Genomic DNA, 115,343 nt, shown 5'->3' on the forward strand with positions numbered 1-115,343 from the left:
CCAGCAGCGTCCACGCGGCCCGCGCCAGATGCGCGAGCAGCGCGCGCTGCGCCAGGCCAGCATGCCGCGTCCCGAGCCTGTCGTCGCCGAGGGCGACGCCGCGCCAGCGGAGGAGGGCGCCGCAGCCCCGGCCGGCAAGCCGCGCCACGAACAGCGCACCAATGGTCAGCAAAATCAGCGCAACGGCAAGAAAAAGAACGGCAAGCAGCGTGGCGGCCAGCAGAGCGCCGGCGGCGCCAAGCCGAACGACGCCGACGCCGCATTCTCCTACGTCACTTCGGACGCCTTCGACAGCGACGACGGCAAAGGCCGCCAGCAGCAGAAAACCGTGCGCCGCGACCTGACCGCCGAGGACGATGCGCCGAAGCTGCACAAGGTGCTGGCCGAAGCCGGCCTCGGCTCGCGCCGCGACATGGAAGAGCTGATCGTTGCCGGCCGCGTGTCGGTCAATGGCGAGCCGGCCCACATCGGCCAGCGCATCCTGCCGACCGATGCGGTGCGCATCAACGGCAAGCTGATCCAGCGTCGCGTGAGCAAGAAGCCGCCGCGCGTGCTGATCTACCACAAGCCGGCCGGCGAGATCGTCTCCATGGACGATCCGGACGGCCGTCCATCGGTGTTCGACCGCCTACCGACCATGAAGGCCGGCAAATGGCTGGCCGTGGGCCGCCTGGACTTCAACACCGAAGGCCTGCTGCTGTTCACCACCTCCGGTGACCTGGCCAACCGCCTGATGCACCCGCGCTACGGCATCGACCGTGAATACGCGGTGCGCACGCTGGGCGAGCTGGAAGAGGGCATGCGCCAGAAACTGCTGGCCGGCGTTGAGCTGGAAGACGGCATGGCGCAATTCTCCAAGATCGCCGACGGCGGCGGCGAGGGCATCAACAAGTGGTACCGCGTGATCATCGGCGAAGGCCGTAACCGCGAGGTGCGCCGCATGTTCGAGGCGATCGGCCTGACCGTGTCGCGCCTGATCCGTACCCGCTACGGCGCCATGACCCTGCCAAGCAGCCTGAAGCGCGGCCGCTGGGAGGAAATGGAGGAGAACGCGGTGCGCGGCCTGATGGCGGCGTACAGCGTCGAGAAAAAAGGCGGCGCCCAGCCGCCAAGTAGCAAGCAGCAAGCCAAGCCGGCCCAGAACAATGGTCCGGAGAAGCGCGGCCGCAACGGCAACCGCGACGTGCATGCCGAGCGCGCCGACCGTCGCGAAGAACGTGATTTCTACGACGACGATGAAGACGACGAAAACGAGCCGAACTTCAATCGCGCCGATCTGAGCAACGCCAACGCTCTGCCATTCGCCAAGCCGGCCCGCAACAATGGCCGCGGCCAGGGTGGCGGTTTTGGCGGCAACGGCGGTGGCAATGGCAACCGTGGCGGCAAGGGCCGTCAGGGTGGTCAGGGCGGCCAGGGTGGCGGTCAGACCTCCAGTCGTCCAGGCGGTCGTCCGCAGGGCATCGGTGCTTACGCCGGCGGCCGCCCGCTGGGCGAGGCGCCGGGTCCGCGCGCGCAAGGCCAGGGTAACCGCGGCCAGTCGCAAGGCCAGAGCCAGGGGCAGGGCCAAGGGCAGGGACGTGGCCAGCAGTCCAAGGGCCCGAGCCGTGGTCCGCGCCAGCCGGACCCGCTGCAAACCACGTTCGGCTTCGGCGCCGCCTCGGGTGCGCCGCGCCGTGGCCAGCCGCCGCGCGGCGGCGCCATCGACCATGGCATGCCGCGTCGCCGCAAGGGTTAATTTCAAAAAGTCCGCAGCTTCGTTGCGGCTCCTTGCCGTGCCGGTGCGCTGTCTTCGTCGCCGTGCCTCGGTGCGCGCATTTTGAAACAACCTCGAAGCACCTTTGCCTTGTTGTTTGCCTGTCATGCCGCCCATGCGGCATTGCAGCGCGATTCATATAAGGTTATAATGTCTAGCCTAGTAAAAGTTCAAAGTGCATTACAACACGACGAACTCTTCATCTGGCTAGGTGTTTCAAAAAGATGGGCAGATGCCCATTTTTTTTTTGTTGAACCGTTTTAACGGGCTTGTTTTGTGCCTCTGCATAAACAGGTCTTGAACTGGAGAATTTTCTTGCAGCTGCCGGAATTAATTGAAAAGACCGTCGCCGGTCTGGGCTATGAGCTGGTTGATGTCGAACGGGCCGAGCGCGGACTGCTGCGCGTGTTTATCGATTTCAGCGCGGAAGATGCCGAAGAAAAAGGTCCGATCACCGTGGAAGATTGCGCCACGGTCAGCCATCAGCTGTCGCACGTGCTGACGGTCGAGAACATTCCTTACGAACGTCTCGAAATCTCGTCGCCGGGCCTGGACCGTCCGCTGCGCAAGCTGTCGGATTATGTCCGTTTTGCCGGTTGCGAGGCAGTCATCAAGCTGCGCGCGGCCATGCCGGGTACGAACAACCGGAAGTCGTTCACGGGGATCCTGCTGGAACCCGAGGGCGAGAATTTGTCGTTGGAATTTGAAAGCAATGAAGGTCCGGCGCAGTTGGAATTTACGCTCGCCGATGTGGATAAGGCACGCTTGGTGCCACAGGTGGATTTTAAGGGACGCAAAGCATGAGTCGCGAAGTTTTGTTATTGGTAGACGCGCTGGCGCGTGAGAAGAACGTCGATAAAGATGTCGTTTTCGGCGCACTGGAATTCGCGTTGGCGCAAGCCACGAAGAAACGCTATGAGGGTGAAGTCGACATCCGCGTTTCGATCGACCGCGAGTCGGGTGAGTTCGAATCCTTCCGTCGCTGGCACGTGGTGCCTGACGAAGCGGGCCTGCAACTGCCGGACCAGGAAATCCTGCACTTCGAAGCCAAGGAACAGATTCCGGATATCGAAGTGGACGACCACATCGAAGAGCCGATTGAATCGGTGGAGTTCGGCCGCCGCTTTGCGCAAGACACCAAGCAGGTGGTCCTGCAACGCGTGCGCGACGCCGAGCGCGAACAGATTCTGGCAGACTTCCTGGAGCGCGGCGACTCGCTGGTCACCGGCACCATCAAGCGCATGGAGCGCGGCGACGCCATCGTCGAATCCGGCAAGATCGAAGCCCGCCTGCCGCGCGACCAGATGATCCCGAAAGAGAATCTGCGTATCGGCGACCGCGTGCGTGCCTACATCCTGCGCGTCGACCGCAATATGCGCGGCCCGCAGGTGATCCTGTCGCGCACCGCGCCAGAGTTCATCATGAAGCTGTTCGAGCTGGAAGTGCCGGAAATCGAGCAAGGCATGCTGGAAATTAAATCGGCCGCCCGCGACGCCGGCGTGCGCGCCAAGATCGCCGTCTACACCGCCGACAAGCGCATCGATCCGATCGGCACCTGCGTCGGCATGCGCGGTTCGCGCGTGCAGGCCGTGACCGGCGAGCTGGGTGGCGAGCGCGTGGACATCGTGCTGTGGTCGGAAGATCCGGCCCAGTTCGTGATCGGCGCGCTGGCCCCGGCCAACGTGTCGTCGATCGTGGTGGACGAAGAGAAGCACGCCATGGACGTGGTGGTGGACGAGGAAAACCTGGCCATCGCCATCGGCCGCTCCGGCCAGAACGTGCGCCTGGCGTCCGACCTGACCGGCTGGAAGATCAACATCATGACGGCCGAGGAATCGGCCGACAAGGCAGCCCAGGAAACCGCCGCGATCCGCGCGCTGTTCATGGAAAAACTGGACGTCGACCAGGAAGTGGCCGACATCCTGGTGGAAGAAGGCTTTGCCAGCCTGGAAGAAATCGCTTACGTGCCGATCTCGGAAATGCTGGAGATCGAATCGTTCGACGAAGATACCGTCAACGAACTGCGCACCCGCGCCCGTGACGCCCTGGTCACCGAAGCCATCGCTTCGGAAGAAGGCCTGGAAGGCATGGACGAGGCGCTGGTCGGTCTGGAAGGCATGGACCGCATCACCGCCGGCAAGCTGGGCCTGGCTGGTATCAAAACGGTAGACGCTTTTGCCGGCCTGGCTTATGACGAGTTCGGCGCCATCCTGGCCCTGTCGTCTGACCGCGCACGAGCACTGATTACGAGTGAATTTGAAGATGTGACCGACGATGAGATGAAGTTGGTTGATGCGAAGTACGACGACCGTGCCAAGGCGCTGCAAGCCAAGGCCTGGAGTCTGACCGAATCTGCAAAGGCTTAATTTGAGTATCTTTATCATCTCCGCGACACATAGAAAAGAGGACTGAATGGCGAGTAACAACGTAGCCCAATTTGCCACCGAACTGAAGATGCCTGCAGACTTGCTGCTGACGCAGCTGCGTTCTGCCGGCGTCGAGAAAGTGTCGGCGTCAGATCCATTGTCGAAAGAGGATAAGGATAAGCTGCTCGATCACCTGCGCCGCACCCACGGCGCCGGTGCTGAAGAGAAGAAGAAAATTACGCTGACGCGCAAGGAAACCACCGAGATCAAGCAGGCCGACGCCAATGGCAAGGCCCGCACGATTCAGGTCGCCGTCAAGAAAACGCGTACCTTCGTGCAGCGCGACGAACCGCTGACCACCACGCCTGCCGCCCCGGCGGCGCCGGTGATCGACGCGGCCGAAGTCGCACGCCGCGAAGAAGAGGCACGCAAGCAGGCCGAGCTGATCGCCCGCCAGGAAGCGGAACTGCGCGAGAAACAGGAGCGTCTGGCCAAGCTGGAAGCGGACAAAGCCGCCCAGGCCAAGGCCACCGCCGAAGCCGAAGCCGCCGCCAAGCGCGAAGCCGAGGAAGAGGCCAGGAAGGCCGCCGCCGCCAAGGCCGCCGCCGCCGCCGCACCTGCCGCGCCAGCCGTGGACAACGCCGCCGAGGAAGCCAAGCAAAAAGCCGCCGCCGAGGAAGCCCGGAAGAAGGCCGCCGCTGTCGCCAAGGAAGCCGCTGAACAAGCCGCCGCCACCGAGCGCGCGCGCCAGGCCGTGGCCGATGAAGTGGCGCAGATCAAGGCCATGATGAACGCGCCACGCCGCGCCATCAAGGCGCCTGAGCCGGCGCCGACGCCGGCCAAGCCGAAAGTTGCCGAAGGCACGCTGCACAAGCCGGCCACCGCCGCCAATGCGGCCAAGCCGGGCGAGAAGAAGGACGACAAGAAGCCAGTCAACGGCGGCGCCGACAAGAAGTCGATCAAGTCGGCCAATGTCTCGTCGACCTGGCAGGACGACGCCAAGAAGCGCGGCGCACCGGGCGGCTCGAAGGGCCGTGGCGGCAACGCCGGCGCCGGCGCAAGCACCGGCCGCGACAGCTGGCGCGGTGGCAAGGGCGGCCGTCGCCATCACCAGTCGGAAGAACGCGAAACCAACTTCCAGGCGCCGACCGAAGCCATCGTCAAGGACGTGCACGTTCCTGAAACCATCACCGTGGCCGAACTGGCGCACAAGATGTCGGTCAAGGCATCCGAGGTCATCAAGCAGCTGATGAAGCTGGGCCAGATGTGCACCATCAACCAGGTGCTGGACCAGGAAACCGCGATGATCGTGGTGGAAGAGATGGGCCACAAGGCCTTCGCCGCCGAGATCGACGATCCGGAAGCCATCCTGGCCGACCAGGGCGAGCACGCGCACTTCGAGTCCGTGCCGCGCGCCCCGGTGGTGACCGTGATGGGTCACGTCGACCACGGCAAGACCTCGCTGCTGGACTACATCCGCCGCGCCAAAGTGGCGTCGGGCGAAGCCGGCGGCATTACCCAGCACATCGGCGCCTACCACGTGGAAACCCCGCGCGGCATCATCACCTTCCTGGATACGCCGGGCCACGAAGCCTTTACGGCCATGCGTGCCCGCGGTGCGAAAGCCACCGACATCGTGATCCTGGTGGTGGCGGCCGACGACGGCGTGATGCCGCAAACCAAGGAAGCCATCGCTCACGCGAAAGCGGCCGGCGTGCCGCTGGTGGTGGCGATCAACAAGATCGACAAACCGGGCGGCAATATCGACCGTGTGACGCAGGAGCTGGTCGCCGAGAGCGTGGTGCCGGAAGAATACGGTGGCGAATCGCCATTCGTGCCGGTATCGGCCAAGACCGGCGAGGGCATCGACAATCTGCTGGAGCAAGTGCTGCTGCAAGCCGAGGTGCTGGAACTGAAAGCGCCGGTCGACGCGCCGGCGCGCGGCCTGATCGTCGAGGGCCGTCTGGACAAGGGCAAGGGCCCGGTGGCCACCATCCTGGTGCAGACCGGTACGCTGAAGCGCGGCGACGTGGTGCTGGCGGGTTCGTCCTACGGCCGCGTGCGGGCGATGCTGGACGAGAACGGCAAGCCGATCAACGAAGCCGGTCCTTCGATCCCGGTCGAAATCCAGGGCCTGACCGAAGTGCCGCAAGCCGGTGAAGAAGTCATGGTCATGGCGGACGAGCGCAAAGCCCGCGAGATCGGCCTGTTCCGTCAAGGTAAGTTCCGCGACGTGAAACTGGCGAAACAGCAAGCCGCGAAACTGGAAAACATGTTCGACCAGATGGCCGAGGGCGAGGTGAAGAACCTGCCGCTGATCATCAAGACCGACGTGCAGGGTTCGCAGGAAGCGCTGGTGGGCTCGCTGCAAAAACTGTCGACCTCGGAAGTGCGCGTGCAGGTGGTGCATGCCGCCGTCGGTGGCATCACCGAGTCGGACGTCAACCTGGCGGTCGCGTCGAAGGCGGTCATCATCGGCTTCAACGCCCGTGCCGACGCCCAGGCGCGCAAGCTGGCCGAGTCCAACGGCGTGGATATCCGCTACTACAACATCATCTACGACGCGATCGAAGAGGTGAAGGCGGCGCTGTCCGGCATGCTGGCGCCAGAGAAGCGCGAAACCGTTACTGGCCAGCTGGAAGTGCGCCAGGTCATCCTGGTGTCCAAGGTCGGCGCGATCGCCGGCTGCCTGGTCACCGATGGCGTGGTCAAGCGTACCTCGTCGGTCCGCCTGCTGCGCAACAACATCGTGGTGTGGACTGGCGAGATCGACTCGCTCAAGCGCTTCAAGGACGATGCGAAAGAAGTGCGCGCCGGTCTGGAATGCGGTCTGTCGCTGAAGAACTACAACGACATTCAGGTCGGCGATTCGCTGGAAGTGTTCGAAGTCCAGGAAATCGCGCGTACCCTGTAATTTCGGGTTAGCAAGGCAGTATCTGGTAAAGTGGACGGGCCCTCCCGTCCACTTGCCGTTTATGGAATCATCATGGCAAAACATAGCAAAAACATCCCACAGCGCGGTCAGCGCGTGGCCGATCAGATCCAGAAGGATTTGTCCGAACTGATCGCCTTTGAATTGAAAGACCCGCGCGTCGGCATGATCACGCTGGCCGAGGTGCAGCTGACCCCGGACTACGCGCACGCCAAAATCTACTTCACCATGCTGAAGGACGATGCGGAAACCGTGAAGAACACGCTGGCCGGTTTGAACGCCGCCTCCGGTTATCTGCGCAACCAGCTGGGCAAGCGCCTGCACATCCACACGCTGCCGCAGCTGCACTTTGTGCACGACACCTCGGCCGCGCGCGGCATGGCGATGTCGGCGTTGATCGACCAGGCCAACAGCACCCGCTCGCTCGACGACGGCCAAGAGTAATGAATCAAGCCCGTGTGAAACGCGTCCGCGATCTGGTGGACGGCGTGCTGCTGCTCGACAAACCGGTCGGCCTGTCCAGCAATGACGCGCTGATCAAAGCCAAGCGCGTGTTGAACGCCAAGAAGGCCGGCCACACCGGCACGCTCGATCCCTTCGCCACCGGCCTGCTGCCGCTGTGCTTTGGCGAGGCCACCAAGTTCTCGCAGGACTTGCTGGAAGCGGACAAGACCTACGACACCACCGTCCACCTCGGCCTGACCACCGACACCGGCGACACCGAAGGCCAGGTGCTGGAAACCCGCGAGGTCAATGTCACGCTGGAGCAGATCCACGCCGTGCTGGCGCAATTCCGCGGCCCGATCAAGCAAGTGCCGCCGATGTACTCCGCACTCAAGCGCGACGGCAAGCCACTGTACGAATACGCGCGCGAAGGCATCACGCTGGAACGCGAAGCGCGCGACGTGGTGATCCACAAGCTGGAACTGATCGCGTACCAGGCACCGTTCCTGAAGCTGTCCGTCACGTGCAGCAAGGGCACCTACATCCGCGTGCTGGGCGAGGACATCGGCAAGGCGCTGGGCTGCGGCGCCCACCTGAACGCATTGCGCCGCACGCAGGTGGGCGCGCTGACCACCGACCACATGATCACGCTGGACCAGCTGGCCGCGCACGCGGCGCCGCTGTCGCTGCTGTCGCCGGTCGACGCCTTGCTGTCCAGCTTCCCGGCCGTGCAGCTGAACGCCGACCTGGCCAAGCGCTTCCTGAATGGCCAGCGTCTGCCTTTGGGCAAGGAGCCGTCGATCGCCGTGCCCAAGGAACAGGGCAGGGTGCGCGTCTACCTGGACGACAAGTTGCTTGGCAGCGCCATCCTTGGCGAATACAGCATCCTGGCGCCCGAACGATTAATCGCATTTACACCGCAATAAAGCGATAAAGTTGCATCGCAACATGCTATACTAGAGGGCTTCGTGTACCTCGAAGGTACTCACTCGCAGTTTTTCCGCAAATATACAACCATGTCTAATACTAAACGCGCAATCCGCAACATTGCAATCATCGCCCACGTTGACCACGGCAAGACCACGCTGGTTGACCAACTGCTGCGCCAGTCCGGCACCTTCCGCGAAAACCAGGCGGTCGATACCCGTGTGATGGACTCGAACGACCTCGAAAAAGAGCGCGGCATTACGATTCTGTCGAAGAACTGCGCGGTTGAGTACGAAGGCACCCACATCAACATCGTCGACACCCCGGGCCACGCCGACTTCGGCGGCGAAGTGGAGCGCGTGCTGTCGATGGTGGACTCGGTGCTGCTGCTGGTGGATGCGCAGGAAGGCCCGATGCCACAGACCCGTTTCGTGACCCGCAAGGCGCTGGCTCTGGGCCTGAAGCCTATCGTGGTGGTCAACAAGATCGACCGTCCTGGCGCACGCGCCGACTGGGCGATCAACCAGACCTTCGAACTGTTCGACAAGCTGGGCGCCACCGATGAGCAGTTGGACTTCCCTATCGTCTACGCCTCGGGCCTGAACGGCTACGCCGGCCTGGACGAGTCCGTGCGCGGCGGCGACATGAAGCCGCTGTTCGAAGCCATCCTGAAATACGTGCCGGTGCGTGACGACAATCCGGACGGCCCGCTGCAAATGCAGATCACCTCGCTGGACTACTCGTCGTACGTGGGCAAGATCGGTATCGGCCGCGTCTCGCGTGGCCGCGTGAAAGCCGGCCAGGACGTCGTGTTCCTGAACGGTCCTGACGACACCCCGACCAAAGGCCGCATCAACCAGGTGCTGAACTTCAAGGGCCTGGAGCGCGTGCTGGTGGATGAAGCCGTTGCCGGCGACATTATCCTGATCAACGGTATCGAAGACATCGGCATCGGTTCGACCATCTGCGCGCCGGACACCCCGGACGCGCTGCCGATGCTGACCGTCGACGAACCAACCCTGACCATGAACTTCATGGTCAACACCTCGCCGCTGGCCGGCCGCGAAGGCAAGTTCGTGACCTCGCGCCAGCTGCGCGACCGTCTGGAAAAAGAACTGAAATCCAACGTGGCGCTGCGCGTGCTGCCAACCGACGACGACACCATCTTTGAAGTGTCGGGCCGCGGCGAGCTGCACCTGACCATCCTGCTGGAAAACATGCGTCGTGAAGGCTTCGAGCTGGCCGTATCGCGTCCGCGCGTGGTGTTCAAGATGGTGGACGGCGTGCGCGAAGAGCCGTACGAAATGCTGTCGGTGGACGTGGAAGAAGCCAACCAGGGCGGCGTCATGGAAGAACTGGGCCGTCGTCGCGGCGACCTGCAAAACATGGAATCGGACGGCAAGGGCCGTGTGCGCCTGGAGTACCGCATTCCTGCGCGTGGCCTGATCGGCTTCCAGGGCGAGTTCATGACCCTGACCCGTGGCACCGGCCTGATGTCGCACGTGTTCGATGCCTACGCTCCGGTCGACACCTCGAAAGGCGAACTGGCCGGCCGTCGCAACGGCGTGCTGATCTCGCAGGACGACGGCGCCGCTGTGGCTTACGCACTGTGGAAGCTGCAAGACCGCGGCCGCATGTTCGTCGAGCACAACACCCCGGTGTACGAAGGCATGATCATCGGTATCCACTCGCGCGACAACGACCTGGTGGTGAACCCGATCAAGGGCAAGCAGCTGACCAACGTGCGCGCTTCGGGCACCGACGAAGCGGTGCGCCTGGTGCCGCCAATTCAGATGTCGCTGGAATACGCGGTCGAGTTCATCGAGGACGACGAGCTGGTGGAAATCACCCCGAAATCGATCCGTCTGCGCAAGCGCTACCTGAAAGAGCACGAGCGTAAGAAGGCCTCGCGCGAAGGCGCGTAAGCCAGCGTTCGCCAGTGCAGAAAAAGCCGCCGCAAGGCGGCTTTTTTCATTTGCGTTTTCCTTGTTGGTGGGTTACTTTTGTGCGTGGCAGCATAAACGCATCGGAGGATCACGTGAATTGGTTCAGTAATCCCTTCAACCTTGCCCAGCAGGCTACCGACTACTGGATCGACGCCGCCCAGCGCTCCATCCTGTTCATGGACGTGCTGCGCGAACGCGGTGACGAGCGCAATCACCGCGCCGAACAAACCGCCCCGCACGTCCTCACTTTCCAGTTCGACGTGGTGATGGATGGCCGTCACCTCGAACGTCCCGTCAACTATGGCCTGCTGCGCATCTTGCAGCCGGACGGCATCGAACCGGATGCCACCAAGCGTCCTTTCATCGTGTTCGATCCGCGCGCCGGCCATGGTCCCGGCATCGGCGGCATGAAGCATGACAGTGAAATCGGCGTGGTGCTGAAGGCGGGCCATCCGTGCTATTTCGTCGGCTTCCTGCCGCACCCCGTGCCGGGTCAGACCATCGAGGACGTATGCCGCGCCGAGGCGCAGTTCATCGCCAAGGTGGCGGCGCTGCATCCCGAGGCGGACGGCAAGCCGGCGCTGATCGGCAACTGCCAGGCCGGCTGGCAAATCATGATGACCAGCGCACTGAATCCCGACCTGGTCGGGCCGCTGGTGCTGGCCGGCGCGCCGCTGTCGTACTGGGCTGGCGTGCGCGGCAAGAATCCGCTGCGCTACCTCGGCGGCATCCTTGGCGGCACCTGGATGACGGCGCTGGCGGGCGACCTCGGCAATGGCATCTTCGACGGCGCGCAGCTGGTCGCCAATTTCGAAAAGATGAATCCGTCCAACACCTTCTGGACCAAGAACTACCACGTCTACTCCAAGATCGACACCGAAGCGCAGCGCTTCCTGGAGTTTGAAAAATGGTGGGGCAATCCAGTGCTGCTGAACGCCGGCGAGATGCAGTACATCGCCGACTCGCTGTTCGTCGGCAATCGCCTGAGCGATGCGGCGCTGCTCGATAGCGCCGGGCATCGCATCGACCTGCGCAACATCAAATCGCCGATCGTGGTGTTCTGCTCGTGGGGCGACGACATCACGCCGCCGCAGCAGGCGCTGGGCTGGGTGCTGGATTTGTACGAGGACGACGCGGCGCTGGTCAGCGGCGGCCAGACCATCATCTACTCCATGCACCAGAGCATAGGCCACCTCGGCATCTTCGTCTCGGCCTCGGTGGCCAACAAGGAGCACGAGGAATTCACGGCCGCCATGGACATGATCGACATCATGCCGCCCGGCCTGTACGAAGCGGTGTTCCTCGATAAGGATGAGGAAATGCTGCAAGCCGAGATCGCCGCCGGCGACCTGGCGGCCGGCGATTATGTGATGCGCTTCGAGCGCCGCAACCTGGACGCGCTGCGCGCGCTGGGCGGCAACGACGTCGAGGATGAACGCCGCTTCGCCACCGTGGCCCGCCTGTCCGAAATCAACAAGGGCCTGTACCAGACCTTTGCCAGCCCGATCGTGAAGAGCATGGTGACCGAGGCCAGCGCCGAGCGCCTGCGCGAATCGCATCCGCTGCGCATGCGCTACACCGCCTTCTCCAGCAAGAACCCGCTGCTGAACCAGATTCCCGCGCTGGCCGAGAAAGTGCGCGCCGAGCGCCGTCCGGTGGGCGAGGACAATGTGTTCCTGCAAATGCAGGAGGCGTGGAGCAAGCAGATTGTCGAGGCACTCGACCGCTATCGCGATGTGCGCGACCAGGCCACCGAGAACATCTTCCTCAGCGTCTATGGCTCGCCGTTGCTGCAAGCGCTGGTGGGGCTGAACACGGACGGCGGCAAGCCGCGCCGCATCGGCCGCGATATCGCGCGCGAGGCGGCCACCAGCGCCAACCGCGCGGCGCTGGCGCTGCGCACCAAGGAGGGCGGCGTGACCGAGGCGATTATCCGCGGCTTGCTGTACATCTTCCGCAGCCCGGAAATGAGCGCGGCCGACGAGCGCGCCTTTGCGGCGATCCGCCAGCTGCATCTGCGCACCTCGGACGACAAGGTGATGAATGTGACCTTGTTGAAGAAAATCCTGCGCGAGCAGTATCTGATGTTGCAGGTGAACGAGGAGGCGGCGGTGAACGATTTGCCGGCGCTGCTGCCGGACGAGCCGGACGCGCGCCAGCAAGCGCTGGGCATCGTGCGTCAGGTGGCGGGCGCCACCGGCACGCTGACCGGCGAGGCCGCCACGCGGCTGGAGCGCATCGCCACCATCTTCGGTCCACAGGCGCCGGCGCTGGCGGTGGTGCGCAAGAAGAAGGGCGCGCCTTCCGCCGCCTAGAGTTTTTTCTGCATGAAGACGCTGAGCGGATCGTCCGGATAATCGCCGTACGGTCCGCAGCGTTCAAAGCCGTGGCGCATGTACAGGGCCAGCGCTTCCGGATTGTCCGGGCCGGTCTCCAGCACCAGTTGCGGGCAGCCGGCGTTGCGGGCGGTGTGTTCCAGCAGGTCCATCAGCTGGCGCGCGGTGCCGGCGCCGCGTGCGGCCGGACGCACGTACATGCGCTTGATCTCGCCATATTCCTCGCCCAGCACAATGGCGCCGCAGCCGACCGCCGCGCCATGCGCATCGCGCGCCACCGCGAAGCGGATATTCGGTTGCAGCAGGGTCTGCACATCCAGCGCGTACACGGATTCCGGTGGATAGAGTTGCAGCAGATAGGTATCCAGCTCGGCGATCAGTGTGTGCACTTCGGGCTGGTCGGGCGTTTCAAAGGTGATAGGCATGATATGTCATTTTGTTGGATGATAAATCCAGTATAATGGATTTCATGGACATCAATCAACTTATTGCCAGCCGTGTGCTGGCCCTGCGCAACGCGCGCGGTCTGTCGCTGGCGGCGTTGGCCGAGCGCAGCGGCGTCAGCCGTTCCAATATTTCCCTGATCGAGCGCGGCGAAAGCAGCGCCACCGCCACCGTGCTGGACAAGCTGGCCGGCGCGCTGGGCGTGACGCTGGCCTCGCTGTTTGCGGCCGAGGCGGCGGCGCCGTCGCCGCTGAGCACGCGCGCGCAGCAGCCGGTGTGGACCGATCCCGACTCCGGCTACACGCGGCGCCAACTGTCGCCCGGCGTGCGCTCGCCGATGCAGTTGGTGGAAGTGGTGTTCCCGCCGGGACGGCGGGTGTCATACGAGCAGCCGTCGCACAGCGCCGACATTTACCAGCAAGTGTGGCTGCTGGAGGGCACGATCACGGTGACGGCCGGCGAACAGCAATGGCAGCTGCAAGCCGGTGACTGCGTCGCCTTCCGTGAAGGCCAGCCCATCGCCTACGAAAATCCCGGCGCCACCCCGGCCCGCTACCTGGTGGGCCTGGTGACTTTGCCATTTAGCTTGCTCTGATCACGTTAACTGTGCATACTGTGTATATGAAGAGCGGTTTCGTATTTTCCCAGACTGACACCCGCCCCATGTATCAGCAAATCATGGAGCAGATCAAGCAGCGGATTGCGGTGGGCGATTGGCCGCCGCATACGCCGCTGCCGTCCGTGCGCGAGCTGGCGGTGGAGATCAAGGTCAGCGTCATCACCATCAAGCGGGCTTACCTGGAGCTGGCGCGGGAAGGTGTGATCGTCACCCAGCAGGGCAAGGGCAGCTGGGTCAACGATGTGCTCGACATGAAGGTGCTGCAACGCGAGGAGCTGATGCAGCACCTGGAGCAAGCCGGCAAGCTGGCGAAATCGCTGGGCCTGCCCGAAGAAAAAATCCTGCAACTGCTGAAGCAATTCATGGAATAGAAGGGGACCGCGATGGACTTGCCGTTGGCAATAGAATGCACGGGGATCAGCAAACGCTATCCGCATTTTGCGCTGCACAGCGTCGACCTGGCTTGCGAGCAGGGCACGGTGATGGGACTGGTCGGTCCGAATGGCGCCGGCAAGTCGACCATCATGCGCATGGTGATGGGACTGGTGGCGCCGGATGCCGGCACGGTGCGGGTGCTGGGCCACGCCATGCCGGAGCGGCAGGTCGCCGCCAAGCGCAACATCGGCTTCATTGCCGAGGACATGCGCTTGTATGAGAGCGAGACCATCGGCTTTCACATGGCCTTCATCCAGTCGATCTTCGACAGCTGGGATGAGGACTACGCCAACACGCTGCTGCGCCGCTTCGACCTGAACCGCCAGCAGAAAGTGAAAGGGCTGTCGCACGGCCAGCGCGTGAAGGCGACGCTGTTGCTGGCTCTGGCGCGCCGCCCGTCGCTGCTGGTGTTCGATGAGCCGACCACCGGCCTCGATCCCGCTGTCCGCAAGGAGGTGCTCGACGAAATGATGAACGCGATGGCGGATGAAACGCGCTCCATCCTGTTCTCGTCGCACAACACGGCGGATGTGGAACAGATCTCGGACTACATCACCTTCATCTACGGCGGCCGCATCGTTGAGTCGCGCAACAAGGAAGATTTCATGGATGGCTGGCGCCGGCTGCGCCTGACCAACCGGGACAACCAGCCTTTGCCCGAGCTGCCCAATCTCCGCGGCGTGCAGCACAGCGGCAGGCTGTGTGCCCTCACGGTCAACGAGTACGACGAGTCGTTGCCGGCGCGGCTGAGCGGCGCCGGCCTGGCCGTGCAGGCGGTCGAGCGGCTGACGCTGGAAGAAATCTTCCTCGCCAATGTGAAGCATGCCAAGGCGGAGTTCGCACAATGAAGACCTCCATCATTCCGCAACTGGTGCGCAAGGACTTCATGCTGAACCGTCGCATCATCCTCGCCTTCGGCCTGATCAGCTTGCTGGCGATCGGCCTGGTGCCGCTGCTGCGCGGCCATTTGCCGCACTGGGCCCTGGTGAATATCGGCTTCCTGCTGCTGGTCGGGCCGGCCGCCACCTGCGGCATCGTGGTGCTGATGAAGACCAATGTGTTCGAGAGGGAAAAGGCGACCCAGTCTTTCATCATGAGCTTGCCGGTGACGGCGCGCCAGTACGCGCAGGCCAAGCTGCTGGTCAATGTGCCGCTGTTCAGCGTGTTCTGGCTGCTGGTGAGCGCCATGGCGTTCTACCTGTGTTTCGGACTGGGCCTGTTCCCGCCGGGCGCGGCGCCGTTCCTCACCATGGTGTTCCTGGGCGTGTTTGTCGCTTACACCTGCATCCTCGGCAGCAGCCTGCTGTTCCAGTCGCTGCCGGCCACCGTGTTGTCGATCCTGCTGTTTGAGCTGGGTACCTCGGCCTATTTGTGGACCGTGGCTTATCTGGAACCGGTCGCGCGGCACATCTACGGCCCGGCGGCGGTCTGGAATGGCACGGTGCTGACGGTGATCGCGCTACAGCTGCTGGTGGCCGCGGGCGCCATCCTGGCGCCGCTGCTGCCGGCGAAGCGCCATCGTTTCGCTGTATAATGACGGCCCCCGATCAATTCCGTAGTGGACAACATGACCATCATCACCTCGCCGACCGCCGACCCAGCACCTGTTGTGCCGAGCCGCCGCCTGTCCGTCGCGCCGATGATGGACTGGTCGGACCGTCATTGCCGCATGTTCCATCGCCACATCAGCAAGCACACCTGGCTGTACACCGAGATGGTGACCACCGGCGCGCTGGTCTATGGCGATGTGGAGCGCCATCTGCGCTTCAACGAGGAAGAGCATCCGGTCGCCCTGCAACTGGGCGGCAGTGATCCGGCCGACCTCGCCACCAGCGCCAGGCTGGGCGAGAAGTGGGGTTATGACGAGATCAATCTCAACTGCGGCTGCCCGTCCGAGCGCGTGCAGAAGGGCGCTTTCGGCGCCTGCCTGATGGCCGAGCCGCAACTGGTGGCCGACTGCGTGAAAGCCATGCGCGACGCCGTCTCCATCGACGTCACCGTCAAGCATCGCATTGGCATCGACGACGTGCAAAGCTACGACTTCGTGCGCGACTTCGTCGGCCAAGTGGCCGAGGCTGGCTGCACCACCTTCATCGTGCACGCCCGCAACGCCATCCTGAAGGGCTTGTCGCCCAAGGAAAACCGCGAAATCCCGCCGCTCAAGTACGAATACGCCTACCAGCTCAAGCGCGATTTCCCTGACTTCGAAATCATCATCAACGGCGGCATCAAGACCGAGGCCGAGATCGACGAGCATCTCCAGCACCTGGACGGCGTGATGCTGGGCCGCGAGGCTTATCACAACCCGTTCGTGATGGCCAATTTCGATCAGCGCTACTACGGCGACACCAGCGCGCCCAAGACCCGCGAACAAGTGCTGGAAGCCATGGTGCCGTATATCCAGGCCCAACTGGCCCAGTACGGCCCGCTCGGTTTGAAGCTGAATTCCATCACCCGCCACATGCTGGGCATCATGACCGGCTTGCCCGGCGCCCGCGCCTTCCGCCAGACCCTGTCGGATTCCAAAAAACTCGCCCTCGGCGATGCCCGTTTGCTGCTTGAAGCCGCAGCCCGTCTACGTATTAACCCGTAGAAAAAGCCTTTTCAGCGAAGAATCGACGGGACTGTCGGGATTTCCCTACAGAAAGTTCGTTTGCGTATTTTTGAGGCAGGAATTGCTTGCTTTGAGGCAAAATTTGCATCTATAATTCCTGAATATACACACATATCCACCGTCTTTCGTGGTGTATCGCGGACCAAAAAAACTACATGCTGGCTGCTGGTGGAGCTGCAAATTTTTGCATTCGCAGTCATTGTTTGCTACTGTCATAGGTTATTACTTAGCAGCAAGGGTTTTGTTTGGATGGCATGCCCAGAAGACGCGTCATCCACGGCAACTTCATCAACAGTGTCACTAAAGAAGAAGACGAAATGAATTTAGCAAAAATGAAAGTCGGTACTCGCCTGGGCCTCGGCTTCGCCCTGGTGCTGGTATTCCTGGTGGCGGTCACTGCCGTTGGTATCGCGCGCATGGCGCAAATCCAGGACCGTCTGGATCATGTGATCAGTGTGAACAATGTCGTCTCGCGCCTGGTGGTGGACATGCGCAACAACGTAAGCGAGCGCGTCAACTCGCTGCGCGTGCTGACCCTGATCGCCGACCCGGCCGACATGGAAAAGGACATGAACCGCAACAAGGAACTGGCCGCCTCGTACGCCGGTTTCCAGAACAAGCTGAGCGCGCAGTTCGCGGTGGAAGCCACGCCGGAAGAGAAAGCGCTGCTGGGCAGCATCAAGGAAGCGGAAGCGCTTGCCATGCCGGCGATCGCCAAGGCGTCCGAGCTGTGGTTGGCGGGCAAGCCTGAGGAGGCGACCCGCGTGCTGGTGAAGGAAATTCGTCCGGCGCAGAAAAAATGGACGGAAGGCCTGGAGCGACTGGGCGCGCTGGAAGACAAGATGAATGCGCAGATGCAGGTGGAGGCGGCGAGCGGCTTCTCCAGCGCCCGCACCTTCATGGTCGTGATGGGCTTGCTGGCGGTGGCGATCTCGGTGGCCGCCGCGCTGGTGATCACCCGCGGCCTGCTGAAACAGCTGGGTGGCGAGCCTGACTACACCGCCTCGATCGCCGGCAGCATCGCCAACGGCGACCTCGCGATCTCGATCGACACCTCGGGCGCCGCCAAGGACAGCCTGGTCTCGGAAATGCGCGAAATGCGCGACAGCCTGCGCGACATCGTCAGCCAGGTGCGCACCGGCACCGAGACCATCGGCACCGCCTCGCGTGAAATCGCCGCCGGCAACGTCGACCTGTCGTCGCGTACCGAAATGCAGGCGTCGTCGCTGGAGAAAACCGCCTCGGCCATGGACGAGCTGACCTCGACCGTGAAGCAAAACGCCGACAACGCCCGTGAAGCCAACCAGCTGGCATCGGCCGCGTCGGACGTGGCGATCCGCGGCGGCCAGGTGGTGTCGGAAGTGGTCGACACCATGAGCTCGATCGACGCCTCGGCCAAGAAGATTGTGGACATCATCGGCGTGATCGATGGCATCGCCTTCCAGACCAACATCCTGGCGCTGAACGCCGCTGTCGAGGCGGCCCGCGCCGGCGAACAAGGCCGCGGCTTCGCCGTGGTGGCGTCGGAGGTGCGTAACCTGGCGCAGCGCAGCGCCGCCGCCGCAAAAGAAATCAAAGCGCTGATCGATGACTCGGTCGAGAAAGTCGGCGCCGGCACCAAGCTGGTCGGCCAGGCCGGCGTGACCATGGATGAAGTGGTGTCCTCGGTGCGCCGCGTGACCGACATCATGAGCGAAATCGCCAACGCCAGCCAGGAACAGAGCGCTGGTATCGCCCAGGTCAACCAGTCCATCATCGAGATGGACAGCATGACCCAACAGAATGCCGCGCTGGTGGAAGAAGCCGCCGCCGCCGCACAAAGCTTGCAGGATCAGGCTGGCGAGCTCGCTCGCGTGGTCAGCATCTTCAAGCTGGTGGAAGGTGAGGAGCGCAATGCGGTCGCGGCGCCGGCACCCGCCGTCAAGGCGGCCGTGGTCAAGCCGATCACTGCCGCCCGCGCGCCTGTGAAGAAACTGGCCGCCAAGCCAGTGCCGGCACCGGCAGCCAAACCGAAGAAAGTCGCCGCGGCGGCCACCGCCGGCAGCGATGAGTGGGAAGAGTTTTAAGCAGTTCTAATTTGCCGCAGTCTGCCGTCCGCCCTTGTGGACCCATGGCCCGCTGTGGAGTTCGTTTAATCAGTTGTTAATAACAATTTATTGGGAATCGTATTATGAACAAGTCTGTATTCGCCGCCGTCATCCTGTCCGTTGCTTCGACCGCCTTCGCCGGTGAAGTGCCAGCCTCGCTGAACGACAAAAACTGCAAAGCGGAATATCCAAAAGCCTCGCTGATGAACGAAGAGCAAGGCGACGTCACCATGGCTTTCCTGGTCGGCACCGACGGCAGCGTGATGGAATCCAAAGTTGAAAAATCGAGCGGCTTCAAGAACCTCGACAAGGCAGCCTTGAAAGCGCTGAGCGCCTGCAAGTTCAAGCCAGGCACCAAGGATGGCGCCCTGGCCCAGACCTGGACCAAGGTCGACTATAGCTGGAAGCTGTAATCAGTTTCGCCCTGGCCATGCTCCGGCATGGCCAATATGCCGGATGGATACTTACACTTTGGGGAAATCAGATGTCTACAAATAAGCGTTGGTTGAGTGTGGTTGCAGCAGTGCTCGTGTCGGGTGCCCCGGCAGCATTTGCCGCCGAAGTTCCAGCGTCGTTCGATGCCAAGAACTGCAAGGCCGAGTACCCGAAAGCGTCCCTGATGAATGAAGAGCAGGGCACGGTATCGATGTCCTTCCTGATCAAGTCGGATGGCACCGTGGCCGATTCCAAGGTCGAGAAATCGAGCGGCTTCAAGAATCTGGACAAGGCCGCCATCAAGGCCCTGAGCGCCTGCAAATTCAAGCCTGGCACCAAGGACGGCGCCCCGGCCGAAACCTGGACCAAGGTCGACTACGCCTGGAAACTGGACTGATCCGGCAACATCCCCGGCAACAAAGGAACCGCGCGCGGTTCCTTTTTTTCGCCTGTATAAACGAGTGTAATAAACTGTAATGGCTAGCGAACTGTGTCGCGCTTCCTTATATAGTACGATCTGGAATGAGGAGAACCGCCATGAAAACTATCGTTGTTGCAGTCGCCGCGCTGGCGGCGCTGACTGGCTGCGCGACGCAGCGTCCCGCCTACTACACGCAGGCCCAGGTGCAGAATCCCTATGAATGGCACACCGTCTCGGTGCTGCCGGCCGGTACGCAGGCGCAGTCCGGTACCTGGACCGAGGAATTGCCGCCGCAGCGCGTGACCTACAGCACCCAGCCGGCCTACACCACCTCGACCACTACCTACGTCAGCCAGCCGGTGTATTACGCGCCGGCGCCGGTCTACTATACGCCAGCCCCGGCCTACTACTATCCGCCGGTATCGATCGGCCTGGACTTTTCCTTCGGCCGCTGGTGCTGCGGCAGCCGCTGGGGTGGCCGCGGTTACTATCGTCACCGTTAAGATCGCCCCCGCATGAAAAAATCCCGCTGAGCCCAAGGCCAGCGGGATTTTTTTCTTGCGGACCGCGCTTAGCGCAGCACGTAGATCGAAGCCTGGCTCAGCACGTTCTCCGAGCATAGTTCGTAAGCGGAAGCGCCAGCCAGCGTGATCAGCAAGGCGCCAAATGCGATGTGTAGATAGCGTGCCATGACGGGCTCCTGGAGTGGGGGAGTGGTATGTCTCCAGCATAGTCCGGGAGCGGTGCGGGCGGCATCAGCCAAATGTCCGACGCCATGTAGGACTAAAGCCCGTCATCTATCCTTGCAACAACTTTATTTGGTTTTCCAGAGTGTGACCGGGCCGGCCGGTGCGGTATCGAGGGCGTTCGAATGCGCCAGCCATTGCTCCAGGCGTTCCAGCTGCTTGAGGTGAATGCCCATGCCATCGATGATGCCGACCTGCTCCAGCATATTGGCGCTGAGCTTGGCCTTGGACACGGTGGGCGCGCCCATCACCATGCGGTCGTAGGCCTTGCGCGCCTTGTTTTCCCATTTGTGCAGGCTGGATTCATCGAAGCGGTTGCTTTCGAAATACACGGTCAGCGTACCGTCGGGATTGCCGAAGCCGACGATGCCGGCGCCCAGGCGGATATTGGCATTGTTGGCGGCGTCAAAGCTGGGGGAAGGGACGAAAACGGCGGCGCGGCCGTCGGTGTCAGGGCGGCCTATGGGCGTATCTTTGCCATAGGTGCTGACTTCACTAAGCGGTTTATCGTGTGACATAGACTTGTACGAATTCAGGGGATAAGCAGAGGTATGGCTGGCTTGCATGGGAATGCAAACGACCGTTCCATTGTAGCGTTAACCTAGTTCCAATGGGCAATAACCGGAGGCGAAAAGTTGTAACGGCAGACGCGGGTATGGTATTTCATTTGCCTCGACGTGCAACTGCCGGACGGCGATGGCCTGAGTTTGCTGAACGCCGTGGCGTCCAAGGCCTAGAGATAACGTGCGGCGGCGATAATGGTGCTCATGAGAACGAGGGTGAACCCCGCCATGCGCCATGTCAGCTGGTACATCACATTGGCAAGATCCGCTTTGGTGGCAAAGGTCTGGAGGACCTGGACCTGGAACGCTTGCTGATTGCTGGCGAGCAGGTCGATTTTGCCGTTCATGGTCGCCAGTGCTTCCTTGGTTGTGCCGCTGAGTGTTGCCAGCGCTTCTTTGGTGGCGTAATTGGACTCCATGACCTTCACGGTGAGCGTGAGGTCGTTGAGTGCGGCTTCATGGGAGTTGGTAAACGTAGCCATACTGTGATGCTCCGATTGATCCAATTGATTGTCAAGCAAGCTCATGGGACGCATGGCGGCCTCCTCTTGGGACATTGAGGGGAGCGTAACGCTTCAATCAGCGCGGCATTGGAGGTGGATCAAATGTGCAGGCTTGAAAACGCAAAAAGCCCAGTCGGAGACTGGGCTTTTCGCTTAATTCTTGGGGTGGCTGATGGGGCTCGAACCCACGACAACAGGAATCACAATCCTGGACTCTACCAACTGAGCTACAGCCACCGCTGTTTGTTATTCAACTAGTGCTGAACAACGAGCCAGAATTATACAAGCCAGTTTCGATTCCTGCAAATTTAATTACAGCATTTTTTTCGATTGGCTTAAACGTCAACCTTTTCCACTGGCGGTTTCAGGTCCAGCAAATCGGCGAACGCCTGCGCCAGCGCGGCGGCATCGCCGGTGGTGTAGCCGCGCAGGGTGGCCGCGTGATCACCGGCCGGGCGCAGCAAGTCGGCCGCTTCCAGCAAGCGGCCCAGCTGGCGCGCCACGGCGTCGCCGGTATCGATCAGGGTGACGTCGTCGCGCTGATGCGCGTGCAGCACGCGCTCGATGCCGCTGCGGACGAAAGGATAATGCGTGCAGCCCAGCACCAGCGTATCGGCGCCTTGTTCCAGCAGCGGCGCCACGTATTTTTCCAGCATGGCGGCGATGGCGGGCGCCTCAAGATCGCCCTTCTCGATTTCATTCACCAGCCCGACGGCTGGTTGCAGCAGGAATTCGGCCTGGGTGGCCGCGCTGATCTGCTCGCGCAGTTGCAGGAATTTGTCGCCCTTGAGCGTGCGCGCCGTCGCCAGCACGCCGACCTTGCCGCTGCGCGTGGCGGCCGCGGCCGGCTTGAGGCCAGGCTCCACGCCCACCACCGGCAACTCGGGATGGCGCGCGCGCACCGCCTTGATGGCAGCGACAGTGGCGGTATTGCAGGCCACCACCAGCGCCTTGGCGCCATGCGACAGCAGGAATTCCGTCACCGCCAGCGCGCGCGCCACCACATACTCTTCGGTCTTGTCGCCATACGGCGCGTGGCCGGAGTCGGCCACGTACATCAGATCTTCATGAGGGTACTGCGCGCGGATATGGCGCAGTACCGAAAGCCCGCCCACGCCGGAATCGAAGACGCCGATGGGGGAGCCGGGAGCGCGGGCTATCTGCATCAGGCAGTCACGACCGGCACGTTCAGTTGCTCGATGCGCGCCTTCCATTCCGCAGGACCGGTGTTGTGCACCGAGGTGCCTTGCGAATCCACCGCCACGGTGACCGGCATGTCGACCACTTCAAATTCATAGATCGCTTCCATGCCCATGTCGGCAAAGCCCAGCACTTTCGATTGCTTGATCGCTTTCGACACCAGGTAAGCCGAACCGCCCACCGCCATCAGGTAAGCCGACTGGTGCTTCTTGATCGACTCGATCGCGGCAGGGCCGCGCTCGGCTTTACCGATCATCGCGATCAGGCCGGTTTTTTCCAGCATCATGTCGGTGAACTTGTCCATGCGGGTGGCGGTGGTCGGGCCGGCCGGGCCGACCACTTCATCGCGCACCGGATCGACCGGGCCGACGTAGTAGATCACGCGGTTCTTGAAGTCCACTGGCAGCTCTTCGCCCTTGGCCAGCATGTCCTGGATGCGCTTGTGGGCGGCGTCGCGGCCGGTCAGCATCTTGCCGTTCAGGAGCAGGGTCTGGCCCGGCTTCCACGAAGCGACTTCTTCCTTGGTCAGGGTGTCGAGGTTGACGCGCTTGGACTTCTCGGTGTCCGGCGCCCACGATACGTCAGGCCAGGTCGACAGTGGTGGCGGGGTCATGTAGGCAGGGCCGGAACCGTCCAGCACGAAGTGGCCGTGGCGGGTGGCGGCGCAGTTCGGGATCATGGCGACCGGCTTCGATGCGGCGTGGGTCGGGTGCATCATGATCTTCACGTCCAGCACCGTGGTCAGGCCGCCCAGGCCTTGGGCGCCGATGCCCAGCGCGTTGATCTTGTCGCACAGTTCGATACGCAGCTCTTCCAGCTTGTTCTGCGGGCCGCGCTGCTTCAGCTCGAACATGTCGATGTCTTCCATCAGCACTTCCTTCGCCATCAGCATCGCCTTCTCGGCGGTGCCGCCGATGCCGATGCCCAGCATGCCTGGCGGGCACCAGCCGGCGCCCATGGTTGGCACGGTTTTCAGGACCCAGTCGATCAGCGAATCGGATGGATTCATCATGATCATCTTCGACTTGTTTTCCGAGCCGCCGCCTTTGGCCGCGACCTTGACGTCGACGGTATTGCCTTCCACCAGCTCCATGTGGACCACGGCCGGGGTGTTGTCCTTGGTGTTCTTGCGGTCGAAGTGCGGGTCGGCCACGATCGAGGCGCGCAGCTTGTTGTCGTCGTAGTTGTAGGCGCGGCGCACGCCTTCGTTGACGGCGTCGGTGACGGTGCCGGTAAAGCCCTCGAAGCGCACACCCATGCCGATCTTCAGGAAGACGTTGACGATGCCGGTGTCCTGGCAGATCGGACGCTTGCCCTCGGCGCACATGCGCGAGTTGGTCAGGATCTGCGCGATGGCGTCCTTGGCGGCCGGGCTTTGCTCGTGCTCGTAGGCGCGGGCCAGGTGCTCGATGTAGTCAGCCGGATGGTAATAGCTGATGTATTGCAGCGCGGCGGCAACGGATTCGATCAGGTCTTCTTGCTTTATGATGGTCATGGTGTTCTCGCGGGGGTTAGTGTTTGGAATCGTTGTGCGTCAGCGTAGTGATGCGGTCGGTATAAGAGATGGCCAGTGCCGACAGCAGGAAAGCGATGTGGATGCCGGTTTGTGCGATCAGCGTTTTCTCATCGTAGATGCTGGCGTTGATAAACGTCTTCAGCAGGTGGATCGATGAAATGCCGATGATCGCCATGGCCAGCTTGGTCTTCAGCACGGAAGCGTTCACGTGCGACAGCCACTCCGGCTGGTCCGGATGGGACTCCAGGTTCATGCGGGAGATGAAGGTTTCGTAGCCGCCGATGATGACCATCACCAGCAGGTTGGAAATCATGACCACGTCGATCAGGCCCAGCACCACCAGCATGATGGTGGTCTCGTTCAGCTTGGTGGGCATGGGCGCGCCGGGCACGGCGACGGCTTGCAGGATGTGCTGGAGCGCGGCGTCATTGCCCATCGCGGCGCCGATCAGGTCCTTGAGCTCCACCCAGAAATGGAACACGTAGACGCACTGCGCCAGGATCAGGCCGAGATACAGCGGCAGTTGCAGCCAGCGGGTCATGAAAATAAAAGCGGGCAGGGGGCGCAGCTTCTGATTAGGCTCGGTCATTAGGGCAAAACTCCTGAAAATGAGGCAGACTATGAAGACTGCCGATATTCTACACGTGCTGCCGGGCGGCCGCATCGGTAGGCTGCAATGAAAAATTGGTAAAATTGTCCGGCTTACCATCCTCCGCCGGGGATGAGCATGGCTGTAAGGGCGCAGTAAGCGATCACGTTTAGTGTTGATAGCAAACGACTACTACATTTGGAGACACCATGAGCAGCACTACTACCCAAGGTCCACAAGAATCCCGCATCTTCGCGCCACCGGCGGCGTTTGCCGCGCAGGCCGCCGTATCGGGCATGGATGCATACAACGCGCTGTGCGCGGAGGCGGCGGCCGACTACGAAGGCTTCTGGTCGCGTCTGGCGAAAGAACACATCGAATGGCAGCAGCCGTTCACGCGCACCCTGAACGAAGACAACGCGCCGTTCTACAAATGGTTCGAGGACGGCAAGCTGAACGTCTCGTACAACTGCCTGGACCGCAATCTGCAAAACGGCAACGCCGACAAGACCGCCATCATCTTTGAGGCGGACGACGGCAAGGCCACCCACGTGAGCTACAAAGAGCTGCACGAAAAAGTCTGCAAATTCGCCAACGGCCTGAAGGCGCGCGGCATCAAGAAAGGCGACCGCGTCATCATCTACATGTCGATGTCGGTGGAAGGCGTGGCGGCGATGCAGGCGTGCGCGCGGATTGGCGCGACGCACTCGGTGGTGTTTGGCGGCTTCTCGGCCAAATCGCTGCAAGAGCGCATCGTCGACGCCGGCGCGGTGGCCGTGATCACCGCCGACGAACAACTGCGCGGCGGCAAACACCTGCCGCTGAAAGCCATCGTCGACGAAGCGCTGGCACTGGGCGGCTGCGACACCATCAAGGACGTGATCGTCTACAAGCGTACCGGCGGCGCGATCAGCTTCAAGGAAGGGCGCGACCTGTGGCTGCACGAGCTGGTCGATGGCCAGTCGGCGGTGTGCGAGCCGGAGTGGGTGGAGGCGGAGCATCCGCTGTTCATTCTGTACACCTCGGGTTCGACTGGCACGCCGAAAGGTGTGCAGCACTCGTCCGGCGGCTACCTGCTGTGGGCGGCGCTGACCATGAAATGGTCGTTCGACCTCAAGCCATCCGACGTGTACTGGTGTACGGCCGACATCGGCTGGGTGACCGGCCACAGCTACATCGCCTACGGCCCGACCGCGGTGGGCGCGACCCAGGTGGTGTTTGAAGGCATACCGACCTATCCGAACGCCGGCCGTTTCTGGGAGACCGTGGCCAAGCACAAGGTCAACATCTTCTACACCGCGCCGACGGCGATCCGTTCGCTGATCAAGGCCTCGGATGTGGACCCGAAAGTACATCCGAAGAATTACGACCTGTCCTCGCTGCGCTTGCTGGGCACGGTGGGCGAGCCGATCAATCCGGAAGCGTGGATGTGGTACTACACGCAGGTGGGTGGCGAGCAGTGTCCGATCGTCGACACCTTCTGGCAGACCGAGACCGGCGGCCACATGATCACCCCGCTGCCGGGCGCGACGCCGATGGTGCCGGGTTCGTGCACCCTGCCGCTGCCGGGCATCATGGCGGCCATCGTCGATGAGTCGGGTCATGACGTGCCGAACGGGCAGGGTGGGATACTGGTGGTGAAGCGCCCATGGCCTTCGATGATCCGCACCATCTGGAACAACCCGGACCGCTTCAAGACCTCGTACTTCCCTGAGGAGCTGGGCGGCAAGATGTACCTGGCTGGCGATGGCGCGATCCGCAACAAAGACACTGGTTACTTCACCATCACCGGCCGTATCGATGACGTGCTGAACGTGTCGGGTCACCGCATGGGTACGATGGAAATCGAATCGGCGCTGGTGGCCAATCCGCTGGTGGCGGAGGCGGCGGTGGTGGGCAAGCCGGACGACACGACCGGTGAATCGATTTGCGCGTTTGTGGTGCTCAAGCAGGCGCGTCCGACGGGGGAGGATGCCAAGAAGATTGCGCTGGAATTGCGTAACTGGGTGGCCAAGGAGATCGGTCCGATCGCCAAGCCGAAAGAGATTCGTTTCGGGGACAACCTGCCGAAGACGCGTTCGGGCAAGATCATGCGGCGCTTGTTGCGTGTGCTGGCCAAGGGCGAGGTGATTACGCAGGACGTGTCGACGTTGGAGAATCCGGCGATTCTGGAGCAATTGAAAGAAGCGTCCTGATAAATTTTGTACTCTTGGGAATCTTTGCTATAATTCGGCGCTTCCCGAGATTAGGGAAGACCTGGAGAGGTGGATGAGTGGTTGAAGTCGCACGCCTGGAAAGCGTGTATAGGTTAATAGCCTATCGGGGGTTCGAATCCCCCTCTCTCCGCCAGAATATGATCTAAAGTAGTACGAAATAGACCGCTAACCCGCATGAATCCTTGTGATCATGCGGGTTTTTTATTTTTTTTCGTCCAGCTACGTTCCTTGAAATGCAGAAGGGGTACGGGTATGTTTTAGGGTATTTCTTTCTACCCTATCGGTTGATACCCTAAAAAATGCCCAAATTATCTGCTCCGCTCACCGACCTCCAACCCCGAAACGCAAAGCCTAAAGATAAGCCTTACAAGCTCAGCGATGGAGGCGGCCTCTACTTGTTGGTCAACCCTGACGGCGCAAAGTACTGGCGAATGTCCTATCGGTTCTTAGGCAAAGAAAAACTACTCGCGTTTGGCAAGTATCCTGAGGTGACGCTTGCCGAGGCGAGGCAAAAGCGTCTCGATGCGAAGAAGCTAATTAACGCTGAGATTGACCCTAGTGCAGAGAAAAAAGAGCGTAGGCGTGCCGCAGAAGAGCGTGCATCCAACACGTTTGAGAAGATTGCGAGGGAATGGCATGCAAACCGCTTGCCGACTTGGCGCGAAAGTACGGCTCGGGACACGCTTCGTCGACTTGAGATCGACATTTTTCCTGCGATTGGTTCTAGGGCTATCGATGCAATCACTCATCAGGAAATGATTGCTACTCTGCGGAAGATCGAATCGCGAGGTGCGCATGAGATTGCTCATCGAATCAAGGCGACCTGCGCACGTATTTTTAGCTACGCGAACCAGCTCGGAATCCAGAATCGCAATCCGGCCGCCGATCTTAAAGATGTGCTAAAACCAGTAAAAGCAGGACACTTTGCTGCGATCCAAGCAGATGATCTTCCTGTGTTTCTCAATGCGATGGATAGGAATGATCAGCGGCTGTACATGCCGACCCGTATTGCCATGCGCTTGATGCTGCTGATATTCCTCCGCACTAGCGAACTGATCGAGACACCGTGGAGTGAAATTGATCTTGAAAAAGGGGAATGGATCGTTCCGTGGCATCGAATGAAGCGGGGAAAGCTTACAGTGAACCCCGATATGACAGACCATCACGTTTGTCTCTCGCGACAGGCTTTAGTGCTCCTTCGCGAGCTACATCAATTGACCGGCGGTTCGATGTATCTATTTCCCAATCAACGAGATCATGAAAAGCCTATGAGTAACGGAGCGATCTTGATGGCATTGCGGCGAATGGGTTATCAGAACAAGATGACCGGGCATGGTTTCCGTGCGTTGGCAATGAGTACGATCAAGGAGCACTTAGGCTATCGCCATGAAGTTGTTGATCGTCAGTTAGCGCACGCGCAGAAGGATAAGGTGGCTGCGGCGTATGACCGTGCGACGTTCTTAGAGGAGCGCAAGAAAATGATGCAGGATTGGGCTGACTACATCGACAGGTTAGCAAGTGGCGAGCCGGTCATGGTGCGCAGTCTGCGCTTGGCATAAGAATGCTGAGGAGAACTAGGCTATGAAACGGTATGACGACTGGTTTATGAAAGATGATTTCTCGCCCCTAGAGCTGGCGCTCTTGATGGCAGATACCGCGCCGACTTGGCCGTTGGCACGAGATATCTTAAAAGTAGTTGAGCATGATGATGGAGAAGCATTTGAAAAATTTACGGCCACGTACGGCCATCTCCCGAGTCAATGGTCTTTTTTTGAGAAATTTCAGCGATGCCAAGCACTGATCTATAAGCATTTGAAAGCTGGAAGATTGAAGGGCAAGGCGCTGCCGAATGGGGGCATATCGCGTTCGGCGGCAATTGAGTTTGTAGCTTGGGCCGATGAGAGCGAACTAGCTGGCGGTGAGAGCTACGCGGTTTTTTTGAGAGCCGCTATGTATGGCGACCGTCAGTCTGCGGCAGTCGCTGCTCGACGCGGGGATAAGCCGTGGTGGCAGCAGATGCATGATCTCGACGATATGATAAAGGCGAAAGCCGCAATTTTTCGCGAGAAAGGTATCCATTTGTATCGGGGCGAGCCAAGTAGGGCACGGCTTGCATTGGAGATCGCTGCGACGATTAATTCGATTGAGGTAGGGCGAAAGACTGGCAATTCAATTGAGCCGGAGACCGTCCGTAGATACCTCAAGAACAGAAAAATTTGATTGGTAGCTGGTATTTCGTTCGACGATCTAGAAATACCAGCTTGCTGCGAATGCAGCCCTTATTTCATATGGGCTACTTGATGCGATGTTAAGTAGCTTTACCAGCTAATACCAGAAATGATACTCCTCGTACGTAACTGCATGGTGCGGTACGACTTCAAACGACAGGAGATCATTATGGTCAAACTCACAGTTCCCTCCCCAGCCTTACCTAACTGCTTGCGTGCGAAGCAGATTGCCGGACCAATTCTTCCTATTAGTCTCTCAACGTGGTGGGCAGGCGTTAAGTCGGGGCGGTATCCGCAGCCGATCAAGTTGGGGCCGCGAACGACAGTGTGGCGTCGCGACGAGATACTTGCGCTGTTCGATGAGTCCTCTGGCGCTGGCGCAGGGAAGCATTGATGAACCCGGTAAAGATCGAAGTTATACAAGATCACCTTTGTTCACTTTCTGAATTTTCTTCATTCTCAATATGACATATCGCGATATCGTTCACATAGACAAAATACGGGTGCTCGGCCCGTGCGTCCACAAACCGCTAGGTAAAGAGTGGTACTTAGTAGATTCTGAAACAGGGGAACTGAAGCCAACGGCGGCAACGCCAAATCTAACTACGCTAGAGGACGGCGGTGGTTCTATTTTCTTTCAGTCAAGGAGTCTAGACAGTACTGGAATGGCGTCAAAGTTGTTGATTGAATGTTGTCCACCGCTCGTGCTGCAACGACATAACTGGTGCGGGCATAGTGATTTGGACGATTATGTATTCACGATCTTCGATAGACTGACTCGAAAACTGAGCCTAAAGGTACGCGCTGATGACTTTGCTGCATGGGGATCTGGAGACGTTGCACTCTTGGAAATTCATCTTACTGCCAACTTTAGCTGTCCTGCTGGTTACATAACTAGCGTGATTGACGCTATTGATGCTAACAACGGCACTGGCAAACATCGAAGCGATGAAGATAGGATCTCGCTAGGATGGACTCCTACGAGGCGTTCAAAGTACAGCATGCTTTCCATCTACTATAAATGGAAAGAATTACAGCGGCGTTTTGGGCCGCGGCCAGGGGAGGTACGGCGGCGCCTACTGGACGAATCAAGGGATGCAATTCGAGCGGAGATCAAGCTGTTCTCTCAATTTTTGAAGAGACAGAATTTGAACAAAGTATCGGCATGGAGCCGCATAGACCCGTCAATGCTCTACTTTGAAAAATTGAGCAGTTATCAGATCCATTCATTTGCTCAACGTCAACTTACCAGCGATGAGTTGCGGACGTTGAGCAAACCGGAGCGACGCGTATACCGGCTGTGGCTAGCCGGGACGGATCTAATGGACCAGTTCAGCAGTCGTACAACGGTCTACAAATATGCAAAATCGATCAAGGAGCGTATTGGAGTCGATACAATGGCCCGCTGCCGACCCAAGCGGCTAGCTAGCCTCGATCTGGGGGAAATATTCGACCGTTCTAATGCTCTTGGCGTTCCAAATTGGCTGCGCGCTACTCGCTATTATCATTCTCCCTCCTCCTCTTGATAGATGCCTTGGCTTCCTTCTGTAGTGATAGAAGCCAAGGCATTTAGCTTGTTTGCAATCACCACTATCGGCAGAAATATTTCCTCCTGAAAACATTTGATATAATTACAATAATTCTTAAGGCGGCGGTAAGAGATCCTTCGCACGCCTGACCTAGGTTGCACCCCTATGCGCATTCTAAATGCCCCTAAGAGGCGATTTAGCGCATTTGAGAGGTGCAATACTAGGGCGAGAGCAGGGGGATTAACGAAAAGAAATCACGATCAATTTTTCTGTATGAAAATTGTAATTTAGGCAATGATAAATGTGCAATCTATTGTTTCATCGTTTAAAGGTATAGAAATGAATGCCGTCGACCATTTTGTTCAGCAAAGGTACTTTCCTACGCTGAGGATAGGATTTGAGCCTAGCGCAGAGATCGGCTCGCGGAGTGGCATAAAGGTGCATTGCCGACAAGGTGAATGGGACTCAGCATGCGGGCTACACTGCGCGGCAATGGCATTGACTCTTTTAGGAAGCTTGAACGGAGTCGCAGACTTGTTCAAGCGTAAGAACGGTTCGGGAGCATTGCTGTGGCGTGCAGGAGTTGAATCCTACTTTGACGGAATAGATGGCGCAATGTTTCGCGCTCTAATCAATACGGTTGCACCTCATACTGAGGCGCAGGAGATCAGTGGAACCCACAGAAGCTTAATACGACAAGCAGCCAAGGCACTTGAATTTGGCCAGCTTGTCGCACTTAATTGGCGTAGCAAAGACGGACGATACGATCATTGGGTGCTCGCGGTCGGCATAGAGGGTATTTATTGCGCTGGTCAGTTTGAAGCGATTGCCTTGTTGTGTCTTGATCCGAGTGCGCCGGAACCCGTTCTCAGTGCCTACAACGGACATTTGCAGCTGCGTGAAAAACGAGGAGGTCAGCATAGAGGCTATCTTCCCTATGTCACAAATCAAGGACTTATATTTACAGTCACTGTCCAGGAGATTGTAGTTATAGGGAGCCGAGTTAGCGAAGCCTAGACTTAACCGGCTTCAAGGAGGGCTGCGCTCGATTGCTTCGCCGGATGTGGCTGCTAGCTGGTACGGAGGAGTTTACACCGGCAAACAGCTCAGCCATTGTTGTGTTTAAAGCAAAACATATATTTGCAAGAGTAAGCACGGATGGGTTTGCTAGGCCGCGCTCGATCAAAGAGATGAATGTGCGGTCCACTTCGGCTTCGAATGCCAACGTTTCCTGTGATTTGTTGGCAGCAATCCGTATCGCTTTAAGGCTCTTCCCTAGTGCGGTACTCACTGCATTGCGTTTTTCAGTGGGAGTGTCATCGGTCATGCGTCAATCATGCCCGCTTGATGCTTATATAACGACGGTTCTTATTCTGCTAATATTTGCAGTGTATACGCATCAAATGGCGCGTGACAGGGGCTTCGAAAGCCATGTTACGCATACGTAAACCAGTCCTACAAGGGAATAAAATGTGATGAAAAATGCATTTTTAGTTGCACTCTTAATGATTTCGACGACGGCTCATGCCGACGTATTTGAACAGGCAGCTCTGGCTGAGAGAGGCGGCGCAGCCTACTTAGCGGAACAATGCAGAGATGGTATCGCGGCGACGTTAAAATCTGGCAGTTACTATAAAGATAAAGACGTAGATGGAATACTAGCGAGATTCTCCAACGAGAGGTTGGCAGGAGAGCTGCTTAAGAGTGAGAAACGTCACTCGACTAGCGATTCGAGAAGTGAAGGCATGCAGCAGGAGCGATTGCGTAAGTTTACAGAAATCTTTAAAGATTCGGACAAAACTACTCGTTGTAAGTATCTTGGTGCGATGTTTGATTCTTATCGAGCTATCGGAGAAGCCCAGCAAAACCTTGCTGATGATGAAAGTAAGCTCGCGCAACAAAATTTCCTTGCTGCTCATGCGGCTGATATTGTCACCCTCGACTATTCAATGAGAAGTAAGTCGATAGGGGAATTAGCAACTCAGACCCGTCCTGCAAAAGGCACTGTTCGTTCATTGACACTTGAAAAATATCTTAATTGGGAACGAACTAGCGCCGCAAACTGGAAGTCCGAGATATGGAATGCGAGTGGAATGCGCAACAAAAATGCGGTTTACAACAGGTGCTTAACTGAAGTTACAGATGAGTGGACTAAGTCCTTTGGATATCGCGAGACAACGTTGCGTTCATCAGTTTTTGTTGATGGGCAAGTTAATTTGTCGAAAGCTCTTCGGATAATATGCTCTCCCGGTTAAGTAGCTGAGGCATTGAGTTTTACTAGAAGGCCGGGAGATCCGACCAAAAGATCTTATTTCAGATTAAGCTCTCTCGGTTTTTTACTACACCATGAACATCTTTATTGATAAAGCCTATTGTAATATGAAAGTCTTTAGCGGGTAAGCCAAGTTTTTTTCGCAGTCTTGCTAAATCATTCGAATCGCAAACTATAAAAAAACAGCGCTCTATTCCATCGGTTGCAGAGCCGAGACCAATTGGACTAATCTCAACTTCCGTTCCTATTATTTTTAAAATATCTTTTTGGTTTGTCGTGGGGAATTCTATCGAGCTAATAAGTGTCGCATGATATTTCCCTGAATATTTTTCAATATATTTCTCTGAACATACCTTCCCCATTTCTAGCGCGCAAAGCGTTGAGATAAAGCCGGTAATTAGTTCCTGAGGTATCGCCGCTCCGACAAAGCGTGCCACACCTGCTTGAGGGAGCAGCGATATTTTCGCTCGAATCTGTTCTTTTGTTTGCAATCTCATATTATGAGATAGCGCCTAAATTCTTTTGGTACGCTTGCGTGCGTTACCGCATCATTAATGAATTCAGCAACTAATATTGCTTTAGATTTTAGATCGTTTCGAATTTCATCCGTTACGCTTTCAAAATCCATGCTTTCTTTAATTTTCAGAAAATGTTCGTAGTTTTCTAAAAAGTCCAAAAAGCGAGGTTTTAAATCGTCGGCTCCTTTTAAGAGATCTAGTCCCATAGCAAGCCGATCCATTGGCCTAATTGACGAGAGCTCTTCGATTTTTTCTGTCGTGACATTTTCGGTTAACATCAATGGCAGAATTGTGCCAAAAACAGATAAAAGGCGACTAAATTTTAAGTTGAAGTTTCGCTTTTTCCATGATTTGCCGGGAATCGATCTGGCTTGCTCATAGTTTAGGCAGACCGTGCGCCAGTACCTAAGAATATCGTTAAGAAGGAAAATGGGCCTAAAGCCATCCTGCGTTGAATCTCTAAAGTATAGTTTAAGGATTCGCGTTTTGTGCTGGTGATAAGCTTTCTCATTGCAAAGATAATTGCTTTCTAAGAGAAAAAGCATCCGCGTAGTGAACCAATTTAAATTGTCATCTTTCGCTGACCCCACTTTTTTCTCATGGCCAGGGATATCGAAAACCTTTAGGAATTGTCCATCATTGCTAAGCGCAGGAAATTGAAGTGCTTCATTTACTTTAATAATTGATGAGAAGACCTCAATTTCGCGCAAACGCCCGACGTCCCCACCCGTTGTCGTAACAAATACGTCAAGATCAGAAGTTACTCCAGAGTCAAGCCGACCTAACGATCCTGCGGCGAAAACGCAAATCTTTTTATTCTTCTTAAAGAGAGGTTCTTTCGAAAATGCTGACCTAACCATTTCTAAGCGCTCTAGAGAGGTCGCGCGTCGATCCTGACTCGATGTGTGATTTTCCAGTATGTCAACGAAGGTCATAGGCGCACTTAAGTGAAGAGGTAAAATATGGGTTGTAGGAGAGCTTACGTACAGTTCTGCCAAATTCTGTTCCAAGCACGAAAAATTATCAAGAAGAAAAATTACATGTCAGCAGTCTCACGTTGTAAAATTCATAAATTCAGGACGTTTAGCAAACCGATCTAGCGCCCAGTCACCTCTCGCGGCCTAAAATGCGTCATCTGGCAAGTACGTAAAGGGATATCGGCTTGTCACATTGGGGTAACTGTGCCAACATGATGGGTTGCTGAAAACATTGCCTTGTTGGCAATTTATCTAATTAATTAACCCCTCCTTAAACTTGATTGTCGAATCGTGCCTAGCGTCTTAGTTCTCTATCTCGCAGATAAAATTGTAGGTCCTCATTTGGAACTACTGCGTAATATTTGCGAGCCTAACTCGAAATCAAAGCCACATATTACTGTTCGCTATTCTGACAAGTTATCAATTCCTGATGCGCATTTACGTACCCAAGTATCACATATTGATCTGCTGGAAGTAGGAACTTTTGGCTTGGAAGTAGGGAGCGATCAGACTAATAAAACTGTATTTATACGCTGTCGCTGCGATGAGTTATTGCCGCTGGAGCATAAGCCTTATTTTCCTACGAGCGAGTTTCATATTACGTTATATGATGGCGAATCTCAAAATTTTGCCCGTCTACTTGCTCGCCTTTTTAGAAAATATAATTGGGCATTGCAAGTCCCATTGCCAAGGGCGATGAAGCTTACCGCAATTAAAATAAAGCCAAAAAATCGTCGGAAACAAACAAATATTCTAGATCGTGAATACGATCCCCAAGTGGTATCTCTTTTTAAAAGAATTACTCAAGAAAAATTGAGTGGCGAATTCTTGCATTCTTTGTCTGATAAATCGCGGCTTAGATATGCTGCTTTAGTCTGTGATAGTCTTTTAAACCAAACAAGTTCATTCGCCCGTGTAGCTGTGCCTACGCGAAAGAAAGTTAACCGGCTACCTGGCGAGGCTAGTGATTATGAAATTCACTTAACCCCGCCTGAGCTTGCTCAGTCTATTGCTGCTTACGCTTGTAAGTTTTTAGAAAAATCCGACCGTGCGAATATCGATTTTGGCGATCCTGCTGTTGGCACCGGCGCATTTTATGGAGCCTTGCTTTCTGTTGTAGATAAGAAAACGATCAAGTCTGCAATCGGAATAGATATCAGTCCGAAACAAGTTGAAGCTACGCGATTACGTTGGGATAGCAAAGATATTAGGGTAATTGAGGCAGATTATCTTCATATGGGTGATATATCTCAACGTAATTTTATATTGGCGAATCCTCCATATCTTCGTCATCAAGGTATCAAACCGGACTATAAGAGAGAGTTGCGGATTCGAGCGTCCACTGATATGGGAATGAAGATCAGTGGGCTCTCTGGCCTATATGTTTATTTTATTTTATTAAGTCATAAATGGATGGCTCCCGGAGCTATTGCTGCTTGGTTGATCCCGTCTGAATTTATGCAAACTGGTTATGGAAAAGCTCTTCGATATTACCTCTCTAGAACTGTTAAATTGATTAGAGTGCATCAGTTCTCTTCTGATGCTCGTCAGTTTGAGAATGCCGAAACTCTTCCTTGCGTGGTTGTATTTAAGAACGTGACTCCTATGGATTCGCATACTGCTCAATTTACATTCGGAGGAACTTTAGAAAATCCTGTATCAAGTCAAGACATTATTGTAAAAGACTTAGATTCTGAGCAGAAATGGCGTGTTAAACAGAAAGCTCTTCCTCATCGCGATGCGTCTGGAGTGAAGTTAGGTGACCTATTTTCTGTGCGACGGGGAATTGCTACGGGGGCAAACCAGTTCTTTGTCCTTGATCGCAATGTAGCAAAAGAACTGGGAGTTCCCAAAAAAGCGCTTAGGCCAGTTCTTCCCAAAGCAATGAGTCTGCTATCTGATGTAATTGAACAGGATCAGGACGGATATCCACGAGTTACGCGTCAACTTTGCGTGATCGATACTGATATGAGTGAGGATGAAATTCAAAAGAAATATCCAAAATTTTTTGAATATTTAAAAAAAGGTATAGAACAAGGAGTCAAGAATGGGCACCTGGTAGGTAGACGTACTCCTTGGTATCGACAAGAGAGGCGTGATCCTGCTCCATTTTTATGTACTTACATGGGAAAGGCGCACGGCGACAAACCGGCTATTCGCTTCATATGGAATAAATCAGCTGCTATCGTGACCAATACTTATCTAATGCTATATCCTCATGCTAGCGTAAGAAGGTTGATGGATGAGAATAATGACGTTGCCTCCAAACTATTCGACATTCTTAGGAACTCCACATGGGAGGCTATGGAGGAGTTCTCTCGACTTCACGCCGGAGGACTGTCAAAAATCGAGCCGAGAGAGCTATTGGAAGTTTGGTTAGGACCTGTGCCTTCCGAAATAAAGGCAGTGGCCAACCCTCGCTTGTTCTAGAGGCGACCCAACGATTTCGTAAATTTGTCCAAATTACTTTTAGTTGAGACAGTGTCATCCGATTATTTTGAGGGTATTTTTTAGGGTACGAGGTTAGGTGATTTTCCTGAAATGTAGTATATATGCGACATTTGAGGCATGATTCGGCTCCCCCTCTCGCCAGAATTGAAAAAAGCCGCCTTCGGGCGGCTTTTTGCATTTCTGGCGGAGAGAAGCAAAGCCCCTGCGGGCTTTGCGCGGGGGATTCGAAGGGCTTTCCCTACCGGGAAAGCCCTCTCCGAATCGTCCGACTGCCACCGCTACGCGGTGGCGCGCCGGAGGCGCTGCGCGTAGCGCTAGCAAAAATTCCCACAAGCACTAATTTCCTCACAAACGCACGCTGGACTGTCCTAATCGATGGCAGAACGTCTTGAGCCACCTCAAACGGTCTGCGTGCGTGTCCAATGACAGAGTTGACCCTGTGCCCGGTGGAGCATTTGCCGACCGGCGCATCGGATGGTTAAAACGTACTGGCGCTAGCCATTAACCGGCTGTGTGGTCGGAAGTATGAGGGGCTGCTGGAGGCTGTTATTGAGGGGGGGCGGTAAGTTCTTTTACCTCAGGGGATACTGATAGTGGCAGATCAAAGAAATGAGCGAGTAGACGCGTCTTCGTATCTTGAGGCTTGACTTTATCATCGGCACCTCGGGCAATCGCTAGCTCGTTTTGGCATAGGACTGTAAGCGCGGATAAGGACGGTGGTTCTTTTGCTTCCAATGCACACACTTTACTCATCCATGCACCAGCATCGGGAGGGGTTACATCAAACTCGCTTTTGGCGAGAATATCGCTGATAATTATGCGGAAGCCCTGAGCTAATTCCCCATGTCGCTTGGATCGCTCCGAAAACGAAAAGACTAAGGAAAGTGCGGAACTTGCAGTGATGCACGTAGCCATTACTGCGACGACATCAGCATTCCCAATCTTCCAAAGTGCCGCAGATCCGCCAATCACAGAGGCTGCCTTCCCCAACTTATCCGCCAACTCAAAAAAACGCTCACGTTTTTGATGATATAGCGCAGAGAGTTCCGCCTTATACAGAGCATTACATCGCTTTTCGAAAGCGTGGTCAAGTTCGGCATCTGTATATGTCGGGACAGGTGACTGCTCAGTCATTTTTTCGGCCTTGGAGGGTTAACCGGGGCTGGCACCTTTGGAATTATACTGCTTTTGTTTACGTCATCGAAGGTTCCATGAACCCGTTCCCGATAAGACTCATTGGCTGGTCGTCGCTCTTGTGTTGGTCGTGGCTGAGCAGGTGCTGGAGGTTTTTTGCTATTGTTCATGATCGTTTTGGATTCTCGAAATGGGCTATCAAACTGGTTCGCCTAGGCTGTTGCGATATTTGCTTATTGTAAACAAGTTTATCAGAGAGGAATCGTCTAATTTTCACCAATTGTCACCATGCCGCAATCCATCGCTTACAGCATGCAAGTCTATCCATATGCGCCCATCGACCGACTTGTATTCTCGGCCATTTAGCGACTTGCCGGTTTTCCGCCTTGCACAGTGTCGGCCGTGTCGCCCGACATTTCGATATATCGCTCAAGCTTGACCTATCTCATGCCTTGGTCTGGCGCCCGCAAAACTTGTAATTGTTTTTCGGCCGCGCGCTGTTGAAGCTCTCGGTCTATCTGACCCTGTGCTTGAACGTTCGGCGCGCGTGTCCAAATGACAGAGCTGACCCTGACCCTGTGCTTCCAAATGACACAACTGACCCTGTGCTTCCTGTGCTTCGCGGTTTTGCCAAGGTTGCGCTGAGCGAGACTCAAGCGGCGCCAGCACCTGAACGCTAATCTTTTTTCTTGGCAGCTCCGAATAGATAACCGAGAGCACCAGTACCGAGTGTATAAGCCCACTTACGCGCGTCGTTCAATTCGGGAGAGCTAGGTAGGCAGAAGCTTACGCCGACAAATAAAAACACCACGATTAAAACAAGGCCTGCAATGTTGGTCGGCGCAGTCGTGGCTGAGCCAAAGAGTACTCCCAGCTTTCCCATTTCTTGTCGCAGAATCTCAAGCTCATGGCGCTTGGCGGCAGCAGCAAATGCTTCGCTTTCCTTTTGCCCGGACAGTCCAGGAACTTGCTCACTGGTGGGTTCGGCCGTTGGGTCTATGCGCGCGGTTGCGATTTTATCGACGCCGTTATCGTCGGAGGGTGTCATGCTGGAACACCGCCGGCTTTGGCCTTTTCTGCGGCAAGCCTGAAGTGGTCGCGCATCAGTTCAAACGGGATGCTGACATTTCGTATGCCATCAGACCTGCGCCATGTCAGATCCCACGGGCTGCCCGCCGCGTGGCTCATTTCGGACAAGGCGATGTCGGTGTATCTGCGGTAACTGTTCCAAACATTGTCCAGAAATTGGCGAATGGCAGAGTCCTCGGGTTCGGAAGCCTCCACGAAATCGAATCGCTGGGCATCAAAGGTCGAGGCTTTTTTCGATACGGGCCGGGAGCCGAATTCTTTGAACGCCTGATATAGCGATGGGAAAACCGGACCGTACTGCCAAGCTTGCGGTGCTTCGTTGAGTAGCGGTTTGCCGGTATAGCCGGCAAACCAGCCTGCCGCGTAGTACACCAGTTTTTGCAGCTTCATCGGATTCAGTTGTTCGCCACTGGCTTTAGCTCGCTCAATGAAGTAGTTGGCAATGGATTTTGGGCTGTAGAGTTGCATGTATCCTCCAAACCGCTGACAAATGTAATGTGCCTGCTCTTATGGACGCGGACGCTGCGAAAAAGTTCGGGTGAGGTAGCAGGACATCATGTCGGGTGTGCCGCCATTGGGAAATCCGGCTGCTTTATCTTGTTCGTAGCTTTTGGGATCGTAGTAGCCAGTCACTTCCCAGCCAATGTCCTCGGGCTTGCTGCCATCATGAGTCAGGGAAATCACGTGATAGCGGCATGCAGAGGTGGTTTGGTCCAGACGATAGGTGTAGCGCGCTAGTCCTGTATTGTTTTCATGATCCAGCAGTTTGTACGATGCCGCCTTGCAGACGCTAAATGGCGTGCTCCATAAAATCGCCTGTCGCTGGATGACCAGCTCACCTTGGCAGGCCCTACCGGTCGCCTGAAAGCGGGAAGGTAGTGGAAGCCCTTGTGCCAGAGCCTCCAACGTGGCGAAAGCTAAATTGGCGGCAGCAATTATTCTTACGCAGCGCATGGTGCTACCTCAGAGTGATTTTTCATCACAACCAAACAGTAGTTTAGCTTCCCGGCAGCGAGAGCGATTTGCTGCGTCACAAATGAACGGAAAGTGCCGCATTCAGCGGCGACCATAAGATCAAGGCTGCTTCAACTGGCCGATCACGCTGGCCACCTTGGTGGTAATCATATCGACCGCAGGGCCGTTGGCGCCGTGGGGAATGATCAGGTCGGCGTGACGTTTGGTGGGTTCGATGAATTGCTTGTGCATCGGGCGCACGGTTTCCAGATACTGGCCGACCACGCTCTCCACCGAGCGGCCGCGCTCGGTGATGTCGCGCTGCATGCGGCGGATGAAGCGGATGTCGGACGCCGTATCGACAAAGATCTTCAGCGACATGGTGTCGCGTAACGCCTCGTCATACAAGGCAAACAGGCCCTCGATCACGATCACCGGCGCCGGCTTGACCGTGATGGTCCGGCTGGAGCGGTTGTGGATGGTGAAGTCGTACTCCGGCATCTCGATGGTCTCGCCATTGCGCAAGGCCTGGACATGCTGCACCAGCAGTGGCCATTCGAACGCTTCCGGATGGTCGTAATTCTTCTGGTCGCGGACTTCCGGCGCGACGTCGGTCTGGTCGCAGTAGTAGTCATCCTGCATCACCACCGAAACCATATCCGGGCCAAACGCGGCCAGCACTTTCTTGGATACAGTGGACTTGCCACTGCCGCTACCGCCTGCGACGCCAATGATAAACGGTTGGAAGGAGATCTTGTTCATGCTGAATCAGGCGTGCTGCAACTGGCCGATAACGCTGGCCACTTTGGTGGTAATCATGTCGACCGCCGGGCCGTTGGCGCCGTGCGGAATAATCAGGTCGGCATGGCGCTTGGTCGGTTCGATGAATTGCTTGTGCATCGGACGCACGGTTTCCAGATACTGGCCGACCACGCTCTCCACCGAACGGCCACGGTCCGTGATATCGCGCTGCATGCGGCGGATAAAGCGGATATCGGAGGCCGTATCGACGAAAATCTTCAGCGACATCATGTCGCGCAAATCCGGGTCATACAAGGCAAACAAGCCTTCGATCACGATCACCGGGGCCGGTTTGACGGGAATGGTGCGGTTGGACCGGTTGTCGATGGTGAAGTCGTACTCCGGCATCGCGATCGGATCGCCATTGCGCAGGGCCTGGACGTGCTGGACCAGCAAAGGCCAGTCGAACGCCTGTGGATGGTCGTAATTCTGTTGGCGGCGGGCTTCCGGGGTGAGATGGGTCTGGTCGCAATAATAATCATCTTGCATCACGACCGAGACCATATCGGCGCCAAACGACGCCAGCACTTGTTGGGATACCGTCGACTTGCCACTGCCGCTACCGCCAGCGACACCAATGACAAACGGTTGGAAAGAAATCTTGCTCATGCCGAATGATACCGGAACCGCGACCGGGCGGACAGTAGGGGCGGCGCAGCTGTCAAAATGTAAATGTCGTTTTGTTAGCACTTGAAAGTAGTAAAATCGCTCGTTTATTCACTCACCCAGAAAGACTTCCGCTTTGATCGACAGCCTGCCGCTACGTGTCTTGCGTGCTGCCTTTGACCGGCGCATGGGGCCGCTGCATGAGGGGGACCACGACCTGCAAGGCTGGCGCAACCGTCTGCTCGATGGCTTGTGCGCGGTGGCTTTCTGGCTGGGTGTGATCGCCATCGTGCCCAGCATGTGGGGCAGCGCGCGCCAGGAGCACTGGCCATTGGTGGTCACCGATATCATCGCGCTGGGCGGCACCGGCTGGCTGCATTACCGGCGCGACCTGCCTTACCACTGGCGGGCGCTGGCGATACTGGGCATCGCGTATCTGATCGCGGTGGTGCTGCTGTTTTCTCTCGGGCCGCTGTCGCAGATCTACCTGCTGGCGGTGCCGGTACTGTGCACGGTACTGATCGGCACCGTGCCGGCCATGCTGGCGCTGCTGTGGTGCTCGGCCACCTTGTTCCTGATCGGCTACCTGGGCGGCATCGAGCTGGGCATGGCCGTGGTGGTGGTGGCGCCGGTCGCGCACTGGGCCATCCTCGGCGTGAACTTCCTGCTGGTGTCCAGCGTGCTGACCCTGTCCTGCACCTATCTGCTGCACGGGCTGGATGGCGCGCTGGCGCGTCAACGCGCCATTCACGCGCGCAGCCATGAGAACGAAATCCGCTACCGCCAGACGCTGGAGGCGCAGATCGCCACCCTGCATGCGCGCGAAGCGGATCTGCGGGCGTCGCAGGCGCGCCAGGCCGAATCGCTGGCGGCGCAGCGCGCCGCCGAAGTATCGAACCAGCTCAAGAGCGATTTCCTGGCGATGATCAGCCACGAAGTGCGCACGCCGCTGGGGGGCGTGATCGGCATGCTGCGCTCGGCGATGAAGGAGCCCGGCCTGACGCCAGCCACGCGCGACAAGCTGCGCCTCAGCCTGAGCAACGCCGAGGTGCTGCTGCAAATCATCAACGACATCCTCGACTTCTCGCGCCTGGAGGCGGGCAAGATGCCGCTGGAGTCGCTGGACTTCGACCTGCCGGCCTTGCTGCGCGACGTCAGCGGGCTGCTGGCCGACCGCGCCGAAACCAAGGGCATTGCGCTGATAACCGATATCGATCCGGCGCTGCCGGCCTGGTGGCGCGGCGATCCGACCCGGCTGCGGCAGGTGGTGGTCAACCTGGTCGGCAACGGCATCAAGTTCACCGAGCGCGGCGAGGTGTGCGTGAGCGCGGCGGAAGAGGCGGGCGGCATCGTCCTCACCGTGAGCGACAGCGGCATCGGCATCGAGGCCGACGCGCTGGGCCGCCTGTTCCAGAAGTTCGAGCAGGCCGACGCCGCCACCGCCCGCAAATACGGCGGCGCCGGCCTGGGCCTGGCGATCTGCAAAAACATCGTCGCCGCCATGAACGGACGCATCGAGGCCAACAGCCAGCCCGGCGTCGGCAGCGTGTTCCGCGTGCACCTGCCGCTGGAGCCGGGCGTGCCGGCGCCGCTGCGCCCGGCTCCAGCGTGCCGTCCGCACGCGGCGCGCCTGGCCGTGCTGTGCGCCGAAGATGGCAGCACCAACCAGGTCATCCTGCGTGAACTGCTGGGCAATATGGGCCACAGCATCACCATGGTCGAGGACGGCGTGGCGGCGCTGGCGCAGCTGGCGGCACGCGACTACGACCTGGTCATCATGGATGGCCGCATGCCGCGCATGGATGGCGTGACGGCCGTGCAGCGTTTGCGGGCCGGACAGGACGGGGTGCGCGATCCGGCCGTGCCGGTGATCGCGCTGACCGCCAACGCCACCGCCGAAGAGCGGCAGCGCTTCATGGCGGCCGGCGCCAGCGGCTTCCTGGCCAAGCCGGTCGACGAGATGGCATTGCACGCCGAGATAGGGATACAGCTGGGCGCCTTGCTGGCGCTGGGTAAAGCCCTGATCGGCGAGCAGCGCGCCATGGCGGCGGGCGCGCCGGCGCTGGCGGAACTGGACGCCATGTTCGAGGTGGCGGAGCTGCCGCCGGCCAGCACCCAGCCGGCGGACGATGGCGACAAGCTGTACCGGTCCATGCGCTCGGCTTTCCTGATCGAAGGGCCGCGTTTGCTGGCGGTGGCGCGCCAGGGGCTGGAGGATGGCGATGCGCTGGTGGTCGCGCTGGCCGCGCACAGCCTGATGGGCGGCGCCGCCTTCCTCGGCGCCAACGCCCTGCACGCCTGCTGCGCCCAGATCGAGCGGCTGGCCGATGCCGGCGATCTCGACGCCGTCACGCCGCACCTGGCAACCCTCCAGTACGAACTGTCGCGCACGCTCGCATAACCGCATCCGCCATAAAGATTGCGCAATCATTTCGCCGATAGTGTGCTATCTTTGCACTCCCATCATTAAATGATAGCGCAAACATGTCTGGTTCCAGAATCCGGGGGCTACGCTGGTGGATGATCGGCTTGATCATGCTGGGGGCCGTCATCAACTACCTCACGCGCAGCACGCTGGCGGTGGCGGCGCCGACGCTGCTGACTGAGCTGCATATCTCCACCAGGGAATACTCGTACATCACGGCCGCCTTCCAGGGCATGATCATGCTGCAACCGCTGTGCGGCTATGTGCTGGATGTGATCGGACTGAAGTTCGGCTTCGCCATGTTTGCGGCGGCCTGGTCGGTCATCTGCATGGCGCATGGCATGGCCACCAACTGGCAGACGCTGGCGGTGTTGCGCGGCCTGCTGGGGCTGGCCGAGGGCTCGGCCAATCCGGCCGGCATGAAGGCGGTGTCGATCTGGTTCCCGGCCAAGGAGCGCGGCATGGCGGGCGGCATCTTCAATATCGGCGCCTCGTTCGGTTCCATGCTGGCGCCGCCGCTGGTGGTGTGGGCCATCCTGCATTACAACTGGCAGTCGGCGTTTGTGATCACCGGCGCGCTGGGCCTGGTCTGGGTGGCGCTGTGGCTGCTGCTGTACGACGCGCCGGCGCGCCATCGGCGCTTGTCGGCCGAGGAGGCGCGGCATATCGCCGCCGGCCAGGAGCAGCATCTGGAAGGCGACGGCAAGCGGCCTTCGCTCATCAGCATTCTCAAGATGCGCAATTTCTGGGGCATTGCGTTGCCGCGCTTTCTGGCCGATCCGGCGTGGGGCACGCTGTCGTTCTGGGTGCCGCTGTACCTGACCACGGTGCGCCATTTCGATCTGGCGCAGATCGCCATGTTTGCCTGGCTGCCTTTCCTTGCCGCCGACCTCGGCTGCCTGTTCGGGCCGGTGGTGGTGCTGGCCTTGCAAAAGCGCGGCGTGCGGTTGATTAACGCGCGCCGCGGCGCTTTCACGCTGGGCGCAAGCATGATGATGGGCGTGGCCTTTGTCGGCTATGTCGACAGCCCGTATGCCGCGATTGCCTTGCTCAGCCTGGCCGGCTTTGCGCACCAGACCCTGTCGGTCACGGTGATCACCATGTCGTCCGATCTGTTCCGCCGCAACGAGGTGGCGACGGTGGCGGGCATGTGCGGCACTTTTGGCAATTTCGGCTTGTTGCTGTTCTCGCTGCTGATCGGCGGGCTGATGAGCACCATTGGCTACACGCCGTTCTTTGTCAGCCTGGCGGTGCTGGATCTGGTGGCGGCGGTGCTGTTGTGGACCTTGGTGCGAGAGAAAAACGCATGATTCAAAATCCTGTTCTGACGGGCTTCAATCCCGATCCCTCCATCGTGCGCGTGGGCGACGATTACTACGTCGCCACCTCCACCTTTGAGTGGTATCCCGGCGTGCAGATTCATCATTCGCGCGATCTGGTGAACTGGCGTTTGCTGACCCGTCCGCTAACGCGCGCCAGCCAGCTGAATATGCTCGGCGCGCCCGACTCGTGCGGCGTGTGGGCGCCGTGCCTGACCTATGCCGATGGCCTGTTCTGGCTGATTTACACCGACGTCAAGCGCTACGGCCGCACCTCGACCGGCGGCGCCACCGGCAGCGCGTCCCTGCGCGATTTCCACAACTACCTGGTGACCAGTCCGAGCATCGAGGGACCGTGGTCCGATCCGGTGTACCTCAACAGCAGCGGCTTCGATCCCTCGCTGTTCCATGACGACGATGGCCGCAAGTATGTGCTCAACCAGTTGTGGGATCACCGTCCGGGCAGCAACCGCTTTGCCGGCATCGTGTTGCAGGAATATGCCGACGGCAAGCTGATCGGCAAGCGCGAGAATATCTTCAAGGGCACGGCGCACGGACTGACCGAAGCGCCGCATCTGTACCAGCGCAACGGCTACTACTATCTGCTGACGGCGGAAGGCGGCACCGGCTGGAACCATGGCGTGACCATGGCGCGCTCGCGCAATTTGCTGGGGCCGTATGAATTGCATCCGGATGTGACCATCCTGAGTGCGCGCCACCGGCCGGATGTGGCGTTGCAGCGGGCAGGGCATGCGGATCTGGTGGAGACGCCGGATGGCCAGACTTACATGGTCTACCTGTGCGGCCGGCCGCTGCGCAACCGCGGCACCTGCACGCTGGGGCGCGAGACCGCGATTCAGCCCATGGTGTGGGGCGAGGATGGCTGGCTGCGCAGCCGAGATGGCCTCGGCTCGCCGGAATCGCAGGCCGAAGCGCCTGGTTTGCCTGAGCACCGCTTCGCGCCGGCGCCGGTGCGTGAGGAATTCGATGCGCCCGGGTTGCCGCTGGCCTTCCAATGGCTGCGCACGCCGTGGCCGGAAGCGTTGTTCAGCCTGACGGCGCGGCCGGGCCATCTGCGCCTGTATGGCCGTGAAACGCTGGGCAGCCAGTTCCGCCAGGCGCTGGTGGCGCGGCGCCAGCAAGCGCATTGCTACAGCGCGTCGACGGTGGTGGAGTTCGAGCCGGAGCACTACCAGCAGCAGGCCGGGCTGGTGTGCTACTACGGCGCGGCCAAGTTCCACTACCTCTACATCACGCACGATGAGGAAGCGGGCAAGCATTTGCGGGTGATGAGCAGCCTGCCCAACCACGTGCAGACCGACACCTTCACCGCGCCGATCGCGCTGCCATCGGGCGTGCCGGTGCAGTTGCGGGTGGAAGTGGATGAGGAACGCCTGTACTTCGGCTATCGCGTCGACGAGGGCGACTGGCGATGGCTGCCGCAGCAGTTCGACGCCAGCATCCTATCGGACGAAGCCAACGCGCCGGGCATGCCGAACTTCACCGGCGCCTTTGTCGGCATGGCCTGCCAGGACATGGCCGGCACCGCCCTGCACGCCGACTTCGACTATTTCGAATACCGCGAGCGGCCGTATTGCATCGATCCGCGTGTGAAGACGTAGATGGCGCACAAGCCCACGAGCAACATGGCTACGCTGTCCGGCTCAGGCACAGGCGCTGGTACAGGCGCCGTGACGGCAGGCGGCGGGCCGGCGTAGGTGCGGAAGGTGTAGTCGAACTGGGCGAAGGGGGTGTAATCGTTGGCGTAGGCCATGCCGTGCTTGCAGTCGTTCAGCGAGCCGCCGATGATGAAGTAGGGGATGTCGCTGGTGAAGGTGAGGTAGTAGGTCTTGCCCGCCTCGGCTTTCACCGGCGCCCAGAAGGTGTCCACCCACAGCACACCCAGTCCGCGTGCTTCGCCCTCGGCCAGCTTGACGCCACCCTGCGTCGGCAAGGCGTCCCACAGCGCGATGGTGATCGGGCCGCTTTCTTCCGTCTGCCATATCTGCACGCCGGCGCCTGTGATGGTGGCGGCATTGGTCTGGAACGATTGGGCTAGTCCGGTCTGATACAGGCCCGCCATCTTGGTCACTTTTTCCGGCTGGTTCTGGTCGATGATATTTTGCGCCGCGGCCAGCGACGCGCTGAGCGCGAGAGCGCTGGCAAGCAGGCAACAATAGATAAGCCTACGCATCAACTTCTCCTCATGGATGTGGGGATTTGTTTCTTGCAGTAGGATTAATTCTATTTGGGCTGAGGCCGGCGCAATGTGCGCCCGCTAACGACCGGCTTGCATGGACTTGCTTTTCTTCTCCTCTTCCATTTTCCTGGCCAGGGCAATGGTTTCCTCCGCCAGCCTGATGACCTGTGCCCAGGGCGGCGCGCTGTCAATATCATTGCGGCGATTGGTGAATTTCGTAATTGCGGTGCGCGTCTGGTGCCAGCACAATGGTGCGCATAAAAAATCCCTGAGACATCCCCTATGAATATCCGCCTTGCCGCCGCCCTGGCCGTATTGTCGTCGTCCGCTTTTGCGGCGCCCAACGATTTGAACGTGTATGCCGGCCATCCGCTGGAGGCGGGCAGCATCGTCGTTTCCGACGCCGATTCCGTCAAGACCTTGGCCGGCGATGCGGTTGAGATTCCCAAGTCTCCGGATGGCGTGGTCGCCGTCAGTAAGTCGGCCAAGGCGAAGAAGGATGATGCGCTTACCCTGAACTGGAACAAGGCATGGTACGCCAGCCTGCGCGTGCAGGGCGGCAAGCCGGTCGATCTGCGTCCCTACCTGGCCAAGGGCGTGCTGGCGCTGGATCTCAAAGTGGATGAGCTGGCCGAAGGCGGCCTCAGCTTCCGTCTCAAGTGCGGCGATCAATGCGAGCGCGGCGTGCCGTATGTGATTCCGGCGCGCGCCGCGCAAGGCAAGGGCTGGCAGCATCTGGTGATGTCGGCCAGCTGCTTTTACCGCGAAGGCGACGATTTCAGCAAGATCACCCAGCCGTTCGAACTGAACGGCACCGGCAAGGGCAAGGTCGCCATCGCCAACGTCAAGTATCAGCTGAGCGGCAAGCCCAATGTGGAGTGCCCGGACTACAAGACCGTCTCGGTCACGCCGGACAAACTGAACGAATCGTGGTCGATCAGCTGGTGGACCGCGCGCCACGAGAAGAAACTGGCCGACGCCAAGGCGCTGGGCAAGAGCGCGCAAGTGGTGTTCATCGGCGACTCCATCACCGAGGGTTGGGAAAAGAGCGGCGCGCCGGTCTGGGACCGCTACTACAAGCCGCTGAACGGCATCGCGCTGGGCTTCGGCGGCGACCGCACCGAGAACGTGCTGTGGCGTCTGTTGCACGGCGAGGTGGACAGCCTCGATCCGAAAGTCGCGGTGCTGATGTTCGGCACCAATAACACCGGCCATCGCCAGGAAGATCCGAAGACCACGGCCCTCGGCATCAAGCGCAATATCGACGAGCTGCAAAAGCGCCTGCCGAATACCAAGATCCTGCTGCTGGCCATTTTCCCGCGCGGCGAAAAGCCGGATGACAATCTGCGCCAGATTAACGACAAGATCAACACCATCATCGCCGGCTTTGCCGACAACCAGAAGGTGTTCTTCGCCAACCTCAACCAGGCCTTCCTGCAACCGGATGGCTCGCTGTCGCGCGACATCATGCCGGACCTGCTGCACCCGAACGAGAAGGGCTACGAGATCTGGGCCAAGGCCATGGCGCCGGAGCTGGCGAAATTGCTGCCGGCCGCATCGCAGTACGCATGGGATAATGTGCCGATCGGCGGCAGCGGCTTTGTCTCCGGACTGGTCGCCAGCAAAAAGGAACCGGGCCTGATCTACGCCCGGACCGATGTCGGTGGCGCCTACCGCTGGGACGTAAAAAAAAACGCTGGATTCCACTGATGGACTGGGTGTCCGATAAGGACACCGGCCTGCTTGGCATCGAATCGCTGGCGATCGATCCCTCTTCGCCCAACAAGCTCTACCTCTCCGCTGGCATCGCCTACCTGAATGGCGGCGCCAGCGCCATCCTCAAGTCCGACGACTACGGCCAGACCTTCAAGCGCATCGACGTCACCAGCCAATTCAAGGTGCATGGCAACGGCATGGGCCGCGGCAACGGCGAGAAGCTGCAAGTCGATCCGGACAACGGCAAGATCCTCTACATCGGCACCCGCGCCAATGGCTTGTTCAAGAGCGAGGACGAAGGCCTGACCTGGCGCCGCCTCGACGGCCTGGACGTCAACACCACCAATAACAAGAACGGCATCAGCTTCGTGCTGCTGGATCAGGGCAAGATCTACGTCGGCGTTTCGCGCTATGGCGACAATATGTATGTGTCGGCCGACGGCGGCAAGCGCTTCAGGCTGATGGCGGGCGGTCCGGCCAGGCTGATGCCGCACCGCGCGGTGGTCGCCAACGGCAAGCTGGTGGTGACCTTCGCGCAGGGCGCCGGCCCGCACGCTGACAAGACCAAGGACGAAGGCCTGGAAACGGGCGGCGTGTGGCAATACGACATGGCCAGCGGCCGCTGGGCCGACATCTCGCCGCCGCTGAACCGCGCCTACGCCGGCATCACGGTGGCGCCGGACAATCCGCTGCGCATGGTGGTGTCGACCATTTCCTACTACCAGATGCGTGGCGGCATCGGCGACCAGTTCTACGAAACGCTGGATGGCGGCAAGAGCTGGAAGAGCATCGTCGCCAACGGCGTGCAGATCGATTCGAACGGCGTCAGCTGGATCGCCGGCAGCTTCATTCACTGGGCCGCCAGCATCGAGTTCGATCCCTTCGACAGCAAGCGTTTGATGACGGTGTCCGGCAACGGCGTATTCGTCTCCACCGATATCCACGCCGCCAAGCCGGTGTGGAAGTTCGAGGACATGGGGCTGGAGGAATCGGTGCCGCTGAATCTGGTGAGCATCCCCGGCGGCCCGGTGATTTCCGCCATCGGCGATTACGACGGCTTCCGCCACACCGACCTGACCCAATACTCGCCGATCCACACCCCGACCATGGGCACCACCTGGGGCCTGGACTACGCGGCGCGCCAGCCGAACGTGGTGGCGCGCGCCGGCACCGCCATGTACATCTCGCATGACATGGGCGTGAGCTGGACCAAAACCGCCAGCATGAACGGCATCAAGGGCCAGTTGGCGCTGAGCGCCGATGGCAAGGTCATCGTGCACTGCCCGGAGAAATTTACCACCTGCTACCGCACGGCTGATGAAGGTACGACCTGGAGCGAGGTGCGGGGCCTGCACACCGAGCGCGGCCGGGCCGTGGCCGATCCTGTCAACCCGCGCAAGTTCTACGCGCTGGATGGCAACCGCCTGCTGGTCAGCACCGACGCGGGCGCCAGCTTCACGCCGGCCACCGGCGTGCTGGCTTCGGCCAAGGGCTCCAAGGCGGTGCGCGCCGTGCCGGGCCGCGAGGGCGAGGTGTGGGTGGCGCTGTATGACGGCGGCCTGGCGCGCAGCACCGATTCCGGCGCCAGCTTTGCAAATTTGCAAGGTGTCAGCTACGCGGCGGCGGTCGGCTTCGGCAAGGCCGCGCCGGGCGCCGGCCACCCCACGGTCTACATCTGGGGCGAGGTCGGCGGCGTGCGCGGCGTGTTCCGGTCCACTGACACCGGCGCCACATGGTTGCGTATTAACGACGATCAGCACCAATACGGCGGTCCGGGTGACGCCCAGTTCGTCATCGGCGACATGAATACGTTTGGCATCGTTTTCATGAGCACGGCAGGGCGCGGCATTGTTTTTGGCAAGCCGCTGGTTCAATAAGTATAAAAAACGTAATTTCTTAAGGGAATTTAGTGAAATTCGTTATGGATGAAGCGAAATTTTTCATATCCGCACCATTCGAGGAGCGTGTAACAATGGTAAGAAGGCCCCATACGTCTCGGATTGGAACAGTCGAAATGCAAATGAAGTCACACCGGATTGCGCTACTGTTTAATGCAAACAAGATATTTGACCGCGAAGTCATCGCCGGCGTCGCCGCGTACCTGAGTTCCACGCGCGCCACCTGGGATCTGTTCCTGGAAGAAGACTTCCGCCTGCGCCTGCCCGGCATCGAGCGCTGGCAGGGCGACGGCATCATCGCCGACTTTGACGATCCGGCCGTGGCCGAGGCCCTCACGCGCAGCCGCATCCCGGTGGTGGCGGTGGGCGGCTCGTACGAAAACCAGGCCGCCTATCCCGATGACGTGCCGTACGTCGCCACCGACAACTTCAAATTGATCAAGATGGCGCGCGATCATCTGATCGAGGCCGGGCTGCGCCACTTCGCCATGTTCTCGCTGCCGGAAGCGCAGGAGAACCGCTGGGCGCAGGAACGCGAGAAGGCGTTCTGCTCGCTCATGAACGCGGACAAGATGGAGCCGCACATCTATCGCGGCCTGGGCACCAGCGCGCCGTCGTGGGACGAGGCGGTGGAGCAGCAGATCAAATGGCTGCATAGCCTTCCCAAGCCGGTTGGCATCATCGCCGTCACCGATGCGCGCGCGCGCCAGCTGATGCAGGCTTGTATCATGGCCGGCATCGCGGTGCCGGAGCAAGTGGCGCTGATCGGCATCGACAACGATCCGCTGGCGCGCATGCTGACCCGTATTCCCCTGAGCTCCGTGATCCAGGGCGCGCAGGAAATGGGCCGCACCGCCGCCCACCTGCTGGACCAGATGCTGCACGGCGTGCGCATGAGCGGCACGCGCGTGCTGGTGCCGCCGGTCGGCATCAACGTGCTGGCCTCGACCCAGCACGAAGCGCCCAAGCATCCGCACGTGATGCGGGCGCGCCACTTCATCCGCCAGTACGCCTGCCAGGGCATCAAGACGCACCAGGTGGCGGAGTATGTGGGCATCTCGCGTTCATCGCTGGAGTCCTACTTCCGGCAGGAGCTCAATTGCAGCGTGCATGATGTGATCCTGCGCTTCAAGCTCGATGCCGCCACGTCCATGCTGGCGCGCGGTGAGCGCAGCATCGCCGAGGTGGCGTTGTGCTGCGGCTTCACCTCCGTGCAGTACATGCACGCGGTGTTCAAGCGCGAACTCGGATGCACGCCGCGCACCTACCAGGACCGCGCCATGCAAGGCATCGTCGATGATGGATCGGCGTTGCCGCCGCCGGAGCTGGCAGCATAATTTCATTGCCATGGTTGGTGATTTTCGTAATTGCGGCTGATATTTAGTCCGGTCAAAATCCTCCAGCTATTTTGGAGACGAGACCTTGGACAAAAAATTCTATACCCCACGCGAGCAGGCGATTTATCCCAGCCTCGCCGGCAAGCGCGTTGTTGTCACCGGTGGTGGCAGCGGCATTGGCTCCGGCATTGTTGAAGCCTTTGCGCGCCAGGGCGCGCTGGTGACTTTCCTCGACATCGCCGAAGCCGATTCGCGCGCCTTGCAGGACAGCTTGGCCGGCTTGGCCACGCCGCCTAAATTCGTGCGCTGCGACCTGACCAATCTTGAGCAGCTGGCCGAAGTGTTCAAGGGCATCGGCCCGGTCGATGTCCTCATCAACAACGCCGCCAACGACGACCGCCACGCCATCAAGGACGTGACGCCGGCGTATTGGGAAAACCGCATGGCGGTCAACCTGCGCCACCTGTACTTCTGCGCGCAGGCCGTGGTGCCGGCCATGCAGGCGGCGGGCGGCGGCGTGATCCTGAATTTCAGTTCCATCTCCTGGCACTTGGCCCTGCCGGATCTGACGCTGTACATGACGGCCAAGGCGGGCATCGAGGGCATGACGCGTGGCATGGCGCGCGACCTGGGGCGAGACAATATCCGCGTCAACAGCGTGATCCCGGGCGGCGTGCGCACGCCGCGCCAGGAAGCCCTGTGGCACACGCCGGAGGAGGAGGCGCGCATCCTGGCGGGCCAGTGCCTGCCGCAGCGCGTGGAGATGGCCGACGTGGCGGCGTTGTCGCTGTTCCTGGCTTCCGACAGCGCGGCGCGCTGCTCCGGCCGCGAGTACTATGTGGACGCGGGGTGGTACGGCGCCTGATGTACCATACACTTCGTCGTACATAAACAGGAGACTGAAACGATGAAGAAAATCCTCAGCACGGCGGCCATCGCCGTCATGATGGCGTGCGTCGGCGGCAACGCCATGGCGGACGCCAAAAATCCGAAGATCGGCTTTTCCATCGACGATCTGCGCCTGGAACGCTGGGCGCGCGATCGCGACTACTTCGTCGCGGCCGCCGAGCAGCAGGGCGCCAAGGTGTTCGTGCAATCGGCCGACGCCAGCGAGCAGCGCCAGATCGCGCAAATCGAAAACCTGATCTCGCGCGGCGTCGACGTGCTGGTGATCGTGCCTTACAACGCCACGGTGCTGACCAACGCCGTGCGCGAGGCGAAGAAGGCGAAGATCAAGGTGGTCTCCTACGACCGCCTGATCCTCAACGCGGACATCGACGCTTACATCTCCTTCGATAACAATATGGTTGGCCAGTTGCAGGCGCAAGGCGTGCTGGCGGCCAGGCCGAAAGGGAACTTCTACCTGCTGGGCGGCGCGCCGACCGACAGCAACGCCAAGATGCTGCGCGACGGCCAGCTGAAGGTGCTGCAACCGCTGATCGACAAAGGCGACATCAAGGTGGTGGGCAAGCAGTGGGTGAAGGACTGGAGCCCGTCCGAGGCGATGTCGATTGTTGAAAATGCACTGACTGCCAACGCCAACAAGATCGATGCGGTGGTGGCTTCCAACGACGCCACGGCCGGCGGCGCGATCCAGGCGCTGGCCGCGCAAAAGCTGGATGGCAAGGTGGCCGTGTCGGGCCAGGACTCCGACCTTGCCGCCGTCAAGCGCGTGATCGCCGGTACCCAGACGCTGACCGTCTACAAACCGCTGAAACTGATCGCCTCGGAAGCGGCCAAGCTGTCGGTGCAGCTGGTGCGCAATGAGAAGCCGGGCTTCAATGCGAAGTACAACAACGGCTTCAAGGAAGTGGACTCGGTGTTTCTTAAACCGATCGCGCTGACCAAGGCCAATGTGGACCTGGTGGTCAAGGACGGCTTCTATACGCAAGCCCAGCTCTCCGGCAAATAATCAACCAGGCCCGCGCCAGCGGGCCTGCGTCATCTGTCTTATTCCAACGACGATTGCTTATTATCATTCGTCCGCTTGGTGAATTTCGCAATTGCGAGCCGGTTTAGTAAAAAGCACAATGGCTCAAAATCGCGCACACTGGCACCCCGCCAGCTGACCGCCGCGATAAAAATTATAGAGCGAGCGAGACGACACCAAATTTGAAGACCAGATTTCGGCGCTATCCGGCGCCGGCGGGACAACTCAACCTCGCATTCTCGATTCACCCCACAGACGACGAGAAATACCAATAACAAATAGCCTATGAGCTATGAAATCTTCGTATAACTTTGGAGAGCGTAGATGAAACATCTTAAGAAAACGGCCATCGCATTAGGCGTAGTACAAATGACGATGATGCTGAGCGGCGCAGCCGTGGCCCAGACGACTGAAGTCCCTAAATCCGACGTTGCCGCTGAACCGGTAGCGGTGGTGGTGACCGGTCAGCGCGCGGCGCTGCAATCGGCACAGAAGATCAAACAGAACTCCGACGAAATCGTTGACTCCATCGTCGCCGAGGACATGGGCAAGCTGCCCGACCGTTCGGTGACCGAGGTGCTGCAACGCGTGGTCGGCGTGACCATCGACCGCACCATGGCCAAGGGCGACCCGGAACACTTCTCGGTGGAAGGTTCCGGCGTGTCGATTCGTGGCCTGAGCTATGTGCGTTCCGAGTTGAACGGCCGCGATTCGTTCTCGGCCAACGGCGGCCGCTCGCTGAACTTTGAAGACGTGCCGCCGGAGCTGGTGGCGGGCGTCGACATTTACAAGAACCCATCGGCGGAGCAGATCGAAGGCGCCGTCGGCGGCCTGGTGAACCTGCGTACCGCCATGCCGTTCGATTACAAAGGCTTCAAGGCCGCCATCTCGGCCGACCGCACCTGGTCGGAACTGAAGAAGGGCAAGACCTCGCCGTCGTATTCCGGCCTGGTGTCCAACCGCTGGAAAACGCCGATCGGTGAAGTGGGCGCCTTGCTGGACCTGGCCTACTCGGAAAGCGGCACCCGTACCGACGCGTTCCAGGTCGAGCCTTACTATCCGCTGAAAGACGCCAAGGGCAATTCGGTCTTCGTACCGAAGGGCGCGCAATGGCGTACGCTGGAATTCAACCGCAAGCGCGAAGGTGCTTACGGCGCGCTGCAATGGAAAAAGGATGACTGGTCCAGCAGCCTGACCTACTTCAAATCGAAGTATGAGATGCAATGGGACGAGCAGGCGATCTTCGCCCAGTCCAGCCCATATAACATCAAGGTTTCGCCGGACGCCACCTTCAATTCCAAGGGCGCGCTGCTGACCGGCACCCTGACCGATCCGACCGATGGTGGCATCAACTTCGGCGACGATACCCGTACCTCCAACCGCAAGTCCGACACCACCGACATTTCGTGGAACCTGCGCTGGCGTCATGACAGCTGGACCGTCACCACCGACCTGCAACGCATCAAGGCCAAAACCCACAGCGTCGACTCCACCGTCGCCACCGGCGTGACCATGCCGAGCGAAACGCTGGACCTGACCGGCAGCGTGCCAAAGATCCTGTTCACCGATGCTGGCCGCGCTTACCTGGCCGATCCAAAGAACTACTACTGGGCGTTCACGATGGAACACCTGGACAAGAGCGAAGCGAATGAAACCGCGTGGAAGACCGACGTCAAATACGACTTCGATCACCCAGTGCTGCGCGACGTGCGTTTCGGCGTGCGCCTGACCGATCGCGATGCGGTGACCCAGAACTCCAACCCAAGCTACAACTGGTCCGCTATCTCCCAGCCTTGGCAGGTCGGCTGGAACATCAGCGGCCTGGCGTCGCTGGGCGATCCTCGCTTCAGCGGCAACACCAACGTCCACACCTTCAACAACTTCTTCAACGGCGGCGTATCCGTGCCGGCCGTGGTGTTCCCGAACGTCTCGCTGGCGCAAGGCTACCCGGCCAGCTACGCCCAGTTGCACACCTATCACGATATCCTGTGCCGAGAGGTCAGCCCTACTAACTCGTGCGACCCGTGGAAGCCGGCCACCTTCGGCGCCGACAACTATGCCGGCACCAACGACCAATCGGAAAAGACCAAGGCCATGTACGGCCAACTGCGCTTCGGCTGGGATGATCTGAAATATCCGGTCGACGGTAACATCGGCGTGCGTTATGTGAAGACTGACAGCACTGCGCGCGGCTACACCGTGTTCACCTCGACCGCACCAACCGGCGGCACGATGGTGGGCGTGCCGGTGCCGAACATCGCGCCGTTCGCGCAAGTGAAGGATTACGAGAACGACTACCACAACGTGCTGCCTAGCCTGAACCTGCGCATGAAAGCCAGCGACACGCTGCAGTTCCGTTTGGCCCTCGCCTCGGCGCTGTCGCGTCCCGACTTCACGCAGCTGCAGGGCTACACCGAGTTGTCGGAATCGGCCAACAGCTCGACCAATACCGCCACCGGCGTCACCACCGTCAACAGCGTGAGCCTGACCGGTAAGGGTTCGGGCAATCCGTTGCTGCGTCCTACCACCTCCAAGCAGCTCGACCTGACTGCGGAATGGTACTTCGCACCTACCGGCTCGGTCACGCTGGCGTTGTTCAACAAACGCCTGAAGGATATCGTGGTCAACCAGACCTATATCCAGCAACTGCCTGACACCGCCGGCAAACTGCATGATTTCGTGGTTACCGGTCCGGTCAACGGCGCCAAGGGCCATGCCCGCGGCTTCGAGCTGGCTTATCAGCAGTACTTCGACAAGCTGCCTGGCGCATGGTCCGGCCTGGGCCTGCAAGCCAACTTCACCTTCGTGGACAGCAAGCGCGATCTGTACAAGCCTGTCTATCAGAAGTACTGCTCGGGCGGGAACACTGCTGACAACGTCAACCTGAACCTGAACGGTTGCGATACCGATGGCACCACCTTCGGCAACCTGCCGCTTGAAAACCTGTCGCGCCAGACCTACAACCTGGCCCTGTTGTACGATAAAGGCCCGATTTCGGCACGCCTGGCTTACAACTGGCGTTCGAAGGCCCTGCAAGCGGTCAACGTGAACGGCACACAAGGCACGGACGGCCTGGATTCCAATCCAGCCAGCCCGACCTACGGCCAGCACGTTATCGCCTGGGGCCTGCCTACCTGGTCGGATGCTTACGGCCAGCTGGATGCGTCGATGTTCTACAAGTTCACCGACAAGCTGCAACTGGGCCTGGAAGCGCAGAACCTGACCGATGCGACCTACAAACAGCTGATGCAGCAAAATATCGGTATGATGGGTCGCGCGTGGTTCAAGACCGGCCGTCGCGTCGTCGCAAAACTGAGCTATGACTTTTAATTGAAAGGTTCTATCTAGATGAAGAAATCCGCCCGCCAGCTTGTTACCTCCCTCAGTTTTTTGATGGCCGCAGCTGGCGCGGCGGCCGCCGACATCCCTCAGATAGTGAAGAAGGACGGCCGTTTCGCCTTGATGGTGGACGGCGCGCCCTTCGTCATCCTCGGCGGACAAGCGCAGAATTCCAGTAATTACCCGCTGGCCCTGAACAAGGTCTTCGCGGCGATCAAGGACATGAACGCCAACACCCTCGAAATCCCGGTGGCCTGGGAGCAGGTCGAGCAGGTGGAAGGCAAATTCGATTTCAGCTACGTCGACACGCTGGTCGCCGAAGCACGCAAGAATAAAGTGAAACTGGTGCTGCTGTGGTTCGGCACCTGGAAGAACACCGGCGCCAACTACGCGCCGGAGTGGGTCAAGTTCAACAACGCGCGCTTCCCGCGCATCGTCTCCAAGGATGGCAAGATCACTTACTGCCTGTCGCCGCAAGGCGAAGAGACGCTGAAGGCCGACAAGAAGGCTTTCGTTGAGCTGATGAAGCACATCAAGAAGATCGACGAGGCACAACGCACCGTCATCATGGTGCAGGTCGAGAATGAAGTCGGCACCTACGGTTTCGCGCGCGACTACGCGCCGAAGGCGGAGGCGCTGTTCAATCAGCCGGTGCCGCAAGTGGTGCTGGACCATAAAAAATCGCCGGTGGCGCTCGCCAAAACCGGCACCTGGAAGCAGGTCTACGGCGACTACGCCGACGAGTACTTCCACGCTTACTCCATCGCCAGCTATATCGAGGAAATCGCCAAGGCTGGCCGCGCGGTCTACAACCTGCCGATGTACGTGAATAACGCGCTGCGCGATCCGCTGGAAAGCCCGGTCAAGCCGTGGAAGGAAAACTTCGCCAGCGGCGGCCCGACCTATGATGTGATCGATATCTACCGCGCCGCCGCGCCGCATATCGATTTCGCCGGTCCGGATATCTATGGTCCGGATTCGAAGAAGTTCACCGCCACGCTGAATCACTTCCAGCGCCCGGACAATCCGCTGATGGTGCCGGAGATGAGCAACGCCTCCGAGTACGTGCGCTACACCTGGCTGGTGCTGGGCCGCGGCGCCATCGGCTTCTCGCCGTTCGGCATCGACTACGCGGACTACAGCAATTTCCCGCTCGGCCACAAAGCCACCGACAAGACCATGGTGGAACCGTTCGGCAAAATCTACGCCGCCTTCCGCCCGATGGAACGCCAGTGGGCCAAGTGGGCGTTTGAAGGCCGCACCTACGGCGTGGCCGAAGGCGACGACCGCCAGCCGCAAACCGTGGACATGAAGGGCTGGAAGGCCACCATCTCGTTCCGCGAGTGGCAGTTCGGCGAGCGCGAATATTTTAAAGACATCAAGGACCTGCCGGCCGGCACCGAGAAGCCGAACGGCGGCGCCGCGATCGCGCAGATTGGCGACAATGAATTCATCATCATCGGCCAGCGTGCGCGCGTGAAGATCGACCATGCCGAAGGCAAGCCGTCGATGTGGGCGCGCGTGGAAGAGGGCTATTACGACGCTTCCGGCAAATGGATCATGGAACGTAACTGGAACGGCGATCAAACCGACTATGGCCTCAACCTGACCGGCAATCCGGTCGTGTTGAAGGTTAAACTCGGTACTTATTAAAAAACGGAGACACTATGCGTATCAAGACGATCGCCCATGCAGCCGCCTGCGTGGCTGTGATGGCGGCCGGCCACAGCGTGGCAGGCAGCTTTGAAAAGACCGCCACCGGCGTGGTGGTCAAGCCTGACAGCGGCGCCGCCAAAGAGGTGCGCCTGGAGGTCATGGCCGACAATATCATTCACGTGGTGAAGCTAGACCAGGCGGGCAAGTCGCTGACCCCATCGCTGATGACCGTGGCCGCACCTGTTAGCGGTAACTTCTCGGTCAGCGCAACGGGCAAGGACAAGGTCACGCTGAAGGCGAAGAAGATCTCGGTGGCGGTGTCGCTGGCCACCGGCCAGGTGCAGTTCTTTAACGCCGCCGGCAAGGCTTTCCTGACGCAGCAGGCCGAGAGCATGGCGCCGACGTCGGTGGACGGCAAGCCGTTCCTGGCGGTGAAGCAGGGCTTCAACTACGGCACCAGGGACGCCTTCTACGGCCTGGGCCAGCACCAGAATCACCAGATGAACCTCAACGGCGAAGACGTGCTGCTGATGCAGCACAATATGGCGATTGCCGTGCCGTTCGTGGTCTCGGATAAAAACTACGGCGTCCTGTGGGATAACAATTCGATCTCGCGTTTCGGCGACAGCAAGCCCTATGCGTGGCTGAGCCGCGACCTGCAACTGACCGATGCCGACGGCAAGGCCGGCGGCCTGACGGCGCGCTACTACGTCGGCGACAAGCTGGTGTTCACGCGTCAGGAAAAGGACATCGCCTACCAGTACCTGAAGGACGTGGCCGAGAACTGGCCGAAGGATAAAGTCGATCCTAAAGCGGCGGACCTCAAGGTCGTATGGGAAGGCACGATGGCGTCGCCGAAAGCGGGCGTGCACAAGATGCAGCTGTACTCGTCGGACTACGCAAAGCTGTCTGTCGACGGCAAGGAGATCATGGATGTGTGGCGCCAAGGCTGGAACCCGTGGTATCACAATTTTGAAGTGAAGTTCGAAGCCAACAAGCCGGTCAAGCTGCATCTGGAATGGAAGCCGAGCGGCGGCATGGTGGCCATGACCCACAACGACCCGTTGCCGGAAGCGGAGCGCCATTCGCTGACCTTCTCGTCGGAAGTCGCGCAGAGCATCAACTACTACGTCATCAATGGCGAGAACATCGACAACGTCATCGCCGGTTACCACCACCTGACCGGGCAGGCGCCGATGATGCCGAAGTGGGCTTACGGCTTCTGGCAATCGCGCCAGCGTTATGAGACGCAGGAGCAACTGCTGGGCGTATTGCGCGAGTACCGCAAGCGTGGCTGGCCGGTCGACAACATGGTGCAGGACTGGTTCTACTGGCCGGAAAACGGCTGGGGCTCGCATGACTTCGACAAGGCGCGCTTCCCTGACGCGAAAGCCATGGTGGATGAAGTCCACAAGGCCAATGCGCGCATCATGATTTCGATCTGGGGCAAGTTCTACTCCAACACCGACAACTACAAGGAGCTGGAGGCGAAAGGTCACATGTGGACCAAGAACGTCGAAGACGGCGCCCTGGACTGGGTTGGCCCTGGCTACAAGAACAGCCACTATTCGCCGTATGCGCCGGAAGCGCGCGACATCTACTATCGCCAGATGAAACCGAAGCTGGTGGACCTGGGCTTCGATGCGTGGTGGATGGATAACACCGAGCCGGACGTGCTGTCCAACACCCGTCCCGCCGATTTCAAGAAGCTGATCGGCCCGACCATTTACGGTGGCGGCGAGATCACCTTCAATCCGTATAGCCTGGTGCATACGGAAGGCTTCTACCAGCACCTGAAGAAGGATCAGCCGGAGAAGCGCCAGTTCATCCTGTCGCGCTCCGGCTTTGCCGGCATCCAGCGCAATGGCACCGCGGTGTGGAGCGGCGACACGGCCAGCCGCTGGAACAATCTGTATGACCAGATCTCGGCCGGCGTGAGCATCTCCATGTCGGGCATCGCCAACTGGACGCACGATATCGGCGGCTATGCGCAAGAGACCCGCTTCCAGGTAGGCGACGTCGGTTCGGCGCAGGAGAATCGCAGCACCGGCATCAAGCAGGGCAATCCGGAAGACATCAAGGAATGGCGCGAGCTGAATCTGCGCTGGTTCCAGTTCGGCGCGTTCTCGCCGCTGTTCCGTTCCCACGGCGAGGTGGTGAAGCGCGAGATTCACGAGATTTCGCCGGAAGGTTCGCCGATGCGCGAATCGATGGTCTGGTATGACCAGCTGCGCTATCGCCTGATGCCTTATATTTACTCGGCCGCCGCCGACATCCACTACCAATCCGGCGCCATTATGCGCGGCCTGGTGATGGACTTCCCGAACGACGAAGCGGTCAAGGACATCAAGGACCAATACCTGTTCGGCCGCAGCATGCTGGTGGCGCCGGTGTACACCTACGGCGCACGCGAACGTAGTGTCTACATGCCGAAGGGCGCGAACTGGTATGACTTCTACACCGGTGAGCTGCACAAAGGCGGCAGCACGGCCACCATCAAGGCGCCGGAAACCCGCATGCCTGTGTTGGTGAAGGCTGGCGCCATCCTGCCGATGGGGCCTGTGACGCAGTACGTGGACGAGAAGCCGGATGCGCCGATCACGCTGAACATCTACACTGGCGCGGACGGCAAGTTCACGCTGTATGAAGACGACGGCGTCAGCGAGGCTTATCAGCGCGGCGAGGCTAGTCGCATCCCGTTCAGCTACAACGACAAGACCGGCGTCGTGACCATCGGCGACCGCTCCGGTCAGTACAAGGGCATGGTGGCCAAGCGCCAGTTCAAGGTACGCTTCATCAAGCCCGGCGTTTCGAGCACGGACAATTTCGACGCGGCTGACAAGGTGGTCAGCTACGAAGGCAAATCCATCACGGTGAAAAAATGAAGACTTCCGTTGCATTGTTTTTGATAGCGTTGGCGGGCATCGCCAACGCTGCCGATGTGCGCCACATCGTGGTGGATGCCGCCGCGCCTACCACGCCGCGCGATCGCTTTGCCGACCTGTCGGTGGGTTCGGACTATCCGGGCACGCTGATTCGCGATGACAGCCTGGCGCAGCTGAAGATTGCGCGCGATGAACTGGGTTTCCGCTACATCCGCTTCCACGCCATCTTCCACGACGTGCTGGGCACGTACAAGGAAGTGGACGGCAAACCGGTGTACGACTGGACCAAGCTCGATTACCTGTACGACAGCCTGTTGAAGATGGGCGTGAAGCCGTTCGTGGAACTGGGCTTTACGCCACTGGCCATGCGCAGCTCGGACCTGAGCATCTTCTACTGGAAGGGCAATACCTCGCACCCGGACCCGAAGAAATGGGCAGCGCTCATCGACGCGTTTGTCCGCCATGTGCAGGAACGCTATGGCAAAGAGGAAGTGCGCTCGTGGTTCTTCGAGGTGTGGAACGAGCCTAACCTGGACGGTTTCTGGGAGAAGGCGGATCAGAAGGTGTACTTCGAACTGTTCGATATCACCTCGCGCACCATCAAGGCCATCGATCCTGCGCTGCGCGTGGGCGGACCTTCGACCGCTGGTGCGGCCTGGGTGCCGGAATTCCTGGCGCATGCCAAGCAATCCGGCTCGGTGGTGGACTTCGTCACCACGCACACCTATGGCGTGGATGGCGGCTTCCTCGACGAGAATGGCAAGGACGACACCAAGCTGTCGCCATCGCCGGACGCCATCGTGGGCGACGTGCGCAAGGTGCGCAATGAGATGAAGGCGGCCGGCCATCCCGACATGCCGCTGTATTTCACGGAGTGGAGCACCAGCTACACGCCGCGTGATCCGGTGCACGACTCGTATATGAGCGCGCCGTACATTCTCAGCAAGCTGAAAGCGACCGAAGGCATCGTGCAGGGCATGAGCTACTGGACCTATAGCGACTTGTTCGAGGAACCGGGTCCTCCGACCGCGCCGTTCGAAGGCGGCTTTGGTTTGATGAATCCGCAGGGCATTCGCAAGCCGTCCTGGTTCGCCTACAAGTATCTGAATCAGCTGGGCAATGAGGCGGTCAAGACTGCCGATGCGCAGAGCTATGCGGCCAAGGATGGCCGTGGCGTGCAGGTGCTGGCGTGGGATTTCCAGACGCCGAAGCAGGGCCGCAGCAATCGCGGTTTCTACACCACGGTGCAGCCGACGCGCGATGGTGCGCCGGTCAGCGTCGATCTGAAAGGTTTGAAGCCGGGGGCCTACACGGTCAGCGTTTATCGCACCGGCTTTGAGGCGAATGATGCGCATACGGCGTACCTGAAAATGGGTTCGCCGAAGACGCTGACGCCGAAAGAGATCGAGCGTTTGCAGGCCCTGACCATGGATCGCCCGCAGAACAGCACGGTGCGCGTACCGGCTTCCGGTTCCGCATCGGTGAAGGTAAAGATGCGCGTCAACGACGTGGTGCTGATCAAGATTAATCCGCAATGAAGCTGCTCGCCCTGGCATTGGTAGCCGCCAGCGCGGCTGCCGCACCGGATATGACCTTGCGTTACTCCCAGCCGGCCACGGATTGGGAGAAGGAGGCGCTCCCGATTGGCAATGGCCGCATCGGCGCGATGATCTTCGGGCAGCTGGCGCGCGAGCGCTTGCAGTTCAATGACATCACGCTGTGGACCGGCGATGAGAAGGAGATGGGGGCGTTTCAGCCGTTTGGGGATGTCTACATCAATCTGCCGGGGCACGAGCAGGGCACGACATCGTATGCGCGCCGGCTGGATATTGGCCGCAGCGTGCATACGGTGAGTTATACGCACAATGGCGTGCAGTTCAAGCGCGAGGCGCTGGCCAGCTTTCCTTCGCAGGTGATTGCGGTACGGCTGACCGCCAGCAAGCGTGGGCAGTACACGGGATCGATCGAGCTGACCGACATGCACGGCGCGCAGATCAGCGCGCAGGGTAACCGTGTGACCGCCGTCGGCGCGTTGCCGAATGCGATGCAGTATGCCAGTCAGGTGCAGGTGCTGAACGAGGGCGGCAAGCTGGCAGTGGAGGGCGGCAAGATCACCTTCACCGGTAGCGATGCGATCACACTGATCCTCGGCGCCGGCACCAGCTATAACAACGACGCCGCGCGCCGCTTCCGGGGCGAGGCGCCGCTGCCGCACGTTGCCTCCCAAATCGACGCCGCAACGGCCACTTCCCGTGCAGCCACGCCTTCGGCCGTCCGCGCCGCCGCGCCGTCCGCGTCTCGCGCTTGGGATGCGCTGCTGGCGGCGCACCTGCGCGACTACGCGGCGCAGTTCGGGCGCGTTGACGTGGACTTCGGCGCCGCATCGCCGGCCCGCCGCGCGCTGACGACCGATAAGCGCATCGAGGCCTATACCACCGAGGGCAATGACCCAGAGCTGGAAGCGCAGTTCTTCCAATTCGGCCGCTATCTGCTGATCTCCAGCTCGCGCGGTTCGCTGCCGGCCAATCTGCAAGGCTTGTGGAACAACAACCCCGCGCCGCCGTGGCGGTCGGATTACCACACCAACATCAACGTGCAGATGAACTACTGGCCTGCCGAACCAGCCAATCTGTCCGAACACCACCAGCCATTCTTCAACTTCGTGCAAAGCGTCGCCCCGGTCTATCGCAAGCTGGTCGCCGACACCGCCGCACAAGCCATCGCCGATCCGCAATCGATCAAAATGGCACAGCCGGACCTGAGTGGTGAGGCGGTGCAGCGCGAGGAAACCTTCGTCAGCAAACAAGGCAAGCCAGTGCGCGGCTGGACCGTGCGCACCGAATCCAATCCTTTCGGCGCCATGGGCTACGTCTGGAACAAGACTGGCAATGCCTGGTACATGCAGCACTTCTGGGAGCACTACGCCTACACGCAGGACAAAACCTTCCTGCGCACCACCGCCTACCCGCTGATGCAGGAAGCCGTCGCCTTCTGGGAAGACTACCTGAAAGAACTGCCGGACGGCCGCCTGGTCGCACCGCTGGGCTGGTCGCCTGAACACGGCCCGATTGAAGATGGCGTCAACTACGACCAGGAAATCATCTGGGACCTGTTCAACAACACGGTGGAAGCCGCCGACGCACTGGGCGACACCGCATACCGCAACCGCATCGCCGCCCTGCGCGACAGGCTGGCCACGCCGGGCATCGGTAGTTGGGGCCAGCTGCTGGAATGGATGGAAGAGAAAAAAGACAAAGTGCTGGATACGCCGGGCGACACGCACCGTCACGTCTCGCACCTGTTTGGCCTGTTCCCCGGCCGCCAGATCTCGCCGACCAAAACGCCGGCGCTTGCCGCCGCCGCCCGCAAATCGCTGGAGGCGCGTGGCGACGCCGGCACCGGCTGGTCGATGGCGTGGAAGACCGCCTACTGGGCGCGCCTGCTGGACGGCGATCATGCCTACAAAATGCTGCGCGGCCAACTGGCCAAGCCGGGGGCGCGCGCCGCACAGCAGAATGGTCCGGGCACCGAGAGCAATAACGCCGGCGGCACCTACCCGAACATGTTCGACGCCCATCCGCCGTTCCAGATCGACGGCAATTTCGGCGCCACCGCCGCCATCTGCGAAATGCTGCTGCAATCGCAGACCGGTGAAATCCATCTGCTGCCAGCGTTGCCATCCGCTTGGGCGACCGGCTCCGTCAAGGGCTTGCGCGCCCGTGGTGGCTACGAAGTGGACCTGAGCTGGGCGCAAGGCAAGCTGACCTCCGCCACCATTCGCCGCACCGCCGGCGAGGGCGCAGGCGTGGTGCGGTATGGCGACAAGGTCGTACCGTTGAATCTCAAAACAGGCGAGACCAAACAATTCGGAAGGAGCTTGTAATGCGTTGGCTGCTGAGTGCTTTCTTACTGGCGCTGAGCAGCCAGTGTGTAGCGGTTCCCACCCAGATCCAGTACCTGAGCGGCACCGACAAGGATCACCGCGTCGACTGGGACTTCCAGGTCAACGGTGGCCGCAACAGCGGGGTGTGGAAGAAGATTCCGGTTCCCTCCAACTGGGAGATGGAGGGCTTCGGCACCTACCGCTACTTCGAAGACTGGCAAAAAGATCCGGCGCCGGACAGCACCGGCATCTATCGCCATCAATTCAACGTGCCGGCCGACTGGCGCGGCAAGCAGATCGAGATTGTCTTTGGTGCGGCCATGACCGACACGCTGGTCAAGATCAATGGCCAGCCGGCCGGCCCGGTGCATCAGGGCGGCTTCTACGAATTCCGCTACGATGTCACGCGCCTGCTCAAGCCTGGCGAGAACAACCAGCTGGAAGTGACGGTGAACCGTTACTCCGCCAACCGCTCCGTCAACCGCGCCGAGCGCAGCGCCGACTTCTGGCTGTTCAGCGGCATCTACCGGCCTGTGTGGCTGGAGGCCAAGCCGGTCGCCAACATCGAGCGCATCAGCCTTGATGCGCGCCATACCGGCGACTTTGAAGCCGATGTGTTCCTCGCAGGCGCAAGCGGCGGCAAGGTGAGTGCGCGCATCACCACGCTGGCCGGCGCGCCGCTCGGCAAAGAGATGGGCGCTGACGTGGTGGATGGCAAGGCGCACCTGCGCGGTCACGTGGACCGCATCGTGCCATGGTCGGCGGAGAATCCGCAGCGCTATCAGGTGCGCTTCCAGCTGCTGGGCGACGGCAGGCCTGTGCATGAGGTCAGCAAGACCATCGGTTTCCGCACTATCGAACTGCGTCCGCGCGATGGCGTCTACGTCAATGGCCGCAAGGTGCGCCTGAAAGGCTCGAACCGCCATTCGATCTGGCCGACCACCGGCCGCACCACCAGCAAGGCGCTGAGCTACACCGACGCAAAGCTGATGAAGGACATGAACATGAACGCGGTGCGCATGTCGCACTATCCGCCCGATCCGCATTTCCTCGACGTGGCCGATGAAGTGGGCCTGTACGTGATCGATGAGCTGACCGGCTGGCAGAAGGCCTACGATACCGACGTCGCCACGCCATTGGTGAAGGAACTGGTGCAGCGCGATCAGCATCACCCGTCCATCATCTTCTGGGCCAATGGCAACGAGGGTGGCTTCAATCGCGACCTCGATCGCCTGTACGCCAACTGGGACGTGCAGAAGCGGCCGGTGATCCATCCATGGGAAAATTTCGGCGGCATCGACACCGCACACTATCCGACCTATAACTGCTGCGCCACTTCACTGTTCAACGGCCGCGACGTGTTCATGCCGACCGAGTTTCTGCATGGCTTGTACGACGGCGGTGCCGGCGCGAGCCTGAACGACTGGTGGAACGCCATGCTGGCCAATCCGCTCAGCGCCGGCGGCTTTATCTGGTCGTTTGCCGATGAAGGCATCGTGCGCGAGGACAGGGGCGGCGCGATCGACGTCGCCGGCAATCTGGCGCCCGACGGCATTGTGGGGCCGTACCGCGAAAAAGAGGGCAGTTATTTCGCGGTCAAGAAGATCTGGACGCCGGTGTACCTGCCGCTGTCGGAAATGGCGTCGTTGCCGCCGACTTTTGACGGCACAATCGCACTGGAGAATCGCTACGACTTCACCAACCTCAATCAGGTGAAATTCCGCTGGCAACTGGTTCGCTTTGGCGTCTCGAGCGGCCATACGGTGGTGGCGCAGGGCAGCGCCAAGGCGCCGGATGTCGCCGCCGGCATGCGTGGCCTGACCAGCATTGCATTGCCACGCGACTGGAGCAAGCAGGACGCGCTGTACTTCACCGCCACCGACCGCGATGGCCGCGAGATCTACACCTGGTCGTGGATGATCGCCAGCCCGCGGCAAGTGGCGGAGCGGATGCGCGAGCAAGCCGCCACCGGGACGCCGGTCGCATCGGCCGAGCTGAGTGAGCTGCCAGATGCCTACCGCCTGCGGGCCGGCGCGCTGAGTGTCGTCATCGACAAAACGACTGGCTACCTGCGCGAGTTGAAGAAGGGCGAGATCATCGCCCCGCTCAGCAACGGCCCGCGCCTGGTTGCCGGCAAGGCGGAACTCAAGCGCATCAGCGCCACGCGCGATGGCAACGACGTGGTGGTGGTCGCCGAATACACCGGCAACCTGCGCAAGGTGAACTGGCGCCTGACGGCCGCAGGGCAGCTCAGCGTCAACTACGGCTACCAGATGGAAGGCAGCCGCTATGTTGACGCGCTGGGTGTGACCTTCGACTATCCCGAAAGCGAAGTGAAGTCGATGCGCTGGCTGGGCCGAGGTCCTTACCGCGTCTGGAAGAACCGCACGCAGGGTGTGGAATTCGATGTCTGGCAGAAGGACTATAACGACACGGTTACCGGCCTGTCGTGGAACTACCCGGAGTTCAAGGGCTTCCACGACAAGGTGTACTGGGCCACGCTGGCGACCAGCAAGCTGCCGATCACCTTCATCAACCATGCGGACGATATCGCGCTGCGCGTGTTCACGCCGAGGGAGGCCAGCGGCGAAGGCTTCGAGCCGAAAGGCACGCACATGGACTTCCCGCCGGGCGACATCTCCTTCCTCAACGCGATCCTGCCGATTGGCACCAAGTTCAATCCGCCCGGAGAGCTAGGCCCGGCGGCAATGCAGGCGCGCACGCCCAATCTTGGCATCTGGCTGGAGAACACCATCGATATCGTGGTGGGGGATTCACTGCGCTAACCATTTGCGATAACGCCGCGTCAGCAACGCGGCGCGCAACTGGTCGATCAGCAGTGTCCATAGAGGATGGAGACTGCCGCCGCTGTCGCCGCCAGCGCCGAGTGCGCGCAGGCGGCGGCGCGCCATCGCCATGGTGGCGATGCTGCCCAGCGTTTTATCCTTCCAGTTCACCGGCGGCGCTGCCACCACTGTCGGAAGGCCGGCGCGCCATTGCTGCGGCAGGTCCGGCGCCAGCGACAGCGCGGTCGCGATACCCACCACCGCCACGCCGCTGGCCAGAACCTGCTCCGCGATCGCTGGCCGCGTGATGCCGCCGGTGGTCATCACCGGCATGCGTGCCACGCCGGCCAGCACCTGCGCAAACTCCAGGAAGTAAGCCTCGCGCGCCAGCGTGCGGCCGTCCGCCGTACGGCCTTGCATGGCGGGGTTTTCGTAACTGCCACCGGACAGTTCGATCAAATCCACCGGCAGCTCGTTCAACAGCATCACCACCTGGCGCGCATCATTTTCCGAGAAGCCGCCGCGCTGGAAGTCGGCGGAATTCAGCTTGACCGCCACGCTGAACGAGGGGGAGACGCGCGCGCGCACGGCGCGCACCACCTCCAGCAGCAGGCGGGCACGATTCGGCAGCGAACCGCCCCATTCGTCGTCGCGGCGATTCGCCAGCGGCGACAGGAATTGCGACAGCAGGTAGCCGTGCGCCGCATGGATCTGCACACCGGTGAAGCCTGCCTGTTCGGCGGCATGCGCGGTGTCGGCAAAGCGGCGGATCACTTGCGCGATATCGTTGGCTGTCATCGCGACTGGCTGGGCAAACAGCTTGCTGTGTTTGCCCAGCTCCAGCGCCACGGCGGACGGCGCCCACGCCAGCCCGCCCATATTGGCCATCACCTGCCGGCCCGGATGGCTGATCTGCATCCAGACTTGCGCGCCGTGCTGGCGCGCGGCCTGCGCCCATGCTTTGAACGGCGCCAGCGGCGTATTGGCTTCCAGCGCGATGGTGCCTGGGCCGGTCAGCGCGCGACTGTCGATCATCACGTTGCCTGTGATGAGCAAGCCCGCGCCGCCTTGCGCCCAGCGCTGGTAAAGGCGGTGGAAGGCGGCGCCGGGCAGTTGTCCCGGCTCCGCCATGCTTTTTTCCATCGCGGCTTTGGCGATGCGGTTAGGCAGGGTACTGCCGTTCGGCAGAGTGAGTGGTGTGAATAGCATGTGCGTTTCCAAAAATAGCGGCGATAAGCTATGCTAAGATTAAAGCCAACTTTAAGGTCAAGCAAAAAATGAAGATAGGCGAACTGGCCGAGCGCTCCGGCATTGCGGCATCGGCGATACGGTACTACGAACAGGCGGGACTCATGCCCAAGGCGGAGCGTGGCGCCAACGGCTATCGCGAGTATGGCGATGCGGCGCTGGAGCGCCTCAATCTGATCTTGCTGGGTCAGGACTTGGGCTTCACGCTGGACGCGATACGCGATGTACTGGCGCTGGAAGGCGAGGCGCTGCACGGGGGACTGATGCAGCACCTCGATGTGCGCCTGCGCGATATCGACCAGATGATGGCTGCCCTGGCGACGCAGCGGGCCTCGCTGCTGGAGGCCAAGGCAAAGGTACAGGCTACGTGGGAAAGGGGCGAGTGCCCCCATAGCCTTTAAGACAGCGTGACTTCCGCGCCGCTGACGAAATTGACGATAACAGGATTCACCGCATCGCCATGCGTGATCGGCCCCATATGGCCGCCGCGCGTCTGCACCGTACTGGCATTCGGCAGGGCTGCGCCCAGTTGCTCCGCCAACAGGCGCGTGGAGGCCGGGCTGCGTTCGCCGGACATCACCAGCGACGGCATGGTCAACATGGACAAATCGGACAACGTTGCCGCTTCGCCCAACAGAGCTTCAAAGTCCAGCAGCACCTTGGCGATCTGCGCCACCATCTTTTCCTGCGCGGCTGGCGGCGCGGCGTCGAAGGCGCCGGCGCGGTTCCAGTAGTCGATGAAGATGCGGGTGGCGTCGCGGTCCGAGGCGCTGGCCTTGATGCGTTCCACAACGGAGACGATTTCCACCTTGGCCGGATGCTGCGCCGGCAGCAGGTGAAAGGCGACCGGCTCGAACAGTGTGAGGGACAGCACGCGCTGCGGCATGCGGCGCGCCATGTGCAGCGCGCAGGCGCCGCCGAAGGAGTGGCCGATCAAATGAAACGCTTCGCCCGGCTCCAGCTCCGAGGCGATGGCAGCGTTGATCGCGTCCGCCTCGTGGGCCAGCGTATGGGTATAATCTTCGGTCGCATCGGCCGTGGCAGGAAATGGCGATGCGCCATAGCCAAGAAGATCGACCGCGATGCAGCGGCAGGCATCACCCAGTTGCGCTTTCAGCGACGACCACTGGGACTTGGAACTCATGGAGCTATGCAGCAGGACGACAGCAGGTTTCATTGTCAGCTTGGTATGAAAAAAGCGAAGCCGAGATTATACCTGTGTATTGTCTATACCACTCCGTGCACTTTTTGCGTGGGACAGGAGTACAGTAGAAGCTATGAATAATTCTAAAAAATTCGCAGGCCTGGCCGGTCTCGCCAGCGTGCTGTGGATGGGTTTAACCGCGGCGGTAGCAGCGAATCAGAAGCGGCTGTTGTTCAACCCTCTTGGCAGCAAGCGTGAGGTGCTTAAGCCTTACAGCACTGGGCATCGCACCCGTCCTATCGTGGTACGGGCCAAGGACGGCACGCGTTTGTCCGGCTGGTTGATGACGCCTCCCGTCGCCGGTCCGCATCCTGGCGTAGTGTATTTCGGCGGCCGTTCGGAAGAAGTGTCGTGGGTGGCGCGCGACGCCGGCAAACTGTTCCCCGGCATGGCGGTGCTGGCGGTGAATTACCGCGGCTATGGCGATTCGCATGGCGATCCGGCGGAAGAACACTTCGTCGACGACGGCCGCATGCTGTACGACTGGCTGAGCGAACGCCATCACGTCGATCCGAAGCGCATGGCGGTGGTGGGCCGCAGCCTTGGCTCCGGCGTGGCGGTGCAGGTGGCGATGGAGCGTGACGCCAATTCCATCGTGCTGATTACGCCTTATGATTCCATCCTCGCCATTGCCAAGCGCAAGTTCAAGGCGATTCCGGTGGAGTATGTGCTCCAGCACAAATTCGAATCGATCAAGTATGCGCACCAGCTCAAGGCGCCGACCTATGTGCTGCGCGCGGCGGTGGATGACATCGTGCCCCACTCGCATACCGATCTGCTGGTGGAAAAACTGGGCGCGCTGCATGCGGACGAAATCGTGCCCGATTCCGACCACATTAACATCCCTTATCTGGAGTCCACGCAAACGCGGATTGCCAGTTTCCTGGCAAGCCGCTTCAATGCTTAGACGAGAGCTGGTGATGCAGGCGGCGCAGGCCTAGCCACACGGCGCCGATCACCAGCGGCACGGCGATGCCGGTCATCAGATCCGGATTGACCGGCGTGCCGCCGGCCTTCAGGGCCTTGCCGACGTAGCCCACCAATCCCAGCGTGTAATACGAAATCGCCGCCACCGACAGGCCTTCCACCGCCTGCTGCAAGCGCAGTTGCTGGGCCGCGCGCGCGTCCAGCGATTGCAGGATCTTGCGGTTCTGCTGTTCCTGCTCGATGCCGACCCGCGTGCGCAGCAGGTCATTGGTGCGGGCGATACGTTTCGCCAGCCCTTCCTGTCGCTGCGTCACCGAGGTGCAGGTGTTCAGGGCCGGCGCCAGGCGGCGGCCCATGAATTCCGCCAGGGTCGGCGTGCCGGGAATGCGCACCTCACGCAGTTCCTGAATGCGCGATTGCACCAGATTGAAGTAAGCCTGCGAGGCGGCGAAGCGATAGCTGTTGTTGACCGAGATTTTCTCCAGCTGCGCGGCCAGGCTGGTAATCCGGTGCAGCATGTCCTGGTCGCCGTTGGCCTGGTTCCTGACCAGCGTGGCGGTGAGTTCGGCCAGTTCGTTTTCGATGCCGTTCAGCGCCGGCTGGGTGGCTTCGGCTTGCGGCAGGCCGAGTAGCGCCATCATGCGGTAGGTCTCGATTTCCAGCAGGCGGCCGACCAGGCGGCCGGGCTGGAATTCGCGCAGATGCTGGTCGCGCACCACGAAGCGGCTGAAACCATCCGGATGGATCAGGAAGTCAGTCCACACTTCGGCGTTGCCGCCGCCGCTGCTGCCCACCAGCGATTTGCCCTGATACAGTTCGCGGATGCTGGCGGTGAAGCTGTCGTCATCCGAGGCGTCCTTGCACAGCAGGACGTGGGCGGCGACGATGATCTTGCCGTGCAGGCCAGCCAGCCACTCCTGCGGCACATGCTGCACCGGCATGCGTTCGAAGGCGGAACGGAAGTCCATGCCGGCTTCGCCGCGCTCGACGAAGGTGTAGGTGGCGAACTCGGTGTGGCATTCCCATTTCAGGCGGAAGCGGCCGAAGTCGTGGAAGAAATAGCGCGCCTGTTCGTGCGGGCCGGCCACGCCGTAGTGCAGGCAAAGCTGTTCCAGTATCTGGTGCTGGCTGCTGCGGTGGTTCTGGCGCGAGGGCTGGTCCTGTTGCAGGTACAGCGCGAAATGGGTGATGCTCTCGGGCGCCTGCAATTGCAGGAAGGGGCGAGAGTGGACTTCAGCCGACAGGGGAACCCGCATCGGGTGATTGAGCTTGGCGAAATCGGCGTTGGCACGATAGGCGAGCGACATGGACTTCCTTATTAACCGGGTGTGAGTAGCGCATTGGCGCAAGGAGAGCCTTGCAAAAAGCAGGCCAGATTGGCGAATGTGACAGCGGCGATTTCGCGCATGGCTTCCATGGTGAAGAAGCCTTGGTGCCCTGTGACCAGTACATTCGGGAAGGTCATCAGTCGCTGGAAGACATCATCGGTAATAATGTCGCTGGAATGATCTTGGAAGAAGAGGGTACTTTCCTGCTCGTAGACGTCGATGGCCAGTGCGCCGAGCTGGCCGGACTTCAAGGCCTCGATCACGGCGGCAGTGTCGATCAAGCCGCCGCGCGAGGTGTTGACCAGCATGGCGCCGCGCTTCATGCGCGTCAGGCTGGCGGTGTTGATCATGTGCCGGGTAGCGTCCAGCAGCGGGCAATGCAGCGAGACCACGTCCGATTGCGCCAGCAGCGCATCGAGGCTGGCGCGTTCGGCCACACCTTCCAGTTGCGGCGTCGGTGCGGGATCGCTGACCAGCACCTTGCAGCCCATGCCATGGAAAATGCGTGCGGCGGCGGCGCCGATTTGTCCGGCGCCGACGATGCCGACGGTCTTGCCGTGTAGCGTCATGCCCAGCAGGCCATCCAATGCGAAGTTGCCTTCGCGGACGCGCGCGTAGGCGCGGTGGGTGCGGCGGTTCAGTGTCATCACCAATGCCAATGCATGTTCGGCCACGGCTTCCGGCGCGTAGGCTGGCACGCGGGCGACGAACAGTTTTAGCCGGCCTGCGGCTTGCAGATCGACGTTGTTAAAGCCGGCGCAACGCAGCAGTACCGCACGCACGCCCAATGCGTGCAGGGCTTCCAGCACCGGCGCGTCCAGCAGGTCGTTGACGAACACGCAGACGGCAGTGCAGCCCTGCGCCAGCGGCACGGTGTCCAGCTCCAGCCGGTCGGAGAAGTAGACGGCTTCAACGCCGTTCGGACGCGCTTCGTCGAGGAAGCGGCGATCGTAGGGCTGGGCGCTATAGACGGCGATTTTCATGGGACCCACAGTAGCAGGTCGGTGATGCCAATGTCCACGCCAGCTTGTGTCAACAGGGTGCTGGCCTGCCCGCGATGGTGGGTCTGGTGGTTGAAGAAATGCAGCAGCACGCCGCCGAAATGCTTGCGGTACAGGTCACCGCGCATGCTGCGGTATTCAAAGGTGTGAGCCAGGTCGGCGGCCGTGATTTGCGGCGCCCATTCAAGAATGGTGGCGTCCAGTTGCTCGCGGTGGGCGCGCAGTGCGGGCAGCGTGTCGCCGAAGGAATGCGTCAGGCCGCTGGGCTGCGGTAGTGCTTTTGCTGCTTGCAGCGCCGGGAAATCGGCCGGATGGGTGCTGAATCGCTTGAGCCAGATCGTGTCCGCCGCCAGCAGATGGTTCATGGTGCCAAACAGGGAGCCGAAGAAGGCTTTGCGGTCGGCTTCCAGTTCGCCGGGTGGCAGCTGGGCCGCCGCGTCGTACAGCTTCTGGTTCATGTCGGCGTTGTAGCGCGCCAGCAGGGCGATGTGTTCAATCATTCGGTATGGCGTAGGGATTGGATTGCAGGAATATCTGGTCATTGATACGTCCCAGCACTTGCTCGCGCTCCTCGTCGTTCAGTGCGGGCAGGCCGACACGTTCCGGCTCCAGTGTGGTGAGCAGGTCGCGCGTCATGGATTTGCCAGATGGCGTGGTATGGTCTTCTTTCAGTTTGCCCAGCGTGTAGGTCAGCACGCGGGTCGATTGGTTGGCCTGCATCTCCAGCGTGGCCTTGGCCAGCACGCCTTTGTCGTAGGCGATGTTGGTGGTGCTGCTGGCCGAGTCGTCGATGGTGATGTATTTGTAGTTCTGCGAATTGGGCGACAGGTCCAGTGCCAGGCGCGCGTCGGCCTTGATCGGCGCGTGGTAGCGCGCTTTCAGGTGCGATTGCTGCTGCTGCGAGATGCCGCGATCCAGTTGCGAAGTGCCGCTGATGCTGGTCTTCTGCGACAGTTCGTAGGCAAAGCTGTCCTTCTCCGTGATGCGCGCCGGATTCGATGCCACTTCGGCCTGCGCGAACGATGCGTTGAAATCGGCCAGCCCGGTGGTCATGGCGCGGTCCTGGTTGGTCAGCACGATGCCGCGCGGCGCGATGGTTGGCGTGCCGTAGTCGCTGTTCATGCCGGTGAAGGCATCCTTGAACATGGTGATCATGGCGCCGTTGCCTTGTCCGCGCGCGCCGGCCTGATCGACCTGTTGCAAATATTTGTTCAATGCCTTGGCTTGTTGGTCCTTGCTGCCCCAACTGGCGGGCTGGCTCAGATCCACATTGATCTTCCCGCTGCCTTCAGGGCCGTTGAAGCTGAGCGCGCGCTGTGCGGCGTCTGCATGGAAATCCAGTTTCTGCATCTGCGCAGGGCCGACCTTGAACTGGCCTTTCAAGTCTACCGACGACAGTGCGCCGTGATCGAACTGCGTCAGGCCGCCCACGTCGATATGCGGCGGCTGTTCGGACAGCCCGTCGATGGCTTGCTGGAAGGCTTCCGCCAGCTTGCCCAGCGCCTTGCGCTCGCTGTCATTCAGCTTGCCGCTGCTGTGCGCCTCGATGGCGATGCTGTTGTCGCCGGCGTCCAGCTTCAGCTCCACCTTCACGCCGCTGCGGGTGGTGATCGTCAGCGCGACCTGATTGTCCCCCATGCCGTGCTGCGATACCTGCGTGGGCGAGACCAGCATGTCGTAGGTATCGGCTTGCACGCCACTTGGCGCTTGCTGTACCGATTGCGAGAAGTCCTCGCCATCATAAGCCACCTGTTTCAGCAATTCGCCGCCCAGGCCCTTGAGGCGACCGGATGCCGGCTGCTCGTTGAAATTGCGCGCCATCAGATTAGCTGCGGTGCTGCGGGTGCGGTTTTCCCACACCAGCGCCTTGGGCTGCGCTTCGGCGGACGCGCCGCCCAGTGATACTACGGTGGAAGCGCCATTGCCGGTGGTACCGGTTGCGCTGGAGGTGGACGCGTAGGCGCCGGCCGTCGCCGGGTTGGCAACGGTCGGGGAGGTCCGATTCAGAGAGGTTATCGTCGTCATGGACCCATTATAGGCCGGTTTTAGCGGTGCAGCCTCACCGGCGGCAGCACCCTGGCGCGCAGCCAGTCAGCCAGCGTGTGGGTCAGCATCGGCACCGCGCCATGCAGCTGCAACAGGTGCTTCTGATACAGCAGGCGATACATCACACTGGCGAACGGTCCGCCAACGCGGTAGCGCCTGCCGCTGACCGGGCCGGTGAGCGCACCCACCGCCGCCTGCTGGCCCAGCGAAATCAGCGAGCCATAGTCGTGATAGCGGAAATCCGGGCACGGCGTGTCGTCCTTGCGCGCCAGCAGATCGGCCAGGAACATGGCTTGTTGATGCGCGACCTGCGCGCGCGGCGGTGTCGGGCCTTTGACAGGGCAGACGTAGTTGGCGCAATCGCCCAGCGCGTAAATGCGGCTGTCGTTGGTGGAGCGCAGACTGGCGTCGACCATGATTTTCTTGAGGTGATTGACGCTCAGCCCCAGTGTGGCGCACAGCGGCGGCGCTTCCACGCCGGCGGCCCACAGCACCAGGTCGGCCGGACGCGCCACGCCCTCGGCATCGGTCACCGCGTCGGCGCTGACGCTGGCCACAGCGATGGAAGTCAGCACCTCGATGCCCAGCGTGCGCAGATGGCGTGCGGCGCGCTGCGCTTGCAGCGGATCGAGTTGCGGCAGCAGGTGCTGGCCACGTTCGATCAGGGTGATGCGGATGTCCTGCTCCGGGTCCAGTTCATGCACGCGGTAGGCGGCCAGCGTGCGTGCCGTGTTGCTCAGTTCCGCCGCCAGTTCGACGCCGGTGGCGCCGCCGCCGACAATCACCACGTTCACCGGCTTCTTATGCTCGCCGGCGTGAATGCAGGCATTGAAGAAGCGGCGACGGAAGTGCTCCGCATCGGCCACGCTGTCCAGCGTGAGCGCATGCTCCTGCGCGCCCGGTACGCCGAAGAAGTTGGTGACGGAGCCCAGCGCCAATACCAGCTTGTCGTAGGCGATGACGCGGCAAGCGCCGTCGCCGCCGTCGCGTGGCGACAGGGTGATGGTCTGGTGCGCGCGGTCCATGCACAGCATGTCGCCCTGCACGAATTCGAAATCATGATCCAGCGCCTGCGCGCTGAATGGCAATTCGCTCACTTGCGGATCGCATTTGCCGGAAGCGACCGTGTGCAGCAGGGGCTTCCAGAAGTGACCGGGCCAGCGGTCCACCAGCACAATACGCGAACGCTTGCTGGCGCCGAGCGTGTCTCCAAGACGGGTGGCGAGTTCGAGCCCGCCCGCACCGCCGCCGACGATGACGATGGTTTCCATGATGCGCCTCCAGTACAGGTTAAAAAACTATGCGGCTCGATGCAGCCCCGGTGCGGGGCGTTGCTGATCCGGCGTGTAGGGGCTGGCCTGCAATTCGTGCAGGGCGTCGAAGGTGATGAACTGGCGTGGACGCACCACGTCCGTGCCATATGGCGCGACCGAGACGGTCCACAGGCCGGCATCGGCGGCGGCGCGTAGCGCAGGCACCGCGGTGTCGATGGCGATGGCGTTGTGCGGCGCCGCGCCGACGGCGTTCAGCGCATGGATGTAAGGACCGGCGCCGCTGGCGCTGTCGAAATTGACGCCGCCCGCGACCACGCTGAACAAGCTGGTGACGTCAGCGCCGAAGTAGCGGTCCAGCAGCGCGGAGGTGGCGGGCGCCGGCAAGTCGGTCAGGATGCAGATCTTGCAGCCGGCGGCCGCGGCGTCTTCGATCAGCGCCAGCGCGGCGGCTTGCGCCTGCGGAGGGCGCGAGATGACCGCCTGATGGAACTGGCGGTGCTTGTCCTCATACAGTTCCGCCACGCGCTGCTTTTCGCGCGACAGTGGCGGCACGCCGACAACGGAAGCGATGGCGCGGGCGTAACCATGGGTGGCGGCGGCGGCGCGCAGCGCCGGCAAGGTCCAGCGTACCGACAGGCCGGCGTTGGCAAACGCCGCGTTGCAGGCTGCCAGATGCAGCGCTTCGGTATCGAACAGAACGCCGTCCAGGCCCAGGAAGATCACGTCTATGCTCATTTTATTCTCGCTCAACGATGTCAGATGATTATCAATATAGAGGTAGAATGAACAAAAGAAAAATTAAAGATATTCGATAAACGATAAGGAATGCTTATGTATCATGCGAGTTTTCGCCAGCTACAGTCGCTGGTACTGGTGGGGCGCCACGAGAGCGTGTCGCGCGCGGCGGACGCCATGCACCTGACGCAGCCTGCGGTGTCGTTGCAAATCCGCACACTGGAGGAGATTGCCGGCATCGCGCTCACGCGCAAGGTGGGCCGCAACATCCAGCTGACGGCGGCCGGCGAAGTGATGGCGGAATTCTCCGAGCGCATATTGCGCCTGTGGGAACAGGCCACCGACGAACTGGCGGCGCTGCAAGGCGTCACCTCCGGTACGCTGCGCATCGGCGCGGTGACCACGGCGGAGCACTTGCTGCCGCCGATGCTGGTGCCGTTCACGCTGGAGCGTCCGGACGTGCGCCTCAAGCTGCAAGTGGGGAACCGCACGGAGATCATCAACATGCTGGCGCGGCACGAGATCGAGCTGGCCATCATGGGCACGCCGCCGCGCGAGCTGCGCACCAACGCCGCCAAGTTCGCGCGCCATCCGATGGCGTTTGTCGCCAGTCCTTCGCATCCGCTGATGAAGAAGAAAAAAATCACGCTCAACGATGTGATGGCGGCCAACCTGCTGGTGCGCGAGCGTGGTTCGGGCACGCGCACGGCGGTGGAAAAGCTGCTGCGCGAAGAAGGGCATGCGGCGGAATTCGGCTCCGAGGTCTCCAGCAACGAGGCGATCAAGCGCATGGTGGCGGCGGGGCTGGGCGTGGGCTTCCTCTCGGTCCACGCTTGCGGGCTGGAATTCAAGGCCGGGCTGCTGGCCACCTTGCCCATCGATCTGGTGGAGGCGGACTGGCACATCATGCACCTGACCGATCAGCCCATCCCCAAAGTGGCGGCGTCCTTCCAGGATTTTGTGATTGAAAACGGCCAGGATCTGGTGGCGCGCGAGCTGGAAGGATTCACCAAACGTAAATCGTATCGGTGAAGTGACCAGTACAGTGGTGGAAACTGTTTGCGTAAGTGTATTGGTCTGCACCAGTACACTTGGCCGTACAATGCAAGTACACACCACACACGGATATCGTCATGTCGCTTGAATTGCTGCTGCCCCTGTGCACCTTTGCCGCCGTCAGTTCCATCACGCCCGGCCCGAACAACGCCATGATCATGGCCTCCGGCCTGAATTACGGCTTCATGCGCTCCGTGCCGCATTTGTTCGGCATTTGCTGCGGCTTTGCCTTCATGATCTTTGCCACCGGGCTGGGACTGCATGTGGTATTCGAGCAGGTGCCGATGCTGCAAATCGTCCTCAAATACGGCGGCGCCATCTACCTGCTTTGGCTGGCGTGGAAGCTGGCGCACGCGGCGCCGATGAGCACCGAGCAGGCCGGCCTGTCCAAGCCGATGGGCTTCTTTGGCGCGGCAGCCTTCCAGTGGATTAATCCGAAAGCGTGGGTGATGGCACTGAGCGCGCTGACCACCTATCTGCCGCAGGGCTTTCAGATGGCGGACGTGGCGATGCTGGCCGGCGTGTTTGGCGTGATCGGCATCTTCTGCGTCGGTACGTGGGCGATGTTCGGTGTGGCGATGCGCCGTGTGCTGCAAGATCCGCGTTCGGTCCGTATCTTCAACATTGTGATGGCACTGCTGCTGGTGGCGACCCTGTATCCGATGCTGGCCTGATACCATAGGGGCTTTAAAGCATTAGAGGGATTGCCCATGTTTCGTCGCACCGCGCTGTTGATTGCTACCCTGCTGGCTGGCGCCGCCCATGCCGCCACTTTGCCGTCGGACCTGATGCTGCCGGAGCCGGAGCGCGCCGCGCGCGGTTATGTGGAAAGCTGGGTGTTCAGCATCGAGATCGAATCGGACAAGCTGACCGGCATGGAAGCCTGCCGCAAGATCCTCACTGAGCGCGGCTTTGTGCCGACACTGTCCAAAACCGCCAGCACGGCCGCGCCGGCGCTGCATTTCAAGGTCTCCGGCCACAAGGAATATGCGCAGGCCAGCACCGAAGCCGACGACACGCTGGCGGCCGTGCGGGAGGCCAAGTGCCCCGGTACCCTGAGCTGGAACGTCAGCAGCAAGCAGGCGCGCCGCTGATCAGTGTCTGGCCTGCGGCAGCCGCAGCGCGTGCAGGCGGTCGCGAATGTCATCCAGATCGGCAGGGCGCGCAGCCTGATAAGCCAGCAGATAGCCGCGCGCGAACTGGATAGCGCCGGCCGATTGCGGATGCTGCTGCGCCAGTTCCTGTAGCAGACGCTCGGCCACCACCACATCGTTATGCTGTCCCAGTTCCTCCTGCACGGCGGCCAGCGTTTTCAGATACGTATGCGCGCCCTTGTCGCGATACAGCGCATGGAAGAACTCCAGCGCGTAGCGGGCGCGCTTGGCGGCGATGCGCGTGCGGTGAGCGCTGGCCGGCGTGTCGTCATCCATGCGGTTAGCGCGTTTGATCAGCGCTTTGTGCAGATGCTGCATGCTCTGGCGCGAAAACCTCGAGGCCGAGCCATTCAACAGCGGCGCGGTTTGCAGCATCCACGAACCCAGTGTCAGCATCAGCCGCGTGTAGCGCGGCGACAGCAAGGCTTGTGCCGCCTCATGCCGTTTGGCGCGCGCGGTTTCCAGTGCCAGCGCTTGCAGCTCCAACTGAGCGGCGGCGATGCGCGACAAGGTGGACGACAGCAGCACGTCCCAATCGCGCGCCGCGCCCAGTTGCGTGCCGAGCCAGTCGATATCTTCCTGTAGCGCCGGCGGACAGGGCGCCACCCTGGCGAACAGCTTGAGCGCGGAACGCAGGCGGCGCACGCCGACGCGCATCTGGTGCAGCGTTTCGGGGTCATGGCCTTCCACCACCGCGACTTCATTGCGCTGGATGTGTTCCAGGCAGTTGCCCAGCACGGTGGGCAGGGCCTCGGCCAGGCTGGCGTCGGTGTCCAGTGTCAAAGCCTGCGCGCGGAAGGGGGCATGGCCGGTTTCACGCACCAGCAGGTAGCCGCGCTGCGCCTTGTTGATATTGCTGATGCGCAGAGGGATGTCGTCCAGCAGTTGCAGCGCAAAGGCATACAGCCCGGCGGGATCGCCTTCCTTCAATTCCAGTTCAAGCTCGTTGACTAGCAGCTTGCGCGATTTGCGTTCGATGTGGCCGATGTCCAGCGCGACCTCGATGCGGTTGCCGGCGCTTTCCACCTCCCACTGGTGGCGCTGCACGTCCACCACGAACAAGGGTTCAAGGCGGTCCTTGAGATCGGGTGCGCCCAGCACGGACAGCCAGTGTTCATCGTCGCCGATCAACTTGCGCAGCTTGCCGAGGCGCGGCCATGCGCGGTCGACCTGGCCTTCCCATTCGTTCCGGCTATGCAGGCCGCTTTGCACGCTGCCGCCGGCTTTCATGGTCTGTACCCATTCGCCGTTTTCCTTGCGCACGCGCAGGCCGGCGCCATGGCGCAGCAGATGCAGGTCGGGCGTGTCGAAATAGCGGGCGGTCAACTGCTGCACGCGCGCCGGCGTGTCCAGCAGCGGGTGATGCAGCAGCTTGTCGTTGTCCTCGGGGGCGAGCAAGAGTTTGAGTTCGACTTCCATCAGCTCAGTGTAGGCAAAAGCGGTGAACAGCGGCGCACGTTTTTACGGCTGGCGCGGCAAGGTTTGCAATAGTTGCGCCCAGGCAGGAATGGCGGCGCGCCAGAAGGCATCGATGGTTTCCGCTTGCACATCAAGGCCGAGGAAGCGGGCGGCCGGCAGCATGGCCGCGCGCAACAGTTGTTGTGGATCGCTGCCGTCGTCGAAGGCGATGGCGCCGGTTTGCTTGGACATCTTGTCGCCGTTTTCGTTCAGCACCACCGGCACATGCAGATAGCTGGGCTGCGGCAGGCCAAGCACCTGTTGCAGATAGAGCTGGCGCGGCGTGGAATCGATCAGGTCGACGCCGCGCACGATGTCGGTGATGCCTTGCGCGCCGTCGTCCACCACCACCGCCAGTTGATAGGCCCAGTAGCGGTCGGCGCGGACGATGATGAAGTCGCCTACCTCGGCGGTCAGATCCTGACTGTAGTGGCCGAACCAGCGGTCCTCGAACGACAGCACGCAGTGCGGCGCCTGCGGCACTTTCAGGCGCAACGCGCGGCCGACCTTGCCGGGAGCGAGGCCATGGCGGCAAGTCCCGGGATAAATCGGCGCCTGGTGGGGGCCAAGCGACTGGTTCACTTGCGAATCGGCGATCTCGCGGCGCGAGCAGCCGCAGGGATAGACCAGATCGCCCAACTGCTCCAGCGCCTGCTGGTAGAGCGGGTAGCGCCGGGTTTGCCACGTCACCTCGCCATCCCACAGCATGCCGCAGCGTTGCAGCGAATGCAGGATGTGCTGGTCGGCGCCTTCCACGTTGCGGGCGCCGTCCACGTCCTCGATGCGCACCAGCCACTGGCCGTGGTGCGCCTTGGCGTCGAGATAGCTGGCGATGGCGGCCACCAGCGAGCCGATATGCAAAGGGCCGGTGGGCGAAGGGGCAAAGCGGCCGAGGTAGGGAATGCGAGCAGTCATGCCGGTATTTTCGCATACAATGTGCGCGCGGAAATCCCGCACCGACCACTTACGCACTCAGGACATCATGCACAAAATGACTCCATCCTCAGCTGCCTCCGCACTGGCCATGAGCCTGGCGCTGGCATTCCCGGTCCACGCGGACGCGGGCAAGACCGCCGTCGTACAGGAAGCGCCGCTGCGCGCGCACCTGTCCTTCCTCGCCAGCGACTTGCTGGAAGGGCGCGGCACCGGCCAGCGCGGCGGCGACCTGACCGTGGCCTATCTGGAAACGCAGGCCATGGCGCTGGGCCTCAAGCCGGGCAATGGCGACAGCTTCCGTCAATCGGTGAAGATCGCCGGCGTGAAGACGCAGCCGGCCGAGAGCACGCTGAAACTGGAGGCGGGCGGCAAGGCGCTGGATATCGCCTTTGGCAAGGACTGGGTATTTGCGCCGGGTGATGCGACCGCCGCGCACAGCTTTAACGCCGACCTGGTATTCGTCGGCTACGGCATCACCGCACCGGACGAACAGTGGAACGATTTCAAAGGCATGGACCTGAAAGGCAAAGTGCTGGTCATGATGGTCAACGACCCGCAGCCGACCGCCGAGCAGCCGAACCGCTTCAACGGCAAAGGCCTGACCTACTACGGCCGCTGGACCTACAAATTCGAAGAAGCCAAGCGCCAGGGCGCGGCCGGTGTGCTGCTGATCCACACCACGCCGACCGCATCGTACGGCTGGAGCGTGATCCAGAACAGCTGGTCGGGCGTGGAGCGCTTCCAGCTGGCGGCGGGCACGCTGGGCACGCCGTTACAGGGCTGGATGACCGAAGACACCGCGCGCGCACTGTTTAAGGCGGCAGGCCAGGATCTGGACGCGCTGCGCGCGGCGGCCGAGAAGAAAGACTTCAAGCCGGTGCCGCTGGCGGCCAGGCTGAATGGCGAGATGAAGGCGGCGGTGCGCAACATTGAACAATTCAACGTGGCGGCGGTGGTGCCGGGCACCGATCCGAAACTGAAAGACGAGGTGGTGATCTACAGCGCGCACTGGGACCACCTCGGCAAGCAGGGTGACGGCGGAGACACCATCTTCAACGGCGCGGTCGTCAACGCCTCCGGTTCGGCGGCCCTGCTGGCGATGGCGGCCGAAGCCAAACGCGTGCCGGCCAAGCGCAGCCAGATGTTCCTGTGGGTGGCGGCTGAAGAGCAGGGCTTGCTGGGCAGCGCGGCCTACGCCGCATCGCCGCTGTGGCCGATGGCGAAAACGGCGGCCAACCTCAACCTCGACAGCCTGAACTTCGTCGGCGCCACGCGCGACATCGGCACCGAAGGCAGCGAGCGTACCGAGCTGGGCAAGCTGGCCGAGACGGCGGCCAAAGCCATGGGCATGCGCATCGCGGCGGCGGAGCCGGACCTGGCGGGCGGCTACTTCCGCAGCGACCACTTCAACTTCGCCAAGCATGGCGTGCCGGCGTTCTCGATCGAATCGGGCCGCGACTACATCAAGGACCCGGTGGCGGCGCAAGCCAAGGCCCAGGCCTACGGCAAGCGCTACCACCAGGCCAGCGACGAATACGACCCGGGCTGGGACCTGTCGGGCATGGTGCAGACGGCGCAATACACCCTCAACTTGGGCCGCCTGATCGCCAACGGCGCCAAGCTGCCCGAATGGAAAGCCGGCGACGCCTTCGCCGTCCCCCGTAACAAATAACAATTTAGGGTCAGCTCTGTCATTCGGACAAATGGGAACTAAACATTTTCCAAAAAGTTCCGCTAAGTGGGCCAAATGTCCAAATGACAGAGCTGACCCTGATTTTCTTAGTGGAAACCGAGGGTGATGGTGGTGCCGGTCAGGTCGATGCCTTTGATGGAGATGCTGCCGAAGCTGCTGCCCTCGGTGCCTTTCACCCGGATGTTGTTGAAGGCGATTTCGCCGATCGAGGACGGCAGGCTCAGCGTCAGGCTGCCGTCTTTGTTGATGGTCGCGGCAGCCTTGCTCGGGTCGTAGACCACGTTCTTCATGCTGGTGTCGGCTTCGAGGAAGCCCAGCACCGGGTTGAGCAGCTTGCTCATTTCGCCCACCACTTCCGGGTTGTTGCCGCGCGCGTGTTTGACGGCGTTGACCAGCTCGTCGCTCAGGCCTTGCGCCGAGGTCTCGCCCAGTTCCTCTTCGCTCAGGGCGCGCAGGGCGCGGTTGCTGACCGGGGCGCCGGCCGTCAGCGCCGCCGCCGGCAGGGCCGAGGCCGCATAGGTTTCCAGCGGCGCCAGCAGCGAGGTGGCGATCGCCGCCGCCATCCTCAGCCGTCGCTGCTTGCGCAGGGCGTGTTCAATGTGGTCCTGCGTGATCAGGTTGAGCTCGGCGAAGATGTCGCCCAGCCGCTGGCCGGTCTGGCGTTGCAGTTCGATCGCGCTGGCCAGCTGTTCTTCGGTAATCAGCTTTTGCTTGACCAGCAGCTGGCCCAGCATCGATTTATTTTGGTCGCTTGATAGCCATCCCATCTTGTTCTCCTCAGGCCGACTTGTGTGGTGGGGCGGGCGCCTGCAAGACGTCCGGTCCCGGCCCCGGCTGGTGCGCCAGGTGCTGGATGTCGGACGGCGCCATGCCGAACCAGCGCTTGCAGGCGCGGTAGAAGGCGCTCGGCTCCGAGAAGCCCAGCTGGAAGCTCAGCATTTTCAGCGACAGTTCGCCCGCGCTCAGCGATTGCCGCGCCAGTTCGCGCCGGGTGTCGTCCACCAGGTTGGTGAAGCTGGTGCCTTCCTCCGCCAGCCGCCGTTGCAGGGTGCGCTCGCTCATCATCATTTGCGAGGCGACGTCGTCGCGGTGCGGCGGGCCTTTCGGCAGCAGGCTGGCCAGCAGGGCTTGCACTTTGGCGCTGAAGGTCGGCGGCTCGGCCGCGGCCAGCGTGGCCAGCACGCGCTCGCCGCCGCCGTTCATCAGCGGCGGATTGGCCGGCAGCGCCGACACCAGGTCGGTGTCGGAAAATTCCATCACGTTGTGCGGCATGTTGAAGCGCACCGGGCAACCGAAGGTTTCCTCAAACACCTGCGCGTTGGCCGGCGCGGGGAAGCAGTATTCCACCACCACCGGGGCGATGTCGTCGCGCCCGGCGGCGCAGCGCAGCGAACGCAGCAGCACGCACCAGACGAAGTCGTAGCGCTGCTGCGGCACCGCGCGCTGCGCGCCCGGCAGCACCAGCCCCACGCGCGTGTGGCCATGGCAGCGCTCGATCGAGCTTTGCACGGTCGGCGACACCAGCATGATGTGGCCCATCACGCCCAGCCAGCCCAGCCGGTGCGGCGTGGCGATCTTCAGGCCGATCAGCGGATCGCCCGACTGCTGCACCAGCAGTTCCCACAGGTGGCTCAGTTTGTCCGACAGGGTGAGGGCGTCGCAGGCGATACCGTCGCCTTCGTCCAGGCCGGCCTGGGCAAACAGCGCTTCGGCTTGCACGCCCGATTGCGCCAGGCGCGATTTCACGCCGCGCACCAGATGCAGGGCGGAGGAGTACGTCATGGCGTGACCGCGGCGCGCAGGCGCAGGCCGATTTTTTCTTTCAGGCCTTGCAGTTTGGGATCGATCACCGGCCGGGTGTCGGCCGCCACGCCTTCGCCCAGGGTTTTCTGCATTTCCGGCAGCATGGCTTCAAATTTTTTCTTGACCGGCGATTCCAGGATGGCGATCAGTTGCTTGAGCTCCTCCTCGGTGTAGCGCTCGGCCAGCAGCGGGGCGATGGTGGTCGGGATCAGCTTGTCGGCGCTGGCGCGGGTGATCGGCGTGGCGTCGGCCATGAATTGCTTGGCTTCGTTGACGATGTCGGTCATGGCGGCGTCGCGCTTTTCCGGCGCGGCCCGCCCTTGCAGCATGGCGCGCGCCTGTTGCACCGCGTCCGCCACCGGCACTTGCAGCATGGACTGGCCGATGGTGTCGATGTTCCACAGCTTGAGTACCTGATCCACCAGCGCCTGCTTGGCCGGGGACACCGGCGCGGCCTGCGCGCTCAGGCAGGCTGCGCTTAAGGCCAGCAGCATCAGACCGTGTTTGGCTTTTTTCATGTTGTGCTCCTCCAAGGGGAAATCAAAAACGCTTGTTCAATTCAAAGCCGAAGTAGCGGACGTGGATGTCGCCGCGTACGTCTTGTCCCGCGTACGGGTTGTAGATCACGTTCAGGAAGGTGTTGCAGTTCATATTGCAGCTGGTGTTGGCCGGCGTGTAGTACTTGCCGGTCATGTAGGAGCCGGTGACGTTGATGTCCATGCTCTTGCTGATCCGGAAGCCGATGCCGGCGCTGCGCAGCTTGGTGTTCGGCAGCGGCGCCAGCAGGTCGATCTTGTCTGCCGGGATGGAGGTTTTGCGCGGCTCGTAGCCCAGCCGGATCGACAGCCGCTCGATCGGATTGAGTTGCAGGCCATAGGCCAGGTTGACCACGCTCTTGTAGCCGCGCGGGATGATCAGCTTGCCCGAATCCGGAATGCCGTACAGCCGCGCCACTTCCAGCAGCTTGACGCTCTGGTCGAACTGGAAGCGCAGCGCGTCCCAGTCGCTCCAGCGGGCGTAGCTGGCGTCCACGTTCAGCTGGACGTATTTGACCGGCTTGAGTTTCACCCCTACCTGCAAGTGCGCCGGGAAGGGGATGGTGGCGCTCATATTGCCCTTCTGTACCGCCGGGATCGAGGATGGGAAGCCCAGCACCGCGCCCGCGATCGGTCCCAGCAGGCTGGCGTTCATGCCGCGCACGAAGTTGCGCAGCATCGGTTCGGTGGAGAACACGTAGCTGCCGGTGTAGTGGGTTTTCGATCCGCCCTGGAACACCGCGCCCAGCGCGAACCTGGGCGACGGTTCCCACAGCACGCCGAAGTTGATGGTGGGATCGAACGGCGCCGTCAGTTCCAGCCGCATATTGGCCGCTTTCTTGAACGGGCTGACCATGCCATCCTTGCCGCCGCCGCACACGCCGAAACCGAACACGTCGATGATGTTGCCGCCGTCCTCCGGGCACCAGCCTTTTTGCAGCTGGCCGAACACGCCCAGCAGCTCGTTGGGGAAGCGCATATTGGTGTCGACCACGAAGGCGGCGTGCGCGATCGGCACCGAGACGCCGAAGCGCAGCGTCTCGGAGAATTTGTAGCCGACCGAGGGCGCGGCGTACACCAGGCGCTGGATTTGTTCCTGCCGGCCCTGGTACTGGCCGGGGTCGTTGGGATCGGTGGTGCGGTCCAGGCTCATGGCCTGCGCCATATAGCTGTCGGTGGCGAAGGTCCAGGGCGAGCCGGCCTTGTTCCACGCCATGCCGATGCCGGGCACGGCCACCGCCGGCAATCGCCAGCCCGGCATGCCGTAGCCGGGCACGTACATGATTTGCCGCACCGGGCCGGTGGAGGTGTTGGACAGCGGATCGTCGCGCCAGCCACCGACGTCGAAATTCGGCCCCGGCTTGAAGCTGGCGCTGGTGCGGATCGAGGCCACGAAGTTGTGGATGCTCTCGCTGTCGCCTTCCAGCCGCGCCAGCCCGGCCGGGTTGAAGTGGATCGAGGCGATGCCGGGCGGATCGGCCGTGACGGCATTCCCCATTGCCATCGCCACCACGCTGGTGGTGAGGTTTTCGGTCAGCGCGGCGTGGGCCGGCAAGGACACGCTGAGCGTGCCGGCAACCGCGGTAGCAATGGCGAGGCGGCGCATGGTCAGAAGCTCAGCGGCAGGTTCATGCCAACGATGAGGTTGGGCGAGTCCGGCGTCAGGCCGATGCCGACCGAGAAGTTGACCGTGGTCTTGGGCGAGACGCGGTAGCCCAGGCCCAGGTTGAGGATGCCCGAGGTTTGCATATGGGTCTTGGCTTCCAGGCCGTCGGCGAAGCGCAGCTTGGAGCCGGCCGAAATCGCTTCCTGGAAGGAGATGGTGGTGGAGATGCCGTACGACAGCGCGTACGCGAAACCGAGGCCGAAGCCCACGCTCGGTCCCGGCGCCACGCGCGTCAGGATGCGCGAGCCGTTCACCTGCCACAGGTTCTTGGCCGGCAGGCTGGCGGTGACGTTCACCGAGCCGAACAGCGCGACCGGGTCGACGATCTTGTTGACGTTGAGGCCGACGGTGGCGGCGCCGACGCCGCTGCCGGTGGCTTCGCCGCTGCCGGCGATGATCTTGAACGGGCTGCGGCCGGTCGGCAGGCGCACGTTGCCGGTCACGGTCAGGCCGGGCTGGTCGCGGCGCGCCTCGAACGGCTGCCAGCGCGCGCCCACGCCGATGTCGCCGATCGAGTTGGACAGGCCGCTGCGCGCGGCGGTGTCGGCGTAGCGCGAGATCAGCGGCAGGGTGACGTTGGCGGTCAGGTTGTCGCGCACGCCGTAGTCGGCCGAGAAGGTGTTGGTCACCGTGTGCGAGTTGTTGTTCTCGATGTTGAACAGGGTGGCGCTGCCGTTGGCGATGTCGGTGACGATGCGGTCCTCGCCGACGTAGCTGTAGCTGACGTCATAGGTCAGCGCCAGCTGGTTGCGGCGGATCAGGGTGTATTGCTTGTCCACCGCAGTCAGGGTTTGCTTGAGCAGGGCGCTCTGGTCGCCTTCGCCTTCTTTTTTGGCGAGCGCGTCGCGCGCGGCGTCGGCGGTGGCTTGTTGCGCCAGTACCGGGGCGGCGGCAAACGCGATGACTACGGCAAGGGGTATGGTGCGTAACATCATGGGACTTCCTTGTGAGAGGGGGATTAGTTGTGGCGCATCCAGGTGCCGGCCGCGCCCGAATTGACGGCACGCATCAGCAGCTGGGCGGCGTTGCTCAGAGGGGCCAGCCGCCCCTTGCCGGTGACGCGGTCCATGTCGACCACGCCCAGTTCCTGGTCGTTCAGGGCCAGCTGGTTGACCGGCGCCTGGCCCTTGGCCGGCGAGATGATGAACAGGGTGTTCTTGTCCCACCAGCGGGCGAATTCCTCGACCGAAAACACGATGTTGCCGGCCGACGGATCGGCGATGTAGACCACGCCGTCACGAATCCCGCGCAGCACCACGAAGTGCTTGGAGCCGGCGTAGTCGATCGGCACGATGGCCGGCTCTTCCAGCGTCTTCAGGTCCTTGATCTCGGCCTTGAAGCCGGCCCCGCTCATGCCCAGCGAGCCGACGTAGCGTTTCATGTCCAGCAGCGAAAAGCCGCGCCGCTCGATGATCTTGTCCTTCTCGCCTTTCTCCAGCATGCCTTCCATGGCTTGCTGCTCGTTGACCATGACGCCGAGGTGGTAGTTGAGGATGGTGACCAGCGCGGCCGAGCCGCAGCTGTAGTCGAAGGCCTGGCGCACGATGTGCTTGTACTTGAGCTCTGAGAACGGCTCCAGTTGCACCGATTGCACGTACGCGCCGCCGCCGCCCAGCAGGGTCTGCGGCATCTCGTACTGGCTCTTGGGCCGGTCTTGTGGTTCGTGTCGGGACATGACACCGGCGCCGCCGATCATGGCGGCGAGGACTCCCAGCAGTAGCGCGAGCATGGCTTAGACCACGTTGCTCACGTGCGCGCGCATGCATGGGAAAGTTCGGGCGTAGGCTCCGCCCAGAGGCGTCCGGCGCCCCATTGCTGATTTCATGCTGTGTCTCCAATGTTCTCGATTCGAACGGTCGTGCTTTATTTAAGCGACAACTCGTCTTTTCATTTTTGTAAGTCATTAACGCATGGTTTCCGGAGCCGTCGCACCTGATTTTTTAGAAATGTGACTCTAGGTTTTGGCTTGAAACCTATGCTACGGCAGGCGACAAAAGCGCAACACCGTGTTCCCTCTGGATGGCTCCCAGGGCCAAGTCGTTGGCTTTAACGGTCAGCGCGACAAGCTGGACCCGTGGCGGCGGCGACTCATATGATTAATTTAATTAATATTCAAATATTAAGATTTTCACGAACCGCAGGCGGCGCCCCGGCGCTCCTACCCGGAGCGTTTGGCGGTTGCCGCGCGGCCGTGAGCCCAGACAAAAACCTACTCATACAACCGGAGATACCAAATGCAAATCATCAAAACCACCGTCGCGGCAGCCCTGGCAACCCTGGCCTTCTCGGCATCGGCCATGACCCCGATCCAGGACGCGGAACTGAGCACCGTCAGCGGCCAGGACGGCGTGTCGATCGCCGCCAACTTGAACATCAAGATCGATTCCTTCGTCTACACCGACACCGACGCGCTGGACGCTTCGGGCCTGGGTGGCGGTTCGGTCTCGTTCAACGGCATCAAGGTCAACGGCCTGATCGCCGCCAACATCGACATCCTGTCGAAAGCCTCGTTCCTGGCCGCGGCCGGCGCCGCTGGCGTGACCAACCCGGGCACCTTCTACAACCCGGCCACCGGTGGCGACGTGGTGCAGATCGCCATCCCGTCGACCGTGGTCGCTGACGGCCACTACCTGAACGTGTCGGTCGACTCGATCAAGATGGGCAACAATGCCGCTTCGTTCGGCTCGGTCGCCATGAACCAGATCGACATGCGCGGCACCACCGTCTGGATCTTCGCCCACTAATCGGCGCGGCTTCCCAGGCCTGTAGCTTGGCCTGAGGAGTCATGGACGCTGATGGCTGCGGGACCCTACACTGGTCCCGCAGTATCAAAAAAACACACACCGATATAAAACCATTAACGGAGACGATCACATGCAATTCTTCAAAACCGCAATCGCAGCAGCCCTGGCAACCGTGGCTTTCTCGGCATCGGCCATGACCCCCATTCAAGACGCGGAGCTGAGCACGGTCAGCGGCCAGGACGGCGTGTCGATCGCCGCCAACCTGAACATCAAGATCAACTCCTTCACCTACACCGACACCGACGCGCTGGACGCTTCGGGCCTGGGCGGCGGTTCGGTCTCGTTCAACGGCATCAAGGTCAACGGCCTGATCGCCGCCAACATCGACATCCTGTCGAAAGCCTCGTTCCTGGCCGCGGCCGGCGCCGCTGGCGTGACCAATCCGGGCACCTTCTACAACCCGGCCACCGGCGGCGACGTGGTGCAGATCGCCATCCCGTCGACCGTGGTCGCTGATGGCCACTACCTGAACGTGTCGGTCGACTCGATCAAGATGGGCAACAACGCCGCTTCGTTCGGCTCGGTTGCCATGAACCAGATCGACATGCGCGGCACCACCGTGTGGATCTTCGCGCACTAATCGTCTGAGCGGCGGCGGCTGCGTGGGCAACTGCCGCTTCCCCATCATGATCACTCCATCATTGCGCCGGCTGCTGCCGGGTGCGGTCCTGCTGTGCACGATGCACGCGGCCTCGGCACAGATGCAGCCCCTGAGCGAAGAAGAGCTGTCGGCCGTCAACGGCCAGGGCCTGGTCAGCATGACCAACAGCAGCCTGAACGGCTTTGACTTCAGCAAGATCGCGCTCGACGCGGACATCACGCTGAGCGCGAACCTGCGCAATATGCGTCTGGGTGAATACACGTACGCCGCGCGCAATGGCAGCGGCGCCGATCTCGATATCCCGCTGCTGCAATTCGGCCGCAGCGATGGCACCGACGCGCAACGCGTGGTGCGGATCAGTAATCCCTATTTTGAATTCGTCTACAAGAACGCGGCCGATGGCGCCTCGCGCGAGGCGATCGGCATGCGCTTTGGCTTCGAATCGATCAGCGGCGACGTCGGTTTGCAGATCACCACCTTGTCCGGCTCGATGAAGGTCACCGGCACGGCGGCCGACGGCAGCGCCATCGTGCTCGACTCGCGCACCGACGCGCTGGGCGGCAAGCGCTGGGATGGTTCCTGCGCCGCGCCCTGCCTGACCCTGTCGCAACTGGGCGGCGTGACGGCGGGCGACGCCAGCGGCGGCAGCCGCGATTTCTGGATCTCGCTGCTGAAGACGGCGGTGCAATTCCCCACCGCCAGCGGCCAGCCGGCCAACGACACGGCGCAAGCCGGCATGTGGCTGAACTGGCGCGACAAGCTGCAAGCGTTGAGCACCAACGGCGTGACGCCGCCCAACCTGCCGAAAGGCCGCTGATGCGGCGCGCGCTGACGGCGGGACTGATGCTGTGCGCGCACTACTGCGCGCCCGCGGCCTGGGCGATGGAGCCTTTAAGCGACAGCGCGCTGTCGGCCGTGCGCGGGCGCGACGGCGTCAGCTTCGATCTGAACGGCTTCGCCATGAGCGGCGATGCGCGCGTGAGCTATACCACGCCGGCCGGCTCTTCGCTGTACGTGGAAAAATTCCACGCCTCGCGCAGCGACAATCCGCTGCCGTTTTCCGACCCTTACCGGCTCGACATTCTGCCCTCGGCGCCGGGGCTGGCGGACTACATCAACATCGCTTTCCCGACCAATGCCAATGGCGACCAGCGCTGGCAACTGGCCTACGACTGGGGCGTGGGCGCCAACGGCGTGGTGCGCGAGCAGGGCAGTGTGGTGGTCAAGGATCTGGTGTTCCATGGCGGCGGCTTGCAGTTCACCACGCCGCAAGTGAATGACGGCATCGCCTTCGGCGCGGCGCTGAAAATGGATATCGGCCAGCTGTCGTTCCAGCCGCGCGGGCGCGACGATGCGACCGAGGCCATGGTGCTGAGCGGCGTGCACATCGCTGGTGTCGATGGCAACCCGTGGGTGATCGCGCACGTGGCGGCGCAGCCGGCGGTGATCAATGCGCTGACCGATGAGACCGGGCCGCGCCTGCACATCGGCATCGATTGGCCGGACGCGCGCTATGGCAATGGCCAGGCCTCGGCGGGCAGCATCGTGGTGGACAATATTTCGTTCGTGAGTCCGGGGCAGCCGACGGTGGATCTCGGTTCGTCGCGCATCGGCTCGGTGCAGATCCAGTACCTCGATATCAAGTTCAAGCAATGATGAAGCGCGCCTTGTTCCTGCTGATGCTGGCTGGCGCGGCGCGGGCCGGCGAGCTCAAGCCGCTGGACGATCAGGAACTGTCGCAGGTCAGCGGCGGCGATGGCATCAGCTTTGCGGCGCACGTGGTGCTGAACGATCCGACGCTGGTGGGCGCGGTGAGCGACAGCCGCTTGTCGCTGGGCTTCAGCGGTGGCGGGCAGAACCGCTACATCATGTTCAAGAACGTGCGCGGCACGGTGGACATGTTTGCCGTCAGCCTTGGCGTGCAGACGCGCACCGATGGCGGCGGCGACTACATCGCCATCGGATTGCCGGGGTATGTGCACTACACCAACCTCGGCTTCGAATCGCTCAGCGTGCAAACCGATCCCACCGCGCCGGTGAGCAACAGCCTGGGCAGCCTGAACATCAACGGCACGGTGTCGCTACAAGGCCAGGTCCGCTTCTGGGGCCACTAACCCCAACCCGGGGTCAGTTCTTGCAATCCAACACGAGCTCATGTATGAATGCAAGAACTGACCCCGGGTTGAGGGTTTATTCTGTGGCGAAGATGCACAGGGCGATTAGCGGGAAGGCGAGGCCGGTCCATAGCACGCCGGTCCAGCCGTGCGCGGCGAACATCCAGCCGCCCAGCGATGAGCCGATCGCGCCGCCCATGAAGAACAGCGCCATGTACAGGCCGTTCAGGCGGCTGCGCACTTCCGCCGGCAGCGCGAAGATGGCGCGCTGGCCCGTCACCAGGTTGGCGGAGACGCCCATGTCGAGGATGATCGACGCCAGCACCAGCAGGCCCAGGTCGACCAACCGGCTGCTGTGCACCAGCAGCGGCAGCGCGAACGCCAGCGCGCCCAGCGTCAGCGCCACCAAGGTGGTCGAGCGGCTCTTGCCCTGATCGGCGCGATGGCCGGCGATCGGCGACACCAGCGCACCGGTCACGCCCACCAGCGCAAAGATCGCCACGCCGCTCTGGCTGATGCCGAAGTACGGTCCGGTCAATTCCAGCGATACGCAGGTCCAGAACACGCTGAACGCGCCGAACATGCACGCCTGGTAGGCCGCGCGCCGGCGCAGGATGGGCGTGGTTTTCAGCAAATGCCACATCGACGCCAGCAGTGCGAAGTAGTGCATGCCGCCCTCGGGCCGGCGCAGCGGCAGTTTGGCGCGCAGCACGAAGGCGAGGCCGGCCGTGGTGAGCGCCGATAGCACGAAGATGGCGTGCCAGCCGAACGCGTCGGTCACCAGGCTGGCCACCGGCCGCGCCAGCATGATGCCCATCAGCAGGCCGCTCATCACTTTGCCGACCGTCTTGCCGCGCGTTTCAGGCCGCGACAGGTGCGCCGCGAACGGCACCACGATCTGCGCCGCCACCGAGCCGATGCCGATGCACAGCGCGGCAAACAGGAACAGCCTGGCGCTGCCGGTGATCGAGGCCGCCAGCAGGGCCAGCGCCGTGGTCAGCAGGGCGATGAAGATCAGCCGGCGGTTTTCCAGCAAGTCGCCCAGCGGCACGATGAACAGCAGGCCGAGCACGTAGCCGATCTGCGTCAGCGTGACAATCAGCCCGGCCGCGCCGGGATCGAGGCCGGTGGCTTTGCTGATCGGACCGATCAGGGTTTGAGCGTAGTACAGGTTGGCGACGATCAGGCCGGTCGCGATGGCGAACAGCCAGACCATGCCGGGCGAAAGGTCGTGTTTTGCATCCGTCATCGATTACAGCCCCCCGCCAGCGACTGTCGCACTTCGGCGGTGATTTCGTAGGAGCGCAGGCGTTGCGCATGGTCGTAGATTTGCGAGGTGATCATCAACTCGTCGGCGCCGGTGCGGGCGATGAAGTCTTGCAGCTGGCGGCTGACGGTGTCCGGCGCGCCGATCGCGGTGCAGGACAGCACCGCGTCCAGCATGGCCCGCTCCGGCAAGCCCAGCGTGTCGAGGTAGCCGGCTTTCGGCGGCGGCAGTTGCGAAGGACGGCCGGTGCGCAGGTTGACGAAGGCTTGCTGCATGGAGGTGGCGCGGAAGTGCGCTTCTTCATTGGTGTCGGCGGCAAACACGTTGAAGCCGAGCATGACGTAAGGCTTGCTCAGCTGCGCCGACGGTTGGAAGTTGGCGCGGTACAAGGAGAGAGCCTGCATCATCATCTGCGGCGCAAAGTGCGAGGCAAAGGCGAACGGCAGGCCCAGATGCGCGGCCAGTTGCGCGCCGAAGGTGCTGGAGCCGAGTATCCACAGCGGCACCCTGGCGCCCTTGCCCGGCACCGCCAGCACGCGGCCGCGCGGCGTGTCGGACATGTAGTCTTGCAGTTCCAGCACGTCTTGCGGGAAGGCGTCGGCGTCGGATTCCAGATTGCGGCGCAGGGCGCGCGCGGTGGTCTGGTCGGAGCCGGGCGCGCGGCCCAGGCCGAGGTCGATACGGCCGGGGAACAGCGCTTCCAGCGTGCCGAATTGCTCGGCGATCACCAGCGGCGAATGGTTCGGCAGCATGATGCCGCCGGCGCCCACGCGGATGGTGCTGGTGCCGCCGGCCACGTGCGCCATCACCACGGCGGTGGCGGCGCTGGCGATGCCGGGCATGCCGTGATGTTCGGCCAGCCAGTAGCGCTGGTAGCCCCAGCGTTCGCCGTGCCGGGCCAGGTCCAGCGTATTGCGGAACGAGGCCGATGGGTTGCTGCCCTCGGCAATCGGGGACAGGTCAAGAATGGAAAATGGAATCATGGTGCTACCTGAATGAAGTGACTGACAATCCCATTGAAAGGGTATGGGTATAAGCTTTCTAAATGGACAGACAAGCATACACAGGTTGGAGCGAGCGTGCTGGCGACGCCCTGATTTGCGCGACTGGGTTAATGCGTCGTTTCATCTCAGGCTGAGATAAATATTAATGAGATTAATAAGGCAATCTTTAAAGACGGAAGTGTGAGCAAAATAATCAGTAATTATCAAAATCGCCTGACATAATGTTTTATTTTGCCGACGGTTTTTAAAAATACTTTCTGCTGGAACATAGTCCTGATTTACCATTGGAAACTCTTCTGTGTAAATCGTGACTGCAATGGCCCGCGCATTTTTCTTCGCTTTGTTACTGGCTTGCTGCCAGACCGTTTTCGCCGCCGGCCAGTTGTACCGGGTCACGCATGAGGGCAGGACCAGTTATCTCTACGGCACTGTACACGTCGGCCGCGACGGCGCTTATCCGCTTGACGATGTGGCGACCCGAGCGCTGCTTGACTCCAAGGCGCTGGTAATCGAACTTGATATCCGCGAAGACAAGGCTTTCCAGCTGGCGCTGGCGCGCCATGCCCGCTATCCGGAAGGCGACGCGGTGCAGCATCACCTTACCCCAGATACTTTGCAAAAGATGGTGCAGGCGCTGGCGCGCGCCGGCATTCCTTTGTCCTCGGTGCAGCAGTACAAGCCGTGGCTGATCGCCAATCTGCTGGTGGGGGCGGAGCTGGACCGGAACGGCTATCAGCGCAGCCAGGCAGTGGAATACGCGCTGCTGGCCGCCGCGCAAAAGCAGGACAAGACGGTGCGCGAGCTGGAAAGCGCGGATTACCAACTGGGCTTGTTCGACAGCCTGGACGAGCGCCAGCAAGAGCAGTATCTGCTGGAAAACCTGGCCGACCTGGCCGACGGCGATTCGCTGAAAAAATCGCAAGCCTTGCTGGAGGCCTGGCGCGTGGCGGACGGCGCCGGCATCAACGCCGCGTGGAAATCCGCCACCAGCGGCGACAGTGTCTCCGCCGCGTTCATGAACCGCGTACTGCTGGGCAAGCGCAATCCCGAAATGGCCGCCAACATCGAGCGCATCATGCAGCAGGACCAGGTGGCCTTTGTCGGCGTCGGCCTGCTGCATCTGGTGGGCGACGATGGCTTGCCGCAGCTGCTCAAGCGGCGCGGCTACCAGGTCGAGCAACTGTATTAATACGGCTGCACCGCGCCGTTGCTGTAGCGGACGCGGTCGCCGATCTTGTAGCTGGGCGAAGCCTCCACCACCACCATTTGCGTGCTGCCGTCGTCCATGCGCACGGTGACACGGTAGACTTTATCGGTCGGCATGCCGCCGGCCGCCGCCGCACCCATCACGCCGACGCCCACATCCTGCCGCTGCATCTGATCGATGGCTTGCACCACGCCGTAGCTGGTTGGTGAAGTCGTGCTGGTGTTTGTTGCCGGGCCGGCCATGCTGCTGGTATTGGTGTCGCTGCCGCCTTGGTTCATCCTGTCCGCACAGGCCGCCATGGACAGCGCGCACAGCGCCATGGCACACAGAGTCATCTTTTTCATATTCGCCTCCCCAAATAGCGTCAGAGCGGCGCGGCGCGATATCGTTCCCTTACCTGGGGCTTGTGTTGATATACATCAATTGAAACATGCTACCCACACGCAATAATTGATCGGTATCACTTTAAAGGACATCGATATGTTGACACGCGTGACAGACACTATTATCGAAGAGTTAATTGATGCCACCTGCCATGACGTACGCAGCAGGCACTTTTTTCTTCATGCACTGCACGGCTTGGTTCGCGTGGCCAAGGCCGAACAACTCCAGGAACTGCGCAGGGATGTGGAACGGGCCACCGGCATAGTCAGCCAGCCGGAAGGATGCGATACCGGCTCCACAGAACCCACATAAAGCCGGAGGCCAGCACCGCCGCATTGCAGTCGACCAGCCAATCCGATACCGCCCCGTGGCGGTAGGGGAAGAAGCTTTGCACGAACTCGTCCAGCGCGCCCATCAGCGCGATGGTGAGCACGGCTTTGACTGCGCGTTGCGCCAGGCTGCCACGGCTGCCGGTAAAAATCAGGAAGGCCAGTCCCGCGTAAGCGATGGAATGCAGGATCACGCCGGTGGCCACCTGGCCGATGTCCTGGCGCGCCCCGGGGATCGAGCCCAGTACCAGAATCAGCAGGTACAGCACGATGGCGGTCCAGTAGCGCAGGCGGGCGTGGGAAGTGGAGAGGAGGAGAAGTTTGAGCATGGAGCAGACGATACCATGCACTGCAAAAAAACGGGAGTGGCGCACCAGGGGCAAGCCTGGCGCGCCGGTTCTTCAGTCATGCCTATCGGTTGCATGTACTTAAGATGGTGCCAGTATAGGCGGCGTTTGTTACGCCCTCATGACAGCGCGCAAAAAAAAAGCCCGCTGTCTGGAGCGGGCTTAAAACTATTTTCTTGGAGGAGAATAGTGGAGACAGGTGAGATTATGCTGCGTCGCCAGATATGTGTCTAATTGTTGTTTCAGATACCAGTCATCAGGCTGGAGCATATCTCTGTCATTTGACCGGGACGGTGTAGTTCAGGGCCAGGCGGCCGCCGTCCACGTACAGGGTCTGGCCGGTCATGTAGCTGGCGTCGTCGCTGGCGAGGAAGGCGGCGATGGAGGCCACTTCCTCCGGCTCGCCGCAGCGGCCCATCGGCGTGCGCGACAGGATGGTGTTGCGCGATTCCGGGCTGGCCATCACGGCTTGCCTGGCCAGTTCGGTCAGGATGGTGCCGGGCCCGATGCCGTTGACGCGGATGCCGTGCGTGACCAGATTCAGCGACATCACCTTGGTCAACTGGTTGATCGCGCCTTTCGACACCACATACGGCACCTGATTCGGGATCGCCAGTTCCGCGTTCACGCTGGACATGTTGATGATGGAGCCGCTCTGCTGCCTGACCATCACGCGCGCCACCGCCTGGCCGCACAGGAACATGGACTTGAGATTGATGCGCATGACGCGGTCGAAATCTTCCTCGCAGAGGTCGAGGAAGTTGGCGGCGTGGGTGACGCCGGCGTTGTTGATCAGGATGTCGATGCGGCCGAAGTCCGCGAGGGTGGCGGCCACCATGGCGTCAACGTCGGCCTTCTGGCTGACATCGGCGGCGAAGAAGCGGGCTTGTTCGCCCAGCTTGGCGGCGGCTTCCGCGCCTTCGGGTTTGATGTCCACCAACATGACCTTGGCGCCCTCGGCGATCATGCGCTGGGCGCAGGCCAGGCCGATGCCTTGGGTGGCGCCGGTCACGACAGCGACTTTGTTCAATAATTTCATGGGAGAGTCTTTCTGGGGTGGCGATGGCAAATTTTAACAGCCACCAGTGGGCGGGTTACAATAGAGGGTTTGCAATTTTCCTGAGGGGGCCGTCGTGACTTTTATTAACAAATTATCCGCCGCCTGGACGGCCAACGACTCCCTGCTGTGCGTCGGTCTCGATCCGGACATGGCCAAGCTGCCGGCCCGGTTCCAGAACGACCCGCAAGGCATTTACCACTTCTGCCGCGAGATCATCGACGCCACCGCCGATCTGGCCTGCTCGTTCAAGCCGCAGATCGCTTACTTCGCCGCGCTGAGCGCGGAAGGCCAGTTGCAGCAAATCTGCGATTACGTGCGCGAGCATTATCCGCACATCCCGCTGATCATGGACGCCAAGCGTGGCGACATCGGCGCCACCGCGCGCCAGTATGCGCGCGAAGCCTATGACCGCTATGGCGCCGACGCGGTGACCGTCAACCCGTACATGGGCTTCGATTCGGTCGAGCCGTACATGGAGTGGGCGGACCGTGGTGTGATTATCCTGTGCCGCACCTCGAATGCGGGCGGTTCGGATTTGCAGTTCCTGGATGTGGGCGGCAAACCGCTGTACCAGCATGTGGCGCAACTGGTGGCGCACAAGTGGAACCGCAATGGCCAGTGCGCACTGGTGGTCGGTGCGACCTTCCCGGAGGAGCTGGCGCAGGTGCGCGCGATCGTCGGCGACATGCCGCTGCTGGTGCCGGGCATCGGTGCGCAGGGCGGCGATATCGCGGCCACGGTGAAATCGGGCCGCACCGCGCATGGCGCCGGCATGATGATCAACTCGTCGCGCGCGATCTTGTACGCGGCGCCGCAAGCCGGCGAAGACTTTGCGATGGCGGCACGCCGCGTCGCGCAGGAAACGCGCGACGCCATCAACCAGTACCGTCGCTAAGCTGCCGCTTATTGCCTGACGAAGACAGGATCGGTGTCGTCGTCCACCGGCACGGCGTCGTACCACTGCGACGTTGGCTTGCCGTCCGTGCCGCTGGCAAAGCGGATGCGGAAGTCGCTGTTGGCCTCGTAATAGAACTCCGTAGGCGACAGCGGCAGCAGCGTTTCCCACTTCCCATTGGCCGGATATTGCACCAGCAACCGGCCGTCTTTCACCTCGAAGGTGTAGCGTTCGCCGGCATGCGTGTAGACGCCGGCGTATTGTTGCAGCACGCTGTCGGCCAGTTGCCGCGGCGTTGGCGCCGGCAGCGCGGTGCCGGCAGCCAGGGTGGCGATGCGGCGCGCGGCCGGGAACAACCCGAATTTCGGTGCATCGTCGCTGTTGCTCAGGATCGATACCAGTACGTTTGACGCCGGCATGTAGACGATTTCAGCGTGGAAGCCCTGGATGTCGCCACTGCTGCGAATGTAGGGCTGGCCCGACATGGTGTGCGGACGGATGCCGTAGCCGTAGGGAACGCGGTGGCCGTTGGGCAGTATCACCGCGGTGTTCATGGCTTTCAGGCTGGCCGGCTTCAGCACCTTGCCGCTTTGCAGCGCGGCGGTCCAACGGGCGAGGTCGGCATTGGTGGACGCATAGCTGCCGCCGCCAAATAGCAGGGTGCTGCTCCAGCGGACCGCTAGCTTCGGACCGTGTTCATATGGCGTCACCAGTCCCCTGATCAGGCCGGCGTTCTGGATGTAATGCGTTTGCGTCATGCCGAGCGGGACAAAGAACTGGCGTGCCAGGTAGGCGTCATACCTTTCGCCGGACAGCTGTTCGATGATCATGGCCAGCAGCGTGTAGTTGACCGAGGAGTAGGCAAAGTCCTGGCCCGGCGGCGCCAGCAGCGGCATGGCGATGGCGGCCTGCAACAGATCTTGCGGGGTGTGGTCGGCAAACGCGGCATTGCGGAAGGCGGCATCCATGAATACATTGGCGATGCCCGAGGTGTGGTGCAGCAGGTGCTCGACGGTGATGCTGTGCCAGGTGGCCGGCAGGTTGGGGAAGAACTGGCGGATCGGTGTCTGCACCGCCAATTTGCCATCTTCGACCAGTTTCATGATGGCCGCCGCAGTGAACTGCTTGCCGACCGAGGCCGCGTAAAACACGCTGTCCGGCTTGATGGGCACGTTGAGTTCGACGTTGGCCAGGCCGTAGCCTTGGTGGAGGAGGGTAACGCCATTCTTCTGCACCAGTACCGCCGCGCCTGGCAGATTGGCTGGGAACAGCCGCCGCAGTTCGGCATCGATGGACTCGGCCGGCGTGGCGGCGCAGGCGGAAGCGGCAAACAGGATGGCGGCGCCGGCGGCGGTAAGCAACTGCATGGAGATTCCCTCGACAAGTTGATCGTGGCCGCTATCTTATTGCGAGGGCGCTGCATCGGCCAGCCGCATGCGACGAAGCGCATAAACCGCGTGCCCGGCTGCGCAATCGCCGGGCCAGCCCGGTTTAGTGAGATGGCGCGACCAGCTCCGCGTACTCATACAGCTCGCCGAGGATTTGCTCGGCGCGCTCGTCGGCTTGCTGTTGCAAGTCGTCGATCTGGGCGAAGTAATCGTCGATGGTGCGCGCGCCGGCCGCGCCTTCGTAGAAGCGCGCCGCGCGGTGCTGTTCCCAATGCTCCATCTCGGTTTCCGACAAGGTCTCCGGGAAGTTGCGTGCGCGGTAGCGGAACAGCAGTTCCGCCAGCCGTCCATCGCTGAACGACGGCGACGCCACCGCCAGCCGCGCCGGTGATTCGCGCCGCAAGGAATCCAGCAAGCGCCGGTCTTCCTTGCTGATGAAGCCGTTATACAAATCCTCATCCACATCCAGCGGCTCGCCAGCCGGACGATCAAACACTTGCTCCCACACCTGCGCCAGGTCGTGCCCCGCCGCCGCGATCGCCGCGTGCGCCTTGCCCTGTTCCAGATCGATGCCCCAGCGCGCCGCCATGGCCGGCGACAACGTCTTCAGGTTGGACACCAGCATCGGCGATTTGTTCAGGTGGATGCTCTTCACCGGCAAGCGCGTCATGCCTTCCGGCAGCGCGTCGGCGCGGGTGAAAATGCGGGTGCGGATGGTGTCCGCATCCAGCGTGAACAGCTCGCTTGGATCGTAGGTGCAATCCCAGACGATCACCTCGTTCTTGTTGGTCGGGTGCGAGCCCAGCGGATACACCAGCGCGATGCAGCCGCGCTCGGCCGGGAACATGCCACTGACGTGCAGGAAAGGCTGGCGCAGATTGGCCGCCAGATGCATGCCGATCTCGTCGGCCACGCGGTCTTTCTTGTGCAGGGCGAAGCAGAAGTCGAACAGCTTGGGCTGGTGCTGGCGGATCAGGCGCGCCAGGGCGATGGTGGCGCGCACGTCGGACAGCGCATCGTGCGCCGATTCGTGCAGCAGGCCGTTGGCCTTGGCCAGGTCTTCCAGCTTGAAGCTGGGCTTGCCGTCTTCCCTGGTTGGCCAGTGGATGCCGTCCGGGCGCAGGGCGTAGGTCATGCGCACCACGTCCAGCAGATCCCAGCGGCCGCAGCCGTTTTGCCATTCGCGCGCGTACGGATCGATCAGGTTACGCCAGAACATGAAGCGGGTGATCTCGTCGTCGAAGCGGATGGTGTTGTAGCCGACCCCGATGGTGCCCGGCTGCGAGAACGCCTGCTCGATGGTGGCGGCGAACTGGTGCTCCGGCACGCCCCATTCGAGACACTGCTGCGGCGTGATGCCGGTGATCAGGCAGGATTGCGGATCGGGCAGAAAATCGTTGGCAGGCTTGCAATACAACATGATCGGATCGCCGATCTCGTTGAGCTCGGCATCGGTGCGGATCGCGGCGAACTGGGCCGGACGATCGCGGCGCGGCACCGCACCAAAGGTTTCGTAGTCGTGCCAGAGAAAGGTCTGATTGGTCATAGGTGCTACAGTAATTTTAAAATCTGCCGATAATTCCAGCGTGTTCAATGAGGAGCAATATTATGGCTACTCCAGTCTCCGCTACCGCGGGCAATACCGCCGCGCCGGTCCAGTCCAGGGACGACAAACCGCTGTCGCCGGCCGCCAAAGCCAAGGCGGACTTAAATGTGTCTATCGTACAAGCTTCTTTGACGGTATCGTTAAATTCCTCCAATGAACCCTTGTCGGTGGTGCTGAAAACCGCGCTGACCGGCATTAACGAGGCGCTCAAGGACGATTTTGGCGACAACGCCATTCAGAATGCCGCGTCGCAGGACAATACGCCGGAAGGCACCGCGAGCCGCATTGTATCGTTGTCCACCGCATTTTACGAAGCCTATCAACAGCAGCATCCTGGCGACGATGGGACCGAAACGCTGAATAACTTCATCAATACGCTGAAAAAAGGCGTGGACCAGGGCTTCAAGGAAGCGCGCGATGTGCTGCAAGGCTTGAAGGTGCTGAACGGCGACATTGCCAGCAATATCGACAAGACCTACGATCTGGTGCAGCAGGGCTTCAGCGATTTCCTCGCCGCCCGCCAGCCGAAGGCGCAGCAAGCCGAACAGACTCAGGCCGCAACCTGATTGCGGCCCAGTTCCTTGGCGCGGTAGAGCGCGGCGTCGGCCGCCTGGATCAGGTCGTGCTCGCTTTGCTGCGGTTGCAGGATGGCCACGCCCAACGAGGCCGTGATGTGCGGCAGCGGCTGGCGCACGCCGCCCGCGCGTACGCCGTCGAACACCTCGGCCTGGCGCATGCGTTCGCACAGGCGCTCAGCCACCGCCAGCGCCACCTTGCCGTTGGTGTCCGGCAGCAGCACCATCATTTCCTCGCCGCCGTAACGCACCGCGAAATCGGTCGGCCGCAGCGCGCCGCTCAGCACTTGGGCGGCCGAGCGCAGTGCCTCGTCGCCGGCCAGGTGGCCGTGACTGTCGTTGAATTTCTTGAAGTGGTCCAGATCGATCATGATCAGCGCCAGCGGTGCGTTGGAGCCGTGCGCGGTGGCCACCATGGTGGGCAGCAGATCGTTCAGCCAGGCGCGGTTGTACAAGCCGGTCAGGCCGTCGATCATCGATAGCTGGCGGTAGAACTCGCCCAGCTTCTGGCGCCGGCGCAGCTGCGCGTTGGCGGCGCGGATGCGGAACGACAGCAGCCGCAGCAGGTTACGCGCCAATACGTTCGATTCATCGATCAATTGCCATACCAGATCGGCCTCGACCACCAGCACTTCGCTGCGCTCCAGCGCGGTGATGCTGGACAGATTGGTTTCCTCATCCAGCACCGATTGCTCGCCCACGCTTTCGCCCGGCAGGATCTTGCTGATGGTGCCGTCGGCCATGCCGGTGCGGGTATCGTTGGCCACCGACAGCGCGCCGCGCAGCAGGATGTACAGGCGCGCGCGGCTGGCCTCGGTGACCGCCTCCTCGGCTTCCAGTTGCATGATGGGGCAGTTCGCCAGCAGCCTGGCGACGGCGGCGTCATCATCGGAATTGCGCAGCAGCTGCAAATCGCTGATCTGGTAGCTCGATGAGCCGAAGGTACTGATTTGTTTCATGCAAAAAAGCAAATGCTCGTTCAATAGGTGTCATATTGTTGCACGAATGCGGCGAGGAGTGCTTCAATATCGGCATTGCTAACTGACGGGATACAACATGGCTTACATCGACGCGCTGGGCACCGAACATCAGGCCGATCCTAACGCCCGCATCGTCTCGCTGGTGCCGTCGATTACCGAGCTGCTGTGCGATCTCGGGCTGGCCGGGCAGGTGGTGGGGCGCACCGGTTTCTGCATCCATCCGTGGGAGGCGGTGCAGGCCATTCCCAAAGTCGGTGGCACCAAGGATGTGAACCTGGAGAAGATCCGCAAGCTGGCGCCGACCCATGTGGTGCTCAATATTGATGAAAACGAAAAGCCGACCGCCGACGCGCTGGCGGAGTTCGTGCCCAACCTGGTGGTCACCCATCCCTTGCGCCCTTACGACAACGTGGCGCTGGCGCGCCTGATGGGCGGCGTATTCTGCCGCGAGCAGCAGGCCGCGGCGTGGTGCGCGGCGTTCGAGGCGGAGTATGCGCTATTGCAGGCCATGCCCAAGGGGCGGCCGCAGAATATGCTGTACTGCATCTGGCAAGACCCGTGGATGACGATTTCGCAGGACACCTACATCGCGCGCATGCTGGCGGAAATCGGCTGGAGCGTGCCGGATCTGGGCGAATCGCGCTATCCGGAATTCCGCTGGTCGCGTGAGCTGATCGATGGTATCGACGGCGTGCTGCTGTCGAGCGAGCCGTATCGCTTCACCGAGGCGCACGCGGATGTGCTGGAACGCCAGATCGGCAAGCCGGTGCTGCTGGTGGATGGGGAGATGATGTCGTGGTACGGCAGCCGTTCGCTGCAAGGACTGACATACCTGCGGGAGCTGGCGCGGCGCTAGCCCCCGCGCGTCCTGTCTATTCGTCCTGTTCGTCCACCACAGCGGCCGAGGCGGTGGCGAGGCCGGCGGCGTGGCGCTTGTTGTCGTGCAGTTTGCCCACCGCGCTGTCGACCGCGCGTTTCAGCTTGTCGGTGGCGCCGCTGATGGCCTGATGCAGGGTGGCGGCATGGTCGCTGACCGCGATGGGTTGAAGACCAGTAAGACGTGCTTCCATCAAGCAGCGGTTATCACCATCGGCCGACTTCTGGCCCAGGTTATCGCTGAGATGGACTTCGACGCGGGTGATTTGCTCGCCGAAGCGGTGGAGGGCATTGCTCACGACAGATTGCACGTGCTCGTCGAGACCGGAATGACGATCGATGGTTTTGTCGGTATTGATTTGGATTTGCATACGCTTGCTCCTGTGGTTGGACTGCGTAACCATCTTACTCCTTCCCGCCTTAAGTGCGCGTTAAATAAATCACCCAATCAGGGAGGCGGCGATGTTGATCGAGAGGCCGAGGATGGCCAGGTTGTAGAAGAAGCACAGCACGGATTGGCCCAGCACCACTTGCCGCATGCCGCGGCTGCGCACAGTGACGTCGGAGGTCTGCACCGCCACGCTGATGGTGAACGAGAAGTACAGGAAGTCCCAGTAGTTGGGCGCCAGCCCGCTGTCCGGGAAGCCCAGCGGTTTGTCGTCGTCGGCGGCGGTGTAGTAGAGGTGGGCGTAGTGGGAGCAGAACATCACGCCCACCATGAACCAGGAACCGATCAGGGTCAGCACGCTCAGCGCATAGTGCTGCACCGGCGCGCCCGGCGCCCGCGCCGCCAGTTGTGACACAATCGCCGCCAGGCTGACCATCACCGCCAGCGACAGCACGGCCAGGATCACCGGCCCTTTTTCATCCTGCCGGCAGGCCGCGCGCTTGATGTCGTGGTGGTCGGCTTGCATCATCATCCACGCCATCATGGCCAGGTAGCTCCATACCAGCACGTTCCAGCAGGTCAGCACCTGGGTGACCGTCGACCAGGCATCGGGCAGGAAGCAGCTGGCCGCCACCGCCAGCGCGATGGCCGTGCTCAGATGCGGGCGGCTGTGGATGATGGCAGGCAGCGGCAGGCGCAAGCTCATTTTTTATCCTCGTGCGGAAAACGGTCCATGCGTGACAATACCGGGAACAGCACGGTCCATGCGCCAACCACGCCCAGCGTGGCGGCGCCGCCGAACAGGATGGCGCGCGTCAGGCCCAGCCAGCCGGCGGTGAGGCCCGATTCGAATTCGCCCAGTTCGTTCGAGGCGCCGATGAACACGGAGTTGACCGCGCTGACGCGGCCGCGGATTTCGTCCGGCGTTTCGTACTGTACCAGCAGGTGGCGCACATACACGCTGATCATGTCGCCGGCGCCCATCAGGAACAGCGCCACCAGCGCCACGATGAAGCTGGTGGTGGCGCCCAGCACGATGGTGCAGACGCCAAACACCGCCACGCCGCCCAGCATCCACGCCCCCACGCGGCGCGTGATGGGGAAGAAGGCCAGCGCGATCGAGCACAGGGCCGCGCCGATGCCGGGCGCGGTACGCAGCGCGCCCAGCCCGCTCGGACCGATGTGCAGCACGTCGTGCGCCAGCGCCGGCAGCAGGGCGGTGGCGCCGCCGAACAGCACCGCAAACAGGTCGAGCGAGATCGCGCCCAGCACCACTTTCTTCGACCAGACGAAGCGCAAGCCTTCCAGCACCGTGTGCCATGAGGCCGGCCCGCTGGCGCTGGCCTGTTTTACCGATTTCACCATCGACATCATCACCACCGCCGCCACCAGCAGGCCGGAGGAAATCATATACACCGCTTTCGGTCCGGCCAGGTAGAACAGGCCGCCCAGCGTGGGGCCGAGGATGACCGCCACGTGGAAGCTGGACGAACTCAGCGCCACCGCCTTGCTGAAGCTTTCCTGCGGCACCAGGTTGACCAGGATGGCTTGTGTGGCCGGCCCCATGAAGGCGCGCGCGCTGCCGTACACGGCCAGCACGGCAAACACCGGCCACACGGCGCTCAGGCCGGTGTAGGTGAAGCCAAGCAGCATCAGGCCGCACAGCAGCTGGGCGCCGAGCGCCAGCGCGATCAGGTTGCGGCGGTCGTAGCGGTCGGCGGCGTGGCCGGCGATCAGGATCAGCAGCAGGAAAGGCAGGAATTGCGCCAGGCCGATCAGGCCCAGGTCGTACAGGTTGTGCGTCATCGAATAGACTTGCCAGCCGATGGCGACGTTTTGCATTTGCACGGCCAGCGTGGCCAGGGTACGGGCGGAGAGGTAGAGCGTGAAGTTACGGTGGCGCAGGACGCTGAAACCGTTGGAGGAACTGTCGGACATTGGGTCTTTCGGGATGCCGAGCCTCGGGGACTCTGCATCCCGCAAGGCCCGGTGGGATGGTTAGCTGTTGATGTCGGCCTCGGTGGTGAAGGCGTCCGCGTAGAACTCTTCATCCGGCAGGCCGCACTGGGCGACAAAGTCTTTCCTGGCCGATTCCACCATGATGGGTGCGCCGCAGGCGTAGACCTGGTGGCCGGACAGGTCCGGCAGGTCGGCCATCACGGCCTGGTGCACGAAGCCGGTGCGGCCGGCCCAGTGGTCTTCCGGCAGCAGGTTGGACAGCACCGGCACGTAGTGGAAGTTCGGCATTTTCGCGGCCCAGTCGCGGCACAGCGCGTCCATGTACAGATCCTGCGGGCGGCGGCCGCCCCAGTACAGGGTCATCTTGCGGGGCGAGCCTTGCGCGCGCAGATGTTCGACGATGGCCTTGATCGGCGCGAAGCCGGTGCCGGAGGCCAGCAGCACGATCGGCTTGTCGGAATCCTCGCGCACGAAGAAGGTGCCCATCGGGCCTTCGAAGCGCAGGATGTCGCGTTCCTTCATGCTGGTGAACACCTGGTCGGTGAACAGGCCGCCCGGCATGTGGCGGATGTGCAGGGCCAGCGGCTGGTTCTGGTCCGGCGGCGTGGCGATGCTGTAGCTGCGGCGCTTGCCGTCCTTCAGCATGAATTCGATGTACTGGCCGGCGCGGAATTTCAGGGTTTCGTTGGCCGGCAGTTGCAAGGTCATGACGATCACGTCCGACGCGACTTTTTCCAGCGTCGACACGCGCGACGGCATTTTACGGATAGGATATTCGTCGCTGCCCGCCACTTCGCGCGCCTCGATCACCAGGTCGCCTTGCGTGGTGGCGCAGCACAGCAGCGAGTAGCCGGCCGCCTCCTCGTCCTTGGTCAGGGCGCGTTCCTGGTGCGGCTTATGCGTCACCGAGCCGGAAACCACCTTGCCCTTGCAGGAGCTGCAAGCGCCGTTTTTGCAGCCGTAAGGCAGGCCGACGCCGGCGCGCATGGCGGCCGCCAGGATGGTTTCGTCTTCCTCGCAGCTGAATTGATGGCCGCTAGGCTGTACAGTTATCTGAAACGTCATACAATCTTTCTGATGAAAAACTTCAAAATTCACAAATTCCAACGGCCGCGCGTGCTGATCGTCGGCTGCGGCGATGTCGGCATGCGCCTGTTGCCGCTGCTGACCCCGCATTTCCGCGTGTTCGCCACCACCAGTCAGCGGGAGCGCTGCGCCGAACTGCGCGCCGCCGGCGCCGTGCCGCTGGTGGCCGATCTCGACCATCCTGCCAGTTTGCGCCGCCTTACCGGGCTGGCGCCCTGGGTGATCCACCTGGCGCCGCCGCCTGCCGAAGGCGTGCTGGACAGCCGCACGCGCAATTTGACCGCCATTTTACCCGAGCAAGGACGCTTGGTTTATATCAGTACCACCGGTGTCTATGGCGACTGTGGCGGCGCCCGCTTCGACGAGAGTCGTCCGGTGGCGCCGCGCAATGGCCGGGCGCTGCGCCGGGTCGACGCCGAGCGCACCCTGCGGCGCTGGGCGCGGCGCAGCGGGGCGGCGCTGTCCATCCTGCGCGTGCCGGGGATTTACGCCGCGGATCGCCTGCCGCTCAAGCGCTTGCAGCAGGGCACGCCCGCGCTGATCGCGGCGGACGACGTCTATACCAACCACATCCATGCCGACGACCTGGCGGCCATCATCGCCAAAGCGCTGTTTCGTGCGCTACCGCACCGTATCTACCATGCGGTGGATGACAGCGAGATGAAGATGGCGGAATATTTCGATGCCGTGGCGGACGCCTTTCAGCTGCCCCGGCCGCCGCGTCTGCCGCGTGCGGAATTGCAGCAGGTGGTGACGCCGGCGCTGCTGTCGTTCATGTCGGAATCGCGCCGGCTGGACAACGGCCGCATCCGGCGCGAACTGGGTGTGCGTTTGCGTTATCCAACGGTTATTTCCATGTTGGAACGTAAAGATGTGTAAAGATGCCGAAAGATCAAGGTATTGCAAGCCTGGCGTCAGATTTATGTGACAAGATTATAAGTTGGTACGTTTGACGGAGATCAGAGAGTTCGTCGCGTGATAGGATAGTGTTAGCCATCTTCCATTAAGGAGTGCGCGCATGGTAGCCAGTTTGCAGCCCACCAAGGAGCAAGTCCGCGCCTACATGCATCAGCGACAGCGTGAGTTTTGTCGCCGGCCGCCGCCCTTGCCGGAAGAAATCCGCCGCCAGTTGGGCTGGCACTACAGCGCCGACTGCCTCGAACACTTCTCCACCGCCACCTTATTTCTGCCAAGCACGATTGCCCAGTTGGCCGCCCTGATGGCGGTCGAATGGTGTTTTCTGGCGGCCGGCGTGCGCCGTCCGAATTGATCTTTACATGGTTTGATACTTTTTTTTACAACAAAGTTCGCCATAGCATAAAAAATGGGGTTAGAATCTATCCAATTCTCACTCTCATTGGTTTTGTGTCGTTTTTTTCCAAAAAACGGCGAAGGAACCTGCTAAATACCATGTCCCTGAAAGAAATCACCGCGTCGCCGACCTACAACCCTAACCGCGTGCTGGACGCGATCATTGAAAAACTGCAACTGAAAAACGATGCAGCCCTGTCGCGCGCGCTGGAAGTGGCCCCGCCGGTCATCTCCAAAATCCGCCACAACACCCTGCCGATCGGCGCCACCATCCTGATCCGCATGCACGAGATCAGCGATTTCAGCATTCGCGAACTGCGCGAAATGATGGCCTCCTGATATCGGGCACCCCATAGAAAAACGGCGCGCACCTCACGGTTACGCGCCGTTTTTTCATGCCGGCCGGTTCAGGCGGTCAGGCGCGGGCGCTGGCTGTAAAAGCTCGACTGCTGGGCCGCCGCGATCACCGCTTCGGCTTGCAGGGCGCTGGCGCCGATCACGCCGGAATGGGCAAAGCCGGCGGCCACGCCGGAGTGGGCCATCCTGGCGCCGGCCACGTCCGAGTGGGCCACTTTCGCGCCGACCACGCCCGAGTGCGCGACCTTGGCCCCCACCACGCCCGAGTGCGCCACTTTGGCGCCAATCACGCCCGAGTGGGCGAATTGCGCGCCGGCCACGCCGGAGTGGGCAAACGACGCCGCCGCCACGCCCGAATGGGCCGCCTTGGCCTGCTCGGCCTGGCGCACATAGTCTTCGCCGAAGGTGTCTTCGTACAGCTCTTTCATGCGCATGCCGACACGGATGTGGGCCGCTTCGTCATCCTCGCCGCGCAGGCCGATGTAAGGGAAGTGGTGCAGGAAGTGGCCGAACACGGCCGCGCAATCGGCCGCGTATTTCATGGTGTCCAGGATGTGGTAGTGCCAGAAGGTGTCGACATCCACCAGCGGCGCCGTCTGCTCGTTCGGGAACTTCTTCATCAGGAACAGGAAGCGGCGATATTCGAACTCGACGGCGTTGGCGCGTTCCAGCGTCCAGCCTTCGCCCGATTCCTCGTGCATCAGTTTGACTTTGATTGGTTCCAGATCGAGGGCGTTGATGGCGTGCATGTCTTGGGCATTCATCAGGATTTTCCTTTGCGTATTGATGCGGGTTGAAAGAAGCAGCAGACGCATTTGATTTTGCCCGTGGGAGACAGGTGTTCCTTGATGTTAATCAATGTTTGAGAGGAAAGTTACAGCGCGAAGTCGATCGCCTCGCTGGTGGTGGGGCGCGGGCGGCTGCCCACCGGCACGCTGATGGCCACCGTGGTGCCGCCGTTGGGGCTGCCAGTGATCGAGCAAGTGCCGCCCAGCAGGCTGACGCGCTCCTCGATGCCGACCAGCCCGAAGGAGCCGGCCTTGTTGCGGCTGGCGTCGCCGACGCCGATGCCGTTGTCGCTGATGGTCATGCTCAGGGTGCCATCGGTCTGGCGCAGGTCGACCCGCACCAGGCTGGCCTGGGCGTGTTGCAGGATGTTGCTGAGCGATTCTTGCAGCACGCGGAAGAAGGCGGTGGCGCAGTGGTCGTCGACGCGGATTTCGGTGTCATGGTCGATCAGCTCGCACACCATGCCGGAGCGGGCGCGGAACTGGGCGATCTGCCATTCCACCGCCGCGTTCAGGCCCAGATCCAGCACCTGCGGGCGCAGGTCGTTGATGATGTGGCGCACGCTTTTCATGCTGCTGTCGATCTGCCCCAGCATGTGCTGGGCGCGCGCGTGCAGGCGCGGGTGGCGGTGGCGGGTGCGGGTGCACAGCAGGTCGACGTCGATGCGCAGCACCAGCAGGTTCTGGCCCAGGTCGTCGTGGATTTCGCGCGCGATGCGCTTGCGCTCCTGCTCCTTGATCTGGTCCGAGTGGGCCGCCAGGCGGCGCAGCTTGTGGTGCGACTGTTGCAGGCTGGCCTGGCTGTTGCGCAGTTCGCGCGTCATCTCCTTGGCCATCTTCACCGCCCGCATGCGTGATGACGACAGCGTGTGGAACAGCAGGAAGAACAGCAGCGAGCCGGTGAAGCCGGACACCATCGCCATCCACGGCAGCCAGGCGTCGAAGCGGCTGTACCAGTTGGCCTTGGGGGCGGTGAAGTGCGCGCTCCAGTGGCGGCTGTTGAAGTCGACCGGCAGCGTCACGCTGAACTGGTCGCCGGGGGACAGCGACGGGCTGTCGGGCTTGCTGTCGAACAGGCGCACGGTGGGCTGCTTGCCGGCGCTTTGGGCGTCGCCGCTGTCGGACAGCACCAGGCGGACGTCGCGCACCTGCATCTGCTCCAGCGCCGCCTGCACCAGGCGCGGCACGCTGAAACCGATGCCGACCGAGCCGATGCAGGCGGCGCGGCGTTGTTCGACGGTATCCAGCGGCATGTCCTTGCGGTACACCGGCAGGCGCAGCGCCAGCCCGGCGCCCAGCGGCTGGTGCACGCTGTCGATCGGCGTGCCGGAGGCGCTCATGCCGCCCTGGTCGCGGCCCTGCGCCAGCGCCCGCGCCACCGGCGCGCGGTAGCCGATGTCGCGGCCTATCTTTTCGCGGAACGCGGCCAGCGGCTCGATCATGGTCAGCACCCAGTAGTCGGCGCGCGCTTCCGGCGGCGACACCAGCGTGGCTTCGGGATAGCCAAGCGCGGCGTCGCCGGTGGCATGGCTCAGGCTGCGCTCGAAGGCGGCGCGCTGATCGTGGCGGACGTACTGGGCGTAGTTGATGTTGTCCAGCGCGGGAAACTGGCGCTCGATGTTCAGGCCGCTGACATAGCGGTGGAAGCTGTTGCGGTCCACACGGTCGGCCGCGTGGAAGAAGCTGGCGGTGCCGCGCAGCACGTCGGTGTAGGCGTTGATGCGCGAGTTGATGTTGTACTGGGCGTTTTGTGCCTGGTGCAGGAAACGCTCGCTGGCATCGTACTCAATCGTCTTGTCGGCGGCCAGATAGAACAGACTGCCGATGCCCAGCGACAGCAGCACCCCCGCCCAGATCACCGGGCGCGAGGACGAAAACAGTTGTTTGATACTAGGAAGCGCGACCACTGACTGCCCTTTTAGTAGTCATATTTTTTTTGACTATAGGAAATAACTCTTAAGCTAGTCAAGCAATTTTGCGAAAATGTCATCTGTCCTGGACGGAGTGTTAATAAAAAACGGCACCGCGCGGGTGCCGTTTTTCTGTGGGGCAGGGCGGGCTTACTTGGCCGGGCCCCAGCTGTCTTTCAGGGTGACGATGCGGTTGAACACCGGCTTGCCAGGCTGCGAATCGACGCGGTCGGCGACGAAGTAGCCGTGGCGCTCGAACTGGTAGCGCTGGTCGGCCTGGGCCGCGCTCATGCCTGGCTCCAGGTAGGCTTTCACCACTTCCTTGGCGTTCGGGTTCAGCAGGGAGATGAAGTCCTTGCCGCCGGCGTCCGGCTGGGCGTCGGTGAACAGGCGGTCGTACAGGCGCACTTCGGCTTCCAGCGCGGCCCCGGCGGACACCCAGTGGATGTTGCCCTTGACCTTGTAGTTGTCCGAACCCGGCGTGCCGGATTTGGAGTCCTCGAAGTACTTCACGTGCACGGCGATGACCTTGCCGTTTTCATCCTTGTCGTAGCCCACGCACTCGGTGACGTAGCCGTGACGCAGGCGCACGCGGCTGCCCGGATTGTCGCCGATCGGCGGGTAGTAGCGGAAATAGCCCTTGGTCGGCACTTCCATGAAGTCTTCCTCTTCGATCCACAGTTCGCGCGAGATCGGGAAGGTGCGCACGCCCATTTCCGGATGGTGCGGGTGGACCGGCGAGGTGCAGTCTTCCGTTTGGCCTTCAGGGTAGTTGTCGATGATCAGTTTCAGCGGACGCAGCACGGCGGTGGCGCGCGGCGCTTTCGGATCGAGGTCTTCGCGCACGCAGCCTTCCAGCGTGCTCATGTCGATCCAGCCGTCGGCCTTGGTCACGCCGATGCGCTCGCAGAACAGATGGATGGATTCCGGCGTGTAGCCGCGGCGGCGCAGGCCGACGATGGTGGGCATGCGCGGGTCGTCCCAGCCGTCGACGATGTTTTCTTCCACCAGCTGGCG

General features: G+C 61.2%; 103 protein-coding genes and 2 tRNA genes (1 of these 105 running past the window's edge). 57 read left to right on the forward strand and 48 right to left on the reverse strand.

The window, feature by feature from the left end:
• The 8 genes from GM676_RS10545 to GM676_RS10580 form a co-directional block, all read left to right on the forward strand.
• On the forward strand, window positions 1–1,735 hold a 1,735-nt coding region (locus tag GM676_RS10545), incomplete at its 5' end, for a pseudouridine synthase (RefSeq protein ID WP_155463502.1).
• A gap of 333 nt (window positions 1,736–2,068) precedes the next feature.
• A complete protein-coding gene (gene rimP, locus GM676_RS10550; protein WP_155463503.1) occupies window positions 2,069–2,557 on the forward strand; it encodes a ribosome maturation factor RimP in 489 nt (162 codons plus the stop codon).
• The gene (nusA, locus tag GM676_RS10555; RefSeq protein WP_155463504.1) at window positions 2,554–4,119 is read left to right on the forward strand and encodes a transcription termination factor NusA; all 1,566 of its coding nucleotides are present in this window, start codon (window positions 2,554–2,556) and stop codon (window positions 4,117–4,119) included. Before rimP ends, nusA begins: the two co-directional genes overlap by 4 nt.
• Before the next feature lie 46 nt (window positions 4,120–4,165).
• Entirely contained in the window at window positions 4,166–7,033 is a 2,868-nt protein-coding gene (infB, locus tag GM676_RS10560) for a translation initiation factor IF-2 (RefSeq protein WP_155463505.1), read from the forward strand.
• A gap of 72 nt (window positions 7,034–7,105) precedes the next feature.
• Window positions 7,106–7,495, forward strand: a complete 390-nt coding sequence (gene rbfA / locus GM676_RS10565) for a 30S ribosome-binding factor RbfA (RefSeq protein ID WP_155463506.1) — start codon at window positions 7,106–7,108, stop codon at window positions 7,493–7,495.
• Entirely contained in the window at window positions 7,495–8,421 is a 927-nt protein-coding gene (gene truB, locus GM676_RS10570; RefSeq protein ID WP_155463507.1) for a tRNA pseudouridine(55) synthase TruB, read from the forward strand. Before rbfA ends, truB begins: the two co-directional genes overlap by 1 nt.
• Window positions 8,422–8,511: 90 nt before the next feature.
• Window positions 8,512–10,347, forward strand: coding sequence for a translational GTPase TypA (gene typA, locus GM676_RS10575; RefSeq protein ID WP_155463508.1), 1,836 nt, complete (start codon window positions 8,512–8,514; stop codon window positions 10,345–10,347).
• A 113-nt stretch (window positions 10,348–10,460) separates the two neighbouring features.
• A complete protein-coding gene (locus tag GM676_RS10580) occupies window positions 10,461–12,683 on the forward strand; it encodes a DUF3141 domain-containing protein (RefSeq protein ID WP_371866189.1) in 2,223 nt (740 codons plus the stop codon).
• On the opposite strand, the gene GM676_RS10585 is transcribed toward GM676_RS10580, so the two are convergent.
• On the reverse strand, window positions 12,680–13,129 hold the full coding sequence (locus GM676_RS10585; RefSeq protein WP_155463510.1) for a GNAT family N-acetyltransferase: 450 nt from the start codon (window positions 13,127–13,129) through the stop codon (window positions 12,680–12,682). The genes GM676_RS10580 and GM676_RS10585 overlap by 4 nt on opposite strands.
• Before the next feature lie 44 nt (window positions 13,130–13,173).
• On the opposite strand from GM676_RS10585, the gene GM676_RS10590 reads away from it, so the two are divergent.
• The 9 genes from GM676_RS10590 to GM676_RS10630 all read left to right on the forward strand — a co-directional run bounded on the left by GM676_RS10590 (window position 13,174) and on the right by GM676_RS10630 (window position 20,262).
• Window positions 13,174–13,743 (forward strand): helix-turn-helix domain-containing protein, encoded by a 570-nt coding sequence (locus GM676_RS10590; protein ID WP_155463511.1) that lies wholly within the window; start codon window positions 13,174–13,176, stop codon window positions 13,741–13,743.
• 68 nt (window positions 13,744–13,811) lie between these two features.
• Window positions 13,812–14,138 (forward strand): GntR family transcriptional regulator, encoded by a 327-nt coding sequence (locus tag GM676_RS10595; protein WP_155463512.1) that lies wholly within the window; start codon window positions 13,812–13,814, stop codon window positions 14,136–14,138.
• 12 nt (window positions 14,139–14,150) lie between these two features.
• Window positions 14,151–15,050, forward strand: coding sequence for an ABC transporter ATP-binding protein (locus GM676_RS10600; RefSeq protein WP_155463513.1), 900 nt, complete (start codon window positions 14,151–14,153; stop codon window positions 15,048–15,050).
• The gene (locus tag GM676_RS10605; protein ID WP_155463514.1) at window positions 15,047–15,736 is read left to right on the forward strand and encodes a hypothetical protein; all 690 of its coding nucleotides are present in this window, start codon (window positions 15,047–15,049) and stop codon (window positions 15,734–15,736) included. Before GM676_RS10600 ends, GM676_RS10605 begins: the two co-directional genes overlap by 4 nt.
• 33 nt (window positions 15,737–15,769) lie before the next feature.
• Window positions 15,770–16,795, forward strand: coding sequence for a tRNA dihydrouridine(20/20a) synthase DusA (gene dusA / locus GM676_RS10610; RefSeq protein ID WP_155463515.1), 1,026 nt, complete (start codon window positions 15,770–15,772; stop codon window positions 16,793–16,795).
• 338 nt (window positions 16,796–17,133) lie between these two features.
• Window positions 17,134–18,882 (forward strand): methyl-accepting chemotaxis protein, encoded by a 1,749-nt coding sequence (locus tag GM676_RS10615; RefSeq protein WP_211923207.1) that lies wholly within the window; start codon window positions 17,134–17,136, stop codon window positions 18,880–18,882.
• Between the two features lie 104 nt (window positions 18,883–18,986).
• Window positions 18,987–19,316, forward strand: coding sequence for an energy transducer TonB (locus GM676_RS10620; RefSeq protein ID WP_155463517.1), 330 nt, complete (start codon window positions 18,987–18,989; stop codon window positions 19,314–19,316).
• Between the two features lie 71 nt (window positions 19,317–19,387).
• Window positions 19,388–19,735, forward strand: coding sequence for an energy transducer TonB (locus tag GM676_RS10625; protein ID WP_155463519.1), 348 nt, complete (start codon window positions 19,388–19,390; stop codon window positions 19,733–19,735).
• 140 nt (window positions 19,736–19,875) lie between these two features.
• Window positions 19,876–20,262 (forward strand): hypothetical protein, encoded by a 387-nt coding sequence (locus GM676_RS10630; RefSeq protein WP_155463521.1) that lies wholly within the window; start codon window positions 19,876–19,878, stop codon window positions 20,260–20,262.
• Window positions 20,263–20,573: 311 nt separating this feature from the next.
• Here GM676_RS10630 and GM676_RS10635 read toward each other — a convergent pair whose 3' ends face one another.
• From GM676_RS10635 to GM676_RS10660, 6 genes are all read right to left on the reverse strand, one after another.
• Window positions 20,574–21,023, reverse strand: a complete 450-nt coding sequence (locus tag GM676_RS10635) for a hypothetical protein (protein WP_155463523.1) — start codon at window positions 21,021–21,023, stop codon at window positions 20,574–20,576.
• A gap of 215 nt (window positions 21,024–21,238) precedes the next feature.
• Window positions 21,239–21,604: a hypothetical protein gene (locus tag GM676_RS10640; RefSeq protein ID WP_155463525.1), complete on the reverse strand. Its 366-nt coding sequence runs from the start codon at window positions 21,602–21,604 to the stop codon at window positions 21,239–21,241.
• Between the two features lie 128 nt (window positions 21,605–21,732).
• Window positions 21,733–21,808 (reverse strand) — tRNA-His (locus tag GM676_RS10645).
• 98 nt (window positions 21,809–21,906) lie between these two features.
• The gene (gene murI, locus GM676_RS10650; RefSeq protein WP_155463527.1) at window positions 21,907–22,737 is read right to left on the reverse strand and encodes a glutamate racemase; all 831 of its coding nucleotides are present in this window, start codon (window positions 22,735–22,737) and stop codon (window positions 21,907–21,909) included.
• Window positions 22,737–24,266, reverse strand: a complete 1,530-nt coding sequence (locus tag GM676_RS10655; RefSeq protein WP_155463529.1) for a fumarate hydratase — start codon at window positions 24,264–24,266, stop codon at window positions 22,737–22,739. The genes murI and GM676_RS10655 overlap by 1 nt, the downstream gene beginning before the upstream one ends.
• 16 nt (window positions 24,267–24,282) lie before the next feature.
• Window positions 24,283–24,876 (reverse strand): YqhA family protein, encoded by a 594-nt coding sequence (locus tag GM676_RS10660; RefSeq protein WP_155463531.1) that lies wholly within the window; start codon window positions 24,874–24,876, stop codon window positions 24,283–24,285.
• A gap of 209 nt (window positions 24,877–25,085) precedes the next feature.
• Between GM676_RS10660 and acs the strand changes: the two genes are divergently transcribed.
• The 6 genes from acs (at window position 25,086) to GM676_RS10695 (ending at window position 31,866) form a co-directional block, all read left to right on the forward strand.
• Window positions 25,086–27,071 carry an acetate--CoA ligase gene (gene acs, locus GM676_RS10665; RefSeq protein WP_155463533.1) on the forward strand — a complete coding sequence of 662 codons (1,986 nt, stop codon included), beginning with the start codon at window positions 25,086–25,088 and terminating at the stop codon, window positions 27,069–27,071.
• 63 nt (window positions 27,072–27,134) lie between these two features.
• A tRNA-Ser gene (locus GM676_RS10670) sits at window positions 27,135–27,225 on the forward strand.
• 166 nt (window positions 27,226–27,391) lie between these two features.
• Window positions 27,392–28,651: a tyrosine-type recombinase/integrase gene (locus GM676_RS10675; protein ID WP_155463535.1), complete on the forward strand. Its 1,260-nt coding sequence runs from the start codon at window positions 27,392–27,394 to the stop codon at window positions 28,649–28,651.
• Between the two features lie 22 nt (window positions 28,652–28,673).
• On the forward strand, window positions 28,674–29,312 hold the full coding sequence (locus GM676_RS10680; RefSeq protein WP_155463537.1) for a hypothetical protein: 639 nt from the start codon (window positions 28,674–28,676) through the stop codon (window positions 29,310–29,312).
• 472 nt (window positions 29,313–29,784) lie between these two features.
• Window positions 29,785–30,846 (forward strand): phage/plasmid replication domain-containing protein, encoded by a 1,062-nt coding sequence (locus GM676_RS32570; protein ID WP_155463541.1) that lies wholly within the window; start codon window positions 29,785–29,787, stop codon window positions 30,844–30,846.
• Between the two features lie 537 nt (window positions 30,847–31,383).
• A complete protein-coding gene (locus GM676_RS10695) occupies window positions 31,384–31,866 on the forward strand; it encodes a hypothetical protein (RefSeq protein WP_155463543.1) in 483 nt (160 codons plus the stop codon).
• Here the strand turns inward: GM676_RS10695 and GM676_RS10700 are convergent.
• Entirely contained in the window at window positions 31,853–32,176 is a 324-nt protein-coding gene (locus GM676_RS10700) for a helix-turn-helix domain-containing protein (protein ID WP_155463545.1), read from the reverse strand. The genes GM676_RS10695 and GM676_RS10700 overlap by 14 nt on opposite strands.
• 148 nt (window positions 32,177–32,324) lie before the next feature.
• Between GM676_RS10700 and GM676_RS10705 the strand changes: the two genes are divergently transcribed.
• Window positions 32,325–33,104, forward strand: a complete 780-nt coding sequence (locus GM676_RS10705) for a hypothetical protein (RefSeq protein WP_155463547.1) — start codon at window positions 32,325–32,327, stop codon at window positions 33,102–33,104.
• A 58-nt stretch (window positions 33,105–33,162) separates the two neighbouring features.
• Here GM676_RS10705 and GM676_RS10710 read toward each other — a convergent pair whose 3' ends face one another.
• Together GM676_RS10710 and GM676_RS10715 are read right to left on the reverse strand one after the other, a co-directional pair.
• On the reverse strand, window positions 33,163–33,618 hold the full coding sequence (locus GM676_RS10710; protein WP_155463548.1) for a hypothetical protein: 456 nt from the start codon (window positions 33,616–33,618) through the stop codon (window positions 33,163–33,165).
• Window positions 33,615–34,637: a hypothetical protein gene (locus GM676_RS10715; protein WP_155463549.1), complete on the reverse strand. Its 1,023-nt coding sequence runs from the start codon at window positions 34,635–34,637 to the stop codon at window positions 33,615–33,617. Before GM676_RS10715 ends, GM676_RS10710 begins: the two co-directional genes overlap by 4 nt.
• A gap of 270 nt (window positions 34,638–34,907) precedes the next feature.
• On the opposite strand from GM676_RS10715, the gene GM676_RS32935 reads away from it, so the two are divergent.
• Complete coding sequence (locus GM676_RS32935) at window positions 34,908–37,046, forward strand: Eco57I restriction-modification methylase domain-containing protein (RefSeq protein ID WP_155463550.1); 2,139 nt, start codon at window positions 34,908–34,910, stop codon at window positions 37,044–37,046.
• A 567-nt stretch (window positions 37,047–37,613) separates the two neighbouring features.
• On the opposite strand, the gene GM676_RS10725 is transcribed toward GM676_RS32935, so the two are convergent.
• From GM676_RS10725 to udk (GM676_RS10750), 6 genes are all read right to left on the reverse strand, one after another.
• Window positions 37,614–38,201, reverse strand: coding sequence for a hypothetical protein (locus GM676_RS10725; protein WP_155463551.1), 588 nt, complete (start codon window positions 38,199–38,201; stop codon window positions 37,614–37,616).
• Window positions 38,202–38,877: 676 nt separating this feature from the next.
• The gene (locus GM676_RS10730) at window positions 38,878–39,249 is read right to left on the reverse strand and encodes a hypothetical protein (RefSeq protein ID WP_155463552.1); all 372 of its coding nucleotides are present in this window, start codon (window positions 39,247–39,249) and stop codon (window positions 38,878–38,880) included.
• A complete protein-coding gene (locus GM676_RS10735) occupies window positions 39,246–39,758 on the reverse strand; it encodes a Panacea domain-containing protein (RefSeq protein WP_155463553.1) in 513 nt (170 codons plus the stop codon). The genes GM676_RS10730 and GM676_RS10735 overlap by 4 nt, the downstream gene beginning before the upstream one ends.
• Window positions 39,759–39,797: 39 nt before the next feature.
• Entirely contained in the window at window positions 39,798–40,244 is a 447-nt protein-coding gene (locus GM676_RS10740; RefSeq protein WP_155463554.1) for a hypothetical protein, read from the reverse strand.
• 120 nt (window positions 40,245–40,364) lie between these two features.
• Complete coding sequence (udk, locus tag GM676_RS10745) at window positions 40,365–41,006, reverse strand: uridine kinase (RefSeq protein ID WP_155463555.1); 642 nt, start codon at window positions 41,004–41,006, stop codon at window positions 40,365–40,367.
• Window positions 41,007–41,012: 6 nt separating this feature from the next.
• Entirely contained in the window at window positions 41,013–41,654 is a 642-nt protein-coding gene (gene udk / locus GM676_RS10750; protein ID WP_155463556.1) for a uridine kinase, read from the reverse strand.
• 184 nt (window positions 41,655–41,838) lie between these two features.
• Here udk (GM676_RS10750) and GM676_RS10755 point away from each other — a divergent pair, with 184 nt between their 5' ends.
• The 3 genes from GM676_RS10755 (at window position 41,839) to GM676_RS10765 (ending at window position 47,017) form a co-directional block, all read left to right on the forward strand.
• Entirely contained in the window at window positions 41,839–44,052 is a 2,214-nt protein-coding gene (locus GM676_RS10755; RefSeq protein ID WP_155463557.1) for an ATP-binding protein, read from the forward strand.
• Between the two features lie 83 nt (window positions 44,053–44,135).
• Window positions 44,136–45,386 (forward strand): MFS transporter, encoded by a 1,251-nt coding sequence (locus tag GM676_RS10760; RefSeq protein WP_155463558.1) that lies wholly within the window; start codon window positions 44,136–44,138, stop codon window positions 45,384–45,386.
• Window positions 45,383–47,017 carry a glycoside hydrolase family 43 protein gene (locus GM676_RS10765; RefSeq protein ID WP_155463559.1) on the forward strand — a complete coding sequence of 545 codons (1,635 nt, stop codon included), beginning with the start codon at window positions 45,383–45,385 and terminating at the stop codon, window positions 47,015–47,017. The genes GM676_RS10760 and GM676_RS10765 overlap by 4 nt, the downstream gene beginning before the upstream one ends.
• Here GM676_RS10765 and GM676_RS10770 read toward each other — a convergent pair.
• Complete coding sequence (locus tag GM676_RS10770; RefSeq protein WP_155463560.1) at window positions 46,963–47,589, reverse strand: PEP-CTERM sorting domain-containing protein; 627 nt, start codon at window positions 47,587–47,589, stop codon at window positions 46,963–46,965. The two genes, GM676_RS10765 and GM676_RS10770, sit on opposite strands and share 55 nt — an antisense overlap.
• A 288-nt stretch (window positions 47,590–47,877) precedes the next feature.
• Here GM676_RS10770 and GM676_RS32155 point away from each other — a divergent pair, with 288 nt between their 5' ends.
• The 11 genes from GM676_RS32155 (at window position 47,878) to GM676_RS10820 (ending at window position 69,025) form a co-directional block, all read left to right on the forward strand.
• Complete coding sequence (locus tag GM676_RS32155) at window positions 47,878–49,305, forward strand: GDSL-type esterase/lipase family protein (protein WP_229262626.1); 1,428 nt, start codon at window positions 47,878–47,880, stop codon at window positions 49,303–49,305.
• Entirely contained in the window at window positions 49,305–51,188 is a 1,884-nt protein-coding gene (locus tag GM676_RS32160) for a WD40/YVTN/BNR-like repeat-containing protein (protein ID WP_229262627.1), read from the forward strand. The genes GM676_RS32155 and GM676_RS32160 overlap by 1 nt, the downstream gene beginning before the upstream one ends.
• 143 nt (window positions 51,189–51,331) lie before the next feature.
• Window positions 51,332–52,546, forward strand: a complete 1,215-nt coding sequence (locus GM676_RS10780; RefSeq protein ID WP_155463659.1) for a XylR family transcriptional regulator — start codon at window positions 51,332–51,334, stop codon at window positions 52,544–52,546.
• An 85-nt stretch (window positions 52,547–52,631) separates the two neighbouring features.
• Window positions 52,632–53,411 (forward strand): D-xylose 1-dehydrogenase, encoded by a 780-nt coding sequence (gene xylB / locus GM676_RS10785; RefSeq protein WP_155463561.1) that lies wholly within the window; start codon window positions 52,632–52,634, stop codon window positions 53,409–53,411.
• A gap of 78 nt (window positions 53,412–53,489) precedes the next feature.
• The gene (xylF, locus tag GM676_RS10790; protein WP_229262636.1) at window positions 53,490–54,458 is read left to right on the forward strand and encodes a D-xylose ABC transporter substrate-binding protein; all 969 of its coding nucleotides are present in this window, start codon (window positions 53,490–53,492) and stop codon (window positions 54,456–54,458) included.
• Window positions 54,459–54,800: 342 nt separating this feature from the next.
• Complete coding sequence (locus GM676_RS10795; protein WP_155463563.1) at window positions 54,801–57,806, forward strand: TonB-dependent receptor; 3,006 nt, start codon at window positions 54,801–54,803, stop codon at window positions 57,804–57,806.
• Between the two features lie 18 nt (window positions 57,807–57,824).
• Window positions 57,825–59,468 (forward strand): GH35 family beta-galactosidase, encoded by a 1,644-nt coding sequence (locus GM676_RS10800; RefSeq protein WP_155463564.1) that lies wholly within the window; start codon window positions 57,825–57,827, stop codon window positions 59,466–59,468.
• A 14-nt stretch (window positions 59,469–59,482) separates the two neighbouring features.
• Window positions 59,483–62,356 (forward strand): glycoside hydrolase family 31 protein, encoded by a 2,874-nt coding sequence (locus GM676_RS10805; RefSeq protein WP_155463565.1) that lies wholly within the window; start codon window positions 59,483–59,485, stop codon window positions 62,354–62,356.
• Entirely contained in the window at window positions 62,353–63,894 is a 1,542-nt protein-coding gene (locus tag GM676_RS10810) for a GH39 family glycosyl hydrolase (protein ID WP_155463566.1), read from the forward strand. The genes GM676_RS10805 and GM676_RS10810 overlap by 4 nt, the downstream gene beginning before the upstream one ends.
• Entirely contained in the window at window positions 63,891–66,239 is a 2,349-nt protein-coding gene (locus GM676_RS10815) for a glycoside hydrolase family 95 protein (RefSeq protein WP_155463567.1), read from the forward strand. The genes GM676_RS10810 and GM676_RS10815 overlap by 4 nt, the downstream gene beginning before the upstream one ends.
• Window positions 66,239–69,025 (forward strand): glycoside hydrolase family 2 TIM barrel-domain containing protein, encoded by a 2,787-nt coding sequence (locus GM676_RS10820; RefSeq protein ID WP_155463568.1) that lies wholly within the window; start codon window positions 66,239–66,241, stop codon window positions 69,023–69,025. The genes GM676_RS10815 and GM676_RS10820 overlap by 1 nt, the downstream gene beginning before the upstream one ends.
• Here GM676_RS10820 and GM676_RS10825 read toward each other — a convergent pair.
• A complete protein-coding gene (locus tag GM676_RS10825; protein WP_155463569.1) occupies window positions 69,014–70,234 on the reverse strand; it encodes an NADH:flavin oxidoreductase/NADH oxidase family protein in 1,221 nt (406 codons plus the stop codon). The two genes, GM676_RS10820 and GM676_RS10825, sit on opposite strands and share 12 nt — an antisense overlap.
• Before the next feature lie 68 nt (window positions 70,235–70,302).
• Between GM676_RS10825 and GM676_RS10830 the strand changes: the two genes are divergently transcribed.
• The gene (locus GM676_RS10830) at window positions 70,303–70,674 is read left to right on the forward strand and encodes a MerR family transcriptional regulator (protein ID WP_155463570.1); all 372 of its coding nucleotides are present in this window, start codon (window positions 70,303–70,305) and stop codon (window positions 70,672–70,674) included.
• On the opposite strand, the gene GM676_RS10835 is transcribed toward GM676_RS10830, so the two are convergent.
• Window positions 70,671–71,450, reverse strand: a complete 780-nt coding sequence (locus tag GM676_RS10835; RefSeq protein ID WP_155463571.1) for an alpha/beta fold hydrolase — start codon at window positions 71,448–71,450, stop codon at window positions 70,671–70,673. The two genes, GM676_RS10830 and GM676_RS10835, sit on opposite strands and share 4 nt — an antisense overlap.
• Before the next feature lie 100 nt (window positions 71,451–71,550).
• Here GM676_RS10835 and GM676_RS10840 point away from each other — a divergent pair, with 100 nt between their 5' ends.
• The gene (locus GM676_RS10840; protein WP_155463572.1) at window positions 71,551–72,384 is read left to right on the forward strand and encodes an alpha/beta hydrolase; all 834 of its coding nucleotides are present in this window, start codon (window positions 71,551–71,553) and stop codon (window positions 72,382–72,384) included.
• Here GM676_RS10840 and GM676_RS10845 read toward each other — a convergent pair.
• Genes GM676_RS10845 through GM676_RS10870 form a run of 6 tightly spaced genes read right to left on the reverse strand, consistent with a single transcriptional unit; the run spans window position 72,374 to window position 78,788 of the window.
• Window positions 72,374–73,711, reverse strand: a complete 1,338-nt coding sequence (locus tag GM676_RS10845) for a DUF3422 family protein (protein WP_155463573.1) — start codon at window positions 73,709–73,711, stop codon at window positions 72,374–72,376. The genes GM676_RS10840 and GM676_RS10845 overlap by 11 nt on opposite strands.
• Window positions 73,712–73,722: 11 nt before the next feature.
• Window positions 73,723–74,715, reverse strand: coding sequence for a 2-hydroxyacid dehydrogenase (locus GM676_RS10850; RefSeq protein WP_155463574.1), 993 nt, complete (start codon window positions 74,713–74,715; stop codon window positions 73,723–73,725).
• On the reverse strand, window positions 74,712–75,233 hold the full coding sequence (locus GM676_RS10855) for a DinB family protein (protein ID WP_155463575.1): 522 nt from the start codon (window positions 75,231–75,233) through the stop codon (window positions 74,712–74,714). The genes GM676_RS10850 and GM676_RS10855 overlap by 4 nt, the downstream gene beginning before the upstream one ends.
• A complete protein-coding gene (locus GM676_RS10860) occupies window positions 75,226–76,758 on the reverse strand; it encodes a hypothetical protein (protein ID WP_155463576.1) in 1,533 nt (510 codons plus the stop codon). The genes GM676_RS10855 and GM676_RS10860 overlap by 8 nt, the downstream gene beginning before the upstream one ends.
• 20 nt (window positions 76,759–76,778) lie before the next feature.
• Window positions 76,779–78,050 carry an NAD(P)/FAD-dependent oxidoreductase gene (locus GM676_RS10865; protein WP_155463577.1) on the reverse strand — a complete coding sequence of 424 codons (1,272 nt, stop codon included), beginning with the start codon at window positions 78,048–78,050 and terminating at the stop codon, window positions 76,779–76,781.
• Between the two features lie 27 nt (window positions 78,051–78,077).
• Complete coding sequence (locus GM676_RS10870; protein ID WP_155463578.1) at window positions 78,078–78,788, reverse strand: HAD family hydrolase; 711 nt, start codon at window positions 78,786–78,788, stop codon at window positions 78,078–78,080.
• 96 nt (window positions 78,789–78,884) lie between these two features.
• Here GM676_RS10870 and GM676_RS10875 point away from each other — a divergent pair, with 96 nt between their 5' ends.
• The 3 genes from GM676_RS10875 to GM676_RS10885 all read left to right on the forward strand — a co-directional run bounded on the left by GM676_RS10875 (window position 78,885) and on the right by GM676_RS10885 (window position 80,938).
• Window positions 78,885–79,820 (forward strand): LysR family transcriptional regulator, encoded by a 936-nt coding sequence (locus tag GM676_RS10875; protein ID WP_155463579.1) that lies wholly within the window; start codon window positions 78,885–78,887, stop codon window positions 79,818–79,820.
• Between the two features lie 101 nt (window positions 79,821–79,921).
• Window positions 79,922–80,518, forward strand: coding sequence for a LysE family translocator (locus tag GM676_RS10880; protein WP_155463580.1), 597 nt, complete (start codon window positions 79,922–79,924; stop codon window positions 80,516–80,518).
• Between the two features lie 36 nt (window positions 80,519–80,554).
• Window positions 80,555–80,938, forward strand: a complete 384-nt coding sequence (locus GM676_RS10885; protein ID WP_155463581.1) for a PH domain-containing protein — start codon at window positions 80,555–80,557, stop codon at window positions 80,936–80,938.
• Here the strand turns inward: GM676_RS10885 and GM676_RS10890 are convergent, their stop codons facing one another.
• The gene (locus tag GM676_RS10890) at window positions 80,939–82,417 is read right to left on the reverse strand and encodes a CYTH and CHAD domain-containing protein (protein ID WP_155463582.1); all 1,479 of its coding nucleotides are present in this window, start codon (window positions 82,415–82,417) and stop codon (window positions 80,939–80,941) included.
• Window positions 82,418–82,459: 42 nt separating this feature from the next.
• Window positions 82,460–83,371: a tRNA glutamyl-Q(34) synthetase GluQRS gene (gene gluQRS / locus GM676_RS10895; protein ID WP_155463583.1), complete on the reverse strand. Its 912-nt coding sequence runs from the start codon at window positions 83,369–83,371 to the stop codon at window positions 82,460–82,462.
• Window positions 83,372–83,438: 67 nt separating this feature from the next.
• Between gluQRS and GM676_RS10900 the strand changes: the two genes are divergently transcribed.
• A complete protein-coding gene (locus GM676_RS10900) occupies window positions 83,439–85,064 on the forward strand; it encodes a M28 family peptidase (RefSeq protein ID WP_155463584.1) in 1,626 nt (541 codons plus the stop codon).
• Between the two features lie 107 nt (window positions 85,065–85,171).
• Here GM676_RS10900 and GM676_RS10905 read toward each other — a convergent pair whose 3' ends face one another.
• The 6 genes from GM676_RS10905 to GM676_RS10930 are packed head-to-tail and all read right to left on the reverse strand — an operon-like array spanning window position 85,172 to window position 90,819.
• Entirely contained in the window at window positions 85,172–85,852 is a 681-nt protein-coding gene (locus GM676_RS10905; RefSeq protein WP_155463585.1) for a cyclic di-GMP-binding domain-containing protein, MshE-related, read from the reverse strand.
• Window positions 85,853–85,862: 10 nt separating this feature from the next.
• Window positions 85,863–86,867, reverse strand: a complete 1,005-nt coding sequence (locus GM676_RS10910; RefSeq protein ID WP_155463586.1) for an AraC family transcriptional regulator — start codon at window positions 86,865–86,867, stop codon at window positions 85,863–85,865.
• A complete protein-coding gene (locus tag GM676_RS10915) occupies window positions 86,864–87,406 on the reverse strand; it encodes a DUF2059 domain-containing protein (protein WP_155463587.1) in 543 nt (180 codons plus the stop codon). The genes GM676_RS10910 and GM676_RS10915 overlap by 4 nt, the downstream gene beginning before the upstream one ends.
• Window positions 87,407–87,428: 22 nt before the next feature.
• Window positions 87,429–89,030, reverse strand: a complete 1,602-nt coding sequence (locus GM676_RS10920; protein ID WP_155463588.1) for an OmpP1/FadL family transporter — start codon at window positions 89,028–89,030, stop codon at window positions 87,429–87,431.
• A 2-nt stretch (window positions 89,031–89,032) separates the two neighbouring features.
• Window positions 89,033–90,025, reverse strand: coding sequence for a transporter (locus GM676_RS10925; RefSeq protein WP_155463589.1), 993 nt, complete (start codon window positions 90,023–90,025; stop codon window positions 89,033–89,035).
• 23 nt (window positions 90,026–90,048) lie between these two features.
• Window positions 90,049–90,819: a C39 family peptidase gene (locus GM676_RS10930; RefSeq protein WP_155463590.1), complete on the reverse strand. Its 771-nt coding sequence runs from the start codon at window positions 90,817–90,819 to the stop codon at window positions 90,049–90,051.
• A 505-nt stretch (window positions 90,820–91,324) separates the two neighbouring features.
• Here GM676_RS10930 and GM676_RS10935 point away from each other — a divergent pair.
• The 5 genes from GM676_RS10935 (at window position 91,325) to GM676_RS10955 (ending at window position 94,609) form a co-directional block, all read left to right on the forward strand.
• Complete coding sequence (locus GM676_RS10935; RefSeq protein ID WP_155463591.1) at window positions 91,325–91,834, forward strand: DUF6160 family protein; 510 nt, start codon at window positions 91,325–91,327, stop codon at window positions 91,832–91,834.
• Window positions 91,835–91,964: 130 nt separating this feature from the next.
• Window positions 91,965–92,474, forward strand: a complete 510-nt coding sequence (locus tag GM676_RS10940) for a DUF6160 family protein (RefSeq protein ID WP_155463592.1) — start codon at window positions 91,965–91,967, stop codon at window positions 92,472–92,474.
• A 46-nt stretch (window positions 92,475–92,520) separates the two neighbouring features.
• Window positions 92,521–93,312: a hypothetical protein gene (locus GM676_RS10945; RefSeq protein WP_155463593.1), complete on the forward strand. Its 792-nt coding sequence runs from the start codon at window positions 92,521–92,523 to the stop codon at window positions 93,310–93,312.
• A complete protein-coding gene (locus tag GM676_RS10950; RefSeq protein ID WP_229262629.1) occupies window positions 93,312–94,151 on the forward strand; it encodes a hypothetical protein in 840 nt (279 codons plus the stop codon). The genes GM676_RS10945 and GM676_RS10950 overlap by 1 nt, the downstream gene beginning before the upstream one ends.
• Window positions 94,148–94,609, forward strand: coding sequence for a hypothetical protein (locus GM676_RS10955; protein ID WP_229262630.1), 462 nt, complete (start codon window positions 94,148–94,150; stop codon window positions 94,607–94,609). The genes GM676_RS10950 and GM676_RS10955 overlap by 4 nt, the downstream gene beginning before the upstream one ends.
• 76 nt (window positions 94,610–94,685) lie before the next feature.
• On the opposite strand, the gene GM676_RS10960 is transcribed toward GM676_RS10955, so the two are convergent.
• Entirely contained in the window at window positions 94,686–95,825 is a 1,140-nt protein-coding gene (locus tag GM676_RS10960; RefSeq protein ID WP_155463662.1) for an MFS transporter, read from the reverse strand.
• 29 nt (window positions 95,826–95,854) lie between these two features.
• Window positions 95,855–96,859, reverse strand: a complete 1,005-nt coding sequence (locus tag GM676_RS10965) for an LLM class flavin-dependent oxidoreductase (protein WP_155463594.1) — start codon at window positions 96,857–96,859, stop codon at window positions 95,855–95,857.
• A gap of 337 nt (window positions 96,860–97,196) precedes the next feature.
• Here GM676_RS10965 and GM676_RS10970 point away from each other — a divergent pair, with 337 nt between their 5' ends.
• On the forward strand, window positions 97,197–98,069 hold the full coding sequence (locus GM676_RS10970; RefSeq protein ID WP_155463595.1) for a TraB/GumN family protein: 873 nt from the start codon (window positions 97,197–97,199) through the stop codon (window positions 98,067–98,069).
• Here GM676_RS10970 and GM676_RS10975 read toward each other — a convergent pair.
• The 3 genes from GM676_RS10975 to GM676_RS10985 form a co-directional block, all read right to left on the reverse strand.
• Window positions 98,066–98,431, reverse strand: a complete 366-nt coding sequence (locus tag GM676_RS10975) for a hypothetical protein (protein WP_155463596.1) — start codon at window positions 98,429–98,431, stop codon at window positions 98,066–98,068. The two genes, GM676_RS10970 and GM676_RS10975, sit on opposite strands and share 4 nt — an antisense overlap.
• A 305-nt stretch (window positions 98,432–98,736) precedes the next feature.
• Entirely contained in the window at window positions 98,737–99,129 is a 393-nt protein-coding gene (locus GM676_RS10980) for a VanZ family protein (RefSeq protein ID WP_155463597.1), read from the reverse strand.
• Between the two features lie 295 nt (window positions 99,130–99,424).
• Window positions 99,425–100,186, reverse strand: coding sequence for an SDR family NAD(P)-dependent oxidoreductase (locus GM676_RS10985; RefSeq protein WP_155463598.1), 762 nt, complete (start codon window positions 100,184–100,186; stop codon window positions 99,425–99,427).
• Window positions 100,187–100,280: 94 nt separating this feature from the next.
• Here GM676_RS10985 and pyrF point away from each other — a divergent pair, with 94 nt between their 5' ends.
• Window positions 100,281–101,102: an orotidine-5'-phosphate decarboxylase gene (gene pyrF / locus GM676_RS10990; protein ID WP_371866190.1), complete on the forward strand. Its 822-nt coding sequence runs from the start codon at window positions 100,281–100,283 to the stop codon at window positions 101,100–101,102.
• Between the two features lie 8 nt (window positions 101,103–101,110).
• Here the strand turns inward: pyrF and GM676_RS10995 are convergent, their stop codons facing one another.
• Window positions 101,111–102,469, reverse strand: coding sequence for a serine hydrolase (locus GM676_RS10995; RefSeq protein ID WP_155463599.1), 1,359 nt, complete (start codon window positions 102,467–102,469; stop codon window positions 101,111–101,113).
• Window positions 102,470–102,593: 124 nt separating this feature from the next.
• Window positions 102,594–104,036, reverse strand: a complete 1,443-nt coding sequence (gene sbcB / locus GM676_RS11000; RefSeq protein ID WP_155463600.1) for an exodeoxyribonuclease I — start codon at window positions 104,034–104,036, stop codon at window positions 102,594–102,596.
• A gap of 62 nt (window positions 104,037–104,098) precedes the next feature.
• On the opposite strand from sbcB, the gene GM676_RS11005 reads away from it, so the two are divergent.
• On the forward strand, window positions 104,099–104,662 hold the full coding sequence (locus GM676_RS11005; protein WP_155463601.1) for a DUF5610 domain-containing protein: 564 nt from the start codon (window positions 104,099–104,101) through the stop codon (window positions 104,660–104,662).
• Here the strand turns inward: GM676_RS11005 and GM676_RS11010 are convergent.
• A complete protein-coding gene (locus GM676_RS11010) occupies window positions 104,647–105,630 on the reverse strand; it encodes a GGDEF domain-containing protein (RefSeq protein ID WP_155463602.1) in 984 nt (327 codons plus the stop codon). The two genes, GM676_RS11005 and GM676_RS11010, sit on opposite strands and share 16 nt — an antisense overlap.
• Before the next feature lie 97 nt (window positions 105,631–105,727).
• Between GM676_RS11010 and GM676_RS11015 the strand changes: the two genes are divergently transcribed.
• Window positions 105,728–106,507 carry a helical backbone metal receptor gene (locus tag GM676_RS11015; RefSeq protein ID WP_155463603.1) on the forward strand — a complete coding sequence of 260 codons (780 nt, stop codon included), beginning with the start codon at window positions 105,728–105,730 and terminating at the stop codon, window positions 106,505–106,507.
• A gap of 16 nt (window positions 106,508–106,523) precedes the next feature.
• On the opposite strand, the gene GM676_RS11020 is transcribed toward GM676_RS11015, so the two are convergent.
• The 4 genes from GM676_RS11020 to GM676_RS11035 all read right to left on the reverse strand — a co-directional run bounded on the left by GM676_RS11020 (window position 106,524) and on the right by GM676_RS11035 (window position 109,939).
• Complete coding sequence (locus GM676_RS11020) at window positions 106,524–106,898, reverse strand: HPF/RaiA family ribosome-associated protein (RefSeq protein WP_155463604.1); 375 nt, start codon at window positions 106,896–106,898, stop codon at window positions 106,524–106,526.
• 69 nt (window positions 106,899–106,967) lie between these two features.
• Window positions 106,968–107,621 carry a DUF1345 domain-containing protein gene (locus tag GM676_RS11025; RefSeq protein ID WP_155463605.1) on the reverse strand — a complete coding sequence of 218 codons (654 nt, stop codon included), beginning with the start codon at window positions 107,619–107,621 and terminating at the stop codon, window positions 106,968–106,970.
• Complete coding sequence (locus tag GM676_RS11030) at window positions 107,618–108,853, reverse strand: MFS transporter (RefSeq protein WP_155463606.1); 1,236 nt, start codon at window positions 108,851–108,853, stop codon at window positions 107,618–107,620. Before GM676_RS11030 ends, GM676_RS11025 begins: the two co-directional genes overlap by 4 nt.
• A gap of 60 nt (window positions 108,854–108,913) precedes the next feature.
• A complete protein-coding gene (locus GM676_RS11035) occupies window positions 108,914–109,939 on the reverse strand; it encodes a CDP-6-deoxy-delta-3,4-glucoseen reductase (RefSeq protein WP_155463607.1) in 1,026 nt (341 codons plus the stop codon).
• 12 nt (window positions 109,940–109,951) lie between these two features.
• On the opposite strand from GM676_RS11035, the gene GM676_RS11040 reads away from it, so the two are divergent.
• From GM676_RS11040 to GM676_RS11050, 3 genes are all read left to right on the forward strand, one after another.
• Entirely contained in the window at window positions 109,952–110,839 is an 888-nt protein-coding gene (locus tag GM676_RS11040; RefSeq protein WP_155463608.1) for an SDR family oxidoreductase, read from the forward strand.
• Between the two features lie 139 nt (window positions 110,840–110,978).
• Window positions 110,979–111,230, forward strand: a complete 252-nt coding sequence (locus tag GM676_RS11045) for a hypothetical protein (protein WP_155463609.1) — start codon at window positions 110,979–110,981, stop codon at window positions 111,228–111,230.
• Window positions 111,231–111,370: 140 nt separating this feature from the next.
• A complete protein-coding gene (locus tag GM676_RS11050; RefSeq protein ID WP_092278423.1) occupies window positions 111,371–111,610 on the forward strand; it encodes a hypothetical protein in 240 nt (79 codons plus the stop codon).
• A gap of 68 nt (window positions 111,611–111,678) precedes the next feature.
• Here GM676_RS11050 and GM676_RS11055 read toward each other — a convergent pair whose 3' ends face one another.
• The 3 genes from GM676_RS11055 to GM676_RS11065 form a co-directional block, all read right to left on the reverse strand.
• Window positions 111,679–112,392 (reverse strand): UCP032817 domain-containing protein, encoded by a 714-nt coding sequence (locus GM676_RS11055; RefSeq protein WP_229262631.1) that lies wholly within the window; start codon window positions 112,390–112,392, stop codon window positions 111,679–111,681.
• 110 nt (window positions 112,393–112,502) lie between these two features.
• Window positions 112,503–114,323, reverse strand: coding sequence for a sensor histidine kinase (locus tag GM676_RS11060; protein WP_371866192.1), 1,821 nt, complete (start codon window positions 114,321–114,323; stop codon window positions 112,503–112,505).
• 153 nt (window positions 114,324–114,476) lie between these two features.
• Window positions 114,477–115,343 carry the 3' end of a glutamine--tRNA ligase/YqeY domain fusion protein gene (locus GM676_RS11065; RefSeq protein ID WP_155463610.1) on the reverse strand. The gene runs 903 nt beyond the window's last position, so 867 of the gene's 1,770 nt are visible here — the last part of the coding sequence; its start codon lies off the right edge, out of view; its stop codon occupies window positions 114,477–114,479.

It is taken from the genome of Duganella radicis, assembly GCF_009720825.1.
Lineage (GTDB): Bacteria > Pseudomonadota > Gammaproteobacteria > Burkholderiales > Burkholderiaceae_D > Rugamonas > Rugamonas radicis.

Coding starts and splice junctions, on each gene's coding strand:
- nusA (WP_155463504.1), top strand. CDS start 2,554: ATGAGTCGCGAAGTTTTGTTATTGGTAGACGCGCTGGCGCGTGAGAAG.
- infB (WP_155463505.1), top strand. CDS start 4,166: ATGGCGAGTAACAACGTAGCCCAATTTGCCACCGAACTGAAGATGCCT.
- rbfA (WP_155463506.1), top strand. CDS start 7,106: ATGGCAAAACATAGCAAAAACATCCCACAGCGCGGTCAGCGCGTGGCC.
- truB (WP_155463507.1), top strand. CDS start 7,495: ATGAATCAAGCCCGTGTGAAACGCGTCCGCGATCTGGTGGACGGCGTG.
- typA (WP_155463508.1), top strand. CDS start 8,512: ATGTCTAATACTAAACGCGCAATCCGCAACATTGCAATCATCGCCCAC.
- GM676_RS10585 (WP_155463510.1), bottom strand. CDS start 13,129: ATGCCTATCACCTTTGAAACGCCCGACCAGCCCGAAGTGCACACACTG.
- GM676_RS10590 (WP_155463511.1), top strand. CDS start 13,174: ATGGACATCAATCAACTTATTGCCAGCCGTGTGCTGGCCCTGCGCAAC.
- GM676_RS10595 (WP_155463512.1), top strand. CDS start 13,812: ATGTATCAGCAAATCATGGAGCAGATCAAGCAGCGGATTGCGGTGGGC.
- GM676_RS10600 (WP_155463513.1), top strand. CDS start 14,151: ATGGACTTGCCGTTGGCAATAGAATGCACGGGGATCAGCAAACGCTAT.
- GM676_RS10605 (WP_155463514.1), top strand. CDS start 15,047: ATGAAGACCTCCATCATTCCGCAACTGGTGCGCAAGGACTTCATGCTG.
- dusA (WP_155463515.1), top strand. CDS start 15,770: ATGACCATCATCACCTCGCCGACCGCCGACCCAGCACCTGTTGTGCCG.
- GM676_RS10615 (WP_211923207.1), top strand. CDS start 17,134: ATGAATTTAGCAAAAATGAAAGTCGGTACTCGCCTGGGCCTCGGCTTC.
- GM676_RS10620 (WP_155463517.1), top strand. CDS start 18,987: ATGAACAAGTCTGTATTCGCCGCCGTCATCCTGTCCGTTGCTTCGACC.
- GM676_RS10625 (WP_155463519.1), top strand. CDS start 19,388: ATGTCTACAAATAAGCGTTGGTTGAGTGTGGTTGCAGCAGTGCTCGTG.
- GM676_RS10630 (WP_155463521.1), top strand. CDS start 19,876: ATGAAAACTATCGTTGTTGCAGTCGCCGCGCTGGCGGCGCTGACTGGC.
- GM676_RS10635 (WP_155463523.1), bottom strand. CDS start 21,023: ATGTCACACGATAAACCGCTTAGTGAAGTCAGCACCTATGGCAAAGAT.
- GM676_RS10640 (WP_155463525.1), bottom strand. CDS start 21,604: ATGCGTCCCATGAGCTTGCTTGACAATCAATTGGATCAATCGGAGCAT.
- murI (WP_155463527.1), bottom strand. CDS start 22,737: ATGCAGATAGCCCGCGCTCCCGGCTCCCCCATCGGCGTCTTCGATTCC.
- GM676_RS10655 (WP_155463529.1), bottom strand. CDS start 24,266: ATGACCATCATAAAGCAAGAAGACCTGATCGAATCCGTTGCCGCCGCG.
- GM676_RS10660 (WP_155463531.1), bottom strand. CDS start 24,876: ATGACCGAGCCTAATCAGAAGCTGCGCCCCCTGCCCGCTTTTATTTTC.
- acs (WP_155463533.1), top strand. CDS start 25,086: ATGAGCAGCACTACTACCCAAGGTCCACAAGAATCCCGCATCTTCGCG.
- GM676_RS10675 (WP_155463535.1), top strand. CDS start 27,392: ATGCCCAAATTATCTGCTCCGCTCACCGACCTCCAACCCCGAAACGCA.
- GM676_RS10680 (WP_155463537.1), top strand. CDS start 28,674: ATGAAACGGTATGACGACTGGTTTATGAAAGATGATTTCTCGCCCCTA.
- GM676_RS32570 (WP_155463541.1), top strand. CDS start 29,785: ATGACATATCGCGATATCGTTCACATAGACAAAATACGGGTGCTCGGC.
- GM676_RS10700 (WP_155463545.1), bottom strand. CDS start 32,176: ATGACCGATGACACTCCCACTGAAAAACGCAATGCAGTGAGTACCGCA.
- GM676_RS10705 (WP_155463547.1), top strand. CDS start 32,325: ATGAAAAATGCATTTTTAGTTGCACTCTTAATGATTTCGACGACGGCT.
- GM676_RS10710 (WP_155463548.1), bottom strand. CDS start 33,618: ATGAGATTGCAAACAAAAGAACAGATTCGAGCGAAAATATCGCTGCTC.
- GM676_RS10725 (WP_155463551.1), bottom strand. CDS start 38,201: ATGACTGAGCAGTCACCTGTCCCGACATATACAGATGCCGAACTTGAC.
- GM676_RS10730 (WP_155463552.1), bottom strand. CDS start 39,249: ATGACACCCTCCGACGATAACGGCGTCGATAAAATCGCAACCGCGCGC.
- GM676_RS10735 (WP_155463553.1), bottom strand. CDS start 39,758: ATGCAACTCTACAGCCCAAAATCCATTGCCAACTACTTCATTGAGCGA.
- GM676_RS10740 (WP_155463554.1), bottom strand. CDS start 40,244: ATGCGCTGCGTAAGAATAATTGCTGCCGCCAATTTAGCTTTCGCCACG.
- udk (WP_155463555.1), bottom strand. CDS start 41,006: ATGAACAAGATCTCCTTCCAACCGTTTATCATTGGCGTCGCAGGCGGT.
- udk (WP_155463556.1), bottom strand. CDS start 41,654: ATGAGCAAGATTTCTTTCCAACCGTTTGTCATTGGTGTCGCTGGCGGT.
- GM676_RS10755 (WP_155463557.1), top strand. CDS start 41,839: ATGGGGCCGCTGCATGAGGGGGACCACGACCTGCAAGGCTGGCGCAAC.
- GM676_RS10760 (WP_155463558.1), top strand. CDS start 44,136: ATGTCTGGTTCCAGAATCCGGGGGCTACGCTGGTGGATGATCGGCTTG.
- GM676_RS10765 (WP_155463559.1), top strand. CDS start 45,383: ATGATTCAAAATCCTGTTCTGACGGGCTTCAATCCCGATCCCTCCATC.
- GM676_RS10770 (WP_155463560.1), bottom strand. CDS start 47,589: ATGCGTAGGCTTATCTATTGTTGCCTGCTTGCCAGCGCTCTCGCGCTC.
- GM676_RS32155 (WP_229262626.1), top strand. CDS start 47,878: ATGAATATCCGCCTTGCCGCCGCCCTGGCCGTATTGTCGTCGTCCGCT.
- GM676_RS32160 (WP_229262627.1), top strand. CDS start 49,305: ATGGACTGGGTGTCCGATAAGGACACCGGCCTGCTTGGCATCGAATCG.
- GM676_RS10780 (WP_155463659.1), top strand. CDS start 51,332: ATGAAGTCACACCGGATTGCGCTACTGTTTAATGCAAACAAGATATTT.
- xylF (WP_229262636.1), top strand. CDS start 53,490: ATGATGGCGTGCGTCGGCGGCAACGCCATGGCGGACGCCAAAAATCCG.
- GM676_RS10795 (WP_155463563.1), top strand. CDS start 54,801: ATGAAACATCTTAAGAAAACGGCCATCGCATTAGGCGTAGTACAAATG.
- GM676_RS10800 (WP_155463564.1), top strand. CDS start 57,825: ATGAAGAAATCCGCCCGCCAGCTTGTTACCTCCCTCAGTTTTTTGATG.
- GM676_RS10805 (WP_155463565.1), top strand. CDS start 59,483: ATGCGTATCAAGACGATCGCCCATGCAGCCGCCTGCGTGGCTGTGATG.
- GM676_RS10810 (WP_155463566.1), top strand. CDS start 62,353: ATGAAGACTTCCGTTGCATTGTTTTTGATAGCGTTGGCGGGCATCGCC.
- GM676_RS10815 (WP_155463567.1), top strand. CDS start 63,891: ATGAAGCTGCTCGCCCTGGCATTGGTAGCCGCCAGCGCGGCTGCCGCA.
- GM676_RS10820 (WP_155463568.1), top strand. CDS start 66,239: ATGCGTTGGCTGCTGAGTGCTTTCTTACTGGCGCTGAGCAGCCAGTGT.
- GM676_RS10825 (WP_155463569.1), bottom strand. CDS start 70,234: ATGCTATTCACACCACTCACTCTGCCGAACGGCAGTACCCTGCCTAAC.
- GM676_RS10830 (WP_155463570.1), top strand. CDS start 70,303: ATGAAGATAGGCGAACTGGCCGAGCGCTCCGGCATTGCGGCATCGGCG.
- GM676_RS10835 (WP_155463571.1), bottom strand. CDS start 71,450: ATGAAACCTGCTGTCGTCCTGCTGCATAGCTCCATGAGTTCCAAGTCC.
- GM676_RS10840 (WP_155463572.1), top strand. CDS start 71,551: ATGAATAATTCTAAAAAATTCGCAGGCCTGGCCGGTCTCGCCAGCGTG.
- GM676_RS10845 (WP_155463573.1), bottom strand. CDS start 73,711: ATGTCGCTCGCCTATCGTGCCAACGCCGATTTCGCCAAGCTCAATCAC.
- GM676_RS10850 (WP_155463574.1), bottom strand. CDS start 74,715: ATGAAAATCGCCGTCTATAGCGCCCAGCCCTACGATCGCCGCTTCCTC.
- GM676_RS10855 (WP_155463575.1), bottom strand. CDS start 75,233: ATGATTGAACACATCGCCCTGCTGGCGCGCTACAACGCCGACATGAAC.
- GM676_RS10860 (WP_155463576.1), bottom strand. CDS start 76,758: ATGACGACGATAACCTCTCTGAATCGGACCTCCCCGACCGTTGCCAAC.
- GM676_RS10865 (WP_155463577.1), bottom strand. CDS start 78,050: ATGGAAACCATCGTCATCGTCGGCGGCGGTGCGGGCGGGCTCGAACTC.
- GM676_RS10870 (WP_155463578.1), bottom strand. CDS start 78,788: ATGAGCATAGACGTGATCTTCCTGGGCCTGGACGGCGTTCTGTTCGAT.
- GM676_RS10875 (WP_155463579.1), top strand. CDS start 78,885: ATGTATCATGCGAGTTTTCGCCAGCTACAGTCGCTGGTACTGGTGGGG.
- GM676_RS10880 (WP_155463580.1), top strand. CDS start 79,922: ATGTCGCTTGAATTGCTGCTGCCCCTGTGCACCTTTGCCGCCGTCAGT.
- GM676_RS10885 (WP_155463581.1), top strand. CDS start 80,555: ATGTTTCGTCGCACCGCGCTGTTGATTGCTACCCTGCTGGCTGGCGCC.
- GM676_RS10890 (WP_155463582.1), bottom strand. CDS start 82,417: ATGGAAGTCGAACTCAAACTCTTGCTCGCCCCCGAGGACAACGACAAG.
- gluQRS (WP_155463583.1), bottom strand. CDS start 83,371: ATGACTGCTCGCATTCCCTACCTCGGCCGCTTTGCCCCTTCGCCCACC.
- GM676_RS10900 (WP_155463584.1), top strand. CDS start 83,439: ATGCACAAAATGACTCCATCCTCAGCTGCCTCCGCACTGGCCATGAGC.
- GM676_RS10905 (WP_155463585.1), bottom strand. CDS start 85,852: ATGGGATGGCTATCAAGCGACCAAAATAAATCGATGCTGGGCCAGCTG.
- GM676_RS10910 (WP_155463586.1), bottom strand. CDS start 86,867: ATGACGTACTCCTCCGCCCTGCATCTGGTGCGCGGCGTGAAATCGCGC.
- GM676_RS10915 (WP_155463587.1), bottom strand. CDS start 87,406: ATGAAAAAAGCCAAACACGGTCTGATGCTGCTGGCCTTAAGCGCAGCC.
- GM676_RS10920 (WP_155463588.1), bottom strand. CDS start 89,030: ATGCGCCGCCTCGCCATTGCTACCGCGGTTGCCGGCACGCTCAGCGTG.
- GM676_RS10925 (WP_155463589.1), bottom strand. CDS start 90,025: ATGATGTTACGCACCATACCCCTTGCCGTAGTCATCGCGTTTGCCGCC.
- GM676_RS10930 (WP_155463590.1), bottom strand. CDS start 90,819: ATGCTCGCGCTACTGCTGGGAGTCCTCGCCGCCATGATCGGCGGCGCC.
- GM676_RS10935 (WP_155463591.1), top strand. CDS start 91,325: ATGCAAATCATCAAAACCACCGTCGCGGCAGCCCTGGCAACCCTGGCC.
- GM676_RS10940 (WP_155463592.1), top strand. CDS start 91,965: ATGCAATTCTTCAAAACCGCAATCGCAGCAGCCCTGGCAACCGTGGCT.
- GM676_RS10945 (WP_155463593.1), top strand. CDS start 92,521: ATGATCACTCCATCATTGCGCCGGCTGCTGCCGGGTGCGGTCCTGCTG.
- GM676_RS10950 (WP_229262629.1), top strand. CDS start 93,312: ATGCGGCGCGCGCTGACGGCGGGACTGATGCTGTGCGCGCACTACTGC.
- GM676_RS10955 (WP_229262630.1), top strand. CDS start 94,148: ATGATGAAGCGCGCCTTGTTCCTGCTGATGCTGGCTGGCGCGGCGCGG.
- GM676_RS10960 (WP_155463662.1), bottom strand. CDS start 95,825: ATGGTCTGGCTGTTCGCCATCGCGACCGGCCTGATCGTCGCCAACCTG.
- GM676_RS10965 (WP_155463594.1), bottom strand. CDS start 96,859: ATGATTCCATTTTCCATTCTTGACCTGTCCCCGATTGCCGAGGGCAGC.
- GM676_RS10970 (WP_155463595.1), top strand. CDS start 97,197: ATGGCCCGCGCATTTTTCTTCGCTTTGTTACTGGCTTGCTGCCAGACC.
- GM676_RS10975 (WP_155463596.1), bottom strand. CDS start 98,431: ATGAAAAAGATGACTCTGTGTGCCATGGCGCTGTGCGCGCTGTCCATG.
- GM676_RS10980 (WP_155463597.1), bottom strand. CDS start 99,129: ATGCTCAAACTTCTCCTCCTCTCCACTTCCCACGCCCGCCTGCGCTAC.
- GM676_RS10985 (WP_155463598.1), bottom strand. CDS start 100,186: ATGAAATTATTGAACAAAGTCGCTGTCGTGACCGGCGCCACCCAAGGC.
- GM676_RS10995 (WP_155463599.1), bottom strand. CDS start 102,469: ATGCAGTTGCTTACCGCCGCCGGCGCCGCCATCCTGTTTGCCGCTTCC.
- sbcB (WP_155463600.1), bottom strand. CDS start 104,036: ATGACCAATCAGACCTTTCTCTGGCACGACTACGAAACCTTTGGTGCG.
- GM676_RS11005 (WP_155463601.1), top strand. CDS start 104,099: ATGGCTACTCCAGTCTCCGCTACCGCGGGCAATACCGCCGCGCCGGTC.
- GM676_RS11010 (WP_155463602.1), bottom strand. CDS start 105,630: ATGAAACAAATCAGTACCTTCGGCTCATCGAGCTACCAGATCAGCGAT.
- GM676_RS11015 (WP_155463603.1), top strand. CDS start 105,728: ATGGCTTACATCGACGCGCTGGGCACCGAACATCAGGCCGATCCTAAC.
- GM676_RS11020 (WP_155463604.1), bottom strand. CDS start 106,898: ATGCAAATCCAAATCAATACCGACAAAACCATCGATCGTCATTCCGGT.
- GM676_RS11025 (WP_155463605.1), bottom strand. CDS start 107,621: ATGAGCTTGCGCCTGCCGCTGCCTGCCATCATCCACAGCCGCCCGCAT.
- GM676_RS11030 (WP_155463606.1), bottom strand. CDS start 108,853: ATGTCCGACAGTTCCTCCAACGGTTTCAGCGTCCTGCGCCACCGTAAC.
- GM676_RS11035 (WP_155463607.1), bottom strand. CDS start 109,939: ATGACGTTTCAGATAACTGTACAGCCTAGCGGCCATCAATTCAGCTGC.
- GM676_RS11040 (WP_155463608.1), top strand. CDS start 109,952: ATGAAAAACTTCAAAATTCACAAATTCCAACGGCCGCGCGTGCTGATC.
- GM676_RS11045 (WP_155463609.1), top strand. CDS start 110,979: ATGGTAGCCAGTTTGCAGCCCACCAAGGAGCAAGTCCGCGCCTACATG.
- GM676_RS11050 (WP_092278423.1), top strand. CDS start 111,371: ATGTCCCTGAAAGAAATCACCGCGTCGCCGACCTACAACCCTAACCGC.
- GM676_RS11055 (WP_229262631.1), bottom strand. CDS start 112,392: ATGAATGCCCAAGACATGCACGCCATCAACGCCCTCGATCTGGAACCA.